This is a genomic window from Nocardia sp. NPDC023733 (assembly GCF_040639775.1).
GTDB classification, from domain to species: domain Bacteria; phylum Actinomycetota; class Actinomycetes; order Mycobacteriales; family Mycobacteriaceae; genus Nocardia; species Nocardia rosealba.
The window spans coordinates 1-115343 of the sequence record NZ_JBFAAN010000008.1 but is presented as its reverse complement, the minus strand read 5'-3'; the positions used below and the strand labels follow the sequence as shown (position 1 = coordinate 115343).

The 115343-nt window shown below is 69.0% G+C and carries 97 protein-coding genes and 1 riboswitch (1 of these 98 running past the window's edge); of the genes, 50 read left to right on the top strand and 47 right to left on the bottom strand.

Features of this window, described 5'->3' with window-relative positions:
• On the top strand, nucleotides 1-1077 hold the 3' portion of the coding sequence (locus AB0F86_RS25400) for a ubiquinol-cytochrome c reductase iron-sulfur subunit (protein ID WP_225282242.1). 63 nt of this gene lie to the left of the window's left edge; the window shows 1077 of its 1140 coding nt (coding positions 64-1140); its start codon lies beyond the left edge, outside the window; its stop codon occupies nucleotides 1075-1077.
• Complete coding sequence (locus AB0F86_RS25395; protein WP_356986135.1) at nucleotides 1074-2705, top strand: cytochrome bc complex cytochrome b subunit; 1632 nt, start codon at nucleotides 1074-1076, stop codon at nucleotides 2703-2705. Before AB0F86_RS25400 ends, AB0F86_RS25395 begins: the two co-directional genes overlap by 4 nt.
• Nucleotides 2706-2760: 55 nt before the next feature.
• Here the strand turns inward: AB0F86_RS25395 and AB0F86_RS25390 are convergent, their stop codons facing one another.
• Nucleotides 2761-3258 (bottom strand): polyadenylate-specific 3'-exoribonuclease AS, encoded by a 498-nt coding sequence (locus AB0F86_RS25390; RefSeq protein WP_225282314.1) that lies wholly within the window; start codon nucleotides 3256-3258, stop codon nucleotides 2761-2763.
• A gap of 193 nt (nucleotides 3259-3451) precedes the next feature.
• Here AB0F86_RS25390 and AB0F86_RS25385 point away from each other — a divergent pair, with 193 nt between their 5' ends.
• The gene (locus AB0F86_RS25385; protein WP_067497414.1) at nucleotides 3452-4837 is read left to right on the top strand and encodes a class II 3-deoxy-7-phosphoheptulonate synthase; all 1386 of its coding nucleotides are present in this window, start codon (nucleotides 3452-3454) and stop codon (nucleotides 4835-4837) included.
• 89 nt (nucleotides 4838-4926) lie between these two features.
• On the opposite strand, the gene pknB is transcribed toward AB0F86_RS25385, so the two are convergent.
• Entirely contained in the window at nucleotides 4927-6846 is a 1920-nt protein-coding gene (pknB, locus tag AB0F86_RS25380; RefSeq protein WP_356986236.1) for a Stk1 family PASTA domain-containing Ser/Thr kinase, read from the bottom strand.
• 127 nt (nucleotides 6847-6973) lie between these two features.
• Between pknB and AB0F86_RS25375 the strand changes: the two genes are divergently transcribed.
• Nucleotides 6974-7342 (top strand): Rv2175c family DNA-binding protein, encoded by a 369-nt coding sequence (locus AB0F86_RS25375; protein WP_356986136.1) that lies wholly within the window; start codon nucleotides 6974-6976, stop codon nucleotides 7340-7342.
• A gap of 101 nt (nucleotides 7343-7443) precedes the next feature.
• On the opposite strand, the gene AB0F86_RS25370 is transcribed toward AB0F86_RS25375, so the two are convergent.
• The 4 genes from AB0F86_RS25370 to AB0F86_RS25355 all read right to left on the bottom strand — a co-directional run bounded on the left by AB0F86_RS25370 (nucleotide 7444) and on the right by AB0F86_RS25355 (nucleotide 12950).
• Nucleotides 7444-8499 carry a phytoene/squalene synthase family protein gene (locus tag AB0F86_RS25370; protein ID WP_356986137.1) on the bottom strand — a complete coding sequence of 352 codons (1056 nt, stop codon included), beginning with the start codon at nucleotides 8497-8499 and terminating at the stop codon, nucleotides 7444-7446.
• Nucleotides 8496-10157 carry an alpha-(1->6)-mannopyranosyltransferase A gene (locus AB0F86_RS25365; protein WP_181699199.1) on the bottom strand — a complete coding sequence of 554 codons (1662 nt, stop codon included), beginning with the start codon at nucleotides 10155-10157 and terminating at the stop codon, nucleotides 8496-8498. Before AB0F86_RS25365 ends, AB0F86_RS25370 begins: the two co-directional genes overlap by 4 nt.
• A 101-nt stretch (nucleotides 10158-10258) precedes the next feature.
• Nucleotides 10259-11833, bottom strand: a complete 1575-nt coding sequence (gene crtI / locus AB0F86_RS25360; RefSeq protein WP_356986138.1) for a phytoene desaturase family protein — start codon at nucleotides 11831-11833, stop codon at nucleotides 10259-10261.
• 19 nt (nucleotides 11834-11852) lie between these two features.
• On the bottom strand, nucleotides 11853-12950 hold the full coding sequence (locus tag AB0F86_RS25355) for a polyprenyl synthetase family protein (RefSeq protein WP_308017176.1): 1098 nt from the start codon (nucleotides 12948-12950) through the stop codon (nucleotides 11853-11855).
• Nucleotides 12951-13381: 431 nt separating this feature from the next.
• Between AB0F86_RS25355 and AB0F86_RS25350 the strand changes: the two genes are divergently transcribed.
• Nucleotides 13382-14323, top strand: coding sequence for a methylenetetrahydrofolate reductase (locus AB0F86_RS25350; protein ID WP_181699288.1), 942 nt, complete (start codon nucleotides 13382-13384; stop codon nucleotides 14321-14323).
• Nucleotides 14324-14363: 40 nt separating this feature from the next.
• Here AB0F86_RS25350 and AB0F86_RS25345 read toward each other — a convergent pair whose 3' ends face one another.
• The 10 genes from AB0F86_RS25345 to AB0F86_RS25300 all read right to left on the bottom strand — a co-directional run bounded on the left by AB0F86_RS25345 (nucleotide 14364) and on the right by AB0F86_RS25300 (nucleotide 25924).
• Nucleotides 14364-14948, bottom strand: coding sequence for a DUF2867 domain-containing protein (locus AB0F86_RS25345; protein WP_181699205.1), 585 nt, complete (start codon nucleotides 14946-14948; stop codon nucleotides 14364-14366).
• A 98-nt stretch (nucleotides 14949-15046) separates the two neighbouring features.
• Nucleotides 15047-16198: an LLM class flavin-dependent oxidoreductase gene (locus AB0F86_RS25340; protein ID WP_356986139.1), complete on the bottom strand. Its 1152-nt coding sequence runs from the start codon at nucleotides 16196-16198 to the stop codon at nucleotides 15047-15049.
• Entirely contained in the window at nucleotides 16195-17004 is an 810-nt protein-coding gene (locus AB0F86_RS25335; RefSeq protein WP_356986140.1) for a DUF1684 domain-containing protein, read from the bottom strand. Before AB0F86_RS25335 ends, AB0F86_RS25340 begins: the two co-directional genes overlap by 4 nt.
• Entirely contained in the window at nucleotides 17001-18368 is a 1368-nt protein-coding gene (locus AB0F86_RS25330; protein WP_356986141.1) for an NtaA/DmoA family FMN-dependent monooxygenase, read from the bottom strand. The genes AB0F86_RS25335 and AB0F86_RS25330 overlap by 4 nt, the downstream gene beginning before the upstream one ends.
• Nucleotides 18365-19537, bottom strand: a complete 1173-nt coding sequence (locus tag AB0F86_RS25325) for an LLM class flavin-dependent oxidoreductase (protein ID WP_356986142.1) — start codon at nucleotides 19535-19537, stop codon at nucleotides 18365-18367. The genes AB0F86_RS25330 and AB0F86_RS25325 overlap by 4 nt, the downstream gene beginning before the upstream one ends.
• Nucleotides 19534-21219, bottom strand: coding sequence for an ABC transporter ATP-binding protein (locus tag AB0F86_RS25320; RefSeq protein ID WP_356986143.1), 1686 nt, complete (start codon nucleotides 21217-21219; stop codon nucleotides 19534-19536). The genes AB0F86_RS25325 and AB0F86_RS25320 overlap by 4 nt, the downstream gene beginning before the upstream one ends.
• The gene (locus tag AB0F86_RS25315) at nucleotides 21216-22169 is read right to left on the bottom strand and encodes an ABC transporter permease (protein WP_356986145.1); all 954 of its coding nucleotides are present in this window, start codon (nucleotides 22167-22169) and stop codon (nucleotides 21216-21218) included. The genes AB0F86_RS25320 and AB0F86_RS25315 overlap by 4 nt, the downstream gene beginning before the upstream one ends.
• Before the next feature lie 2 nt (nucleotides 22170-22171).
• A complete protein-coding gene (locus AB0F86_RS25310; RefSeq protein ID WP_356986147.1) occupies nucleotides 22172-23242 on the bottom strand; it encodes an ABC transporter permease in 1071 nt (356 codons plus the stop codon).
• Nucleotides 23235-24803, bottom strand: a complete 1569-nt coding sequence (locus AB0F86_RS25305; protein ID WP_356986239.1) for an ABC transporter substrate-binding protein — start codon at nucleotides 24801-24803, stop codon at nucleotides 23235-23237. The genes AB0F86_RS25310 and AB0F86_RS25305 overlap by 8 nt, the downstream gene beginning before the upstream one ends.
• Nucleotides 24804-24853: 50 nt before the next feature.
• The gene (locus AB0F86_RS25300; RefSeq protein ID WP_356986149.1) at nucleotides 24854-25924 is read right to left on the bottom strand and encodes an LLM class flavin-dependent oxidoreductase; all 1071 of its coding nucleotides are present in this window, start codon (nucleotides 25922-25924) and stop codon (nucleotides 24854-24856) included.
• Between the two features lie 6 nt (nucleotides 25925-25930).
• Nucleotides 25931-26026, bottom strand: a riboswitch (SAM riboswitch).
• A 258-nt stretch (nucleotides 26027-26284) separates the two neighbouring features.
• On the opposite strand from AB0F86_RS25300, the gene AB0F86_RS25295 reads away from it, so the two are divergent.
• Nucleotides 26285-26992 (top strand): hypothetical protein, encoded by a 708-nt coding sequence (locus AB0F86_RS25295; protein ID WP_356986151.1) that lies wholly within the window; start codon nucleotides 26285-26287, stop codon nucleotides 26990-26992.
• Nucleotides 26993-27087: 95 nt separating this feature from the next.
• Here the strand turns inward: AB0F86_RS25295 and AB0F86_RS25290 are convergent, their stop codons facing one another.
• From AB0F86_RS25290 to AB0F86_RS25270, 5 genes are all read right to left on the bottom strand, one after another.
• Nucleotides 27088-28260: a glycosyltransferase gene (locus AB0F86_RS25290; protein WP_356986153.1), complete on the bottom strand. Its 1173-nt coding sequence runs from the start codon at nucleotides 28258-28260 to the stop codon at nucleotides 27088-27090.
• Nucleotide 28261: 1 nt separating this feature from the next.
• Nucleotides 28262-29005 (bottom strand): DUF3153 domain-containing protein, encoded by a 744-nt coding sequence (locus AB0F86_RS25285; RefSeq protein WP_181699289.1) that lies wholly within the window; start codon nucleotides 29003-29005, stop codon nucleotides 28262-28264.
• Between the two features lie 97 nt (nucleotides 29006-29102).
• Nucleotides 29103-29924 carry a carotenoid biosynthesis protein gene (locus AB0F86_RS25280; protein ID WP_356986154.1) on the bottom strand — a complete coding sequence of 274 codons (822 nt, stop codon included), beginning with the start codon at nucleotides 29922-29924 and terminating at the stop codon, nucleotides 29103-29105.
• Between the two features lie 163 nt (nucleotides 29925-30087).
• Nucleotides 30088-31665, bottom strand: coding sequence for an NAD(P)/FAD-dependent oxidoreductase (locus AB0F86_RS25275; protein WP_356986155.1), 1578 nt, complete (start codon nucleotides 31663-31665; stop codon nucleotides 30088-30090).
• Nucleotides 31662-32297 (bottom strand): N-acetyltransferase, encoded by a 636-nt coding sequence (locus AB0F86_RS25270; protein ID WP_181699233.1) that lies wholly within the window; start codon nucleotides 32295-32297, stop codon nucleotides 31662-31664. Before AB0F86_RS25270 ends, AB0F86_RS25275 begins: the two co-directional genes overlap by 4 nt.
• 100 nt (nucleotides 32298-32397) lie before the next feature.
• Here AB0F86_RS25270 and AB0F86_RS25265 point away from each other — a divergent pair, with 100 nt between their 5' ends.
• From AB0F86_RS25265 to ileS, 22 genes are all read left to right on the top strand, one after another.
• A complete protein-coding gene (locus tag AB0F86_RS25265; RefSeq protein ID WP_356986157.1) occupies nucleotides 32398-32847 on the top strand; it encodes an SAV_6107 family HEPN domain-containing protein in 450 nt (149 codons plus the stop codon).
• A gap of 125 nt (nucleotides 32848-32972) precedes the next feature.
• On the top strand, nucleotides 32973-33395 hold the full coding sequence (locus AB0F86_RS25260) for a DUF3040 domain-containing protein (RefSeq protein ID WP_067497452.1): 423 nt from the start codon (nucleotides 32973-32975) through the stop codon (nucleotides 33393-33395).
• 429 nt (nucleotides 33396-33824) lie between these two features.
• On the top strand, nucleotides 33825-34256 hold the full coding sequence (gene mraZ, locus AB0F86_RS25255; protein ID WP_067497455.1) for a division/cell wall cluster transcriptional repressor MraZ: 432 nt from the start codon (nucleotides 33825-33827) through the stop codon (nucleotides 34254-34256).
• A 192-nt stretch (nucleotides 34257-34448) separates the two neighbouring features.
• Nucleotides 34449-35447 (top strand): 16S rRNA (cytosine(1402)-N(4))-methyltransferase RsmH, encoded by a 999-nt coding sequence (rsmH, locus tag AB0F86_RS25250; protein WP_356986159.1) that lies wholly within the window; start codon nucleotides 34449-34451, stop codon nucleotides 35445-35447.
• The gene (locus tag AB0F86_RS25245; protein ID WP_356986161.1) at nucleotides 35444-36373 is read left to right on the top strand and encodes a hypothetical protein; all 930 of its coding nucleotides are present in this window, start codon (nucleotides 35444-35446) and stop codon (nucleotides 36371-36373) included. The genes rsmH and AB0F86_RS25245 overlap by 4 nt, the downstream gene beginning before the upstream one ends.
• A 119-nt stretch (nucleotides 36374-36492) precedes the next feature.
• Nucleotides 36493-38253, top strand: a complete 1761-nt coding sequence (locus AB0F86_RS25240) for a penicillin-binding protein 2 (RefSeq protein WP_255495487.1) — start codon at nucleotides 36493-36495, stop codon at nucleotides 38251-38253.
• 57 nt (nucleotides 38254-38310) lie between these two features.
• The gene (locus AB0F86_RS25235) at nucleotides 38311-39945 is read left to right on the top strand and encodes a UDP-N-acetylmuramoyl-L-alanyl-D-glutamate--2,6-diaminopimelate ligase (protein ID WP_356986163.1); all 1635 of its coding nucleotides are present in this window, start codon (nucleotides 38311-38313) and stop codon (nucleotides 39943-39945) included.
• Nucleotides 39942-41441, top strand: a complete 1500-nt coding sequence (gene murF / locus AB0F86_RS25230) for a UDP-N-acetylmuramoyl-tripeptide--D-alanyl-D-alanine ligase (RefSeq protein WP_356986165.1) — start codon at nucleotides 39942-39944, stop codon at nucleotides 41439-41441. The genes AB0F86_RS25235 and murF overlap by 4 nt, the downstream gene beginning before the upstream one ends.
• Nucleotides 41438-42514 carry a phospho-N-acetylmuramoyl-pentapeptide-transferase gene (mraY, locus tag AB0F86_RS25225; protein WP_067497468.1) on the top strand — a complete coding sequence of 359 codons (1077 nt, stop codon included), beginning with the start codon at nucleotides 41438-41440 and terminating at the stop codon, nucleotides 42512-42514. The genes murF and mraY overlap by 4 nt, the downstream gene beginning before the upstream one ends.
• Nucleotides 42515-42564: 50 nt before the next feature.
• The gene (gene murD / locus AB0F86_RS25220) at nucleotides 42565-44001 is read left to right on the top strand and encodes a UDP-N-acetylmuramoyl-L-alanine--D-glutamate ligase (RefSeq protein WP_181699293.1); all 1437 of its coding nucleotides are present in this window, start codon (nucleotides 42565-42567) and stop codon (nucleotides 43999-44001) included.
• Nucleotides 43998-45446 carry a putative lipid II flippase FtsW gene (gene ftsW / locus AB0F86_RS25215; RefSeq protein WP_255495480.1) on the top strand — a complete coding sequence of 483 codons (1449 nt, stop codon included), beginning with the start codon at nucleotides 43998-44000 and terminating at the stop codon, nucleotides 45444-45446. Before murD ends, ftsW begins: the two co-directional genes overlap by 4 nt.
• Complete coding sequence (gene murG, locus AB0F86_RS25210; RefSeq protein WP_356986167.1) at nucleotides 45443-46552, top strand: undecaprenyldiphospho-muramoylpentapeptide beta-N-acetylglucosaminyltransferase; 1110 nt, start codon at nucleotides 45443-45445, stop codon at nucleotides 46550-46552. Before ftsW ends, murG begins: the two co-directional genes overlap by 4 nt.
• Nucleotides 46553-46677: 125 nt before the next feature.
• Nucleotides 46678-48120, top strand: a complete 1443-nt coding sequence (gene murC, locus AB0F86_RS25205) for a UDP-N-acetylmuramate--L-alanine ligase (protein ID WP_356986242.1) — start codon at nucleotides 46678-46680, stop codon at nucleotides 48118-48120.
• Nucleotides 48121-48128: 8 nt separating this feature from the next.
• Complete coding sequence (locus AB0F86_RS25200; RefSeq protein WP_356986244.1) at nucleotides 48129-48806, top strand: FtsQ-type POTRA domain-containing protein; 678 nt, start codon at nucleotides 48129-48131, stop codon at nucleotides 48804-48806.
• Between the two features lie 131 nt (nucleotides 48807-48937).
• A complete protein-coding gene (ftsZ, locus tag AB0F86_RS25195) occupies nucleotides 48938-50197 on the top strand; it encodes a cell division protein FtsZ (RefSeq protein WP_067497477.1) in 1260 nt (419 codons plus the stop codon).
• A 147-nt stretch (nucleotides 50198-50344) separates the two neighbouring features.
• Nucleotides 50345-51076 carry a peptidoglycan editing factor PgeF gene (gene pgeF, locus AB0F86_RS25190; RefSeq protein ID WP_181699245.1) on the top strand — a complete coding sequence of 244 codons (732 nt, stop codon included), beginning with the start codon at nucleotides 50345-50347 and terminating at the stop codon, nucleotides 51074-51076.
• A 34-nt stretch (nucleotides 51077-51110) separates the two neighbouring features.
• The gene (locus tag AB0F86_RS25185) at nucleotides 51111-51848 is read left to right on the top strand and encodes a YggS family pyridoxal phosphate-dependent enzyme (protein ID WP_356986169.1); all 738 of its coding nucleotides are present in this window, start codon (nucleotides 51111-51113) and stop codon (nucleotides 51846-51848) included.
• Between the two features lie 107 nt (nucleotides 51849-51955).
• Nucleotides 51956-52711 carry a cell division protein SepF gene (gene sepF, locus AB0F86_RS25180; protein WP_067642872.1) on the top strand — a complete coding sequence of 252 codons (756 nt, stop codon included), beginning with the start codon at nucleotides 51956-51958 and terminating at the stop codon, nucleotides 52709-52711.
• An 89-nt stretch (nucleotides 52712-52800) separates the two neighbouring features.
• Nucleotides 52801-53103, top strand: coding sequence for a YggT family protein (locus AB0F86_RS25175; protein ID WP_067497489.1), 303 nt, complete (start codon nucleotides 52801-52803; stop codon nucleotides 53101-53103).
• 60 nt (nucleotides 53104-53163) lie between these two features.
• Nucleotides 53164-54027, top strand: coding sequence for a DivIVA domain-containing protein (locus tag AB0F86_RS25170; protein ID WP_181699249.1), 864 nt, complete (start codon nucleotides 53164-53166; stop codon nucleotides 54025-54027).
• 86 nt (nucleotides 54028-54113) lie between these two features.
• On the top strand, nucleotides 54114-54314 hold the full coding sequence (locus AB0F86_RS25165) for a hypothetical protein (protein WP_225282266.1): 201 nt from the start codon (nucleotides 54114-54116) through the stop codon (nucleotides 54312-54314).
• Nucleotides 54315-54583: 269 nt separating this feature from the next.
• Nucleotides 54584-57718, top strand: a complete 3135-nt coding sequence (gene ileS / locus AB0F86_RS25160) for an isoleucine--tRNA ligase (protein ID WP_356986172.1) — start codon at nucleotides 54584-54586, stop codon at nucleotides 57716-57718.
• Between the two features lie 460 nt (nucleotides 57719-58178).
• Here the strand turns inward: ileS and AB0F86_RS25155 are convergent, their stop codons facing one another.
• Nucleotides 58179-59054 carry a UTP--glucose-1-phosphate uridylyltransferase gene (locus tag AB0F86_RS25155; protein WP_067497501.1) on the bottom strand — a complete coding sequence of 292 codons (876 nt, stop codon included), beginning with the start codon at nucleotides 59052-59054 and terminating at the stop codon, nucleotides 58179-58181.
• 94 nt (nucleotides 59055-59148) lie between these two features.
• On the opposite strand from AB0F86_RS25155, the gene AB0F86_RS25150 reads away from it, so the two are divergent.
• From AB0F86_RS25150 to AB0F86_RS25140, 3 genes are all read left to right on the top strand, one after another.
• The gene (locus tag AB0F86_RS25150) at nucleotides 59149-60525 is read left to right on the top strand and encodes a DNA polymerase IV (protein ID WP_356986175.1); all 1377 of its coding nucleotides are present in this window, start codon (nucleotides 59149-59151) and stop codon (nucleotides 60523-60525) included.
• Between the two features lie 46 nt (nucleotides 60526-60571).
• A complete protein-coding gene (locus tag AB0F86_RS25145; RefSeq protein WP_181699255.1) occupies nucleotides 60572-61066 on the top strand; it encodes a hypothetical protein in 495 nt (164 codons plus the stop codon).
• Between the two features lie 73 nt (nucleotides 61067-61139).
• Nucleotides 61140-64370 carry an arabinosyltransferase domain-containing protein gene (locus AB0F86_RS25140; RefSeq protein WP_356986176.1) on the top strand — a complete coding sequence of 1077 codons (3231 nt, stop codon included), beginning with the start codon at nucleotides 61140-61142 and terminating at the stop codon, nucleotides 64368-64370.
• Between the two features lie 469 nt (nucleotides 64371-64839).
• Here the strand turns inward: AB0F86_RS25140 and AB0F86_RS25135 are convergent, their stop codons facing one another.
• Complete coding sequence (locus AB0F86_RS25135) at nucleotides 64840-65772, bottom strand: ADP-ribosylglycohydrolase family protein (protein ID WP_356986178.1); 933 nt, start codon at nucleotides 65770-65772, stop codon at nucleotides 64840-64842.
• Between the two features lie 140 nt (nucleotides 65773-65912).
• Nucleotides 65913-66827 carry an EamA family transporter RarD gene (gene rarD / locus AB0F86_RS25130; RefSeq protein WP_225282271.1) on the bottom strand — a complete coding sequence of 305 codons (915 nt, stop codon included), beginning with the start codon at nucleotides 66825-66827 and terminating at the stop codon, nucleotides 65913-65915.
• 35 nt (nucleotides 66828-66862) lie between these two features.
• Here rarD and AB0F86_RS25125 point away from each other — a divergent pair, with 35 nt between their 5' ends.
• Together AB0F86_RS25125 and AB0F86_RS25120 are read left to right on the top strand one after the other, a co-directional pair.
• Nucleotides 66863-69283, top strand: coding sequence for an HAD-IC family P-type ATPase (locus tag AB0F86_RS25125; protein WP_356986180.1), 2421 nt, complete (start codon nucleotides 66863-66865; stop codon nucleotides 69281-69283).
• A gap of 70 nt (nucleotides 69284-69353) precedes the next feature.
• Entirely contained in the window at nucleotides 69354-70172 is an 819-nt protein-coding gene (locus tag AB0F86_RS25120; RefSeq protein WP_356986181.1) for a PhzF family phenazine biosynthesis protein, read from the top strand.
• Nucleotides 70173-70232: 60 nt separating this feature from the next.
• On the opposite strand, the gene AB0F86_RS25115 is transcribed toward AB0F86_RS25120, so the two are convergent.
• The 3 genes from AB0F86_RS25115 to lspA all read right to left on the bottom strand — a co-directional run bounded on the left by AB0F86_RS25115 (nucleotide 70233) and on the right by lspA (nucleotide 72526).
• Complete coding sequence (locus tag AB0F86_RS25115; protein WP_356986183.1) at nucleotides 70233-71006, bottom strand: hypothetical protein; 774 nt, start codon at nucleotides 71004-71006, stop codon at nucleotides 70233-70235.
• The gene (locus AB0F86_RS25110; protein ID WP_067497526.1) at nucleotides 70999-71925 is read right to left on the bottom strand and encodes an RluA family pseudouridine synthase; all 927 of its coding nucleotides are present in this window, start codon (nucleotides 71923-71925) and stop codon (nucleotides 70999-71001) included. Before AB0F86_RS25110 ends, AB0F86_RS25115 begins: the two co-directional genes overlap by 8 nt.
• A gap of 73 nt (nucleotides 71926-71998) precedes the next feature.
• Nucleotides 71999-72526: a signal peptidase II gene (gene lspA, locus AB0F86_RS25105; RefSeq protein WP_225282321.1), complete on the bottom strand. Its 528-nt coding sequence runs from the start codon at nucleotides 72524-72526 to the stop codon at nucleotides 71999-72001.
• A gap of 170 nt (nucleotides 72527-72696) precedes the next feature.
• Between lspA and AB0F86_RS25100 the strand changes: the two genes are divergently transcribed.
• Together AB0F86_RS25100 and AB0F86_RS25095 are read left to right on the top strand one after the other, a co-directional pair.
• Nucleotides 72697-73644 (top strand): hypothetical protein, encoded by a 948-nt coding sequence (locus tag AB0F86_RS25100; RefSeq protein WP_243750121.1) that lies wholly within the window; start codon nucleotides 72697-72699, stop codon nucleotides 73642-73644.
• On the top strand, nucleotides 73641-74351 hold the full coding sequence (locus AB0F86_RS25095) for a hypothetical protein (RefSeq protein ID WP_356986185.1): 711 nt from the start codon (nucleotides 73641-73643) through the stop codon (nucleotides 74349-74351). The genes AB0F86_RS25100 and AB0F86_RS25095 overlap by 4 nt, the downstream gene beginning before the upstream one ends.
• 216 nt (nucleotides 74352-74567) lie before the next feature.
• Here the strand turns inward: AB0F86_RS25095 and AB0F86_RS25090 are convergent, their stop codons facing one another.
• Entirely contained in the window at nucleotides 74568-75416 is an 849-nt protein-coding gene (locus AB0F86_RS25090) for a TIGR03619 family F420-dependent LLM class oxidoreductase (protein ID WP_181699275.1), read from the bottom strand.
• A gap of 116 nt (nucleotides 75417-75532) precedes the next feature.
• On the opposite strand from AB0F86_RS25090, the gene AB0F86_RS25085 reads away from it, so the two are divergent.
• Nucleotides 75533-76000 (top strand): VOC family protein, encoded by a 468-nt coding sequence (locus tag AB0F86_RS25085; RefSeq protein WP_356986187.1) that lies wholly within the window; start codon nucleotides 75533-75535, stop codon nucleotides 75998-76000.
• Nucleotides 76001-76040: 40 nt separating this feature from the next.
• Here the strand turns inward: AB0F86_RS25085 and AB0F86_RS25080 are convergent, their stop codons facing one another.
• A complete protein-coding gene (locus tag AB0F86_RS25080) occupies nucleotides 76041-76448 on the bottom strand; it encodes a Rieske (2Fe-2S) protein (protein WP_356986189.1) in 408 nt (135 codons plus the stop codon).
• Between the two features lie 138 nt (nucleotides 76449-76586).
• On the opposite strand from AB0F86_RS25080, the gene AB0F86_RS25075 reads away from it, so the two are divergent.
• On the top strand, nucleotides 76587-77849 hold the full coding sequence (locus AB0F86_RS25075) for a Fic family protein (protein WP_356986191.1): 1263 nt from the start codon (nucleotides 76587-76589) through the stop codon (nucleotides 77847-77849).
• Between the two features lie 13 nt (nucleotides 77850-77862).
• On the opposite strand, the gene AB0F86_RS25070 is transcribed toward AB0F86_RS25075, so the two are convergent.
• The 11 genes from AB0F86_RS25070 to AB0F86_RS25020 all read right to left on the bottom strand — a co-directional run bounded on the left by AB0F86_RS25070 (nucleotide 77863) and on the right by AB0F86_RS25020 (nucleotide 88619).
• On the bottom strand, nucleotides 77863-78483 hold the full coding sequence (locus AB0F86_RS25070) for an LON peptidase substrate-binding domain-containing protein (RefSeq protein ID WP_356986246.1): 621 nt from the start codon (nucleotides 78481-78483) through the stop codon (nucleotides 77863-77865).
• A gap of 89 nt (nucleotides 78484-78572) precedes the next feature.
• Nucleotides 78573-80501 (bottom strand): acetate--CoA ligase, encoded by a 1929-nt coding sequence (gene acs, locus AB0F86_RS25065; protein ID WP_356986193.1) that lies wholly within the window; start codon nucleotides 80499-80501, stop codon nucleotides 78573-78575.
• 76 nt (nucleotides 80502-80577) lie between these two features.
• Complete coding sequence (locus AB0F86_RS25060; RefSeq protein WP_356986195.1) at nucleotides 80578-82212, bottom strand: cation acetate symporter; 1635 nt, start codon at nucleotides 82210-82212, stop codon at nucleotides 80578-80580.
• Nucleotides 82209-82565, bottom strand: a complete 357-nt coding sequence (locus AB0F86_RS25055; protein WP_225282283.1) for a DUF485 domain-containing protein — start codon at nucleotides 82563-82565, stop codon at nucleotides 82209-82211. The genes AB0F86_RS25060 and AB0F86_RS25055 overlap by 4 nt, the downstream gene beginning before the upstream one ends.
• 136 nt (nucleotides 82566-82701) lie before the next feature.
• On the bottom strand, nucleotides 82702-84447 hold the full coding sequence (locus AB0F86_RS25050) for a cation acetate symporter (RefSeq protein ID WP_356986196.1): 1746 nt from the start codon (nucleotides 84445-84447) through the stop codon (nucleotides 82702-82704).
• A 1-nt stretch (nucleotide 84448) separates the two neighbouring features.
• On the bottom strand, nucleotides 84449-84814 hold the full coding sequence (locus tag AB0F86_RS25045) for a hypothetical protein (RefSeq protein ID WP_356986198.1): 366 nt from the start codon (nucleotides 84812-84814) through the stop codon (nucleotides 84449-84451).
• Nucleotides 84811-85605 carry a LytTR family DNA-binding domain-containing protein gene (locus tag AB0F86_RS25040; protein WP_356986200.1) on the bottom strand — a complete coding sequence of 265 codons (795 nt, stop codon included), beginning with the start codon at nucleotides 85603-85605 and terminating at the stop codon, nucleotides 84811-84813. The genes AB0F86_RS25045 and AB0F86_RS25040 overlap by 4 nt, the downstream gene beginning before the upstream one ends.
• A 25-nt stretch (nucleotides 85606-85630) precedes the next feature.
• Nucleotides 85631-86113 (bottom strand): GNAT family N-acetyltransferase, encoded by a 483-nt coding sequence (locus AB0F86_RS25035; protein ID WP_356986202.1) that lies wholly within the window; start codon nucleotides 86111-86113, stop codon nucleotides 85631-85633.
• A gap of 357 nt (nucleotides 86114-86470) precedes the next feature.
• On the bottom strand, nucleotides 86471-87649 hold the full coding sequence (locus AB0F86_RS25030) for a histidine kinase (protein WP_356986204.1): 1179 nt from the start codon (nucleotides 87647-87649) through the stop codon (nucleotides 86471-86473).
• Between the two features lie 52 nt (nucleotides 87650-87701).
• Nucleotides 87702-87848, bottom strand: coding sequence for a hypothetical protein (locus tag AB0F86_RS25025; RefSeq protein WP_157105094.1), 147 nt, complete (start codon nucleotides 87846-87848; stop codon nucleotides 87702-87704).
• A 48-nt stretch (nucleotides 87849-87896) separates the two neighbouring features.
• The gene (locus AB0F86_RS25020; RefSeq protein ID WP_357171723.1) at nucleotides 87897-88619 is read right to left on the bottom strand and encodes an ADP-ribosyltransferase; all 723 of its coding nucleotides are present in this window, start codon (nucleotides 88617-88619) and stop codon (nucleotides 87897-87899) included.
• Here AB0F86_RS25020 and dnaE point away from each other — a divergent pair.
• The 5 genes from dnaE to AB0F86_RS24995 all read left to right on the top strand — a co-directional run bounded on the left by dnaE (nucleotide 88618) and on the right by AB0F86_RS24995 (nucleotide 97878).
• Nucleotides 88618-92181: a DNA polymerase III subunit alpha gene (gene dnaE / locus AB0F86_RS25015; RefSeq protein WP_181700624.1), complete on the top strand. Its 3564-nt coding sequence runs from the start codon at nucleotides 88618-88620 to the stop codon at nucleotides 92179-92181. The two genes, AB0F86_RS25020 and dnaE, sit on opposite strands and share 2 nt — an antisense overlap.
• Nucleotides 92182-92220: 39 nt before the next feature.
• Nucleotides 92221-92409: a hypothetical protein gene (locus tag AB0F86_RS25010; protein ID WP_356986207.1), complete on the top strand. Its 189-nt coding sequence runs from the start codon at nucleotides 92221-92223 to the stop codon at nucleotides 92407-92409.
• Nucleotides 92410-92602: 193 nt separating this feature from the next.
• Nucleotides 92603-94567, top strand: a complete 1965-nt coding sequence (locus tag AB0F86_RS25005; RefSeq protein ID WP_356986248.1) for a hypothetical protein — start codon at nucleotides 92603-92605, stop codon at nucleotides 94565-94567.
• A gap of 232 nt (nucleotides 94568-94799) precedes the next feature.
• On the top strand, nucleotides 94800-96551 hold the full coding sequence (treZ, locus tag AB0F86_RS25000; protein ID WP_356986209.1) for a malto-oligosyltrehalose trehalohydrolase: 1752 nt from the start codon (nucleotides 94800-94802) through the stop codon (nucleotides 96549-96551).
• 76 nt (nucleotides 96552-96627) lie between these two features.
• Nucleotides 96628-97878, top strand: coding sequence for a serine hydrolase domain-containing protein (locus AB0F86_RS24995; protein ID WP_356986211.1), 1251 nt, complete (start codon nucleotides 96628-96630; stop codon nucleotides 97876-97878).
• 16 nt (nucleotides 97879-97894) lie between these two features.
• Here AB0F86_RS24995 and AB0F86_RS24990 read toward each other — a convergent pair whose 3' ends face one another.
• A complete protein-coding gene (locus AB0F86_RS24990) occupies nucleotides 97895-99361 on the bottom strand; it encodes an MFS transporter (RefSeq protein ID WP_356986212.1) in 1467 nt (488 codons plus the stop codon).
• A gap of 142 nt (nucleotides 99362-99503) precedes the next feature.
• Between AB0F86_RS24990 and AB0F86_RS24985 the strand changes: the two genes are divergently transcribed.
• Nucleotides 99504-100097: a TetR/AcrR family transcriptional regulator gene (locus AB0F86_RS24985; protein ID WP_356986214.1), complete on the top strand. Its 594-nt coding sequence runs from the start codon at nucleotides 99504-99506 to the stop codon at nucleotides 100095-100097.
• A 9-nt stretch (nucleotides 100098-100106) separates the two neighbouring features.
• Here AB0F86_RS24985 and ilvA read toward each other — a convergent pair whose 3' ends face one another.
• Nucleotides 100107-101459 carry a threonine ammonia-lyase IlvA gene (ilvA, locus tag AB0F86_RS24980; protein WP_225282295.1) on the bottom strand — a complete coding sequence of 451 codons (1353 nt, stop codon included), beginning with the start codon at nucleotides 101457-101459 and terminating at the stop codon, nucleotides 100107-100109.
• A 49-nt stretch (nucleotides 101460-101508) separates the two neighbouring features.
• Complete coding sequence (locus tag AB0F86_RS24975; RefSeq protein ID WP_181700639.1) at nucleotides 101509-101943, bottom strand: nitroreductase family deazaflavin-dependent oxidoreductase; 435 nt, start codon at nucleotides 101941-101943, stop codon at nucleotides 101509-101511.
• A gap of 97 nt (nucleotides 101944-102040) precedes the next feature.
• Between AB0F86_RS24975 and AB0F86_RS24970 the strand changes: the two genes are divergently transcribed.
• Complete coding sequence (locus tag AB0F86_RS24970) at nucleotides 102041-102256, top strand: hypothetical protein (protein WP_356986216.1); 216 nt, start codon at nucleotides 102041-102043, stop codon at nucleotides 102254-102256.
• 4 nt (nucleotides 102257-102260) lie between these two features.
• Here AB0F86_RS24970 and AB0F86_RS24965 read toward each other — a convergent pair whose 3' ends face one another.
• Nucleotides 102261-105146 (bottom strand): AAA family ATPase, encoded by a 2886-nt coding sequence (locus tag AB0F86_RS24965; protein WP_356986218.1) that lies wholly within the window; start codon nucleotides 105144-105146, stop codon nucleotides 102261-102263.
• 157 nt (nucleotides 105147-105303) lie between these two features.
• Between AB0F86_RS24965 and AB0F86_RS24960 the strand changes: the two genes are divergently transcribed.
• Nucleotides 105304-105660, top strand: a complete 357-nt coding sequence (locus AB0F86_RS24960) for a nuclear transport factor 2 family protein (RefSeq protein ID WP_356986220.1) — start codon at nucleotides 105304-105306, stop codon at nucleotides 105658-105660.
• Between the two features lie 28 nt (nucleotides 105661-105688).
• Complete coding sequence (locus AB0F86_RS24955) at nucleotides 105689-106105, top strand: hypothetical protein (protein ID WP_181700647.1); 417 nt, start codon at nucleotides 105689-105691, stop codon at nucleotides 106103-106105.
• A 36-nt stretch (nucleotides 106106-106141) separates the two neighbouring features.
• Here AB0F86_RS24955 and treY read toward each other — a convergent pair whose 3' ends face one another.
• From treY to AB0F86_RS24940, 3 genes are read right to left on the bottom strand one after another with little or no spacing between them, the layout of a single operon-like run.
• Nucleotides 106142-108562 (bottom strand): malto-oligosyltrehalose synthase, encoded by a 2421-nt coding sequence (treY, locus tag AB0F86_RS24950; RefSeq protein WP_356986222.1) that lies wholly within the window; start codon nucleotides 108560-108562, stop codon nucleotides 106142-106144.
• A 7-nt stretch (nucleotides 108563-108569) separates the two neighbouring features.
• Nucleotides 108570-110690, bottom strand: a complete 2121-nt coding sequence (gene glgX / locus AB0F86_RS24945; RefSeq protein WP_356986224.1) for a glycogen debranching protein GlgX — start codon at nucleotides 110688-110690, stop codon at nucleotides 108570-108572.
• A gap of 57 nt (nucleotides 110691-110747) precedes the next feature.
• Nucleotides 110748-111284 (bottom strand): cupin domain-containing protein, encoded by a 537-nt coding sequence (locus tag AB0F86_RS24940; protein WP_356986226.1) that lies wholly within the window; start codon nucleotides 111282-111284, stop codon nucleotides 110748-110750.
• A gap of 28 nt (nucleotides 111285-111312) precedes the next feature.
• Here AB0F86_RS24940 and AB0F86_RS24935 point away from each other — a divergent pair, with 28 nt between their 5' ends.
• The 4 genes from AB0F86_RS24935 (at nucleotide 111313) to bioD (ending at nucleotide 115031) form a co-directional block, all read left to right on the top strand.
• Nucleotides 111313-111759 carry a MarR family transcriptional regulator gene (locus tag AB0F86_RS24935; RefSeq protein ID WP_356986227.1) on the top strand — a complete coding sequence of 149 codons (447 nt, stop codon included), beginning with the start codon at nucleotides 111313-111315 and terminating at the stop codon, nucleotides 111757-111759.
• A gap of 59 nt (nucleotides 111760-111818) precedes the next feature.
• Nucleotides 111819-113096 carry an adenosylmethionine--8-amino-7-oxononanoate transaminase gene (locus tag AB0F86_RS24930; RefSeq protein WP_356986228.1) on the top strand — a complete coding sequence of 426 codons (1278 nt, stop codon included), beginning with the start codon at nucleotides 111819-111821 and terminating at the stop codon, nucleotides 113094-113096.
• 35 nt (nucleotides 113097-113131) lie between these two features.
• Nucleotides 113132-114283, top strand: a complete 1152-nt coding sequence (locus AB0F86_RS24925; RefSeq protein ID WP_356986229.1) for an 8-amino-7-oxononanoate synthase — start codon at nucleotides 113132-113134, stop codon at nucleotides 114281-114283.
• Nucleotides 114284-114356: 73 nt separating this feature from the next.
• Nucleotides 114357-115031: a dethiobiotin synthase gene (gene bioD / locus AB0F86_RS24920; RefSeq protein WP_356986230.1), complete on the top strand. Its 675-nt coding sequence runs from the start codon at nucleotides 114357-114359 to the stop codon at nucleotides 115029-115031.
• Nucleotides 115032-115343: the final 312 nt, after the last annotated feature.

The window sequence follows — 115343 nt, the reverse complement described above, 5'->3', positions numbered from 1 at the left end:
TCGCGTGACGAGCTCGTCGAACTCGGTACCGCGCGAGACGACGTCGAGGTCGTGTACCGCAGCGAGCGCTGGCCGGTGCCAGGCACCCGGGCCGAGAAGCGTGCCGAGCGTGCCGTCACGTTCTGGTTCGCCATCTCCGGTCTCGCGGCCGCCGCGCTGATCGGTGTCTTCCTGTTCTGGCCGTGGGAGTGGAAGGGCAAGGGCGATGAGGGCCACGAGGCCTACTCGCTGTTCACCCCGCTCATCGGTCTGACCTTCGGCATCTCGGTGCTGGTCATCGGTATCGCCGTGGTGCTGATCCGCAAGCGGTTCATCCCCGCCGAGATCTCGATCCAGCAGCGCCACGACGGCCCGTCCGACGAGGTCGAGCGCCGTACCCTGGCCGCCGAGCTGCAGGACGCGCTCGAGACCTCAACCCTCGGTCGCCGCAAGATGATGCTCGGCACCGCCGGTGCCGGTGTCGGTGTGCTCGGCCTCGGTGCCGCGATGGTGTTCATCGGCGGCATGATCAAGAACCCGTGGGCGAAGAAGGACAAGTCGCCGCTGTGGGTCTCGGGCTGGACCCCGGACTACCCGGGTGAGACCGTCTACATCCGCCGCGACACCGGCCGCCCCGACGATATCGTCCTGGTGCGCCCGGAGGATCTCGACGCGGGCGCGATGGAAACCGTCTTTCCCTGGAAAGAGAAGTGGCGCGGGGATTCCCACGCCACCCTGCAGTCGCTGCGCGGTATCCGTAACGCCGTGATGCTGATCCGGCTGCGCACCGAGGACGCCGAGAAGGCGATCAAGCGCAAGGGCCAGGAGAGCTTCAACTACGGCGACTACTTCGCCTACTCGAAGATCTGCACCCACCTCGGCTGCCCGACCTCGCTGTTCGAGCAGCAGACCAACCGGATCCTGTGCCCGTGCCACCAGTCGCAGTTCTCGGCGACCGAGTGGGGTAAGCCGGTCTTCGGTCCGGCCGCCCGCGCGCTGCCTCAGCTGCCGATCACCGTCAACTCCGAGGGCTTCCTGGTCGCCGCGGGCGACTTCATCGAGCCGCTCGGCCCGGCCTTCTGGGAGCGTCGTTCATGAGTGCTGGAACTATCATGGCCAACCAGGCCGATGAGATGGACGAGCGGTATCGTGCCGCCGCGTTCGTGAAGCGGTCGATCAACAAGGTCTTCCCGACCCACTGGTCGTTCCTGCTGGGTGAGATCGCGCTCTACGCGTTCATCATCCTGCTGCTGTCGGGTATCTACCTGACGCTGTACTTCGACCCGTCGATGGCGCACGTCGTGTACGACGGTGCCTACCAGCCGCTGCGCGGTGTCGGCATGTCGCGGGCCTACGAGACGACGCTGAACATCTCCTTCGAGGTGCGCGGTGGTCTGTTCGTCCGCCAGATCCACCACTGGGCGGCGCTGCTGTTCGCGGCGTCGATCATCATCCACCTGTTCCGCATCTTCTTCACCGGCGCGTTCCGCAAGCCGCGTGAGGCGAATTGGGTGATCGGCTCGCTGCTGCTGATCCTGGCGATGTTCGAAGGCTTCTTCGGCTACTCGCTGCCCGACGACCTGCTCTCGGGCACCGGTCTTCGTGCCGCGTTCTCCGGCATCACCATCGGTGTCCCGGTGGTCGGTACCTGGCTGCACTGGCTGATGTTCGGCGGCGACTTCCCCGGCGACATCATCATCCCGCGCCTCTACATCGCGCACGTGCTGCTGCTGCCCGGCATCATCCTGGCGCTGATCGGTGCTCACGTGGCGCTGGTCTGGTACCAGAAGCACACCCAGTTCCCCGGCCCGGCCCGCACGGAGACGAACGTGGTCGGTGCCCGCATCGTCCCGGTGTTCGCCGCCGACCAGGGCGCGTTCTTCGCCTTCACCCTCGGCATCGTCGGCATCATGGGCGGTGTCCTGCAGATCAACCCGGTGTGGAACCTCGGTCCGTACAACCCGTCGCAGGTGTCGGCGGGTTCGCAGCCCGACTTCTACATGATGTGGACCGACGGTATGGCGCGTCTGATGCCTGCCTGGGAGCTCTACCTCGGCCGGTACACGATCCCGGCGGCGTTCTGGGTCGCGCTGGTCATGGGCCTGGTGTTCACGCTGCTGATCGCCTACCCGTGGATCGAGAAGCGCCTCACCAACGACCACACCGCGCATCACAACCTGCTGCAGCGTCCGCGCGACGTGCCTGTGCGCACGGCGATCGGTGCGATGGCCATCGCGTTCTACGTGGTGCTCACGCTGTCGTGCGTCAACGATATCATCGCGCTGAAGTTCGACATCTCGCTGAACGCGACCACCTGGATCGGTCGTATCGGCCTGCTGCTGCTGCCGCCGCTGGCGTACTTCATCACCTACCGGTTCTGCATCGGCCTGCAGCGCAGCGACCGCGCGGTGCTCGAGCACGGCATCGAGACCGGTGTGATCAAGCGGCTGCCGCACGGTGAGTACATCGAGGTGCACCAGCCGCTGGGTGGGGTCGACGCGCACGGCCACGCCATCCCGCTGGAGTACCAGGGCGCCCCGGTGCCCAAGAAGATGAACCGCCTCGGTTCGGCGGGCAAGCCGGGTACGGGCAGCTTCCTTCGCCCCGACCCGCGCGCCGAGGGCCAGGCCTGGGCCGAGATCGAGGAGGCCGAGGAGCACAAGATGCTCGGCGCCCTCGCCGAGCACCAGGCTCGCACCGGCAACGGTGACCACAGCGGTCACTGATTCCGCGAACAACGAAGGCCCCGAGTCGGTTTCGACTCGGGGCCTTCGTCGTATCTCAGCGGCGCGGTGTGCGGCGGTGGGATTCGATGGCCTCGAACTTGGCCAGGTTGTGACGGGCGTCGGCCAGGGCGTCGTGCGCGTCGTCGGGGATGGGCGGCAGTTCGGGGCTGCCGTGGGCCACCCAGTGCTGGCGCAGTTCGTTGGTATAGCGGGGCATGTTCTTGGGCAGCGCGGTCATGTCACCCCACAGCTGGCACAGCGCCACATGGTCGTAGGCGCCGACCCAGGCCCACAGCTCCGGATACACACCGGGCCGGGGCAGGAAGAACTTGAACAGGTCGTCGCGGATCTGGGCGCGGCTGCGATACAGCGGCGAACCGGCCGGTGGCAGCTTCGGCAGCACATTGCGGCGCACCCACGGCCCGGCCCGTCCGGCGTCGAATTCGGTGGAGACGGCGTAGTACTCGCGTCCGTCCTCGCAGACGACGCCGATCGAGATCAGGTCGATCGTGACGCCGTCCTCGACGAATTCCGAATCGTAGAAATATCGCAGGGAGATCGCCTCTTCGTGCCGGTGGGCGCCCGTCCCGTCCGGCGCGACGAGGCGGGCGGACCCACGATGAATTGAGTGAAACCCTATGCGGGCACTTCGCGCGCAGTGCGCAGGGGTCGCCGCTGGGGTCCGGTCGGCCCGTCGCAGGTACGCCGGATATTCGCCGGCTTCGGTGAGTCCGTATTCTGATCTGGTGACCTGGACCGTCGACGTACCGATTGACCGCCTGCCGGAACTGCCGCCGCTGCCTGACGATCTGCGCAGGCGACTGGACGCCGCTCTGGCTCGCCCCGCCCTGCAGCAGCCGTCCTGGGACGCCGACGAGGCCACCACGATGCGCACCGTGCTCGAGAGCGTGCCGCCGATCTGCCTGCCCGCCGAGGTCGAGGACCTCAAGGCGCAGCTGGCGCAGGTGGCGCGCGGCGAGGCCTTCCTGATGCAGGGCGGTGACTGCGCGGAAACCTTCGCCGACAACACCGAACCCCACATCAGGGGCAATATCCGCACCCTGCTGCAGATGGCTGTCGTGCTCACCTACGGCGCGAGCATGCCGGTGGTGAAGGTGGCCCGCATCGCCGGTCAGTACGCCAAGCCGCGCTCGGCCGACATCGACGCGCTCGGCCTGAAGTCCTACCGCGGCGACATGGTCAACTCCCTGGTCGCCGACGAACAGCTGCGCCGCCACGACCCGTCACGCCTGGTCCGCGCCTACGCCAACGCGAGCGCCGCGATGAACCTGGTCCGCGCCCTCACCAGCGCCGGCACCGCCGACCTGCACCGCCTGCACGACTGGAACCGTGACTTCGTCGCCCAGTCGCCCGCCGGTGCCCGCTACGAGACCCTGGCCGAGGAGATCGACAAGGGTCTGCGATTCATGGCGGCGTGTCAGGTCAACGACCCGAGCCTCAAGACCGCCCGCATCTACGCCTCGCACGAGGCGCTCGTCCTCGACTACGAGCGCGCGATGCTTCGCCTCAGCGAGAGCGAGACGGGTGAACCGCTGCTCTACGACCTGTCGGCGCACTTCCTGTGGATCGGTGAGCGCACCCGTCAGCTCGACGGTGCCCACATCGCTTTCGCCGAGTTGCTTGCCAACCCCATCGGCCTGAAGATCGGCCCGACCACCACCCCCGACCAGGCGGTGGAATACGTCGAGCGGCTCGACCCGAACAACGAACCCGGCCGGCTCACCCTGGTGGCGCGCATGGGCAACGGCAAGGTGCGCGACGTGTTGCCGCCGATCATCGAGAAGGTGCAGGCCACCGGACACCAGGTGATCTGGCAGTGCGACCCGATGCACGGCAACACCCACGAGTCGTCCACCGGGTTCAAGACCCGCCACTTCGATCGGATCGTCGATGAGGTGCAGGGCTTCTTCGAGGTCCACCATGCGCTCGGCACCCATCCCGGCGGCATGCATATCGAGCTGACCGGTGAGAACGTCACCGAATGCCTCGGTGGTGCGCAGGACATCTCCGATCTGGATCTCGGTGGACGGTACGAGACTGCCTGCGATCCTCGGCTCAACACTCAGCAGTCGCTGGAACTGTCGTTCCTGGTGGCGGAGATGCTGCGCTGAGCTGGTCCGGTAGAGCCCGGTCAGCGGTTGCCGCGGCCGGGCTTTTCCTTGTCGTCGTCCTTGTCGGGCTTGTCCGGGGCGCGATCTCTTCAAGGTAGGGCGGTGAGCGATACGACGCTGCCCGCCTCCACGTTCGTGTTGATGCCGGGGACCTGGCCGATGACCAGGGAGCTGTCGGAGTCGGTGAGGGATTTGACCTCTACCCGGAGGCCTAGTTGCTGCAGTTTGGCGCGGGCGTTGCCGACGTTCTGACCCATTACGTTGGGGACTTTGATCGCGTTGGAGACGAGCAGGGTGACGCTGTCGCCGGACTGCAGGGTGGTGCCGACGGCGGGGTCGGTGCCGATGGCTTTGTCGCCCTCGATGCTCTTGTCGAACTGCACCTTCACCTCGCGGACGGTGAGTCCGGCCTTGGTGAGTGCCTGGGTGGCTTCCTCGGTGGTCTTGCCGCGCACATCGGGCACGTTCACGGGCTGGGAGCCCTTGCTGCGGTACACCTTCACCTGCGCGCCCATCGGCAGCACGGTGCCGGGGGCAGGCTCGACCCTGGCCAGTGAGCCCTTCGGGGCGGTGCTGGCCGCTTCGCCGCTGTCGATGGGTTGCAGGCCCATATCGCGGATGGCGGCGTTCACGGCACTGATCTGGTCACCGGCCTTGATGTCCTCGGGGACGCGCGGTTTTCCGTTGGAGATCAGCACGGCGATGGTGGAGCTCTTGGTGACCCGTGAGCCCGCCGACGGGTCGGTGCCGACCACGCCGCCCACGGGGATCGTGTCGGATGCCTTCTGCCGCAGTACCGTCTCGAATCCGGCCTGTTCCAGCACGGCAACGGCCCGCTCGCTGTCCATGCCGGCGATCGGCGGCACCGCCGTGTAGCGGCCGACGCCGAGCCACCAGCCGCCGATGCCGACCAGCAGCGTCAGCGCGGTGACGATACCCACCCACACCAGGCCGGTGCGGCGGGTATGGGTCTCCGCCGGGACGAACGGATTGTGCACGGGGGCGGGCGGATTGGCGTGCTCGTCGAGTCGCGGCCGTTGTGCGGTGACCACCCGGGTGTGCTGCGGCTGGGCGACCGGACGCGGCGGTGCGGGTTCATGCGGGCCCGCAACGGGATTCGCCGCGGCCACGGGTGCGCGAAAAGCCTCGCTGAGATGCTCGGCCGAATCACGGGGTGCCGGAACGCGATACGGCGGCAGGCTCAAGGTCATCGCGACGGCTTGCAGGTTGGCCGCCATCTGATTGGCGTCGGCGAAGCGCTTCGCGGGGTCGCGGGAGGTGGCCTCGGCGACGAGGGCGTCGAATTCGGCGGGCACACCGTCGATGAACTGACTCGGCGCCGGTACGTCGTTCTCCACCCGCTGATACGCCACCGACAGCGAATTGTCGCCGGTGAACGGCACGCGGCCGGTGAGCAGTTCGAAGATCAGGATGCCGAAGGAGTACACGTCCGAGCGCGCGTCGGCGGTGCCGGTGGTGACCTGCTCCGGCGACAGGTAAGCGGCGGTGCCGAGGATCACGCTGGCGGAGGTGGTGTTGGCGGCGGCCACGGCGCGGACCAGGCCGAAGTCGGCGATCTTCACCTCGCCCGCGTCGGAGATCAGCACGTTCTCCGGCTTGATGTCGCGGTGCACCAGACCCGCGTCGTGCGCGGTGCCGATGGCGCGCAGCACCGGTTCGGCGACGGCCCGCACGGCGTGCGGCGGCATCGGGCCGCGTTCGCGCAGCAGCTCACGCAGGGTGCCGCCCTCGACCAATTCCATGATGAGGAAGGGGTATTCGCCGTCGACGCCCTGGTCGTAGACCGCGACGAGCGACGGGTGCTTGAGTTTGGCCACCGCGCGCGCCTCGAACTCGAAGCGGCTCAGGAACTGGGGATCGCTCGCGAACTTGGGGTCCATCACCTTGATGGCGACGGGACGGTCGAGCCGGGTGTCGGTTCCGCGGAACACCATCGACATTCCGCCGCGCGCGATCGGCGCGTCGATGCGATAGCGCCCTTCCAGCATCTGGCCGATCACAGGTTCCTCCGGCGTACGACAAACTGGCCACGGTGGTGCGGCCCCCACGATCGTAACCGGGTGCGACGGTATGCCCGCCGATGGATGCGCCACGTCACGTACTACCGTTGTGCGGGTGAGTGCCTTCCCCTGCAGCGACGACGTGCTGCCCGACACCGAAACCCTCGTCTCCCTGCCCGAGGCCGCCGACATACTCGGCGTCCCGGTGACCGCGGTGCACCAGATGCTGCGCGATCGCCAGCTCCTCGCGGTGCGCCGGGGCGGTGTCGCGGGCATTCCGTCCCGCTTCTTCGACGACAACGACGAGATCGTCCGCATGCTGCCCGGCCTGATCACGGTGATGCGCGACGGCAAGTACAGCGACGAGGACATCCTGCGCTGGATCTACACCGAGGACGACTCGCTGCCCGGCCGCCCGGTCGACGCCCTGCACGGCCCGCTGGCCCGCGAAGTCGTCCGCCGCGCCGCCGCCGAACCCTTCTGAGGACTCGCCGCCGACGGTGCGCGCGCCGCTGAGCAGCGCACCGAGCGGAGCGCGTGCCCGGGTGAACGCACCGTGCCGGACCACTTTGTCCTGCAGGGATTTCAGGTCGAGCGGAATGCCGCGACCGAGTGGCGGCGTGTGGTGGTGAAACCCTTAGCGGCGACCATGATTCGGCGGCGGCTCGGGACGGTCGCGCGGGTGGCGAAGACCTGGAAATCGGCCGCTTCGATCTGATCGAGGATCTCGGCGTAGAGGATGGCGGCGGTGCGGATCGCCGGGCGGACCCGGGGGGCCAGCAGGTCGATGCCGGGGACCGCGCGGCGGTAGATGTCGCGGTTGACGGCGATCAGATGGGCCAGCGCGCGTCGCGTCGGCTGGTCGGTTCGCCCGGCCGTCCGGCACGCACGCAGTCGCGTCTCGTCGACGCCGAACGCGGCCAGTTCGTCGGCGGGCAGGTAGATACGGTCGCGATCGAGGTCTTCGGCCACATCACGCAGGAAATTGGTGACCTGGAACGCCTCGCCCAACGCGGCGGCAGCGGGTTCGGCCTCCGCCACCGGAACCACGGTGCCGAGCACCGGCAGCAACTGCAGACCGATGGCGGCGGCCGACCCACGCATGTACTCGCCCAACTCGGCCATGCTCGCGTAGCGCCTGCGGTGAACGGTCGTACCGGGGACGTCCATGCGCATGGCATCGAGGAACGTCCAGATGTGGTCGTGCGCGATGTCGTAGCGGGCGATGGTGTCGGCCGTCGCGGTGATGATCTGGCGGCGCCGCAGGTCGGCGGTGTCGATGTCGCCCTGCTCGATGGCCAGCCGGAGCTGCTTCTCGACCAGATCGAGGTGCTGAGCGGGGGAGATGCCACCGCTGACAGGGGCGAGGCGGCGATCAGGATCGTGTACGCCTGGGGCGAGGCTCGACGGGAGGGTTCGCGGCCTCGCCGGAGTCCGGTCGGCCGGGTCAAGGATCCACGCGGGGTCGTCGGCGTGATCGACGATGTCGTCCACCATCCGCGCGAACGCGTACAGCGCGTGCACGGCCCGGCGCCGCTCCGAGCTCAATAAGGCCGTGGCGAGGAAGTAGGTGCGTCCGTGCTCGGCGGCGATGCGGCGACAGGTCGCGTAGGCGTCGTCCAGCGCGGTGGGCACACTCATGCTGCGACGGGCGGTGCGTGTTCCTTGGCTATCGCGCGGGAACTCGCCGAACGCAGGTGCAACGGGTCGACGTGGCGCAGTGACACGGCGGCCACCACGGCGGCGAACGTCGCCAGCGCCACGTGCCAGAAGTTGTAGAGGCCGATCGAGCCGTCCGGCTGGAACACCAGCATCAGCCAGGTGCAGATGCCGACCAGCCACTGCAGGGTCACCGTCGACAGCGCGAAACCGGCGGCCAGTGCGAGCGGCCACGAGTAGTACCAGGGCAGGGCGGCGGGGGAGAGCAGCACGATCGCCACGAACGCGACGATGATGCCCATCACGGCCTCACGCTCGCTGTGGCGGAACCGCCACCAGGTCGCCACGAGCAGGACCACCAGCGCGACCTTGCACAGTTCGCGGGTGATGGACAGGACCGAATCCAGCGACCACGGCGTCACCCAGGTGACCATGTGCGCGAGGATGGTCGGCAGCGAGAGCCAGTTGATGATCTTGTTCGAGCCCTGCAACGCGGTCACCCAGCCGAAGCCGACCCCGGCGATCACCGATGCCGCACCGAAGACCAGTGCGAACACGCCGATGCCGATGCCGGCGATCTTGGTGAACACGAGCAGTGGATGTGGCATATCGGCCGATGGCCGGGCCGCGTCGGGATGCTTCAGTTCCTCGGCGAGACCGGCGTCGGAGTCGGCGCGGGCCCGGCGTTCGGCCGCCCGCCGCTCCTTCTCGTGCAGGATCCAGATCCACACCAGGAACGGCAACGCCACGCCTGCCGTCGCCTTGATCGCGACGCCGATGGCGACCACGACGATGCCCGCCACATGATGACGTTCGAGCACGAGCGCGATACCCGCGCACATCAGCCCGACCATCAGCATCTCGTTGTGCACACCGCCGATGAGGTGCACGAGCACCAGCGGATTGAGTACCGCCAGCCACAGCGCCACGGTCGGTTTGCCGCCGAGGTGCTTGGTCAGATAGGGCACCGCCCACACCATCAGCGCCAGGCCGGGCAGCATGACGAAGCGCAGCGCGATGGTCCCGGCGATCACATTGTCACCGGTGAGCGTGGTGATCGCGCGGCCCATCAGCAGGAACACCGGCCCGTACGGCGCGGTGGTCGTGGTCCACACGGGGCTCACATTGTCCAGCAGCACACCGGGATTGGCGACGGGACCCACCTGGTAGGGGTCGAAACCGTCGCGCAGGAGCGCACCCTGGGCGAGATAGGAGTAGGCGTCGCGACTGAACATCGGGGCCGCGAAAAGCAGTGGGGTGATCCAGATTCCGACGATCACCCGCAGCTCGTTGAGCGTGACCTTCGGTTCACCGTTGCCGATGAGCGTGCGGCCCAGGCGCACCCATGCGGTGATCATCAGCAGCACACCGGCCCAGATGACGATCATCGAGAGGGCGTAGCCGTGGCCGAATCGCAGCCACGACAGGTGCAGCGCCTCGAGCAGCGGATCGCGTTTGCGGACGGCGCCCGCGCCGAAACCGCCGAATGTGATCATGATGGCGCCGAAGAATCCCATGAAGGCCGCGTGGCCTTCGGGGCTCCGGGCGAAATCGCCGACAGTGCGCAGCCGCGACCGGACGCCGGGATCGGTCCCGGCGGGCAGATGGCGCTGCGGTTCGAGGGTGCGCGTGGTGTCCATGGGGCCTACGGTCGTCTCGGGGGGCGGCATCTTCGGTCGGTCCCCCCGGATGGTCGGCGGTCGCAACCGCGAGCTGATAAGTCGGCCGTCAGTTTACGGCTTCAGTTCCGAACACTAACCCGGTGGTCGCTACCGGTGTGCGCCCGGCTGCCGGTGATTCGCGCCGCCGCCAGTTCGCCCGACAGCAGCGTGGTGGGCACCCCGACCCCCGGAGTAGTGCCACAACCTGCGAGAACGACATTGTCTACGCCCCTTGGCAGGTTGCGTGGACGCAGCGGTCCGGTCTGCCGGAAAAGGTGTGCCACCGAGAACGGTGTGCCCGCGATCATGCCCTGGGCCGCCCAGGTCGCCGGTGTGTCGAGGTGATCGACGCGGAAGTACTCACCGATACCGGTGTAACCGCGCTGCTCGAGCGTCGCGAGCAGTTCGCGCAGGTAGGCCGGGCCGATGCGGTCCCAGTCCAGCGGTGCGGAGGTCAGGTTGGGGCACGGCGCGAGCAGCGACAGCGGCTCCCAACGGCCGTCGGTACGGTCGACGAACTGGCCCGGGTCGCTGAGCGCGGGCCGCGTGAGCAGCAGCGACGGGTCGCTCATCAGTTTGCCCCGGCCCTTGCCCGCGGCGATCTCGCGGAAGGTCTGCTCCCAGGCGGCCCCGAACTCGATCGTGTGATGGGCCTGCACCGGCCACCGCGCGGCGACCTCGGCGGGCACGGTGCCGTGCGCGACGACGGCCGACGGTGAGGCCCGCAGCCCACGCCGGTTGCGCAGCCCGAAGCGGCGGATCGAGCCGAGGTCGGCGGTGATGACCACCGCGTCGCAGGCGAAGCTCCGCCCGTCGACGGTGCGGACGGCCTCGGCGTGGCGGGCACCCGGTGACGCGGTGCCCTTGGCGGTCGCGTACTCGATGCCGGTGACCTCGGTGCCGAGCTCGAGGCGCCCGCCCGCGGCGGTGAAGGCCTCGGCCAGCGCAGTGGTGATGGCCCGCATTCCGCCCTCGGGGAAGTACACCCCGAGACAGGTGTCCATGTTCGGGATGGCGCCGTAGACGGCGAGGGCCTGGTCCGGCGCCGTTCCCGCGTAGAGCGCCTGGAAGGTGAAAAGCCTGGTGAGGCGCTCGTCGCGGAGGTATGAACGCACCCGCGGCCCGAGTTTGCCGAGCCCGCCGAGGCGCACCACCCGGGCCAGTGCCGACCGGGCGGCCGGTGTGCGGACCATGTCGAGGGGCGAATCGAAATCGGCGTTCATGAATTCGTCGAACTCGGCCTCGTACATCCGGCCGAGCCAGTCGCGCAGACGCCGGTACCCGCGTGCCTCGCGGGGACCGCACGCGCGGGTCACCTCGGCCGCCATCTGCTCGGCGTCGTCGAAGACCCGGATGTCGCTGCCGTCGGCGAAGCGCGCGTGATAGGCCGGAGCCAGGCGATGGATACGCAGCCCGACGTCCTCCCGGGTCTGCCCGACCGCCGCGAGGGCGTTGTCGATGGTTTCGGGCAGAGTGAGAACCGTAGCGCCGCTGTCGATCTCGTAGTCGGCGAAGCGGTAGCGGCCCACCCGGCCGCCGGGGTGATCCGCGCGCTCGAGCACGGTCACCTCGAGCCCGGCACCCCGCAGGTGTAGCGCGGCGCCGAGCCCGGCCAGCCCGGCCCCCACGACGACGACATGATTCGTTTGTCCCACAACAGTTTTCACAACGTCCTCAGGCGGTACGGCGAGTGGCGGCCAACGCCATATCGTGCAGCAGATGCTTGGCGGCGGGGGTGGCGGCGCTGTGCGCGATGGCGGCCAGACCCGTTTCGGTGAGCTCGGTGATGCGGCGCTCCACGTCGTCGACGGCGCCCAGGTCGATCAGTACCGCGCGCAACCGGTCGACGGCCTCGTCGTCGAGGTCGGTGCCGAGGCCGGTGCGGATCAGCGCGGCCGACTCCGGGTCGGCGCGGCGCAGCGCCTCCGCGATGAGCACGGTGCGCTTGCCCTCGCGCAGATCGTCGCCCGACGGTTTGCCGGTGACGGCCGGATCACCGAACACCCCGAGCAGGTCGTCGCGCAGCTGGAACGCGATACCCACATCGGTTCCATAGGTGCGCAAGGCCGCGACCAGGGCATCGTCGGCGCCCGCCAGTGCGGCACCCAGGTGCAGCGGCCGTTCGATGGTGTAGGCGGCGGTCTTGTAGCGGTTGATGCGCAGCGCGGCCTCGACCGACTCGTCGCCACCGGCTTCGCCGTTGATGTCGAGCAGTTGCCCGCCGAGCACTTCGGTGCGCATGCGCGCCCACACCGGGGCGAACCGGGCGAAGGACGCGGTGTCGAGTCCGGCCGCGTTCACCAGGTCGTCGGCCCAGGCCAGGGCCAGATCGCCGATCAGAATGGCGACCGCCGACCCGTACGCCTCGCCGTCACCGGACCACCCGGCCGCGCGGTGCCGGTCGGTGAAGTCGATGTGCACGGTCGGGAAGCCACGCCGGGTGCGTGAGGAGTCGATGATGTCGTCGTGCACCAGCGCGCAGGCCTGCACCAGCTCCAGCGATGCGCAGGCCGTCAGCACCGACGCCGCCTCGGGGGCGGACGGGTCGCCACCGGCGCCGAGCCAGCCGGTCCAGGCGAAGCCCGGCCTGGTGCGTTTACCGCCGCGCACCACGAACTGTTCCAGCGCCTCGGCCGCGTCGACGAACACCGGACCGAGCGGTTCGACGATCTCGCGCCTGCTCGCGAAGAACTCCGTGAGCACCTGTTCGACCGCCGCGACGAAGGCCGGTGTGCCGGGGGTGAGCGCGACGAGGTCGACCGAGGTCAGCACGTCGGCGGCGGACCGGGAGAGCGGGGTACCGATTCCGGCGGACAGGGCGGCCTCCAAATGGCGAGCGTCAGGATCCGATGACGCACCCTCGCGGTGCGTGCACAGCGTCGTCTCGACGATACGCGGGCCGCTCGGACGATCAGCGGGCGCACAGGGCCGCTGCGACCGATCCCACACCCGGCGTTTCCTCGGGTCCGGGGCTCCTCGGTCCGTGTGTCCATCCGGCTTGACATTCTCCGCTCCGAACAGGGGATTTCCCCTCGGCGGGTGCCGCGGCCTGCGTGGTTGTGCCCGGCGGGGACGTGTCGTGACCGGTATCGGAGTTCCCCGGTCGGCGCCGTAGGCCCGGAACGTCCCACTAGACTGAGCCGGTGACTTTCGACAGTGGACGGGGACGTTCGACCCCCGATCGGCCCGCCAAGCAGCAGTCGATCGTCTCGAACACGCCCTCGGTGGTGCAGAGTCTGCGCACTCATTCGGGCACGGGCGTGCCGTTTTCGGTCGAGTTCAACCCGCCCCGCGACGCGGCCGGTGAGGCCAGGCTGTGGCGCGCGGTGCGCGAGTTCGAACGCATGCACCCCGCCTTCGTGTCGATGACCTACGGTGCGGGCGGCTCCACCCGCGACCGCACGGTCCGCATCACCGGCGCCCTGGCGCAGGAGACCACCCTGCTGCCGGTCGCCCACCTGACCGCCGTCGGCCACAGCATCGCCGAATTGCGCTCGCTGGTCGGTTCCTACGCCGACTCCGGCATCTGCAACGTCCTCGTGCTGCGCGGCGACCCGCCCGGCGACCCGCTGGGTGAGTGGCGCAAGCATCCCGAGGGGGTCGAGTACGCCGAGGAGCTCGTGCGCATCGTCCGCGATCTCGGCGACTTCCACGTGGGTGTCGCGTCGTTCCCGCAGGGGCACCACCGCTCACCGGACCTGGACCACGACACCCGCCACCTGTGCGCGAAACTGCGTGCGGGCGCGGAGTATTCGATCACCCAGATGTTCTTCGACGTCGAGCACTACCTGCGCCTGCGCGACCGCGTGATCGCCATGGACCCCGTCGAGGGCGCCAAGCCGATCGTCCCCGAGCTGATGCCCATCACCTCCCTGCGCACCGTCGCGCGTGCCGAGGAGCTGTCCGGCCGCCCGGTGCCCGCCGACATCGTCGCCCGCCTCACCCGCGCCGCGGGTACGGGCCCGGAGGAGGACCGCGCCGCCGTGCGCGCCGAAGGCATCCAGATCGCCACCGAAATGGCCCAGCGGCTCATCGACGAAGACGCCCCCTGCCTGCACTTCATCACCCTCAACTTCGCCAAGGCCACCAGCGAGGTCCTCACCAACCTCGGCTACGGCGTCACCGCCGCCCCTCTCAGCGCCTGACCGGCAGCTGGACGAGGCGGCTTCTCGCTTCGGCGCTTCGTCAGCGCCTCGCAGCGGCGAGGGTCTGCCAGGTTCGTTCCCAGTTGCGGGTCATGGCCGGGTAGACGATGAGGTAGCGGAAGGGCTTGATCAGGGCCATGTAGAGGCGCCCGAGGCGGCCGTTGGGTTCGACCAGGACGGCCATCTGCAGGTGGTAGCCGGTGTCGTCGGGCACCCAGCCCAGGTGCATGACGCCGTGCATGGTGCCGTTGGCGATTTCGGCGGCGTACTCGTTGTCGAGGACGTAGAGGCTGGTCAGCGGGCTGTCGCTGTCGTCGGGGGTCGGAGTGTCGCGCAGGTCGGCGGGGAGGCGGTCGCGCAGGGAGCCGACGCGGGTGCCGGTGCCCGCCGATTCGTCGTCCCAGCCGAAGATCTCGCCCAGTTTCCAGCGGATCTTGAACAGCACGCCGCTGATGCCCGAGCTCTCGGACGCCTTCTCCGCCTGGAGTGCCGCGAGGAAGGCGGGGAAATCGTCGGGGCCCGCGCCGGGAGTGCGGAACTGCCAGACGTCTTCGGTGTCGAAACCGCGCGCGATCTCGTGAATGCGCCACGGCCTGGTGGTGTGTGCGGAGGCGGGAAGTCGCATGGGATGACCTCGATCTGTACGGGGGCGTATAGCGATTGAGACTACCGCTGTTGTACGCCCCCGTATAGATCTGTTCGCCGTGCCGTGGCACACTCCGGCTACGCGGCCAGTGAGCCCCGCAAACCCCACGCCCCGGCCAGCAACCGATGCGATTCGAGCCGGTCGGCGTGCGCGTGGGTGATGGTGGTGACCAGGAGTTCGTCGGCGTCGCTCACCCGGCGCAGGGCGTCGAGGCGTTCGACCACGGTGCCCGGTGAGCCGACGATCTGGGCGGCCAACCGGTCCTCGACCAGGCGGAACTGGTCGTCGGTGAGTGGGGGAGCGGTGGCGGGATCGAGGTACTCGCCCGCGCCCGCTCCGCTGCGCACACTGTGCACCCAGTGTCCGTAGGTGCTCGCGTGCCTGCGGGCGGTGTCGTCGTCGGCGGCCACGACCACGTCGGCCGACACGATGACGTACGGCGCGGCGAGCACCCGCGACGGCCGGAACGCCGCCCGATACGCCGCCACCGCGTCCAGCGCTGTCCCGGGCGCCACGTGGTAGGCCGCCGCGAACGGCAACCCCAACCGACCTGCCAGTTCCGCGCTCTCCCCGGCGGAACTGCCGAAGATCCACAGCTCGGTATCGATACCCTCACCCGGAACCGCGTGCAGCGCGACACCGTCGGAGGTGGTGTAGGTGCCGTCGAGCAGGGCGCTGATCTCGGCGACCTGGTCCGCGAAGTCCAGTGATCGCGCGCCGGGCTGCTGCAACGCCTCCAGGGAGGCGAGGAATTTCGACCGATCGAGGACCCGTCGCGGGTCGAACGGTGGTGGCACGACCACCCCGTCACGCACCTGGGTGCGCCCGACGACCGCGTCGAGCACCGGCCGTCCGCCCTTCGCGGTGGTGGTCGCGGCGCCGTACTGGGTGCGCCGGTGTCCGGAGCGGCCGAGGCCGAGATCGAGCCGGCCCGGGTGCAGTGCGTCGACGGTGCCGAACGCCTCGACGATCGACGCCGAGGTGTGCTGACCCACCTGCACCGCGCCAGTCCCGACCCGAATCCGGTCGGTGGCCGCCGCGACCAGTCCCAGCAGCGTGAGCGAGGCGGAACTGGCCACCGACGCGAAATGGTGCTCCGCCAACCAGAACCGGTGATAACCCCACTGCTCGGCATGCCTGGCCAGATCGATGCTGTTGCGCACCGCCGCCGCGGCACTCGATCCCTCGCTGATCGGTGCCAGATCGAGGACCGAGAGCGGCACACTCATGATCTCGGATCCTGTTCTCCCGCTTCCACCGCCACCCGCAGCCGGTTCTCCCGCGGGGCCACCGGGCAGGTGGCGTAGTCGGTGAAGGCGCACGGCAGGTTCACCGCCCGGTTGAAGTCGAGGGTGACGGTTCCGTCGGCGGCCACCGCGCCGATCGCGAGCGAGCGTGCCGCCGGGTAGGTGGTGATTCCGCTGGTGGCGTCGGTGAACAGCACCTTCAGATCGTCCGGGGTGCCGAAGGCCAGCAACGCCTCATGGCTGTCGCCGAGGCGGAACTCGATGATGCCCGCCGCCGGGTGGTGGTGTTCGAGCCCTTCGACCACCGCGCCGGTGGTGACGGTGCGTGGCTGTTCGAACGGGGTGAAGCGGCCGCTCACCACCCAGCGCGGATCGGCGGGATAGGCGGGCACGCCGGTGAACGCGACCAGGGTCGGTGCGGCCGGATTGTGTACGCGAACCGCGAATTGCCCGGAGCGCCGGATCACTTCGAGGACGCGCTCCTCGTTGAACACGCTGATTCCGGGCGCGCCCTCGCCGGGTTCGAGGATGCGGACCCCGGCGATCCGGTCGCCCTCCACATCGAGCCGGTCGGCGGGCTGGGCGGTGACGAACACCTTCTCGTCGGTGACCCACCAGGTGCCTGGCACGCCGTCGAGGCGTTCGGGACGATCGGTGAGCCAGTGCAGCCCGGCGAGGCTGAGCCAGCCGAGCGGGTCGCGCAGCCCGTCCTCGCGGGCGTGGTGCCAGCGCGCCCAGTCGTCGGCGAAAGTGGTTGTGGTGTCGAGGTTGTCGATGGTGACGGTCATGACGCGCAGGCTCCTTCGGTGACGGTGCGGTGACGGGGGTGGCGCAGACCGAGGTGGTCGCGCAGGGTCGTGCCGGTGTAGGTGGTGCGGAAACTGCCTCTGTTCTGCAGTTCCGGCACCACGGAGTCGACGAACTCGTCGAGTCCGCCGGGAGTGAGGTGGGGGACGAGGATGAATCCGTCGGCCGCGTCGGACTGCACGTAGTGGTCGATCTGCTCGGCCACCTGGGCGGCGGTGCCGACGAACTGCTGACGGGCGGTGACCTCGATGACGAGTTCTCGGATGCTGAGGTTGTCCGCCTCGGCACGTTCACGCCACGCCTTGGCCACGGCGAGTGGGTCTTTCGCGTGCCTGACCCGGCCACGGGTGATCTCGGTGGCCGGGTCTGGTTCCACGTCGGGCAGCGGGCCGTCGGGGTCGTATTCGGAAAGCTCTCGGCCCCAGACCTGTTCGAGGAAGGCGATGGCGGTGGCCGGGCTCACCTGCTGATAACGGATGTGGCGGGCCCGCTCGTGTGCGTCGTCGGCGGTGTCGCCGAGGACGAAGGTAGCGGCGGGGAAGACCAGCAGCTCATCGGGTGTCCGTCCGTATTTCGCGAGGCGCCCCTTGATGTCGGCGTAGAACCGTTGACCCGCCTCGAGGGTGCCGTGCGCGGTGAAGATGGCATCGGCCGTCTTCGCACCGAACTCACGGCCTTCGTCGGAATCGCCCGCCTGCAGCAACACCGGGTGACCCTGCGGTGCGGGTGGGACGACGAACGGCGCCCCGATGTCGAATTGTGAGCTCCGGTACGAGGTTTCGGGGATCTCGCGGGCGAACACACCACGTTCACGGTCGACCACCAGGCTGTCGGCGGGCCAGCTGTCCCACAGCGCCCGGGTCGCCTCGACCACTTCGGCGGCGCGCTGATACCGGGCGCCGTGCTCGAGATAGCCACCGCGCCGGAAGTTCTCGCCGGTGAACGCGTCGGAGGAGGTGACCACATTCCAGGCCGCCCGGCCACCGGACAGATGATCCAGGGCGGCGAACTGCTTGGCCAGTTCGAACGGTTCGTTGTAGGTGCTGTTGATGGTGCCGGCCAAGCCGAGGCGTTCGGTGACCGCCGCCACCGCGTTGAGCACGGTGAACGTGTCGGGACGGCCGACCACGTCCAGGTCATGGATCCGGCCGCGATGCTCACGCAGCCGCAGCCCCTCGGCCAGGAAGAAGAAGTCGAACAGGCCGCGCTCGGCGGTGCGGGCCAGATGCTCGAACGAGGCGAACTCGACCTGCGATTTCGAGGCCGGGTCGGCCCAGACGGTGGTGTTGTTCACGCCGGGAAAGTGCGCGGCGAGGTGGATCTGTTTGCGCGGTTTCGAGGTCACAGCGCTGCTCCTGCGGCGTATCGGCTGACGGGTCGGGGGAGACCGAGGCGGTCACGGAGGGTGCGTGAGTGCTGCGCCGCGGCAGTGGGGGTGCGTTGGGCGGTCAAAGCCGCCAAGGCGGCGTGCAGGGCCAGCGGTCGCAGCACCACGCCGTCGAGCCCTGACCGCGCGATCTCGTCGAGGAGGTAGTCGAGCGCGGCGACGGTGCCCACATGACGCAGGCCTACACCCGGTAGATCCGGACCGGAGGACTCCCGCTGATCGCCTGCGGCCGACGGACCCGGGCGCTGTGGCGACTCGGCCCAGCCGTCGAGCTCAGCCACGTCGGCGTGTGCGTTCTCGGCCGAATCCGCCAGGTGCACAGGCAGGTCGAGCAGGACCTGCACCGCGTCCGGATCACGCCCCGCCTCCGCGATCGCGGCGCGCAGAGCGAGCCGGTGTGCGGCGGCGGTGGCGAGATCGGGCGCGGTGATGCGGACGAGGTCGGCGCGGTGCACGGCGATCCCGGTCGAGGCCGGGTCGTCGGCGCGCACCGTGACGATCGGCTGACCCTGGGGTGAGCGCGGGGTGATCGCCGGGCCCTTCACGGAGAAGTTGTCACCCTCGAAGTCGATGTAGTGCAGGCGGTCGCGGTCGATGAATCGGCCGGTCGGCACATCGCGGATCTCGGCGTCGTCCTCCCAGCTGTCCCACAGCCGCGTCACCACCTCGACCGCTTCGTCGGCCTCGTGCCAGAGCGAGGCCGCGTTCTGAATCGTCTTGCGGCCGAACGCGGCCGCCTCCGTCGCCCCGGTGGACACGGTGACTTCCCAGCCCGCGCGACCGAGACTCGCGAAGTCGAGGGCGGCGATCGCCTTGGACACGTGGAAAGGCTCGGTGTGGGTCACCGGGACCTGCGGGACCAGGCCGATGCGGCGGGTCAGCGGGGCGGTGCGGGCGGCGACGGCGACGGCATCGAGCCGCCCCCGCACCACTTCGGGTCCGCCTTCCTGGAGGGCGAACGAGTCCGGCAGGAACACCGCGTCGAACCCGAGTGTCTCGGCGGTGGTGACCACCTCGGTCCAGTAGTTCGCCGTGAACAGGTCTTCGGCGCGGGAATCGGGACGCCGCCAGGACGCGGGGTGGGTTCCGGTGCCCGTTGTCTCGATGCCGAGGAACAGCGCGTTCATCGGGTCTCCTTTCCGTCGATGTCGAAGGCCGGTGCGGGAATGGCCGCGAGCAGTTCCCGCGTGTAGGGGTGCTGCGGGGCGGTGAACAGCGACGCGGTCGGTCCGGTCTCGACGATGCGCCCGTGCCGCATCACCGCCACCCGGTCGCTGATGCGGCGCACCACGGCCAGGTCGTGGGAGATGAACAGGTAGCCCAGGTCCAGTTCGGATTGCAGGCCGTCGAGCAGGTCGAGGATCTGGGCCTGCACCGAGGCGTCGAGCGCGGAGACCGGTTCGTCGAGGACGAGCAGGTCGGGTCGCAGGGCCAGCGCGCGGGCGATCGCGACCCGTTGCCGTTGTCCGCCGGACAGTTCGGCCGGTTTGCGCCGGGTGAAATCCGTGGGCAGCGCCACCTGGTCGAGCAACTCGCGCACCCGCTGGGGACGGTCGTCGATGCCGAAGGCGCGCAGCGGCTCGGCGATGATGTCGCCCACGTCCCAGCGCGGGTCGAGGGAGGAATACGGGTTCTGGTACACCACCTGGAACCGTCTGCGCAACGCGCGCAAGCGTTTCCGGCGCGCACCCGTGAGATCGTGACCGTCGAAGGTCACCGTTCCGCTGTCGGCGTCGGTGAGCCGCAGCGCGATGCGCGCGGTGGTCGACTTGCCGGAACCGGATTCGCCGACCAGCGCGAGGGTTTCACCTCGGTCCAGGGAGAACTCGACATTGTCGACCGCGGTGATACCCGCCTCGTGAAAGCGCTTGTGCAGCGCGTGTACCGACAGCAACGGTGTGGCCGCCCTGGCCCGGGCCGGCCGGAAAGGGGTGGGGGCCAGCGCGGGAGAGGCCGCGAGCAGACGCCGGGTGTAGGGGTGCGCCGGGTGGGCGAGAACCTGGGCGATCGGCCCCGACTCGACGACCTCACCACCTTCCAGCACCACCAGCCGGTCGGCCCGTTCGGCGGCCACGGCCAGATCGTGGGTGATGAGCAGCACTGCCGTCCCACGCGCGGCGATCCGCTCGGCCAATCGGTCGAGCACCTGCCGGGCGACGGTGGCGTCCAGTGCGCTGGTCGGCTCGTCGGCGATGATCAGTTCCGGCCCGCAGGCCAGCGCGATCGCGATCAGCACTCGCTGGCGCTGCCCACCGGACAGTTCGTGCGGGTACTGGCGTGCTCGTTGTTCGGGCCGGTCCAGCCCCACTTCCTCGAGCAGATCCAGCGCCCGCAGACGTGCGGTACGCCGGTCGGCGAGGCGGTGGACGAGCAGTGCCTCGGCCACCTGCTCACCCACGCGGAGAACGGGATTCAGCGACAGGCCCGGATCCTGGGGAACGAACCCCACCCGCAGCCCGCGCAGCCGTCGCAACGACTTCTCGTCCTCGGGGTCCACGTGCTCACCGGCGAATTCGATACGCCCGGAATCGATCCGCGCGCTGTCACCGAGCAGGCCGATCACCGCATGCGCCAAGGTGGACTTCCCCGAACCGGATTCGCCGACGAGGGCGACGACTTCGCCCGGCGCCACCTCGATCGACGCACCGCGCAGCGCCGCGACGGGCCCTGCCCCCGACTGGTAGGTGATGCGCAGGTCCTCGACCCGCAGCAACGGCCGTTCTGTTCGCCCGGCACCGATCGGCTCCGCCGTCGACGAAGCCGCCGACTCCGAGGCCGACGCGACAGGTGTCGCGAGAGGGTCGCTCATCGCTGATCAGTCCTTCCCGCGAATCGGCCGACCCGCTGGGCCGCCAGCACCACCGCGACGATCACCAGGCCGGGCAGGGTGGTGAGCCACCAGGCGGTGGCGAGAAAATTGCGGCCCTCCGAAATCAGCGAACCCCATTCGGGGGTAGGCGGTTTGGTGCCGTAACCGAGGAAGCTCAGCGACGAGACCGCCAGCACCGCCATCCCGAATTCGACGGCGGCCAAGGCCAGCACCGGCTGGAACGAGTTGGGCAGCACATGCCGGGTCAGGACCGCGTACCAGCGCACTCCCGAGGCGTGCGCCGCCTCGACGTAGGGCGCGTGCCGCACCCGCAACACTTCCGAGCGCATCACCCGCGCGAAATTCGCGATCAGCGAGATGCCGACGGCGACGGCGACATTGCGGGTGCCGAAGCCCAGCGCGGTCACCAGTGCCAGCGCGAGCAGCAGCGACGGGATGGAGAGCAGCACGTCGACCACCCGCATGATCGCGGTGTCGACGATGCCGCCCGCCGCCCCCGACAGCAGCCCGAGCAGCGAACCGACCACCAGCGCGATCCCGACCGCGGTGAGGGTGGCGGTGAGCGACAGCCCCGCACCGTGCACCATTCGCGTGTACAGGTCGCGCCCGAGATTGTCGGTGCCGAACCAGTGGGCCGCGCTCGGCCCCTGGAACTTCTCGCCCGGCACGCCGGTCAACGGGTCTCCCGGCGCGAACACCGACGGCACCACCGCCCACCCGACCGCGATCACCAGCACAACGCCGGACACGACGAGCCCGAGATGCCTTCGGGTCCAGCCGATGAGCTGGGCGCCTCGGTGGTGGCGCGCGATCGCGGAGGCAGGCTTCGCCGCTCCCGCTGTGTCACGGTCGCGGCTCGGTTCGGGCGCCTCGGGCTCGACCGAACCGCCTGCGCGACGCCGATCCGTGCGGTGCAGTACGTCGACCATCGTCACTCCCTTCGCCCGCGGTGCGGGACAGACCGGGTCGAACCGCCCGAGTTCGCGAGGCGACGGATTCGCCGCGCGGCATCGCCTTCCTTCGCCCGGGCGACCCGGCCACCGTCGACGCCGGTGATCCGTGGATCGAGCAGCGGGTACAGCAGGTCGACGGCCAGGTTCACGACGACGAAGATCAGCGCCGACAACAGCACCACCCCCTGTACGACGGGGATGTCCTGGTTGAGTACCGAGATCTGGGTGAGCCGCCCGACCCCCGCCCGGGCGAACACCGACTCCACCACCACCGAGCCGGCCAGCATGGTGCCCACCAGCACTCCGGCGATGGTGAACGCGGGCACGCTCGCCAACCGCGCCACGTGCCTGCGCTGCACCCACCAGCGTGAAGCGCCCTTGGCCAGTGCCACCTCGGTGAACGGCTGGCGCCACGTCTGGGTGAGCCCGGCGGCGAGCACCTGCGCGATCACCGCCCCGATCGGGAGGGCCAGGGTCAGCGCGGGCAGGATCGTGCCGCGCAACCCCGTCCCGCCGAAGGCCGGGAACCAGCGCAGCTGAAACGAGAACAGCTGCAACAGCAACAGCCCGGTCCAGAAGGTCGGCACCGAAACACCCAGCGGCGGTAGCGCACTCAAGGTGTTGCGCAGCCACGGCCGACGCGTATAGGTGGCGGCGAACGCCAGGACCGTTCCACCGATCACGGCGAAAAACAATGCGAGCGAGGCCAATCCGAGCGTGGCGGGCAGGGCGTCACCGAGCGCCTCGGTCACCGGCTGTCCGGTGTTCACCGAACGGCCGAGATCACCGGTGAGGGCATTGCCGAGCGCGGTGACGTACTGCTCCCACAGCGGCTTGTCCAGCCCGTAGCGGGCCTGCAGCTCCGCGATCGCCGCCTTGTCGACGGGCGTGCCGGAGCCGGAGCTGTCGGCCGCCATCGAGACCGGGTCGGCGGGCAGCAGGTACAGCACGACGAACGACACCGTGAACGCCGCCCACAGCACCCAGATCGCTTGCAGTACTCGCGAACCCACGTATCGCACGAGGGGTCGCCGGATCAGCTCAGTCATCGCCGTGACCGCTCAGCCAGGTGTCGAAGAACTGCAGTCGCGCCGAGGCCTCGAACTTCAGGTCCTGGGTGTGGGCGGCGGCACCGATGGCCTGCGACAACTCGATCGTCGGCACGTAGAGGCCGTTGTCGAGGATCTCCCGCTGCGCGGTCGCGATGAGTGCCGCCCGGGCCGCCGGATCGTTGGTGGCCAGCTGCTGTTCGAGGGCGGTGTCGAGAGCCGGAACCGGCCCGCGCACCGACAGATTGCGGCCGGTGAGGGCGAACGAGGTGCGCAGGATGTCACCGTCGGCGCGGGTGGAGTTGCCGTAGACGGCGTCGTAGTCCTTGCTGTTCTGTCGGGCCGTCTGCTCCGAGAAGGACACCAGGTCGAGCCGCAGATCTACCCCGACCTGCCGCAACTGCTGCTGCACCAGCTCCAGAATCGCCTGGTTGCCCGCGAACACCTGACTGAAGGTCACCCCGAAGCTCAGGCGCTCACCGCCCTTCACCCGGATACCGTCGGTGCCGGGCAGCCAGCCCGCCTGATCCAGGATCGTCTTCGCCTTCGCCGGGTCGTAGCCCAGCCGGGCCGAGAGGTCGGTATAGGCGGGGGTCGACGCGGCCAGCACCGAGGTGGCGGGTTTGAACTGCGGGCTCAGGACCGTGTCGATCAGCTGACGCCGATCCAGCGCGGGCAGCAAGGCCTGCCGCACCGCTGGATCACGCAACGGCCCACGCGTCACATTGGGGTGGAAACCGAAGACCAGGCCCGGGTTCGACGTCGAGAGCACTCGTCCGCCGACCGCCTCGATCTGCGGCGCGTCCTGCGGCAGGGCATCGCTGATCGCGTCGAGCTGACCGGATGCCAGACTGCCCGTGCGCACCCCCGACTCGGGCACGACGGTGAACTCGATCCGGTCGAGGTAGGCCTCGCCCTCGTGGGCGAAAACCTCCGAACCCCAGTGGTATCCGGCGCGTTTGGCCAACGTCACCGAGACGTCCTGCTTGTACTCGGCGTAGGTGAACGGTCCGCTGCCGATGTTGTCGCCCGCGCAGCGCGCCTCCGCCGGCTTCGCATTGGTCGACGGGGCGAGGATGCCCAGCTGCGAGGTCGAGGAGGCCTGTAGGAACTGCGCGTTCGGCGCGCTGAATTCGACCCGGGCCGTGAGCTTGTCGACCGCGGTGGTGCCGACGTAGTTGGCCAGGTAGCTCACGCCGAGCGGCGCTTTGGCCCCGCCGAGCCGGACCACGGCGTCGAAGGTGTCGCGTACCGATTCGGCGGTGAGCGGCGTGCCGTCGCTGAAGGTGACCCCGTCGGTGAGGGTGAAGGTGAAGACCTTCGCATCGGGGCTCACCTCCCAGCTGCGTGCCAGCCACGGGGTGATCGCCCCGGTCGCCGGATCCTGATCGGTGAGCGAGTCCACGATCTGCCGGGTCACGTAGATGGTCTGATTGCTCCCGGCCTGGGCGGGATCCGAGCACGACGGTGCCTGCGAGAGCCCGTAGCGCAGGGTGCCACCGGGTTGTGGGGGACCGGCTTGTCCGCCGCCGACGGTGTCACCGCCGCCGCAGGCGACCACCGTCGTGGTGGCGGCGAGAACACCGGCGAACGCGGCGATGCGATGTCGAATCACGAAACAACTCCAGCGAATTCACGGCCTGCGGCCAGGGGACGGCTCGGGATGCGGTGGCGCAACTCCGGCGCCACCTCGGCCTGGAACAGTTCGAGACTGTCCAGATAGTCGGACTCGGCTCGGCCCTCACGATCGGCGGACAGGTGGATCACCTCGTGCCCGAACTGCTCGTGGTACCGGCCGACCTTGTCGATCACCTGTTCCGGGCTGCCCACCAGGGCGGAGGAACGGGCGACGAAATCCTCGACGGTCTCGAAGACCACCGGATTGCCCACCTGCCGCTGCAACGCGGTCCGCGCCTCGTAGAGCGGGCGATATACCTCGACGGCCTCCTGGGACGTCCGCGCCACGTGCAGACCGGCCGTGCCCGCGCCGACCAGGGCGTCGGCGGGGTCGCGACCGTAGTCCACCCAGCGCTGCCGGTAGTGGTGGATCAGTTCGGCGTACGGCTCGATCGGGTGCGTGACGTTCGCCGAGAACACCGGGTCACCGTGACGCGCGGCCAGTTCCACCGATTCCCGGCTCGTCGCGCTGCCGTGCCAGATCCGCAACTTCGGCTGCAAGGGGCGCGGCAATGCTCGTGCGTCGGTGAGCGGCGGCCGGAAACGGCCCGACCACGTCACTTCGTCGCGGTTCCACAGTGCTCGCAGCAGTTCGTATCCTTCGCGGTTGCGGTCCCACTGGTCCTCGGTCGTCACGTGGTAGAGCTGCGCCTGGGCGGTGCCGTTGCCCTTGCCGATGATCAGTTCGAGCCGCCCGTCGGACAGGTTGTCGAGCGTGGCGTAGTCCTCGAAGGCGCGCACCGGGTCGAGCAGGCTCAAGGTGGTGACTGCGGTGAACAGGGTGATCCGCGAGGTGACCGCCGCCAAATGGCTGAGCACCACCGGGGGAGCGGCGGACAGGAATGGGTCTTCGTGCCGTTCGCCGACCGCGAACCCGTCGAAGCCCAATTCCTCGGCGCGCCTGGCTTGTTCGACAACCTCACGGAAACGATCACGGGTGCTCGGCACAACGCCGGTCACCGGATCGGGAACCCGGGTGATCAGCGTCATGAGCAGGAATTTCATCGATCTCCTCCATCGAACCCGGCAGAAGCACCCACACCCGGACAGACGGGCGGGTTGCTGCGACGTCGTAGAGCCAGGTCTCTCAGTCGCTCTGGATGGTGTGCCCGCTGCCGAAGCGTCGAGCCGGATCAGCATGTGGCACAGCTGTGATGGCGCACAACGGTAGAAATCAGCGTGAGCGCAGCGGTTGGAATCGGGTGCTGGTGCGGGCACAATCGCCGACGTCGGGCCCGGTCGACCCACCCCTGGCCCCCGCTGTGGCGGTACGCGACGCGCCGAATACTCGGTCACTTCACCTGCGGTGATTCACCGGGTTTCGGGAGTAATCTCGGCCTTCTCAGCGTCGATGAGGAGTTCGCCGTGACTGTTGCGCGTCGTCTGACCACACTGACCTCGCTGACGGCCTGCGCCGCCGCCGTGCTGCTGGCCGCCCCCGTCGCCGCCGATCCACCGGTGCGGCCGGCCGTCACCCGCGACGCCCCGGCCACACCCACCGCCGGCCCCGGAGATCTCCTCGCCGCCTACCAGACGGTCGTCGAAACCCTCGAGGCCCTCGGCATCCAGCCATTCCTGTACCCGACGGTCGCCGCGAACTGTTCCGGCGACGGTTTCGGCCTGGTCCCGGCCGTCGCGGGTGCGGTTCCCGGCCCGTGGCCGACGAACACCCTCCCGATCCCCGGACTCGACCTCACGGCCGTGAAGTCAGGCCAGACGCTGTTCACGTTCCTCCCGTACGGCCTGGAACCGGACACGGCCGCCACCAAGACTTCCGGTATGCAGGTGGCCTGGCTCAACCTCAGCACCGGCCGGGGCGGGATGGCCTCGATGGGGACGATCGCCGACATCGTCCGGGCGATGGTGCCGCCCGAGGTTCCCGCCGAACTCCGGCCGCTCGCCGAGAACGTCATCCGCGATTTCCTGCGCACCGCCATCCCCGTCGGTGGTGTGCGCGCCGTCCCTGTCGACACCGGGAAGGGCACTGTCCTCGCCGCCGTCTTCGGTACCACCGACAACGCGGGCCGCTCGTGCTTCTTCTTCCCGACCGTCGGGATCACCGAGGTCGCCTGATCCGGTTTCGGCGAGGGCGCACCGTTCGGCAGCGCACGGCTTTGCCGTTGTCCGGTGGCCGCACCGAGCGGGGTGGAATACCTGGGCCGCGCGGGTCAGCCGTGACGAGCGAGCGGTGTTTCCGGTGCGACAAGGGGACGCTGCTTCCAGCGCAGCCGCCCGGTGCGATGCAGGCGGTGCGAGCGGGCCCACAGGGTGAGGTAGTAGCCGACGGAAACCGGATGGGCCAGTGCCGAGCCGAGGTCGGCGCCGGTGGGTGGGCGCCGGGTTTCGACGGCTCGGGCCATGAGCCGACCGGTGACGGCGGCGAGGTAGCCGAGCAGACCAGCCCGGCGCACCCGGCCACGACCGACGAGAACCGCCAGCGGCGGAACCCAATAGGCAAGGGCGGCAAGGACACCGATGGCCGCGCCGGTGTCGACCCGGCCGCCGTAGGCCGACCACAACCAGCGGGTGTAGCCGCCGGCGAGGTCGTCGGCGCCGGTGTACATGCGGGTGCGGGCGGCGGGCCCGGCGGTGACGAGCGCGGTCCGATGACCCGCCCGCCGCAGCGCCCGCGCGAGATCGAGATCCTCGGTGGCGCTGGCCGCCACACCGGCGTGACCCCCACCCTCCCGGTACGCCGCGGCGTCGACGGCGAGGAACTGCCCGCACGCCACCGCCGTCGACGGCCGCAAGCTGTGATTGGCCGGACCCACCGGAAGCGTCGACGCCCACGACCAGGCCAGCAGCGGCTGAACCAGCTGCTCGGCGACCGAACCCGAATCCTGGGTCGGCCACGCCGACACCAAACCCGCGCCGCGCTTGCGCAATTCGGTCACCGCGGCGGCGATCGCCTGCGGTTGGAGGCGCACATCGGCGTCGACGAAGACCAGTGCCGCCGCATCGGTCCTGGCGGCCAGCCGCGCACAGGCGGCGGCCTTTCCGGTCCATCCCGGGGCGGGGTGGGCGGCCGAGCGGAGCACGGTGAATCGTTCGTCGCCGCCGATCGCGGCGAGTGCGGCCTCGTAGGTGCCGTCGGTGGAGGCATCGTCGAGGATCAGCACTCGCAGCCGCGGTACCCCGGTCTGGGCGCGCAGATCGGCGATGAGGTCGGGCAGCCGCAGGGCTTCGTCACGGGCGGGAACGCACACGGTGACCGGTTCGATCACTCCCGACACCTGCCGGGGCAGTGTGCGCAGGGTGGCGAGGTTGTAGGCGGCGGTGCCGGCGCCGAGCACGGCGAGACCGGTGCCCGCCCAGGTCAGGTAGCGTCCCGCCGCGCCCATGTCAGCGGCCTAGCCTGCGCTGGGTGATCTCGCGCCACATCTCCGAGGGCGAGAAGTTGGGCCGCGGCGCGTTCGGCGGGCGCGGGTTGCGGTCGCGGTAGGCGAGACCGGCGATCATCGCGGCCACGGCCAGGGTGATGCCGCCCATGATGCCTGCCCAGCCGGCGAACGAGCGGGTGTTGGGGTCGGCGTATTTGACCTCGGCGCGCAGGGTCGAGGACTCACCGGCGGGCAGCTTCCACGACACGGTGTTGTCGCCCTCACGGGTGCCGTTGGTCTTGGCGACACGCGACGGGAACGCGATGGAGAACTGCACGTCCGACCCGTGCGGCGGCACCGACTCGAGGTCGACGCGGCCGGTGAGGCTCACCAGGTCGCCGTTGCGTTTGAACTCGAGGGTGAACATGCCCTGGGTCTGATCCGACAGGCTGCCGAGCTGGCCGACCTCGCCGAAGGTCAGATCGTCGAAGAACACCTGCGTGCCGACGTAACCGTCCTGGTTGTACGGGTCGACGCGCACCTTGGCGGCCAGCGATTCGGGCGCCTTCAGCTGCGGGCCCTTGTCGTCGGGGCCCTGCGGGGCCACGGCGGCGACGATCCGTCCCGATACCCGGTCGTTGGACGACACCCCCATCGACACCTGCACCCGCAGGCATCCGGTCAGCGCGGGCACCAGCAGTGCCAGCAGAACGGCGACCGCCGCGACGCGCCGGGCGGGCCCGGAACGGCGCGAGGGCGAAGGCATGTCGGCGACGAGACTCGGCTGCACGGTTGACATCGTGCCAGGCTCGGGCCGCAGAACCCACACGACGGGCCCAACCGCCTCCCACCACCCGCTGCGATCAGGGGTTTCGCCACCGTGCGGCAGCCTGGCGAGCCAACGGGATTCCGAGCAGTCCCATCCCGGCGAAACCCCAGGCCGCCGAGGCGGGAAGACCGAGGAACACCGCGTGCGCGAGGGCCGAGCCGAGCCAGGTCCACGCGAACACCGCGAGCGGCACCGCCACCGACGGGTCGTGGGCGCGGGGGAGCAGCCTGTCGAGTGCGGTGAGCAGCGCCGCCATCACCGATGCGACGAGCATCCAGCCCAGATAATTGGTGTAGGGGATCTGCGCCAGCCCCGGCAGACCGGCGTCGGTGACCGACCACATCCACTGCCCGTCGGCGACCATCTGCGGATCGAGAAACAGATCCCATCCCACCGCCCCGACAACAAGCAGCGCGGCACGTTTGACGCGGGCTCGCGCGGTGACCCTGTCCGTCCCGGCGGCTCCCGCTCCGAGGCCACCGGTGCTTGCCGCATCGATCCCGGCGAGCAGGCCCGCGACGACCCAGATCGGATACAGCCCGCCGGTCCATGCCAGCGGCACCACCAGCGGCACGTCCGCGAGCGCGGGCCCGAGCCGATCCGCCGCGTACACGTAGGCACCGTAGGGCACCCCCGTCGCCGTCCCCACGATCTCGGACCCGAGTCCTATCCCGGAGACGATGACGAAAAACCCTGCTGCCCACCGCCACCCACGAGTAGTTACCGCATGCAGCAGCGCGGTCGACACCGACAACACCACCACGGCCACCGTGACCCGATCCCGCGCCACCCCCGCACTCAACGGATAGGCGATCTGTACGAGCACCAGCGCCACCGCCGCGAACGCTGGGATCATCCGCTGACGACGGACACCAACCCATTCCTGGGCAGTGGCTGCGATTCGGCCGAGCGTGCGGCTGGTAGTCACGACCTCTGCCGTTCGGTCTCGGTGTCACACGGCGGCGATTCGCGGGCGTCCCGGGGACGGCTGCTCCACGGGGCACGCGGATCGGGCGCTGTCATCGCCTGCGCGACAAGGGGAATCGGCGGGTGCGTCGGTCGCCGAGTACCAGGCGGGCGGCACTGCGTCCGCTGGCTCCTGACACCCCGCCACCCGGGTGGGTGGACGCGCCCGTGAGGTACAGACCTGGCGCACCGGGCACCCGTTGACCCGACAGCTCCGGCAGCGGCCGCCACAGCATCATCTGGTCCAGCGACATCTCCACGTGCATCACATTGCCGCCGCGCAGGCCCATCTCCCGTTCCAGGTCGACCGGGGTCTGCACGAAAAGACGCAACACCGAATCGGCGAATCCCGGTGCGTACCTGTCGACTTCGGCGATGATCCGGTCGGCCTCGCGATCGGCGTGCGCCGACCAATCGCTCCCGTCGGCCAGCTCGTAGGGATGCCACTGCGCCCACAGCGACAGCTGGTGTTCACCGGGTGGGGCGATGGACGGGTCGAGTGCGCTGAAACTCATCGCCAGCACCACCGGCCGTGGCGGCAGTTCACCGGCCGAGGCAGCGCCGTGCGCCGCCCGCAACTGCCTGCGATCGGACACGAGGAACTGCAGACCGTGTGCGGACTCCGCGGCCGATGCGCCGGGGTAGGACGGCAGCCGGTCGGTGGCCAGGCGCACCACCATGCCGATGCCGGGCCCGACCCGGATGCGGCGCTGCCAGTCGTCGAGCACCGCCTCGTCGAAACCGCCCGCACGCAACAGGTCGAGGGTGGCGAGGATGTGCGAGCCCGCGATCACGGTGTCGGCGTGCAGCTCACGCCCCGATTCCGTGCGCACCTGCCACCCGCGCCCCGACCGCCGCAGCTCCGTGACGGCATCACCGGTGTGGACTTCACCGCCGTCGGCACGCAACCGCGCGATCAGCGCCGCGCTGAGCGCCCCACTTCCCCCCACGGCCCGCCCGGGTGGCAAAGTGTGCATGAGCGCGGCGAAGCCGGCCATCGGCGCGGTCCCCGGTTCCGACATCGGTGGGCCCGACTGCGCACCGAACCACGCCAGCGACGCCTTGAGCCGTTCGTCGTCGAACCAGTAGTCGAGCAGCGCGTCACCGGTCTGCAGAAACTCCCGCGACAGCGCCGACCCGCCGTCGCGCGCGTCCAGCCCCCAGAACGCGCGAACCAGCCTCCCCGGCGTCGGCGGACCACCGAACGCCCGCATCACCCGCGCGCTTCGCTCACCCCACACCTCGACGAAACGGCGATAGGCCTCGGCATCGTTCGTCCCACAAGCCGCCGCGATCGACGCGCACGTGGCGTCGAGATCGCGGTGGAAGACGATCGGTGGGCGTCCACCGTCGGACGGCGTGAAGCCCCACGGATCACAGTCGAGATAGCGCAACCCGAACCGCTCGAGCTCGAGTTCCTCGATGATCCCGGTGTGCCGGACCATGATGTGCGCCGAGGAACCGCGATCCACAAGGTGGCCAGGAAACCGTTCGACCGTCGACACCGCACCGCCTGGCACCGTGTCTCGTTCGAGCACCTGGACCCGCTGCCCGGCCCGCGCCAGATAGCAGGCGGCGACCAGCGCGTTGTGCCCCGATCCGACGACGACCGTTGTTTCGCTACGGCTCACGCCCGTTCGCCCGCCGGTGGCATCGGCAGCCTGCGGCCGAGGATCGCGAACGGCCGGGTATCACCCGCGAAGACGAAATTGCGGATCACATCGGTGAATCCCGCGCGCCGGTACAACCGCCACGCCCGGTTGTCCTCCTCGGGAACCTCCGGCGTCGACAGCAGGACCGCCGCCTCGGGGCGGCCGGCGAGCAACCGTTCGAGCAGGGTCGCACCGATCCCGCGACCCTGCGCGGCCGGGTGCACGTGCAGTTCGGTGAGTTCGAAGTAGTCGGCGAGCAGCTCGCGCGCGGCGGCCTCCGGCCAGCCGCACCGGCGCATCCCGGTGTGCACCTGCTGATGCCACCACTGCCGCGGCGCGCCGCTGTATCCGTAGGCGATGGCGAGCAGCGGGGCGGTGCGCAGGTCGACCGCGCCCGCGTCGTCGGGCAGCACGGCGGCCACCGCCCGCCAGCCCGCCCGGGTGGTGTGCTCGTTCCACATCGGGGCCCGGTGATGTTCGGTGCCGCGCGGATAGTCCATCGCGGCCACATACACCGAGAGGGCGTCGTGCAGGCGGGCCCGCAGGGCGGCGACGCTCAGGTCGACGACCACAGGTGCTGGAGTGTGGTGATTGGGCTTGACGGCTGTCATCGCTCTCGTCGGAACTTGTCGGTGGGTGTCCCTATATTCAATCTCAATTCAAACGTTCGAATGGTTGTTCGATCTGTGCGAGGGGCGAAAGGGGCAGCAGATGCCTGGTCACAACGATGGTCGATCGCACGCGGGCCACGACGGCCGCGCCGGCGGACTGCTACGACAGGCCGATGCGCTGCTCACCGACTCGGCCTGGGAGCACGAGCCGGGGGAGCGGTTCCGCACCGCCTATCTGGCCGCGCTGCGTGGCGCCGGTGCGATGATCGCGCTCACCGGCGCCGATCGCGCGCCGCGGGCTCGATCGCGCAGCGCCTGGGTGTTACTGAGACGCGCCACGCCGGAGTTCGCGATGTGGGCCGACTACTTCGAGGCGCACTCGCCGCTGCGGGCAGCCCTCGAGGCCGGATTGGACCGCACGATCACCGACACACAAGCCGACGAGTTCTGTTCGCGGGTGGGCGCGTTCCTCTACGACGTCGACGATGCGCTGGTCGCCGCCGCCAAGACACGCCCGCAGCCGAGTCGCGACCGGGACATGACCGCTTAGTTATCACCGAGTAGGTGGTACGGCCTCGATCGAACTCGTATCATGGGGAGCAGATAGCCGCCAAGGTCGGCTACCCGTCGCCTACCCGGAGGCGACCAGCCACGCCTAGTGCCGGGGGAGGTACCGTGCCACTCTCCGAGCACGAGCAGCGCATGCTCGAACAGATCGAGAGCGCTCTCTATGCTGAGGACCCGAAGTTCGCCTCGTCCGTCCGCGGCGGACGACTTCGCTCCACGTCGAGTCGACGTAGGCTCCAAGCTGCGGCGTTGTTCGCCGTCGGCCTGTTCCTGCTCGTCGCCGGCATCGCCGCCCCGTTCAAACCGGGCGGGTTCCCGATCATCAGTCTCGTGGGCTTCATCGCCATGTTCGGCGCGGGTGTCCTGTTGATGATCGGCAGCTCGCGTCGGCCGGGTGCGGCAGACGCCCCCGGTGAACCGCCGGCGGGCGCGGGCCCGTCGGGCGGGCGCGGTGGCCAGCGGCCGCGCAAGTCGGGCGGCTTCTCGGAGCGGATGGAAGACCGATTCCGCCGCAGATTCGAGCAGGAGTAGCCCTGCTCCGACCGTGAGGTCGAGCACAACGGCATAGCAAGCGGTGTCGCACCCGGTCGCGGGTGCGGCACCGCTTTCGCATGCCCTCGTCCGGGTCGGCTCGGATCGCGCTCGCAGGGCGGTTCCCCCACCTTCCCCACCATCCCCCACCAGGGCAGTCTCGTACGCCGTCGAACGACAGGTCCGCCGATGGCACCTGGGAAGTTTGCTGAACGTTGTCGGAACGGGGGATTGCCGACCCGCGCGGGTTGTCCTAACACGCGATAATCCCGAATCTCATTGATAGCTGACATGACCTGCGGAATTGTGTTGGCGGGGAGCAGGATCACCCAGGGTTTCGATTGAAAGTGGGGGAAAGTGGGGTAATGTGGGTCGCGCACTACAGGAGAGGCCGTATGGCCAGGTGATCCAGTAGGGAGGTGGCCGGGAATGTTTCTCGGTACCTACACCCCCCGATTGGACGACAAAGGGCGACTGACGTTGCCTGCGAAGTTCCGAGACGATCTGGCGGGAGGGTTGATGGTCACGAAGGGTCAAGACCACAGCCTTGCCGTGTATCCGAAAGAAGAGTTCACCGCGCTCGCCCGGCGGGCCGCGGCGGCGTCTCGAAGCAACCCGCAGGCAAGGGCTTTCGTCCGGGCACTTGCGGCCGGAACCGACGAACAGCGTCCGGACGCACAGGGCCGGATCACGTTGTCGCCGGACCACAAACGCTATGCCGGACTCACCCGGGATTGCGTGGTGATCGGTTCGGTCGACTTCCTCGAGATATGGGACAAGCAGGCGTGGGAGTCCTACCTCGCCGAGCACGAGGAGGACTACGCGCAAGCCAGAGACGAGTCGCTGGGCGGGATCTTCTGACCCCGCAGCACGCGAGTGCTGCGAGGCCTCTGCCCGGGCGTGGACCCTGACGTACTTCCCCGACGCCAGGTGCCGCGCCCCGGTCAGAGACCTCGACGCATTCGCACTCATCCGAGTAAGCAACTCATTCCAAAAGCACTGTGTGGCAAGGCGACCCGTCTGCGACGCGAGGCAGTATCCCGGGAGGTCGAGGTGAACCATGACACCGAGAACCCCCGTCATGTGCCGGTGCTGCTCGAGCGTGCCGACGACCTGCTCGGTCCGGCACTCCACGAGCCGGGCGCGGTCTACCTCGACGCGACCCTCGGCCTCGGCGGGCACGCCGAACACTTCCTGCGCACCTACCCGAACGCGCGGCTGGTCGGACTCGACCGCGACACCAACGCGCTGAAACTGGCCGGCGAGCGCCTGGCGCCCTACGCCGACCGGATCACGCTGGTGCACACCCGCTACGACGGCATTCCCGAGGCGCTCGCCGAGGCGGGACTGACCGAAACCGGTTCGGTGTCAGCGATTCTCATGGACCTCGGCGTGTCCTCGATGCAGCTGGACGAAGCCGAACGCGGCTTCGCCTACTCCGTCGACGCGCCGCTGGACATGCGGATGGACCCCACCACCGGCATCACCGCCGCCGACGTGCTCAACACCTACAGCCACGGCGACCTGGCCCGGGTGCTGAAAACCTATGGCGACGAACGGTTCGCGGGCAAGATCGCCTCGGAGGTGTTGCGCCGCCGCGCCGTCAAACCGTTCAGCACCAGCGCCGAACTGGTCGAGGTGCTGTACGCCACCATTCCGGCCGCCGCGCGGCGCACCGGCGGGCATCCCGCCAAGCGCACGTTCCAGGCGCTGCGGGTGGAGGTCAACGGAGAACTCGACTCGCTGCGGGCCGCGCTGCCCGCGGCGCTCGACGCGCTGCGCGTGGGCGGGCGGATCTGCGTGATGTCGTACCAGTCGCTCGAAGACCGGCTGGTGAAGCAGGAATTCGCGCCACGGATCGTGTCCCGTTCCCCGATGGACCTGCCGGTCGAACTGCCCGGCATGGGACCGGAGTTCAGGATGCTCACCCGCGGCGCGGAAAAGGCGACCGAGTCCGAGATCGAGGCCAACCCGAGGTCCGCTCCGGTGCGGATGCGTGCGGCCGAACGGATCACGGAGAGGTCAGGGAGGACACAGGAGGGGACACGATGAGCGTGCGGACGAGCACCGTTGCCGTGCCGGGGCGTACCGCCCGGCGCGTGCAGGCGGCCGAACGAGTGAAGTCCGGTGCCGCGCAGCGGGCCTACGCGCGCAAACGCACCCGCCAGCAGTTGCTCGACGGGATATCGCTGCCCGATCGTTCCTCGACCATGGCCGGGCGCATCCCGTTCGTCACCGCGATCATCGGTCTGCTCGGTTGCGGTCTCGCGCTCACCCTGCTGCTCACCACCCGTGCCGCCGAGGACAGCTACCTGCTCGGCGACATGCGCGCGGACAACCGGACGCTCGCCGACGAGCGGGCCGCGCTGCAGCGCGAGGTCGCGGCCGCCGACTCGGCTCCCGAACTGGCCGCGCGCGCACGGGAACTCGGCATGATCCCCGCCAAGGACCCGGCGCGTCTGGTGATCGGCCCCGGCGGGGAGGTGACCGTGATCGGCACACCCACGCCCGCCCAGGGCGCCCCCGCGCCGCCGTTGAACGGGCCGCCGACGACCACCCAGAACCCGGCGCCGGGTCAGCAGGCGCAGGGCGAGCGGGTGGTTCCGGTGCAGCCGGGCACCCCGGCCACCGACCCCGCCGCGCCGAACAGCACCCCGCCCGCCGTGCTCGCGGCACCGGGCGGCCAGGCCGGCGCGCCGAGTGCGCCGGTCGTGAATCCGGCTCAGGCGCAACCGGACTCGCCGCAGGGCCTGCCCGGACCCCAGACCCAGGTCGAACCGCCTGCGGGCGAGGGCGTTCCCCCGGCGCCCTCGGAGTCGCCGGTCCAGGCACCGGCCCCACAGCTCGTCCCCGATCGGGTGGAGGTGGCCGCGGCACCGGCCGACACGCCGCCCCCGGCACCGGATGTCGCGCCGTTACCGGACGCGGGCCCGCCGAGCGAGACGCCGCAGATCGTCGCTCCCGAGGCAGGCCGATGAGGCAGAGCGGGCCCGCGTCGCAACAGCGACGCGGGCCGGTCTCGTCGAGGGCCCGGCGCAGCGGGTCGCTCTCGCCGGACCGGCCGATCCGGCTGCGCCTCGGCGTCGGCCGGGTCACCATGCTAGCCACCCTCGCCGTGGTCGCGCTGCAACTGCTCTACATCCAGAGCATCGCCGCACCGGGACTCTCCGCGCAGGCCGCCTCGCAGCGCACAACCAAGGAGACCGAGGCCGCCGTGCGCGGCCCGATCACCGACCGCTACGGCAACCCGCTGGCCTTCACCATCACGGCGAAAGCGCTGACGTTCCAACCGGTCCGGGTGCGCCAGCAGCTCGCCGACGCGAAGAAGACCAAGGAGAACGCGCCCGACCCCGAGCAGCGACTCAAGGACATCGCGAAGTTCGTGCACGACAAGCTCGGCGCGAGCGGCCCGAAAGAGGAAGAGCTGCTCGACAAGCTGCGCAGCGACAAGCCCTTCCACTATCTGGCCCGCAATGTCGATCCCCGGATCGCCACCGAGATCACCACCAAGTACCCGGAGGTCGGTTCCGAACGGCAGGACCTGCGCGAATACCCCGGCGGGGCGCTGGCGGCCAATGTGGTCGGTGCCACCGGCTGGGACGGGCACGGTCAGATCGGCCTCGAATCGGCACTCGACTCGGTACTCGCGGGTACCGACGGTTCCCGCACCTACGACCGCGGCTCCGACGGCGCGGTGATCCCCGGCAGCTACCGCGACCAGCAGCCCGCGGTGAACGGGCACGGGGTGGAACTCACCCTCGACGAGGACATGCAGTACTTCGTGCAGCAGCAGGTGCAGCAGGCCAAACAGCTCTCCGGCGCGGCCTCGGCCTCGGCGGTCGTGCTCGACGCGAAGACCGGCCAGGTGCTGGCCATGGCCAACGACAACACCTTCAATCCCGCACTGGGACCCCAGCACTGGGCCTCGGCGAACATGAGCAACCCGTCGGTGTCGGAGCCCTTCGAACCCGGTTCGGTGAACAAGATCGTCACCGCCGCCGCCGCGCTCGAATACGGGCTGACCAACCCCGACGAAGTGCTGCAGGTACCCGGTTCGATCCGGATGTCGGGCGTCACCGTCAACGACGCCTGGCAGCACGACGTGGCGCCCTACACCACCACTGGCATCTTCGGTAAGTCGTCCAATGTCGGCACCCTCATGCTCGCGCAACGGGTGGGGGAGGACCGCTTCGCCGACATGATCGACCGCTTCGGTCTCGGCAAGCGCACCGGCATCGGCCTGCCCGGCGAGAGCCCGGGGCAGGTGCCCGCCCGCGACCAGTGGTCCGGCGGCACCTTCGCCAATCTGCCCATCGGCCAGGGCCTTTCGATGACCACGCTGCAGATGACCAGCATGTACCAGGCCATCGCCAACGACGGCCTGCGCATCCCGCCGCGCATCGTGAAGGCCAGGATCGCCCCCGACAACACCCGCACCGAGGAACTGCAGCCCGAGCCCGTGCGAGTGGTGAGCCCGCAGACCGCCGCCACCTTGCGCACGGTCTTCCAGGCGACCGTGCAGAAGGACCCGATGGGTGTGCAGATGGGCACCGGGCCGCAGGCCGCGGTGGAGGGATACCAGGTGGCGGGCAAGACCGGCACCGCGCAGAAGGTCGACCCGGCCTGCCGCTGCTATTCGACCTCGTCGTTCTACATCACCTTCGCCGGGATGGCGCCCGCCGACAACCCGCGCTACGTGATCGGCATGATGCTCGACGCGCCGGTACGCAGCTCCGACGGGTCCGGTGGCGGGTCGGCCGCGCCGCTGTTCCACACCATCGCCTCCTGGGCGTTGCAGCGCGACCGGGTGCCGCCGTCGCCGGAGCCTAGGCCGCTGGTGCTGGAGGCCGGGCTCTGACGGTAACCTGACTCGTCGTCTTGCCCACGCGCTCGATCACTCTCAGAGAGGAGCCTTGTGCCCGCGCAGTCCAGCCCGCACGCGCTCCGGCCGAACACCCCGCCGTCGACGCCGCTGCAGGCCCTGCTGGAGCTCACCGGCGCCCCCACGCTCACCCCGGTACCGGCCGAGGTGACCGTCACCGGCATCGAGCAACGATCCAACGCCGTCCGCCCCGGTGACCTGTTCGCCGGCCTGCCCGGCGCGACCTCGCACGGCGCCCGTTTCGCCGCCGACGCCGTCGCGCGCGGCGCGGTCGCGGTGTTCACCGACGCGGCCGGTGCCGAACTGATCGGCGAGGTCGCGGTGCCCGTGCTGGTGCGCGAGGACCCGCGTGCCGTGCTCGGCGAGCTGTCCGCCGAGATCTACGGTCACCCCAGCGATCGCCTGCGCATCGTCGGTATCACCGGCACCTCCGGCAAGACCACCACGTCGTACCTGGTGGAGGCGGGTCTGGTCGCGGCGGGCCTGTCGACCGGTCTGATCGGCACCATCGAAACCCGCATCGGCGGGCAGCGGGTGCCGAGCGCGCTCACCACGCCCGAGGCGCCGCAGCTGCACGCGATGTTCGCGGCCATGGTCGAGCAGGGTGTGCAGGCGGTGGTGATGGAGGTGTCGAGCCACGCGCTGGCCCTCGGCCGGGTCGACGGTGTGCGCTTCGCCGTCGGCGCGTTCACCAACCTCTCCCAGGACCACCTCGACTTCCACAAGGACTTCGAGGACTACTTCGCCGCGAAACGCCGCCTGTTCGAACCGGACTCGCCGATCGCCGCGCGCACCTCGGTGATCTGTGTGGACGACGAGTGGGGGCGCCGCCTGGCCGCGGATCTGGTCGGCCCGGTCACCGTCTCCACCACCGAGGTCGCTGCCGCGGACAATGCCGCCGCAGCCCCGGCGCCCGATGCCGCTACCTGGCAGGTCGTGGGTGAGGTGAAAGCCGCTGGTGGCGAGCAGGAATTCACCGCGAGCGGTCCGGACGGCGAGCTGACCGTCCGTCTGCGCCTGCCCGGCCGCTACAACGTCGCCAACGCCCTGCTCGCCGTCGCCACCTGCGCGGCCGCCGGGGTCGATCCGGCGGTCGCCGCGCCCGCGCTGGCCACCGTCGACGTGCCCGGGCGCATGCAGCGCGTCGAACGCGGACAGGACTTCCTCGCCGTCGTCGACTACGCGCACAAGCCCGCCGCGATCGAATCGGTGGTCGCCACCCTGCGCGCGCACCTCACCGACGCGGGCTGCGGCAGGCTCGCGGTCGTCGTCGGCGCGGGCGGCGACCGGGACGCGGCCAAACGCCCGCTCATGGGCGCGGCGGCCGCGCGTGGTGCCGACCTGGTGATCGTCACCGACGACAATCCACGCACCGAGGACCCGGCGGCCATCCGCGCCGCCGTGGTCGCCGGTGCGCACGAACTCCCGGCCACCGACCGCGGCGAGATCCGCGAGATCGGTGACCGCGCGGCGGCCATCGCCGCCGCACTCGCCTGGGCGCGTTCCGGCGACGTGGTGCTCATCGCGGGCAAGGGCCACGAGGCGGGTCAGGAGATCCAGGGCGTCAAGCATCCCTTCGACGACCGTGAGGTCCTCGCCGCGGAGCTGGATTCTCTACTGGCACAACACAGTCCGCACACGGACTCGGAGGACTTGACGGTTTCATGATCGAGATGACACTGCGGGAGATCGCGGACGTCGTCGGCGGCGAGCTGCACGACGTACCCGACCCCCAGGCACTGGTGACCGGGTCGGTCGAATTCGATTCGCGCCGAATCGGTCCCGGTGATCTGTTCCTCGCACTACCCGGCGCCAACTCCGACGGACACGACTACGCGGCGAACGCGGTCGAGGCCGGAGCTGTCGCCGTGCTGGCGGCACGCCCGGTCGGCGTGCCCGCCATCGTCGTCGCGCCGGACGCGGGCACCGTGCCCGCCACCTCGGTGGCCCTGAGCCACGACGGCGACGGCTCCGGTGCCGCCGTGCTCGCGGCCCTGGCCGACCTGGCCCGCGTGAGCACCGAGCGGCTGGCCGAGCGCACCGGTCTCACCGTCGTCGGTGTCACCGGGTCGTCGGGCAAGACCTCGACCAAGGACCTGCTGGCCGCCGTGCTCGCACCGCTGGGTCCCGTGGTCGCCCCGCCCGGTTCGTTCAACAACGAACTCGGCCACCCGTGGACGGCCCTGCGCGCCGACGCCGACACCAAGTTCCTCGCCCTCGAGATGTCGGCGCGCGGCGTCGGCCACATCGCCGCCCTGGCCCGCATCGCGCCGCCGCGCATCGGTGTGGTGCTCAATGTCGGCACCGCCCACCTCGGTGAGTTCGGCAGCCGCGAGGCCATCGCGCAGGCCAAGGGCGAACTGGTCGAGGCACTCCCGGCCGAGGGCCTGGCCGTGCTCAACGCCGACGACCCGAACGTCGCCGCCATGGCCTCGCGCACGAAAGCCCGCGTCGTCATGGTCGGCCTGTCCGGCGACGCCGACATCCGTGCCACCGACGTGACCACCGACGACCAGGCCCGCGCCCGCTTCACCCTGCACGCGGGTGGCGAATCGGTGCCGGTGCAGCTGGCCGTGCACGGTGAGCATCAGGTGGGCAACGCGCTCTCGGCCGCCGCCGTCGCCCTGGAATGCGGCGCCGACCTGGCGACCGTCGCTCAGGCGCTGTCCGGGGCAACGGCCGCGTCGGCGCGCCGGATGGACGTGCGGACCACGCCCGACGGCATCACCGTCATCAACGACTCCTACAACGCCAACCCCGACTCGGTGCGGGCCGCGCTCAAGGCGCTGGTCACCCTCGCCAAGTCGGGCCCCGAACCGCGCCGCAGCTGGGCCGTGCTCGGGGAGATGGGCGAACTCGGCGACACCTCGGTCATCGAACACGACGCGATCGGACGGCTCGCCGTGCGCCTCGACGTCGACCGATTGATCGTGGTCGGCACCGGACGACCCTCCCGGGGAATGCACCAGGGAGCGGTGATGGAAGGCTCATGGGGCGAGGAGTCGATCCTCGTACCCGATATCTCGGCGGCCATCGCGCTGCTCGACGACGAAATCGCCGCCGGCGATGTGGTACTGGTCAAGGCGTCGAAAGCGGTCGGTCTGTGGGCCGTCGCCGAACACCTGACCAGGGCAGGGGAAGGTAGCTCGGAGGCAGCTCGATGAGGCAGATTTTGTTCGCGGCGGGGATCGCGCTCGCGGTGTCGATCCTGTTGACGCCGTTCCTGATCCGGGTCTTCGCCAAACAGGGCTTCGGCCAGGAGATCCGGGTCGACGGCCCGGCCAGCCATCAGGCCAAACGCGGCACCCCGACGATGGGTGGCGTCGCCATCCTGATCGGTATGTGGGCCGGGTATCTCGGTTCGCACCTGATCGGCCTCGGCTACGACGCCGAGGGGCCGACGGCCTCGGGCCTGCTCGTGCTCGGGCTCACCACCGCACTCGGTGTGGTCGGCTTCCTCGACGACTTCATCAAGCTGCGCAAACAGCGCAACCTCGGGTTGTCGGCGGCCGGTAAATACATCGGCCAGATCAGTGCCGCGGTGATCTTCGCGGTGCTGGTGCTGCAGTTCCGGGCCGACAACGGGCTCACCCCCGGCAGCAAGCACATCTCCTACGTGCGTGACTGGTCGACGGTGTCGATGGGCGCGCTGGTGTTCGTGATCATGGTGTGTCTGCTGGTCGTGGCCTGGTCGAACGCGGTCAACCTGACCGACGGTCTCGACGGTCTCGCCGCCGGATCGATGAGCCTGGTGCTCGGCGCCTACGTCATCATCACCTTCTGGCAGTACCGCAACGCCTGCGCCACCAGCCCCGGACCCGGGTGCTACAACGTGCGCGACCCCCTCGACCTCGCCCTGGTCTGCGCGGCGGCCGCCGCCGCCTGCATCGGCTTCCTGTGGTGGAACGCCGCGCCCGCCAAGATCTTCATGGGCGACACCGGCTCGCTGGCGCTGGGCGGCATGCTGGCCGGTCTGTCCATCACCACCCGCACCGAGCTGCTGATGGTCGTCATCGGCGCGCTGTTCGTCGCCGAGGCGGCGTCGGTGGTGCTGCAGGTGGCGGTGTACCGCACCACCCGCAACCGATTGTTCAAGATGGCGCCGTTCCACCACCACTTCGAATTGAGCAAGTGGGCGGAGACTACGGTGATCATCCGGTTCTGGATCCTGGCAGGCATCGCGGCCGCCGTGGGTCTCGGACTGTTCTACAGCGAATACCTGTCCCAGGTCGGGTGAGAGCGGAAATGGTAGAACACTCGCCCCGTGCCCTGCGTTCCCCGGGCCCCATGCTCGAATTCCTGCGTGGCCGTGACGTTCTCGTCGCCGGCTGGGGCGTCTCCGGACGCTCCCTGATCGAACCGCTGCGCGATATCGGCGCGCATCCCGTCGTCACCGACGGCGGCGCCAAGGCCCTGGCCGAGGCCGCCGAACTCGGGCTCGAGATCGCCACCACGGTGGAACTCGAGCACGCCGACCTCACGCGGTTCGCCCTCGTCATCACCAGCCCCGGCTGGCGGCCCGATTCGCCGGTGCTCGTCTCGGCGGTCACCGAGGGCATCCCGGTCTGGGGTGACGTCGAATTCGCCTGGTGGGTCGATCAGGCCCGCATCTACGGCCCGGTCCGCAAGTGGCTGGTGGTCACCGGAACCAACGGCAAGACCACGACCACCCAGATGACGCACTCGATCCTGCGCGCCGCGGGCATCGCCAGCGTGGCCTGCGGCAATATCGGCCTGCCCATCCTCGACGCGCTGCGCCGCAATCCCGGACCGCAGGTGCTCGCGGTCGAATTGTCGTCGTTCCAGCTGCACTGGGCGCCGTCGGTGCGGCCCGAGGCGGGCGTGGTGCTCAATGTCGCCGAGGACCACCTCGACTGGCACGGCGGGCTCGACGCCTACGCCGCCGCCAAGGCGCGTGCCCTCACCGGCCGCATCGGCGTGGTCGGCCTCGACGATCCGGTCGCCGGTGCGCTGGCACGCAAGTCCAAGGCGCGGCGCACGGTCGGCTTCCGCGTGGGCGTGCCCGCCGACGGCGAACTCGGCGTGGTCGACGGCAAACTCCTCGACCGCGCCTTCACCAAGGCCGCGATCCTCGCCGAGACCTCCGACATCAGTCCGCAGGGGCCCGCAGGCATCGCCGACGCGCTCGCCGCCTCGGCGCTGACCAGGGCCATCGACGTGGCACCACAGTTCGTGAAAGAGGGCCTGGCCGAACACAAAGTCGGCCCGCACCGCACCGCCTTCGTGCGGGAGCTGGGTGGCGTCGACTTCATCGACGACTCCAAGGCGACCAACCCGCACGCCGCGCGCGCATCGATCCTCGCGCACCCGCACGTGGTGTGGGTCGCCGGTGGTCTGCTCAAGGGCGCCACCATCGACGACCTCGTCGAAGAGGTCGCCGACCGGCTCGTCGGCGCGGTCCTGTTCGGAGCCGACGCGCCGGTGATCGCCGCCGCATTGGCGCGACACGCGCCCGAAGTCCCGGTCATCGCACTGGACGCGGGAGACGATGCAGACATGGAGTCGTCGAGATCGCAGCGTGCCGAAGCGGTGATGGGCCGCGCCGTGCGTGCCGCGGCGGGCATGGCCCGGGCGGGAGACACCGTGCTGCTGGCACCCGCGGCCGCGTCCCTGGACATGTACGACGACTACACCCACCGCGGACGCTGCTTCGTCGACGCGGTCACGGCACTGGAAGACGGTGACATCGGGCGGGCGCTATGACATCGACGGGCCAGACCACCCAGACCGGGGGGCGCCGGAAACGGATCGCCCCGCAGCCGGGATGGGCGGGGGAGCGTTTCGGCGCATGGCTGGCCCGTCCGCTCGCCTCGTTCCACCTCATCGTCACCATCGCCACGCTGCTCACGGTGCTCGGCCTGGTGATGGTGCTCTCGGCGTCGAGCGTCGAAGCCTATGCCGGTGGTGGATCGGCGTATTCGCTGTTCATCCAGCAGGCCATGTTCGCCGGGCTGGGCGCCGTCGCGTTCTACATCGCGTTGCGGTTGCCGTTGCGGGTCCTGCGGCAGTGGTCTTTCCCGGCGTTCAGCATCTCGGTGATCGCCCTGGTGCTCGTGCTCATTCCGGGCATCGGTGCGGTGCACGGTGGCGCGCGGCGCTGGTTCGACATCGGACCAATCTCGATCCAGCCGTCCGAGGTCGTCAAGGTGACGCTGGTGGTGTGGGGCGCGCATCTGCTCGCGTCGCGGCGCGGGGCACACCTCAAGGACATCCTGGTACCGCTGGTGCCCGCCGGCCTGCTGGTGTGTCTGCTCGTGGTGCTCGAGCCGAACCTGTCGACCACGATCGCGCTGGGCATCGTGCTGATGGCGCTGCTGTGGTTCGGTGGGCTGCCGGTGCGGTTGTTCGTCGGGATCATGGTCAGCGGCTTGGTCGTCGCGTCGGTGCTCGCGCTGTCGGCCGGGTACCGGTCCGACCGGGTGCGCGCGTTCTTCAATCCCGGTGACGATCCCCAGGGCGCCAATTACCAGGCCCGCCAGGCCAAGTACTCGCTGGCCGACGGCGGCATCCTCGGCCGCGGACTCGGGCAGAGCCGCGCCAAGTGGAGCTATCTGCCCAACTCGCACAACGACTTCATCTTCGCCATCATCGGCGAGGAACTCGGCTTCCTCGGCTGCATGGCGGTGCTCGCCCTGCTGGCGATGTTCGTCTACACCGGCATCCGCATCGCGCTGCGCTCGGTCGACCCGTTCCTTCGGCTGCTCACCGCCACCGCGACCACCTGGATCACCGCGCAGGCCCTGATCAATATCGGCTACGTCGTCGGCCTGCTGCCGGTGACCGGTCTGCAGCTGCCGCTGGTATCGGCCGGTGGTTCGTCGCTGGCGATCACGCTGTTCATGTTCGGCATCATCGCCAGCGCGGCCAGGCACGAGCCCGAGGCCGTCGCGGCGCTCAAAGCGGGCCAGGACGGCAGGCTCAGCAGGCTGCTGCGGCTTCCCGTGCCCGAGGTGTACACCCCGGCGCCGCGCAAGCCCGCGCCGCGCGCGAAAGCCGAACGCCCACGTCAGGCCCCACGCCGCCAACCCGATGCCCCGCGCAGACGACGCGCGCCGGAAAGCCGCGGCACCAGTTCGCTACGGTCGACCAGAGCATGGGAACCGACCTATCCGATGCCACACGCTAGAGAACGAGGTAGATCCAAGTGAGTAGCCCGCGATCCGGGTTGTCGGTGATCGTCGCAGGCGGGGGAACCGCAGGCCACATCGAACCCGCGCTGGCGGTGGCCGACGCCTTGCGCAGACTCGACGATTCGATCCGGGTGACAGCACTCGGCACCGAGCGCGGACTCGAGACGAAACTGGTGCCCGACCGTGGGTACCCGCTAGAGCTGATCCCGCCGGTTCCGTTGCCCCGCAAGCCGTCGGCCGACCTGCTTCGCCTGCCCGGGCGGGTGTTCTCCTCGGTGCGCGCCACCCGCGCGGTGATCGACCGGGTGCAGGCCGATGTCGTCATCGGCTTCGGCGGCTATGTCGCCCTGCCCGCCTACCTCGCCGCGCGCGGTATCGGCAGGCAGCGCCGGATTCCGGTCGTCGTGCACGAGGCCAATGCCAAGGCGGGCATCGCGAACAAGGTCGGCGCCAAACTGGCCACCAAAGTGCTTGCCGCCGTTCCCGACTCCGGCCTGGCCGGGGCCGAGGTCGTCGGCATCCCGGTGCGCGCCGCCATCACCGAACTCGACCGTCCCGCGCTGCGCGCGCAGGCCCGTGCGCACTTCGGTCTGCCGGCCGAGGGCCCGGTTCTGCTGGTCTTCGGCGGTTCACAGGGCGCGCGCAGCCTCAACGAGGCGATCTCCGGCGCCGCACCGCAATTGGCGGCCGCCGGGATCTCGGTGCTGCACGCGCACGGCCCCAAGAACAGCGTCGAGGTGAGTGCCGACGACGCGCCCGCACCGTACGTGGCGGTGCCGTACCTGTCGCGGATGGACCTGGCCTACGCCGCCGCCGACGCGGTGGTCTGCCGCTCCGGCGCCATGACCGTCGCCGAGGTCTCGGCGGTCGGGCTGCCCGCGTTCTACGTGCCCCTGCCGCACGGCAACGGCGAGCAGGAGTTCAACGCGCGCCCCGTGGTGACCAAGGGGGGTGGCAGAATTGTCCCCGACGCCGAGCTGACCCCGAAATTCGTGATGGACGAGGTGATTCCGCTGCTGCTCGACCCCGCCCGACTCGCCGAGATGAGCCGCGCCGCCGCAGGCGCCGGTCACCGCGACGCCGCCGACACCGTGGCACGCATCGTCGCCGGGCTCGCCCGATGAGCGGTCAGCGGCCGGAGGCGGAAGCCGAGCGTGACCAGCCGGACCGTCCGAGCACGGGCACCGCGGTGAATGCCGCGGGCGAGCCCGTGGGTTCGGCATTGCCCGCCGAACTCGCGCGGGTGCACATGGTCGGGATCGGCGGTGCGGGAATGTCCGGTATCGCGCGAATCCTGTTGGCGCGTGGCGGCGCGGTGTCGGGATCCGATGCCAGGGAGAGCCGCGGCGTGCTGTCGCTGCGGGCCCGCGGCGCGCAGGTGCGCATCGGGCACGACGCCGACGCGCTCGACCTGCTGCCCGGCGGTCCGACCGTTGTCGTCACCACCTACGCCGCCATTCCGAAGACCAATCCCGAACTGGTCGAAGCGAACCGGCGCGACATTCCCGTGCTGATGCGTCCCACCGTGCTCGCCGCCCTGATGCGCGGGCACAAGACCCTGCTCGTCTCGGGCACCCACGGCAAGACCTCCACCACCTCGATGCTGATCGTGTCGCTGCAGCACTGCGGCGCCGACCCCTCGTTCGCGGTCGGTGGCGAACTCAATGAGGCGGGCACCAACGCCCACCACGGCAGCGGTGACATCTTCGCCGCCGAGGCCGACGAATCCGACGGTTCGCTGCTGCAGTACGACCCAGACGTCGCCGTGGTCACCAATATCGAATCCGACCACCTCGACTACTTCGGCACCGACGAGGCCTACATCCAGGTCTTCGACGACTTCGCCGACCGGCTCGCCCCCGGCGGCCTGCTGGTGGTCTGCCTCGACGATCCCGGTTCGCTCGCCCTGGCCGAACGGGTCGCCCCCCGGCTCACCGAACGCGGTGTGCAGGTGCTCGGCTACGGCTCCGGCGACCTGGCCGACGCACCCGTGCCCGTCGGTGCCCGGCTGCTCGATTGGCAGCCGCGCGATGTCGGCGGCATCGTCGAATTCCAGCTCGGCGGCGAGACGACGCCACGCACGGTCCGCCTGTCGGTGCCCGGCAGGCACATGGCCCTCAATGCCCTCGCCGCGCTGCTCGCGGCCCGGGCGACCGGTGCCGACATCGACGAGATCGTGCAGGGCCTGGAAGGTTTCGGTGGCGTGCACCGCCGGTTCCAGTTCACCGGTCGCGAGAACGGTGTGCGCGTCTTCGACGACTACGCCCACCATCCCACCGAGGTGCGGGCCGTGCTCGAGGCCGCCGCGCAGCTCGTCGCGCAGGAGGCGCGCGACGGAGCGCGCATCGAACGCGGCCGGGTGATCGTGGTCTTCCAGCCGCATCTCTACAGCCGCACCGCCACTTTCGCGGCCGAGTTCGGCACCGCGCTGAGCCTGGCCGACGAAGTGGTCGTGCTCGACGTCTACGGCGCGCGCGAGGAACCGCTGCCCGGTGTGAACGGTGCGCTGGTGGCCCAGTCGGTGACCAAACCCGTGCACTATCAACCCGATATGTCGAAGGTCGGCCGTCAGGTCGCCGCGCTCGCGCAGCCCGGTGATGTCGTGATCACCATGGGCGCGGGCGATGTCACCATGCTGGGCAACCAGATCCTCGACGGATTGCGGGCCCGTCCGCAGCAGGGCGGCCGGTGAGATTGCCGATGCCCGCCGCGCGCGGGTGGCACGGCTACCGGCTCTGGACGGCGGTCGGGCTGGTCGTCGTCACCGTGCTCGCGGTGCTCGCGTGGTTCACCCCGGCGTTGTCGGTACGGACCGTGCGGATCGACGGCCTGACTGTCGTGCCCGAGGAACAGGTACGCGAGCGGCTCGAGATCCCGGACGGGCGTTCGATGTTGCGCATCGACACCACCGAGATCGCCCGCCGCGTGGCGGCGATCCCCACGGTGCGCTCGGTCCGGGTGCAGCGGAATTTTCCGTCGACGGTGCTGGTGACGGTCGTGGAGCGAACTCCGGTGGTGTACATCGACGCTCCCGACGGCGCGCACCTGATCGACGCCGAGAGTGTGGAATTCGCGATCGAGCCCGCACCGCCGATCGGCGTGCCGAAATTGGTCACCGAGGGCTCGATGTCGGGGCCGGATGGGGCCCGCGCCGCCGTCGCCGTGCTGGTCACGCTGCCGCCCGCGTTGTCGGTGCAGGTGGGTGAGGTTGTCGCACGGTCCATTTCGGATGTCTCGCTCAACCTGCGCGACGGAAGAAAGGTAGTGTGGGGCGGCACGGGCGACGGGGAGCGCAAAGCTGCCGTCGTAATGCCGCTGCTCACCCGGGAAGGCACCGTGTTCGACGTTTCGAGTCCGAATCTGGTCACGGTAAAGTGAGCGAAACTTCGGCGCGCCTGCGCCGGGATCGCGGTGGCTGCGAATAGCGTTCCGCAGCAGTCGGATACTTGACATAACGCCAACCCTATGGTTGAGGTTGAGGGTTTTAGATCGAAGGAAGGCGAGAGCCCATGACGCCCCCGCACAACTACCTTGCCGTGATCAAGGTCGTCGGTATCGGCGGCGGCGGCGTGAACGCCGTCAACCGGATGATCGAACAGGGACTCAAGGGAGTCGAGTTCATCGCGGTCAATACCGACGCACAGGCCCTGCTGATGAGCGACGCCGATGTGAAGCTCGATGTCGGCCGTGAACTCACCCGAGGACTTGGCGCCGGAGCCGATCCGGAAGTCGGTCGCAAAGCGGCCGAAGACCACAAGGACGAGATCGAAGAGGTGCTCAAGGGCGCCGACATGGTCTTCGTCACCGCAGGCGAAGGCGGTGGTACCGGAACCGGTGGCGCCCCTGTCGTCGCCAGCATCGCTCGCAAGCTGGGCGCGCTGACTATAGGCGTCGTGACCCGGCCGTTCTCCTTCGAAGGAAAACGGCGTGGGAACCAGGCCGAAGTGGGCATCAACCTGCTTCGCGAGTCGTGCGACACCCTCATCGTCATTCCGAACGACCGGCTGCTGCAGCTGGGCGACGCGGCGGTGAGTCTGATGGATGCCTTCCGGTCGGCAGACGAAGTTCTGCTCAACGGTGTTCAGGGTATTACCGACCTGATCACCACCCCAGGCCTGATCAATGTCGACTTCGCCGACGTGAAGAGTGTGATGTCGGGTGCCGGTTCGGCGCTCATGGGCATCGGCTCGGCGCGCGGTGAGGGCCGGTCGGTGAAAGCTGCCGAGACGGCGATCAATTCGCCACTGCTCGAGGCATCGATGGACGGTGCGCACGGCGTGCTGCTCTCGATCGCGGGCGGTTCCGATCTCGGTCTGTTCGAGATCAACGAGGCCGCCTCGCTGGTGCAGGAGGCCGCCCACATCGAGGCCAACATCATCTTCGGTACGGTCATCGACGATTCGCTCGGCGACGAAGTGCGCGTCACCGTGATCGCCGCCGGTTTCGACGGCGGCGGCCCCTCGCGGCGCGCGGTCGAGAACACCATGCAGACCGGCCGGTCCTCGTCGAACCCGATCGGCTCCGGTCGTGCGGGCGAGGTGGGGCAGAGCCGCAGCACGGAGGCCCCGGCCCGGCCCACCGAGCCCGCCACCGCGGGTATGTCGAGCGGACGGGCGGCGGCGCCCAACTACCGCGACACCGAGCGGTACCGGGAGTCGGAGCGTCAGCGGGTCACCGAGCAGGCGCTCAACCGCGTCAACAACCCCGAACCGCGCGACGACGGCGACGATGACGACGACATCGAGGTGCCGATCTTCATGCGCCGCTAGGCACGGACAACAGCGCCCGAACTCCCCGGTGAGTTCGGGCGCTTTCGCGTCTCCGGCTCAGCCCGGGGTCGCCGGGACCCGCGCCGGGTTTCCGATGTCACCCCACGCGCGCACCGATCGACCCGCCGACCGCACTACCCTCGAACCATGACTTCCGCACCCCCCACCGTGACCGTTCGCCGGGTGACCACCACCCGCGCCGGTGGCTTCTCCGTCGCCCCGTACGACTCGTTCAACCTGGGCGATCACGTCGGTGACGATCCGGAGGCCGTGCGCCGCAACAGGATCCGCCTGGCCGAGGGCATCGGGCTCACCCCCGACCGGCTGGTGTGGATGGAGCAGGTGCACGGCCGCAATGTCGAGATCGTCGACGGGCCGCGTGCCGAACCGGTCCCGGTGACCGACGCGCTCGTCACCACGGTGCCCGGCCTCGCCCTGGTCGTCCTCACCGCCGACTGCGTGCCGATCCTGCTGTCCGACGACGAGGCAGGCGTGATCGCGGCGGTGCACGCGGGCCGCATCGGCGCCAGAATCGGCATCGTGCCACGAGTACTCGAGGCGATGGTCTCCGTCGGCGCCCGGGTGGAGCGCATCGGCGCCTTCCTCGGGCCCGCCGCGTCGGGCCGTCAGTACGAGGTGCCGGCCGCCATGCGCGCCGACGTGGAGGCCCACCTGCCCGGCAGCGCAACCACCACGGTCCGCAAGACCCCCGGCCTCGACCTGCGTGCGGGCATCAGCAGGCAGCTCACCGAGGCGGGCGTCGGCGGCATCGCCCTCGACCCGCGCTGCACCATCGAGGACAAAACCCTGTTCAGCCACCGCCGCGGCGCCCCGACCGGCCGCATCGCGGGTGTGATCTGGATGGACGCGACCGCATGAGCCCACAGCACACCACCCGGCGAGGGGAGGCCGCATGACCCAGGAGACCTCGACCGGCACCGATCGCGCGAGCGAACTCTCGACCCGCCTGGACGGGCTGCTCACGCGTCTCGACGCCGCCGTGGCCGCCGCGGGTCGCCCGGCCGGCTCGGTGCGGCTGCTGCCGGTGACGAAATTCTTCCCGGCTGCCGATGTCGACATCCTCTACCGCCTCGGCAGGCGCGAGTTCGGCGAGTCACGCGAACAGGAGGCCTCGGCCAAGGTCGCCGAGCTGGCCTACGACGACGTCGAGTGGCACATGATCGGCCGCTTGCAGCGCAACAAGGCCCGCGCCGTGGCCCGATGGGCACACACCGTGCACTCGGTCGACAGCGAACGGCTGGCAAACGCGCTGGACCGGGCGGTGACCGACGCACAGGCAGCCGGCGAGCGTACCGCGCCCCTGCGTGTGCTGCTGCAGGTGAGCCTGGACGCCGACCCCGGACGCGGGGGTGTCGAACCGGCCGATCTGCCCGCCCTGGCCGACCTGGTAGCGAAGGCCCCCGGACTGCATCTGGCCGGTCTGATGGCGATTCCACCCCTTGACGCCGACATTCATGCGTCCTTTGCGAAGCTTGCGACTTTGCACACTTCGCTGCTCTCGCAACACGCCGATGCCACCGAACTTTCTGCAGGTATGTCGGGTGATTTGGAGATCGCGGTCGAACACGGTTCGACGTGTGTGCGTGTCGGTACCGCCTTGATGGGCGCCCGACCGATAACCTCGGCGTAGCAAAGAAACCTCATCAGTCACATTCGACACATACGATTGGCCGACGAGGCGCTGAGCAAGAACTTCAACACCCGGCCGCCACCGGGGCCGAAGGAAGGTCGTCCAGGATGAGCACGCTGCACAAGTTCAAGGCGTACTTCGGCATGGTTCCGCTCGATGAGTACGAAGACGACTACGTCGACGATCACGCCTCGCGCGGCCCTGAGGAGCGCGCCGGCCGTACTCGCCCGCGCAGCTACGACCGCTACGCCGAAGATCGTTACGGCTCCGAACGTTTCGGCGACGAAGCCGACGACTTCCCCCAGCCTGCCTACAAGCCGGCTTATCAGGCGCGTCGCGACGACTACGTCGACGACGCCTACGCCGAGGATCGCTACGATCCGCCGCGACGCCCGACCAGGATCGAGACGGCGCCCTCGTCGGGCCGTGCGTTCCGGGCGGGCGGGGTCGCGCCGGGGATGCGCGGCTCGACCCGTGGCGCGCTCGCGGTCGATCCCGACGCCGAGGAGCGCAGGTTGGAGGAGCGCTTGCGCCCCGAGCCCGCGCCCGTGCGGCGGCCCGGGATCTTCGAGGACGGAGGTCCCTTGTCCAAGATCACCACGCTGCGTCCGCGCGATTACAGCGAGGCCAGGATCATCGGTGAGCGTTTCCGCGAGGGAAACCCGGTCATCATGGACTTGGTCGACCTGAGCAACGCCGATGCCAAGCGGCTGGTCGATTTCGCGGCCGGGCTGGCGTTCGCGCTGCGTGGCTCGTTCGACAAGGTGGCCACGAAGGTGTTCCTGCTCTCACCGGCCGATGTCGACGTATCGGCCGAAGAGCGTCGTCGGATCGCCGAAAACGGCTTCTACAACCAGAAATAGTGACAATTCACCAACTGCCGTGATGGCCGCCCGCGCATTGCGCGGCGCGGCCATTTTGCACGTCGCCGATTTTGCGGCAGAGTGAACCCGTGGCCCTGTTCGCGGTTCTGTACCTCGTGCTTTTCATCTTCTGGCTGTTGTTGATCAGCCGGGTGATCGTGGAGTTCATCCGCAGTTTCGCGCGTGACTGGCGCCCGACCGGCGTGGTGGTGATCGTGTTGGAGTTCATCTTCACCGTCACCGATCCGCCGGTGAAACTGTTGAGACGCTTGATACCTCCCGTGAATCTGGGCGGTATTCGGCTCGATCTGTCGATTATGGTTCTGCTCTTCGTCGTGTTCATCCTGATGTCCATCGTGGGTAGGCTCGGGCAGCCCGTGACCTCCGTGTGACACAATGAGTCGAGAAGACCGCTTGCTAGTTCTCCAAAGACCGCGTGAAGGGATCCTTCGATGCCGCTGACTCCCGCCGATGTGCACAACGTCGCGTTCAGCAAACCGCCGATCGGTAAGCGCGGCTACAACGAGGACGAGGTCGATGCCTTCCTGGATCTCGTCGAGCAGGAGCTTTCGCGCCTGATCGAGGAGAACGCCGACCTGCGTCAGCGGGTCGCCGAGCTCGACACCGAGCTAGCCGACGCGAAGAAGAATCGCGGGTCGGCCCCGGTCGCCGCCGTGAAGGCCCCGGTCCAACAGGCACCGCCGCCGGCCCCAGAACCTATTCCGGCGCCGGTCCCGGCGGCGCCGCCCGCGCCGATGCCGGTGGCCGCGCCCGTCCGCGACAACTCGGGCCCCGACGCCAACATGCAGGCCGCGAAGGTCCTCACCCTGGCGCAGGAGATGGCCGACCGCCTCACCACCGACGCCAAGACCGAGGCCGAGAGCCTGCTGTCGAACGCGCGGGCAAACTCCGAGCGTCTGGTCGGCGACGCCCGCACCCGCTCCGAGGCGATGATCGCCGACGCGCGGCAGAAGTCCGACGCGATGCTCGCCGACGCGCAGAACCGTTCCGAGACCCAGATCCGCCAGGCCAAGGACAAGGCCGAGGCCCTCACCGCCGACGCCGAGCGTCAGCACGCGGAGATCATGGCGACCATCACCCAGCAGCGTACGGTGCTGGAAAGCCGGATCGAGCAGCTCAAGACCTTCGAGCGCGAGTACCGCGTGCGCCTGAAGTCCTACCTGGAGTCGCAGCTCGAGGAACTGGAGAACCGTGGTTCGGCCGTTCCGGTCGACGGCGGCGAGTTCGCGGGCGACACCAACGGATCGTCCAACAGTTTGGCTCCGGCCTCCTCCTTCGCCAAGGGCGCCAAGTAAACTGGAACCCGGGTCGCGCGGCGCAGCGCGTCGCGTGATTCGGGAACGCCCAGTTCGTCGGGCTGCTCGGTTGCTTGGGAGTCAGCATGCTCGTCTTGACGCTCGTTCTGGCCGCGATCGGATTCGCGCTGCTCGTGGCGGCACTCGCCACCGGTTCGGTGGCGTGGGCGTGGGCCTGCATCCTGATCTGTATCGTCGGCGCGGGCACCCTGCTGGTGAGCGCGCTGGCCGGTGGGCGACCCGAGAACGACCCGGTTCCGCCCGGGCGACATGCCCGCAAGGACTGACCGCGCGGAAATGGGCTGGACGAACCCGGCTAGAATCGACTGACACACGGCGTTGATCCGGCCATCACCGGGGAGCCTTCGGAAGAACGGCGCACTCGCGCTCAGTAGAACCGAACGGGTGAGCCCGTCACAGCTCGCAACGAGAGGCTCGCGTGCTTTCCCGGCGCGGGCAAACGGGGTGGTACCGCGGTTTCGGCGCACCTGCGCCGGCATCGTCCCCGTGCCACGGATCCGCGCCTGCGGCGCGGCGGCACGAGGAGCATTCCGCAATGGCGGACGAGACAACCACCGGTGGTGCGTACCCGCGGGTCGATTTCGGTGCCGGTTCCGGCGCGACGTTCCCGGAACTCGAAACCACGGTGCTCGACTACTGGGCCCGCGACGACACCTTCCGCGCGAGCATCGACAACCGCGACGGCAACAGTGAGTTCGTCTTCTACGACGGACCGCCCTTCGCCAACGGCCTGCCGCACTACGGCCACCTGCTCACCGGCTACGTCAAGGACCTGATCCCGCGCTTCCAGACCATGCGCGGCAAGAAGGTCGACCGGCGCTTCGGCTGGGACACCCACGGCCTGCCCGCCGAGATCGAGGCCGAGAAGCAACTCGGCATCACCGACAAATCGCAGATCGACGCGATGGGGCTGGCCGAGTTCAACGCCGCCTGCAAGTCCTCGGTGCTGCGCTACACCAACGAGTGGCGCGAGTACGTCACCCGCCAGGCGCGCTGGGTCGACTTCGACAACGACTACAAGACCCTCGATCTCGACTTCATGGAGTCGGTGATGTGGGCGTTCAAGTCCCTCTACGACAAGGGACTGATCTACCAGGGCTTCCGGGTGCTGCCCTACAGCTGGTACGAGCAGACGCCGCTGTCGAACCAGGAGACCCGCCTCGACGACGCCTACAAGATGCGCCAGGACCCGGCGGTCACCGTCGACATGGTGCTGTCGGTCCCCGCCGAACACCCCCTGGCCGCGCTCGACGGCGCCAACGCACTGATCTGGACGACCACCCCGTGGACCCTGCCGTCCAACCTCGCGATCGCGGTGCACCCCGACGTGCGCTACGTGCATCTCCAGGCCGCCGACGGCAAGCGTTATCTGCTTGCCGCCGAACGGGTTTCGCACTACTCCCGTGAGTTCGGTGAGGAACCGGCCGTGCTCGGCGAGTACGACGGCGCCGCCCTGGCCGGGCTGTCCTACCAGCCGCCGTTCGACTTCTTCCTCGGCCATCCGAACGCACACCGAGTGCTCACCGCCGACTACGTCACCACCGACTCCGGCACCGGAATCGTCCACCTCGCACCGGCTTTCGGTGAGGAGGACATGGACGTGGCCTCGGCCAACGGGATCGAGATCGTGCAGCCGCTCGACCCGGCGGGCAAGTTCACCTCGATGGTGCCGCCGTACGAGGGCCTGGTGGTGTTCGACGCCAACCCGGTCATCATCAAGGACCTCAAGGCCGCCGGAAAACTGCTTCGGCACGAGACGATCGAGCACTCCTACCCGCACAGCTGGCGTTCGGGTCAGCCGCTGATCTACATGGCGGTCCCGTCCTGGTTCGTCGCGGTCACCAAGTTCCGTGACCGGATGGTCGAGCTGAACAAGCACATCACCTGGGTGCCCGAACACATCCGCGACGGACAGTTCGGCAAGTGGCTCGAGGGCGCGCGCGACTGGAACATCAGCCGTAATCGCTACTGGGGCAGCCCGATCCCGGTGTGGGTGTCCGACGACCCGGCCCACCCGCGCGTGGACGTCTACGGTTCGCTCGACGAACTCGAGCGCGACTTCGGCGTGCGACTGGAAGACCTGCACCGCCCCGGCATCGACGATCTCACCCGGCCCAACCCCGACGACCCGACCGGGAAGTCGACCATGCGCCGGGTCCCCGAGGTGCTCGACTGCTGGTTCGAGTCGGGTTCGATGCCGTTCGCCCAGGTGCACTACCCGTTCGAGAACAAGGAGTGGTTCGACAGTCACTTCCCCGGCGATTTCATCGTCGAGTACAACGGGCAGACCCGCGGCTGGTTCTACACCCTGCACGTGCTCTCGACCGCGCTGTTCGACTCGCCGTCGTTCAAAACCGTTGCCGCGCACGGCATCGTGCTCGGTGACGACGGCCTGAAGATGTCGAAGTCCAAGGGCAACTACCCCGACGTCAACGAGGTCTTCGACCGCGACGGTTCCGACGCGATGCGCTGGTTCCTGATGAGCTCGCCGATCCTGCGCGGCGGCAACCTCATCGTCACCGAGCGCGGCATCCGCGAAGGCGTGAGCCACGCGCTGCGCCCGTTGTGGAACGCGTGGACCTTCCTGCAGCTCTACGCCTCGAAGCCCGGTGTGTGGCGCACGGATTCACCGAACGTGCTCGACCGCTACATCCTGGCCAAGCTCGCGGTGACCCGCGACGTGATGACCGAGGCGCTCGAGACCTACGACATCGCCGGTGCCTGCGACGAGTTGCGCTCGTTCGCCGACGCGCTCACCAATTGGTATGTGCGCCGGTCGCGTTCGCGCTTCTGGTCCGAGGACCGCGACGCCGTGGACACCCTGCACACCGTGCTCGAGGTGGCCACCCGGCTGGCCGCGCCGCTGCTGCCGCTGATCAGCGAGGTGATCTGGCGTGGGCTCACCGGCGAACGCTCGGTGCACCTGGCCGACTGGCCGGCCGAGTCCGAGCTGCCGCACGATCCGGATCTGGTGGCGGCCATGGACGAGGTGCGTACCGTGTGTTCCACGGTGCTGAGCCTGCGCAAGGCCAAGAACCTGCGGGTGCGGTTGCCGCTGGCCGAGGTGACCATCGCGGCGGCCGACGCCGAACGGCTCGCCCCGTTCACGGCGCTGATCGCCGACGAGGTCAATGTCAAGAAGGTCGATCTGACCACCGATGTCGCCGCGCACGGCCGTTTCGAGCTGGCCGTCAACGCCCGCGCGGCCGGTCCGCGCCTGGGCAAGCAGGTGCAGACGGTGATCAAGGCCGTGAAGGCGGGGGAGTGGTCGGAATCGGCCGACGGTGTCGTCACCGCCGCCGGCATCACGTTGCTGCCCGAGGAGTACACCCAGCGCCTGGTCGCCGCCGAACCCGAATCCACGGCCGCCCTGCCCGGCAATGCCGGTCTGGTCGTGCTGAACTCGGTGGTCACCGAGGAGCTGGAAGCCGAGGGCTGGGCCCGCGACCTCATCCGCGACCTGCAGGAGACCCGCAAGTCACAGGGTCTCGACGTGTCGGACCGGATCACCGTGGTGCTCGACGTGCCCGCCGACCGGGCCGAGTGGGCCGAAACCCACCGCGACCTGATCGCCGGTGAAATCCTCGCGACCACACTGACTTTCGGTGCGGTCGACGCGGACGCCCCGGAAATCACCGGTGGGGTGAAGGTGTCGCTCGCCAAGGCCTGATCGGTCTGTCCGGGGTCGGCCGCGCCCGGCCCCGGACACACTTTCAGGTCGAAAACCGCAGGCTGACGGGACAGTTCGCGGAAAGGTTGCTGAATTGGTGACTTTCTCGCGCCACTTCGGGCACAATGGGTCGTGTTGCTGCCCGTGCGCATGGAACACGCTGAGGTGACAGCGACGGTTCGTGATGAGTGTCCTGTGGAAACGGGGCCGCGACGGAAGTGAGTTCACCTCCGTCGCGGCGCCGGATCGACGGGCGGCGTGCCGCGATCGGTGAGATGCCGCCCGGTAACCGACCAGTCGGCGACCCGTCGCCGGGACGAGGGGAGTCCACCTGTGCGGCGAAAAGTTCTGCGGCGCCTGCTGTTCGGATTCGTCGCGACGATCGCGACGAACCTCGTTCTCGCGGACAAACGGTGTTGACCGTTCGCCTGCGCCGCGCGGGAGCGGCGCAGGCGAACCGCTAGTCCACCAGCTGGCGCAGCAGCGGCCCGTACTCGGGATGGGCCAGCGCCGAAGCGAATTGGGCGACCAGGTAGTCGGCCGGGTTACCGGTGTCGTACCAGCGGCCCTGGATCACCTGCCCGTACACCGCGTGTTCGGCGGCGTACTTGTTGATCGCGTCGGTCAGGTACACCTCGCCGGTGCGGTGGGTGTACCAGTTGTCGGTCTGCAGCTGCAGTTCGTCGATGATGCCCGGCGTCACCACGTACCCGCCGATGGCCGCGTACGCCGACGGCGCGTCCTCCGGCTTCGGCTTCTCCATCAGCCCGGAGATGCGCAGCAACCCGTCGTCGAGGTCCTCGCGCACCACCGGCACGCCGTAGCGCTGCGACTCGCCCGGCTCCATCGGCATCAGGGCCAGCACCGGGCAGCCGGTGGACTCGTAGGCCTTGATGAGCTGCTGGGCGCGCGGTACCTCGGCGACGAACACGTCGTCGGGCCAGAGCACCAGCATCGGTTCGTCGCCCAGGTGCCGGGCGGCGTTGAGCACCGGGGTGCCGTTGCCGTACGGGCCGTGCTGGTCGAGGTAGGTGATGTGGCCCTCGCGCGATAGCTCACCCACCTCCTCCACGGCGTCGGCGTAGGCGGACTTGCCGTCGGCACGCAATTGGGCGACCAGCGCCGGGTTCGGCCGGAAATGGTCCTGGATCAGCGACTTGCCACTGGTCACCACGATGGTGATGTCGGTGATGCCGGAGGCGACCAGCTCACGCACCGTGTGCTCGATGACGGGTTTGTCGCCGACCGGCAGCATCTCCTTCGGCGTCGCCTTGGTCAGGGGCAGCAGCCGGGAGCCGATTCCCGCGGCCGGGATAACAGCCTTACGGATCTTCATCACCCGATCATCACACATTTCGAGGTGTCTGTGCGGTGCCTCGGTGGCGGCCGGGTGTCGAGGATCTGTCGGTGCGGGCGCGTACATTGCGCTCGTGAGCACCCATGTCCCGGTCGAGGCCAGGCCCGATGCGGCGGTCACCGCACGTCGGTGGGTGCTGCACATCGATATGGACGCCTTCTTCGCCTCGGCCGAACAGCTCACCCGGCCGACCCTGCGCGGCAGGCCGGTGCTCGTGGGTGGGGTCGGTCAGCGCGGGGTGGTGGCAGGCGCCAGCTATGAGGCGCGGGTGTTCGGTGCGCGTTCGGCCATGCCCATGCATCAGGCGCGGCGGCTGGTCGGTGTCTCGGCGGTGGTCGTGCCGCCACGTGGGGCCGTGTATTCAGTGCTGAGCGGGCGGGTGTTCGACGCGCTGCGCAGCCGGGTACCGGTGCTCGAGACGTTGTCGTTCGACGAGGCGTTCGCCGAACCGGTCGAGCTCGCCGGGGCGAGCGTCGCCGAGGTCGAGGAGTACTGCGCGATGCTGCGCGCACTGGTCCGTGCGCGGACGGGTCTCACGGCCTCCATCGGGGCGGGCACCGGGAAACAGCTGGCCAAGATCGGCTCCGGACTGGCGAAACCCGATGGGATGCGGGTGATTTCGCCGTCCGAGCAGGGCGCGTTGCTGGCCGGGTTGCCGGTGCGCAAACTGTGGGGCATCGGTCCGGTCGCCGAATCGCGATTACGCAGCCTCGGTATCGAGACCGTCGGCGCGTTCGCCGCGCTGCCGGAAGTCGAGGCCGCCTCGATCCTCGGCGGCAGTGTCGGTGCCGCGCTGCACCGGCTGGCGCGCGGAATCGACGACCGGCCGGTCAGCGAGCGTGCCGAGGCCAAGCAGATCAGCGCCGAGAACACCTACGAACGCGACATCGTCACCCTCGCCGACCTGCGCACCGCGATCACCGCCATGGCCGCCTCGGCGCATCGCAGACTCGAACGCGACGGTCGCGCCGCCCGCACCGTCGTCCTCAAACTCAAGAAATCCGACATGAGCATCGTGACCCGCTCGTTCACGCTGCCCTATGCCACCACCGAACTGAGCACGCTGGCCGCGGCCGCGCAACGTTCGGCCATCGACCCCACCGAACTCGGACCCATCCGGCTGGTCGGGGTCGGTTACGGCGGGCTCACCATGGTTCGCCAGGAATCGCTGTTCCCCGAACTCGACCAGGCGCTGCCCGCCGATATCGACACCGATTCTGTTGAGCCCCCCGAGCCGGTGGCCGAACGAGTGGAACTGCCGGTGGGGCAATGGCTTTCGGGTATGGACGTGCGGCATCCGGAATTCGGGCACGGGTGGGTGCAGGGGGCGGGCTACGGCGTGGTGACAGTGCGTTTCGAGACCAGTTCGACAGGCCCCGGCCCGGCGCGTACCTTTCCTGCCGACGAATCGGGACTGTCGCCCGCCGACCCGCTCGCCAGCCTCGACTGAGCGGGCCACGCCCGGCAGCCCGCCCCTCGAACCGAAGGACGAGCAGTTGACCCACCGCAGGATCGGCCGTGTCGCGATCGCAGGCCTGGCCGTGATCACCGCACTCGGGCTGAGCGCGTGCACCGAAGACAAGCCCGCCGCCAAGACGACCACCAGCGCCAAGGCGACCACGACGACCGCCACCGACGACGCGCTGCCACCGGTGCCGTCGGTGGAGGAGCTCAATGCCCAGCTCAACACGGCGCTCGACCCGTCGGTGCCCAACGAACAGAAGCTGGACTTCGTGCAGGGCGGCGAGGCCGATCCCGAGCTGCCGAACCGCCTGGCCGTCGCCGCGCGCGACGCCGGTGCCCAAGTGCAGGTCACCGAGGTGACCTCCTTCGGTGACAGTGTGAACGCCAAGGCGAACTTCACGGTGAACGGGCAGACGAATGTGGTGGACGTGCCGTTCGTGGCCGACGCCGGTAAGTGGAAGGTGCAGAAGGCGTGGGCCTGCACCATGCTGACGAATCTGGGTCAGCAGTCGGCCGCGTGCGTCTGACATTCCGCTGTGCTGACGGCTCCACGCCGGGGCGGCTGGGGCGCGGGCGGGCGCGCGGTTAGGATCAGGCCCCGTGGTTGAGACGATCGTGCGGCAGGGGCATCCGCCCAAGGGTGCTTCGGAGCCGGTGCGACCGGGTTCGCCCGGCTGGGCGCGGGTCGTGGCGATCGTCGCCGGGCTGATCGCGGTGCTCAGCGCCGCGGCCATCCCCTTCCTTCCCGTCCGCGTCGACGCCGCGAGCGTGTCCTGGCCGCAGCAGGGCTCGCCCGCGTCGGTCGAGGCACCGCTCGTGGCCTACGCCCCCGCAGCCCTGACGGCGACGGTGCCGTGTGCGGCATTGAGTTCGGTCGCGGCGACCGGCGGGGTGGTCGTGTCAACCGTGCCGAGGCAATCGGCCGACATGGAGAAATACGGCTTCGTCGTGAAGGTCGTCGCCGACACTCCCGAGCGCCCCGGTCGGGTCGACGTGGTGTCGCGTTCGATGCTGGTGTGGACCGCGCCGCTGGCCGAGGTGCTCGACCGGTCGTGCGCGCTCACCGTCACCCTGTCGCCGACCGGATCAACGGTCACCACAACGGGACTCGGGGAGGGCGCCACCCTCGCCGGCGATCTCCGCCCACAGGTGGTCGGGGTGTTCAGCGAGCTCACCGGTGCCGCACCCGCCGACCTGGCGGTGCGTGTGGACGTCGATTCGCGCTACATCACCTCGCCCACCTGGCCCAAGCTCGCGGTGATCGCGCTGTGCGTGCTCGCGACGCTCGTCGCCCTGTTCGCGCTGCACCGGCTCGACGCCGCCGACGGCCGGTCGGCGCGCCGGTTCCTGCCGCAGCGCTGGTGGCGGCTGCGCCCGGTCGACTGGCTGGTGTTCGCGGTGCTCGGCGTCTGGCATTTCATCGGCGCCAACACCTCCGACGACGGCTACATCCTCGGGATGGCAAGGGGCGCACGCAGTTCGGGCAACATGTCGAACTACTACCGCTGGTTCAGCGTCGACGAGGGCCCGTTCTACACCCCCTACACCGACATCATCGGCTGGCTCACCCACATCTCCACCGTCAGCCCGCTCGTCCGCCTGCCCGCGCTGCTCGCCGGTGTGCTCACCTGGTGGTTGATCAGCCGTGAAGTGCTGCCGCGCCTGGGTATCGCGTTGCGGCACAGCAAGCTCGTCACCTGGACCGCGGCGCTGGTGTTCCTCGCGTTCTGGCTGCCCTACAACAACGGCTTGCGCGCGGAATTCGTTGTCGCCCTCGGTGTTCTGGTCACCTGGGTGTCGGTGGAGCGGGCCATCGCCACGCGGCGGTTGCTGCCCTACGCGGTGGCGGTGATCGTGGCCGCGTTCACCCTCACCGGTGCGCCGTCGGGGCTGATCTGCCTCGGCGCGCTGGTGGCCGGCGCGCGCACCATGACGGCGGTGATCGTGCGCCGGGCCAAGACGGTGGGCTACCTGTCGCAGCTGCTGCCGATCCTCGCGGCGGGTGTTGTCGTGCTCACCGTCGTCTTCGCCGACCGCACCCTGGCCGGTGTGCGCGAGATGTTCGCGGTGCACGAGAAGATCGGGCCGGGGGAGTCCTGGTTCTTCGAATTCCTGCGCTACCAGTTCCTGTTGCAGATCAACGCCGACGGCTGGCTCACCCGCCGCTTCGGGGTGTTCGTGATGCTGCTCGGCCTCGTCGTGTGCGCGGCGACCATGTTGCGGCGCGGCGGGCACATCCCCGGCACGGCCGTCGGACCCACCCGGCGCTTGCTCGGCATCACCCTCGCCGCCATGGTGCTGATGATGTTCTCGCCGACCAAGTGGACGCACCAGTTCGGTGTGTTCGCCGGCCTCGCCACCTGCGTCGCCGCCGTCACCGCGGTCGCCGTGAGCCCGCAGGTGCTGCGGCCCCTGCGTAATCGGGCACTGTTCGCCGCCGCGGTGTTCTTCGCGCTCGCGGTGACCTTCGTCGGCGCCAACGGCTACTGGTACGTGTCGGCGTGGGGTGTGCCGTGGTGGGACAAGCCGCCGTCGGTCGCCGGGTTCGGTGTCTCCACGGTGTTCGCCGGACTCACCGGGCTCGCGCTGCTGATCGCCGCCTGGTTCCACATCCATCCGAGTCCGTCGGCCAAGCCGACGCGGCTGAGCGGTGTGCCCGTGCTCGCGGTGGCCGCCGCGATGATGGTGCTGTTCGAGGTGGCGTCGTTCGCCAAGGCCGCCGTCGCCCAGTACCCGGCGTACTCGGTGGCGAGTTCGAATCTGAACGCCGCGTTCGGCAGTGGCTGCGGGATGGCCGACGAGGTGCTCGTCGAAACCGACGCCAACGCCTCGATGCTCGCCCCGCTCGCCGGTGACATGACCACGACCATGACGGGCGAGTCGACCGGTTTCCGCCCCGACGGCGTGGCTCCCGTGCTCACCTCCGACGAGGTGGAATCCACCACCGGCCAAGCGAATTCGGTCTCCGACGACCCTGACGAGCTGCGCGACGCGACCACATCGGCCGGTTCGGAATCACGCCAGGGTTCGCTGCAGCTCCCGTTCGGCCTCGACCCGGCCACCACCCCGGTACTCGGCAGCTACCGGGCAGGCACGCAGGAACCCGCCGCCCTGACCACCGGCTGGTTCCGCCTGCCCGAGGGCCCGCGCGGCCCGCTGCTCGCGGTGTCGGTGGCCGGCCGGATCCGTTCGGTCGACGCCGACGGCATCGTGCATCCCGGCCAGGATCTGACGGTCGAATACGGCACCGCCGCGCCCGACGGCACGGTGCAGGTGACCGGTCAGGTGATGCCGATCGACATCGGCCCCGCGCCGATCTGGCGCAACCTGCGCGTGCCGCTCGACCAGCTCCCCGCCGACGCCACTGCGGTCCGCCTGGTCGCCGCCGACAAGGATCTGGGCCCCGACCAGTGGCTCGCCGTGACCCCGCCGCGCATGCCCCAGACGACCACGCTGAACGCCTTGCTCGGCCGCGACACCCCCGTGCTGCTGGATTGGGCTGTGGGCCTGCACTTCCCGTGCCAGAACCACCTCCCCACCCACAACGGCGTCGCCGCCCACCCCGAATACCGCATCCTCCCCGACCGCAACGGGGCGACCATCACCAACCTCTGGCAGGGCCACGACGGCGGCGGCCCACTCGGCTGGACCCAGCTCCTCTTCACCGCCCGCACCCTCCCCACGTACCTGAACAACGACTGGGACAAGGACTGGGGCTCCCTCGAGCAATACCTTCCCCGAGACACCACAGCCACCCCCGCCGAGGTCTCGGTGAACCCCCGCACCGAGTGGGGCACCTGGACTCCCGGCCCGGTCATCACCGCCTGGTAACCCAGGACGCATGATCACCACGCTCAGGTGGATGGATTCACCCCGAAATCCGCCACAACGGCGTGGTGATCACTCGTCCAATCGGCCCATGCCCTAGAGGGCCACGCTGGTGGCGGATTTCGGGCGAAGCCCGCCCGACTACGGCGTGGTGTCGCTGGTCCTGTCGGCTGAGGCTCCGTGTGCCGCCTGGAGGGTTGCTCCCCACGTTGTGGTGGATTGATTCGGGTCGAGGCCCGCCATTAGGGGCGTGGTGACCGCTCGTCCCCAGTGGCTGAGGCCCGGTGTGCCGCCTAGACGGGTTGCTCGCCGTGCTGTGGTGGATTGATTCGGGGCTGAAGCCCGCCACCACGGCGTGGTGATCGGTTGTCCAGTGGCAGCGGCGGCCTCGATGCGCGCGGTTGCCGCCGACGCCCAGGGCAACTGCGCGAACATGTGGTCGTCGCTGGGCGGGGTTGTGTCTGCGCGGGTGTCAGGTGGTGGTGATGCGGTGGGCGAGGGTGGGGAGATCGGTGCCGGTGAGGCCGGGGTAGCCGTGGAGGATGTCGCGCCAGCGGGTGGGGACGGCGGAGGCGCCCCAGCGGGCGCCGAGGAGGCCGCCTGCGATGGCGGCGGTGGTGTCGGTGTCGTTGCCCGCGCGGACGCATGCCTCGAGGGCGAGCGGGAGATGGGTGGGCGACGAGCTGTCCGTGGTGGTGATGGCCCACCAGGCGGTCTGCAGGGCGTGGACGACCCAGCCGTTATTGGGGAAGTCGGCGGGGGTGCCGTGTTCGGCCTCGTCGAGGCGGGCGGTCCAGTAGTCGGAATACGCTGAACCGCTGACGTATTCGCGCACGCCGTCGAAGTTCGCGTGCAGTACGGCGTGCCGGATGGCGTACGTCCAGATCTTGCAGGCTTCGACCGCCTGCTCGTCGTAGTGGGTGAGCATGCCGACGCGCCCGGCCGCCGCCACGCATTCGGCGGCGTCGTCGAGGTAGGCGAGCGCCACCGGCGCCGTGCGCATCAGCGACCCGTTCCCGCCGGTCCGCCCGGTGAGCGACATCGCCGCCGCCTGCATGTCCAGCGCCGAGCTCGGCCTGATCGACAGCACCGCCGCGGTCTGGTTGCCGATATCCGGCGGATCGGTGTCGTACCAGCGAACGAATCCCTCGGCCACCGCGTCCAGGTCGATCCCCGGCCCCTGCGCCGCGGCCTGGGCGACCACCAACGCCATCGACGTGTCGTCGGTCCACTCACCCGGCGCCCAGTTGAACGGCCCACCGCCGATCATGTCGATCACCACATCGGCCCCGGGCTTGGTGAACTCGTACCCCGCCCCCAGCGCATCCCCGGCAGCCGTCCCCACCAGCACCCCGGCCACCCGATCCGCAAACCCCGAATCCCGCACGGCATCCGCCCCTTTCATCACAACAAGTCGACCCGACCGTACCGCCACTCCGCTCGGTCGGCTCTGATAGTCCAACACCACCACTGGCGCTGCTGCCGTTGCTGCTGCCGCCGCCGCAGCCGACATCGGGGTGAAATCGCGCCACAAAAGTGTGGTGGTCAGGCATCCAGGCTTTCGGCGGGCTGGGGAGTGGGGTGACGGTTGCGGTGGGCGCGGCGGAGGGCGTCGGTGGTGAAGACGGCCAGGGCGGTCCAGATGAGGGCGAAACCGATCCAGCGGGAGGGCGGCATCGGTTCGTGCATCACCGCGACGCCCCAGGCCATCTGGAGGGCGGGGGTGAGGTACTGGAGGATGCCCATGGTCGACAGCGGGACGCGCTGGGCGGCGACGGCGAACAGCAGTAGCGGGATCAGGGTGACCGGCCCGGTGGCCATCATCAGCCCGAAATGCGCAGGGCTGGAGGTGAACTCACTACGCCCGGTAGCCAGCAAGACGATCACGAACGCCAGCGCGAACGGGGCGGCGACCATCCCCTCGGCGGCGATTCCGCGCAGCGCGTCGAGCCGGATCACCTTCTTCACCAGCCCGTAGGTGGCGAACGAACACGCGAGCACCAGGGCGATCACGGGCGGTCTGCCGTAGTCGACGGTGAGCACGACCACCGCCAGCGCACCGAGCGAGAGCGCGGCCCATTGCGCACGGGAGAGCCGTTCCCGGAAGAACACCACCCCGAACGCCACCGTCACCAGCGGATTGATGAAGTACCCGAGCGCGCACTCCACCACATTCCCGGAGATCACCCCGAACACGTAGACGCCCCAGTTGATCGAGATCGCCGCCGACGCGACCGCCGCCAGCCGCCAGGTCCGCGCGTCGATTTTCCGCATCTCCCGCAGTCGCCCGCTGAGCAGCAACACCAGCACCACGACGACCAAGGTCCAGATGATCCGCTGCGCCACCACCTCCACGGCAGACGCGAATGCCAGCAGCCCGAAGAAGGCCGGAAACAGTCCCCAGATCAGATAAGCCCCCGTCCCGAAGACGACACCGGGCGGGGACGTTCTTGGCTGCATTCATCCCATGTTACGACTGACGTAGCCTATCGAGCATGTCCATTTCCGTGCGGGAGACCGCCACCGGGCTCAGCGCAACAGAGGTCGAACAGCGTCGCCGTGACGGTCAGACCAACGACGTGCCCGCGCGGGCGAGCCGGTCGGTCGGCGAGATCGTTCGCGCGAACGTGTTCACCCGCATCAACGCCATCCTCGGTGTGCTGTTCCTGCTCGTGCTGTCGACCGGTTCGATCATCGACGGCATGTTCGGGCTGCTCATCGTGGCCAACAGCGCGATCGGCATCATCCAGGAGGTGCGCGCCAAACGCACCCTCGACCAGCTGGCCATCGTCGGCCAGGCCATGCCGACCGTGCGTCGCGACGGTGTCGCGAAGGAGATCGCCCCGGGTGAGGTGGTGCTCGACGACCTGATCGAGCTCGGCCCCGGCGACCCGATCGTCGTCGACGGTGAGGTGACCGAGGCCGCCGCCCTCGAGGTGGACGAGTCGCTGCTCACCGGCGAGGCCGATCCCATCGACAAGGGTGTCGGCGCGCCGGTGATGTCGGGCAGTTTCGTGGTGTCGGGTTCGGGCGCCTACCGCGCGACGAAGGTCGGCAAGGACGCCTACGCCGCCAAGCTGGCCGAAGAAGCCAGCAAGTTCACCCTGGTGCACTCGGAACTGCGCTCGGGTATCGACAAGATCCTGAAATTCATCACCTACCTGCTCATTCCGGCCGGCCTGCTCAGCATCTACAACCAGCTCGTCTCCAGCGGCGAGTCGTGGCGGCCGGCGGTCACCGGCATGGTCGCGGCCCTGGTACCGATGGTCCCCGAGGGCCTGGTTCTGATGACCTCCATCGCCTTCGCGGTCGGTGTGGTCCGCCTCGGTAAACGCAACTGCCTGGTGCAGGAGCTGCCCGCCATCGAGGGCCTGGCCCGTGTCGACGTGGTGTGCGCGGACAAGACCGGCACCCTCACCGAGAACGGCATGCGCCTGGCCCGCGTCGAACCGCTCGGTTCCTTCGACGAGGCGAGCGTACGTCAGGTGCTCGCCGCGCTGGCGGCAGACGATCCACGTCCGAACGCCAGTGTGCAGGCCATCGGCGAGGCGCTGCCCGACCGCCCGGACTGGACCGGCACGGCCGTCGCCCCGTTCTCCTCGGCCAAGAAGTGGAGCGGCATTTCCTATGGCGCCCACGGTGATTGGCTCCTCGGCGCACCCGACGTGCTGCTCGACCCCACCTCCGAGACCGCCGCGCACGCCGAACAGGTCGGTTCGCAGGGCCTGCGGGTGCTGTTGCTCGCGCGCGGTGACCGCCCGGTCGACGCCCCCGACGCGCCGGGCCGGGTGGAGCCCGCCGCCCTCGTCGTGCTCGAACAGAAGGTGCGCCCCGACGCCAAGGACACCCTCGAATACTTCGCGAGCCAGCACGTCTCGATCAAGGTGATCTCCGGCGACAACGCCGTCTCGGTCGGCGCGGTCGCCGCCTCGCTCGACCTGCCCGGTGGATCCGATCCCGTCGACGCGCGCACCCTGCCCGAGGACAGGGAAGAACTCGCCGACGTGCTCGACGGGAAATCCACCTTCGGCCGCGTACGCCCCGACCAGAAACGGGCCATGGTCGGCGCCCTGCAGTCGCGCGGCCACACCGTCGCCATGACCGGTGACGGCGTCAACGACGTACTCGCCCTCAAGGACGCCGACATCGGTGTCGCCATGGGCACGGGCAGCCCGGCCACCCGCGCGGTGGCCCAGATCGTGTTGCTGGACAACAAGTTCGCGACCCTGCCGTACGTGGTGGGGGAGGGTCGACGCGTCATCGGCAATATCGAGCGGGTGTCGAATCTGTTCCTCACCAAGACCGTGTACTCGGTGCTGCTGGCGTTCCTGGTCGGCCTGGCGGGTGTGGGTTCGCAGATCTTCGGCTACGACCCCATCGGTTATCCGTTCCTGCCGCGCCACGTGACCATCGCGGCCTGGTTCACCATCGGCATCCCGGCGTTCGTGCTGTCGCTCGCGCCCAACAACGAGCGGGCTCGCACCGGGTTCGTCGGCCGGGTGATGCGGCTGGCGGTGCCATCGGGTGTGGTGATCGGTGTCGCCACGTTCGTGGCCTACCTGATCGCGTACGCGGGCCCCGAGGCCTCGGAGACGCAGCGGGTGCAGGCCGGGACCACCGCGCTGATCACGCTCATCATGATCGCGGTGTGGGTGCTCGCGCTGGTCGCGCGCCCGTACGTGTGGTGGAAGGTGGTGCTGATCGCGGTGTCGGTGCTGGCCTATGTCGCGCTGTTCACGATTCCGTTCACGCGCGAGTTCTTCAAGCTCGACCCGTCGAATCCGAGGCTCACCCTGGCCGCGGTGGTGTGTGGTGTGATCGGCATCGTGCTGGTGGAACTGGCCTGGTGGGTGCAGGCGCGACTGGCCGGCAACGCGGGCAAGCTCGTCCCGCCGGTCGGCGCGCAGGGGGCGTGACCGGGACCGGGCGCGCCTCGAGAACCCTTGTGCCGGGCGAAGTTTCGGTGTTGGAGTACCTTTGCCGGTTATGGAGGTATTGCTGCACCAGATCGACGCTTTCGCCGACGCGCCGTTCTCGGGCAACCCGGCCGCGGTCATGCCGTTGCCCACCTGGCTGCCGGACACATTGCTGCAACAGCTCGCCGAGGAGAACAACCTCGCCGAGACGGCGTTCTATACCTCCCAATTACCCCCGGAGGCTGGCGGCCCGCCCGGTGAGTGGCCCGCGTTCCACCTGCGCTGGTTCACCCCGGCGGTCGAGGTGGACATGTGCGGGCACGCCACCCTCGCCTCGGCCGCTCAGATCATCTCCGACATCCACCCCGAACACGACCGCGTCAGCTTCTACACCCGTTCCGGTTGGTTGCACGTCGACCGCACCGACGACGACGAATACGTCCTGAACCTGCCCGCCCTCGCCTCGGTCCAGGTGGATCCTGATCCCGTCCTGGTCGCGGCGCTCGGTGTCACGGCCGTGCGCGCCTACACCGGTCAAGACGAGATCATCGTGGTCGCCGACGAAGACGAAGTACGTTCGGCCACACCAGATTTCGGTGCCTTCCCGCAGCTGCCACGCGGTGCGGTCCTCACCGCTCCCGGTCGCTCGAGCGACTTCGTCTCCCGCTTCTTCGGCCCCGGCGTCGGCGTTCCGGAAGACCCGGTCACCGGCTCGGCCCACGCACAGTTGGTTCCCCTGTGGGCCCGCGAACTCGGACGCTCCACCCTCACCGCCCGCCAACTGTCCCGCCGTGGCGGGACCTTGCGTGGCGAACTGGCCGACAACCGGGTCCTGCTCCTGGGGCGATGCAGACGGTATCTCGACGGAGTCGTCACCCTGCCGGACTGAGGCCGTGATGGAGCTGCGCGCCGATCGAGTCAGGTGCTGAGCGGGCACAACGTGTGCGCCCTACTCGGCGGGAACGGGACCGTCGTCGGGGGTAGGGGTGATCGTCCCGGTGTTCCCCGGCAGCAGCGGGCTCACCGCGAAGCGCCCGGCGACGGCGTCGGCCGGAAGTGCTTGCACCGCACGTACTCCCGGCCTGTCGGCGAGATCACGGAGTTGGGGCAGGGTGCCGCGCACGACGATCCCGGCCGTGCACGCGCATCCGGCCCGCAGCCGAGCGGCGCTGACCCGCACCACTGCCGCGCCGCGCCCGTCCCGGATCTGCTGCGATTCGAGCAGCCCCGCCGCCGCCTCGCCCGAGCGCACGGCGGGTTCGTCACCGGCGGGCGTGGCGACGGTGACGACCGGCGTCTGCACCCGATCGATCGGCACGTGCTGGATCACCCCGGAGATCCGCAACCCGTCGGCGATGCCCGGAAGCTGTTGTGGCGTCTGGTATTCGGTGAACGACACGAGCGCCCAGCGCGGATCGGCATCAGTGCCTTCGAGTGAGGCTCGAGCGTCGGCGAGGTAGTCGTCGACCTGCTCACCCTGGGCGGGCCCGAGCCGATCGGTCGCCACATGACCCGCCGCGTGCGGACGGGTGAACGCCACGATCAGCAGCACCACGGCCAGCACCGCCGCCGCGCCGAGCACCACCTTCGACCGCCCCGACAGACCGGTCGAATCGTCCACGCCCGCTACTTCTTCGGGCGGGACGGTCGGCGCGACGAGATCCCCGCGGTCGTCCGGCGCCGTCGTCGACGCCGGTTCGGACGACCGCGGGTCGTCAGGCATTGCGTAATACGTCCAGGGCGCCCGCCAGGTCGGCGGGATACTCGCTGGTGATCTCGAGCCAGCGCCCGTCGGCCGGGTGATGGAAACCCAGCTGACGCGCGTGCAGCCACTGCCGTTCCAACCCGAGGCGCTTGGCCAGCGTCGGATCGGCGCCGTAGGTGAGGTCACCCGCGCAGGGGTGACGGATCGCGGAGAAATGCACGCGGATCTGATGGGTGCGCCCGGTCTCGAGATGCACGTCGAGCAGGCTCGCCGCCTGGAACGCCTCGATGGTGTCGTAGTGGGTGATGCTCGGCCTGCCGTCGCCGGTGACGGCGAACTTCCAGTCGTTGCCGCGCGCACGCCCGATCGGCGCGTCGATGGTACCGCTGCTCGGATCGGGGTGTCCCTGCACGAGAGCATGGTATTGCTTGTCGACCGTGCGTTCCTTGAAGGCGCGCTTGAGCATCGTGTAAGCGTGTTCGGATTGAGCCACGACCATCACGCCGGAGGTGCCCACATCGAGGCGGTGCACGATGCCCTGCCGTTCGTGTGCGCCGGAGGTCGAGATGCGGTAACCCATCGCGGCCAGTCCACCCACCACGGTCGGGCCCGTCCAGCCGACACCGGAGTGCGCGGCGACGCCGATCGGCTTGTCCACCGCGACGATGTCGTCGTCGGCGTAGAGGATCTTCATCCCCTCCACCGGGGCCGCTTCCACGGTCAGTTCACGTTTGGGTTCGGGGAAGATCACTTCCAGCCAGGCACCCGCGGTGAGCCGGTCGGACTTGCCCGCGGCGACACCGTCGAGCTGCACCGACCCTTCCTCGGCGAGCGCGGCGACCGCCGTGCGCGAGAGACCGAGCAGCCGCGAGAGCCCCGCGTCCACCCGCATCCCGTCGAGCCCGTCGGGCACGGGCATAGTCCTGGTTTCTCTCATACTGCGTCCTCCTGCGCCTGCCGGAGGGGCGCTCCGTTCTTACGCAGGTCGCCGCCTCCTGGCTTCGACTCGGTCATGCGGTCTTCTCGGTATGTTTGCGACCGCTGCGGGTGCCGTCGGGTTCGAAGCCGAAGATCGTCAGCGCGACCAGCAGAATCGCCCCGCACACGATGGCCGAGTCGGCCACATTGAACACCGGCCACCAGCCGATCGCGACGAAGTCGACGACATGGCCCTGCAGTGGGCCGGGGGAGCGGAAGATCCGGTCCACCAGGTTGCCCATCGCCCCACCGAGCACCATGCCGAGCCCGATCGCCCACCACAGCGAACGCAAAGTGCGCCCGATGCGGATGACGCCGACCACCACGGCGGCCGCGATCAAGGTGAGCAGCCAGGTCATGCCGGTCGCCATCGAGAACGCCGCGCCCGGATTGCGCACGAGGTCCAGGCGCGCGAAGTCGCCGATGATCGGCACCGGGTCGTCGGGATCGATGTAGGCCACCGCGAGGCACTTGGTCAGCAGGTCGAGGCCGAACAGCACGGCGGCGATGATCAGCAGCGTTGTCAACCGGCGGCGACCTGGGGTTTCGGTCTCGGTCACCGCAGTGGTTTCCGGCGCGGCGGCGGCGTCGCCGGTCGCGGGGACTGCGGCGTTGTCGGTTGACCGGTCTTCACTCACGTGTCCATCATTCCTTAGTCGTTCGCGGAGCCGCGTCGCGGACCGGCCGGAGTCCCAGCAGTTCCTCAGGAAGCGGTCGTACCCTGATCGCTGTGACGGTGTTGTCTAGTTCTCGCTTACCCCGCATCGCGCGCCCCGGGGTGTTTCTGGTGGCGCTCGTGCTCGGGTTCGCGACCTTCGGTGCCGGGTGCGCCGATCGGTCGCCGTCGACCGCCGATTCCGAGGGCCTCGAGCCGCTCGGTATCGGCAAGGAAGTGACCGTGCCGATCACCGCCGCGGTCGCCACCGTCGTCTCCCCGGGCGACGAGCCGCGCAGCCGGCTGCGCCCCCTCTACAGCATCGGCGCCACCCAGGAGGTGACGTTGCGCACCGACTACCGCATCCAGCAGCAGGTCAACGATCAACCGGTGCGCGACTTCTCGCCCGCCGCGCTCACCATTCCGATGACCGCGCGCGCCGATGTCGACGGCGTGGATCTGACGGTCGGCACCGTCACCACCCCAGACCCGGCGCTGAACAAGGCGTTCACCAATGCCGACGGTTCCCAGGCCGGGCTCGCGATGAGCGATCTCGGTGCCATCACCGAACTGCGGATGGCGCCCTCACCCGAGACGCCCAACTCGGCGCGGGCCGCGCTCGAGCAAGCGTTCTATCAGGCGGTGTACCAGTCCGTGGCGTTCCCCGACGAGCCCGTCGGGGTGGGCGCGGTGTGGACCGTGCATCAGCAGATCACCGGCGGCGTCACCCTCGATCAGGTCACCACCGCGACCCTGGTGAGCCGCGACGGCGACCGGCTCACCATCGACCTGCAGGTGAACCAGACCCCCACCGGAAACGTGTGGACGCTGCCCAACAATGCGGGCGCCCTGGACATCCAGAACTACGTGATGCAGGGCGCGGGCACGATCACCGTCGATCTCGGTCTGCCGCTGCCCGTTTCGGGTGCCATCGAGGTGGGCGGTCAGCAGACCTATCACGATCCGCGCAGCGTGAGCACGCTCGTGCAGACCCAGTCGACCCGCATTTCCTGGACCGAATGATGCGTTCGGCCCTGGCCCGCGCGGTCGCGGTCGCTTCGGCCTGCGCCGCACTGGCAGCGTGTTCGTCGACGTCCGACGACTGCGGTGCGTCCTGTGCGACGACCTGGCCCGCGCCCGCCGCGGCGGCTCCCGGATCCGGGCTCGTCGTACGTGATCAGGCGCAGCTGAGCGCCGGCCTGCTCGCGGCCATCGACCTGCCCGGCGACTTCACGGCGGTCCCACCGCGCAGCGCGGGCGACGACGCCGCGATGCCGGCCGACGCGCCGACCGATCCCGCCGACTGCGGCAGGCTGCTCACACCGATCGCCCAGCAGTGGCCCGGCTCGGCCGCCGCCGCTTCGGTCCAATTCGCCGGACCGAGCTTCGCCACCATCGACATCGACGCCGCGAGCTATCCAGACACCGCCCTCGCCGCCGCTTTCGACTCCCTGCAATCCAGACCACGCCGCTGCACCAGCTACACCGGTGACGACGCGGGCGTGCGCATCGACTACCGGACCGGCCCGCTGGAGCAGCCGCCTGTCGGCGATGCGGGCTCGGCGTTCACCCTGACCGCCACGAGCGAGGGCCTGACCCTGACTTCGGCCACCTCGCTCGTTCAGGTGGGCAACACTCTCGTCCAGGTGGTTGTGACCGCTCCGGAAGAGGTCGATCCCGGCGTACTGGCCGACCTCACGGCGGCTCAGGTGCGCAAGCTGCGCGGCTGAGCGGCGACCGCCGGTCGGGCTCCACCCGGCGCGTCCAAAGGCCGATCGGCGTCGCAGGTGTGACCGGGGCAGCGGTCAGCCGCACAGGTATAACCGGCGGCCGGAGCGGGGCAGCACGAGCCACCGGCGCGGCCGGAGGGGCTGCACGAGCTACTGGCGCGGCCGGAGCGGCGGGCCGCAGGGTGTGACAGGCGCGGCCGGAGTGGGCCCGCCTCGTCAGCCGAGCAGGCCGAGCTTTCCGCCGAGATGCGCGATGTAGCCGGTCACCTCGGCAGCGTCCCGGTCCGGCAGTCCGAAAACAACCTCCGTGACACCGAGATCGGCCCACCGAGCCAGCTGTTCGGCATTGTGCTTGCCCGCGAGCGCGATCACACGCGGGCTGCCCTCGCGTTCGGCTTCCTTCCAGACACGCTGCAGCAGTTCAATTTTCGCGCCGAGGTCGTCTTCGGTGGGCGTGGTGATCCAACCGTCGGCGTTGGCGGCGAGCCAGGTGAAGGTCTTCTCCGTGCCACCCGCGCCGAGCAGCACCGGAACGCCCGCGCGCACCGGCTTGGGCCACGACCAGCTCGGCCCGAACTTCACGAAGTCGCCGTCGAACTCGGCCTCCTCGTTCGACCACAGCGTCCGCATGGCGTCGAGATGTTCGCGCAGCACCGTGCGGCGCTTGTTGGCCGGCACGCCGTGGTGGGCGAGCTCGTCGGTGTTCCAGCCGAAGCCGACACCGAGTTCCACCCGGCCGCCGCTGAGGTGATCGAGCGAGGCGATGGACTTGGCAAGGGTGATCGGGTGGTGCTCGGCGGGCAGCGCCACCGCCGTCGACAGGGTGATCCGGCTGGTGACCGCGGCGGCGGTGGCCAGGGCGACCCACGGGTCGAGGGTGCGCAGATAGCGGTCGTCGGGGAGCGAGGAGTCGCCGGTCTGCGGATGTGCCGCGGCCCGGACCACCGGGATATGGGTGTGCTCGGGCACGTAGAAGGCGTCGAAACCCGCCTGTTCGGCGGCCGAGGCCGCGTCGGCGGGCGTAATGCCCCGGTCACTGGTGAACAACACGATCCCGTACCGCACGCCCCGGCCCTCCTGGATAGTCAAAACTGAAACAAGTTCTACCAGGGTTCCGGTGTGGGCGACAGAGGAATAGGCTCGACGGCATCCGAGCAACACCGTCGACCCGGAGGTATCCGATGTCCGATGTGTCACCTATTCCCGCTGGTTATCCGGCAATCTGTCCCGGCATCGCCTGTGCGGGAGCCGCCGACGCGCTCGCTTTCTACATTTCCGTCCTCGGCGCCACCGAACGCATGCGCATGCCAGGTCCCGACGGCACGATCGTGCACAGCGAACTGCTGATCGGCGATTCCGTCCTGATGGTCGGCGACCCTGTTCCCGACATCGGCTTCGTCGACCCGAAGTCCATCGGCGGCTCGCCGGTGAACCTGATGGTCTACGTCCCCGACGCCGACGCCGTCTTCGCCGCCGCCCTCGAAGCGGGCGCCTCGCAGATCACCCCGATGGCCGACCAGTTCTACGGTGACCGCACCGGCTCCTTCGAGGACCCGTGGGGTCACCGCTGGACCGTGGCCACCCACATCGAGGACGTGTCGCCGGAGGAAATGGACCGGCGCATGGCCGAGATGATGAACGCGAGCTGAGCGCACCCGCCGGGCTCCGGTCAGGAGCCCGGCGCTACCGCTACCCCGAAACGATCGAATCCCCTTCGACCCGAACCGGTTTCGTAGGCAATGGGTTGCGTGCGGGCCCGCCACGCACCGCCCCGTCCAGCTCGAACCGGCTCCCGTGACACGGGCACACGATCACCCCGTCCTTCACCGACGTCACCTTGCACCCCGCATGCGTGCAGGTCGCCGAAAGCCCGACGAACGTCCCCGCCGTCGGCTGCGTGATCACGGTGTCGCCGACGATCACCCCACCACCCACCGGCACGTCCCCGGTCTTGGCCAACGCTGTCCCCGGCGCGGCAGGCGCCCCCGTCGACCCCGACCCACCCCCATCGCCACACGCAGGCACCACCACTGCCGCGGCCAACACCCCGGCCCCCGCCACCACGCTCCGCCGCCCCACCACAACATCACCGCTCATCGCCGCCTCCTCGAACCTCGAGCGGCCCATTCCGCTCTTTTCCCAGACAACGGCATCACCACCTGTCCGGTTCGAAACGACACTCTGGCGAGGCTCTTATTAAAGGTTATCAGCTAACCTTTAATAAAGGAGGCGCGGATGGCAGAGCTACTGCGGTGCCACTGGTCGAGTTCGCTGGACCGTGGTGGTCTTTCCCGTCGTGACCGGAGTGCGGGGACCTACCACGCCTACCTTCCAGATCCGCTGGTAGGGCGATCTTTCCTGCTCGACGGGGGGACGAGTGCCGATGTCGCCGATGCTGAGGTCGCGTTGGCCCGGCTCGACCGTGATGCTGCGGCATTGTCCGACACGGAGGTGTTGTCCCGGCTGTTGTTGCGGGCCGAGGCCGTCGCGTCCTCCCGGATCGAGGGTCTGGAAATCGGAGCGCGACGGTTGTTGCGCGCGGAGGCCGCGGCAATCCTGAACGAGACGTCCGATGTCACCGCCACCGAGGTGCTCGCCAATATCGAGGCGATGGCCACCGGTGTGCGATCGGTCGGCAGCGGAGAGCAGATCAGCACTGCGGTGCTGCTCGACGCGCATCGACGATTGCTGGCGGGCACACGGCTGGCCGCACACGGCGGGCGGTACCGGGATCAGCAGAACTGGCTCGGGGGCAGCTCGTACAACCCGTGCTCCGCGTTGTACGTGCCTCCACCCGCGGATCGGGTGCCCGACTTGATGGAGGACTTGATCGAATTCGTCAACACCGACGACCTGCCCGCCGTCGCGCAGGCAGCGATCGCCCACGCCCAGTTCGAGACGATCCACCCGTTCGTCGACGGCAACGGCCGCACCGGGCGAGTGCTGATCCACCTCGTCCTGCGGCGTCGCGGTCTCTCGGAGCGGGTCGTCGCCCCAGTCTCGCTGGTGCTGGCCACGTCCATCCGAAGCTATATCGACGGGCTCACCGCATTTCGGCATCTCGGCCCACCGGATACGGCTGCCGCGATGGACGGAGTGAATACGTGGATCGGTCGCTTCGCCGCCGCATGCAGCCGGTCCGTGGCCGACGCGATGATCTTCGAGTCGCGCACGGCCGCTCTGCTGGCGAGCTGGACGGATCGACTGGCGCCGATGCGCGCCGATTCCGCGGTGGCACGGTTGCTGCCGCACCTCGTCGGGGCACCGATCGTCACTGTCGCGACTGCGGCTGCCCTCGCCGATCGCAGTTTTCCCGCGGCCAATGCCGCCATCGACCGCTTGGTCGAGGCGGGCGTCCTCCGCCAGCTCACGGTCGGGCGCCGCAATCGCGCCTTCGAGGCACCCGAGGTGTTCGAGGCCTTCGGTGCGCTCGAACGGTGCCTGGCGAATCCCGAGGGGTCGACCCGTTCGCCGCATCGCCCGGTGCCGCGCACCTGAGTGCCGCGCAACGCTATTGGAGGCGGAACTCGACCATGGCGATGGCGTTGTCGAGGGCTGTCGACAGGTGGGTGAGGCGGGTGTGGGGGTCGGGGGCGGTGAGGGCGGATTGGCGGTCGGTGAGGGAGATGGGGAGGGCGGCGGCGAGGGTGTAGGAGCGGGTGGTCGGGTCGGTGGGGAGCTGGTCGAGGGGGGCCGACGGTGGTGGGTGGCGGATGCCGCTGCGCAGGGCGAGGCGGGTGGTGAGGTCGTGGAGGCGGGTGGCGCGCTCGCGCAGGTCGTCCAGCAGGGCGGTGTCGTCGGCGCCGGGTTCGTCGGGCCAGACCGAGGTTTCGGCGCGGGGGTAGGGGTCGTCGGGGAGCCACTGCTGAACCCGCAGGCGTTCGGTGCCGAGGCAGCGCAGGCGGAACCGGTCGCCGGGCAGTTCGGTCACATCGGTGATCTGGGCGAGCACACCCACGTCGGTGCGCACGTCGCCACCGCCGACTTCGCTGCCACGTTCGATCAGCACCACGCCGAACTCCGGTTCGCGACTGCCGTCGAGACAGTCGCGAACCAGCGCCACATACCGTGGCTCGAAGATCTGCAGGGACAACGGCTCACCGGGCAGCAGCACGGTACCCAGGGGGAACATCGGAATCTCCACGGTCACAGCATGCCCGTTTGGGTCACGTTGTCCGTGTTCGGACTCGCCGGGGAGCCGAGAGCCGTGGTCCCGGGCGCTCATGCCTTGGCGATCGCCTCGAAGACGGCCGGGTCGACGAGGGTGGAGGTGTCGCCGAGTTCGCGTCCTTCGGCGATGTCGCGTAGGAGGCGGCGCATGATTTTGCCGCTGCGGGTTTTGGGGAGTTCGGGGACGATGTGGATTTCGCGGGGTTTGGCGATGGGGCTGATCTGTTTGGATACTTCGGCTTTGAGGGTGTCGGCGAGGGTGTCGTCGGGGGTGGTGGAGCCGGTGAGGATGACGAACGCGACGATGCCTTGGCCGGTGGTGGCATCGGTGGCGCCCACGACAGCGGCTTCGGCGACGCTGGGGTGGCCGACGAGGGCGGATTCGACTTCGGCGGTGGAGATGCGGTGGCCGGAGACGTTCATGACGTCGTCGACGCGGCCGAGGACCCAGAGGTCGCCGTCGGTGTCGAGTTTGGCGCCGTCACCGGCGAAGTACCAGCCTTCGGAAGCGAAACGCTGCCAATAGGTTTCGCGGTAGCGATCCATGTCGTTCCAGATGCCGCGCAGCATCGACGGCCACGGCTTGTCCAACACGAGCAGGCCCGACGCGTCGGCGCTCAGCGGTGATCCGTCGTCGTCGACGACATTCGCCGAAACACCGGGCAGCGCACGCATGGCCGCGCCGGGCTTGGCAGCGGTGACGCCGGGCAGCGGCGAGATCATGATGGCGCCGGTCTCGGTCTGCCACCAGGTGTCCACGATGGGAGTCTTGTTGTCGCCGAACACTTCCCGGTACCAACGCCACGCTTCGGGATTGATCGGTTCGCCGACCGAGCCAAGCAGACGCAGCGACGACAGATCGTGGGCGTCGGGGATCTCACGACCCCACTTCATGAAGGTGCGGATCAGCGTGGGCGCCGTGTAATAGATGGTGACGCCGTATTTTTCGATGATCTCGAAGTGGCGGTGCTCATTGGGGGAGTTCGGGGTGCCTTCGTAGACGACCTGGGTGGCGCGGTTGGCCAGGGGTCCGTAGACGATGTAGCTGTGTCCGGTGACCCACCCGATGTCGGCGGTGCACCAGTAGACGTCTTGGCCTGCTTTGTGATCGAAGACGTTGTGGTGGGTGTAGGCGGTCTGGGTGAGGTATCCGCCGCTGGTGTGCAGGATGCCCTTGGGCTTCCCGGTGGTGCCGGAGGTGTAGAGGATGAACAGTGGATGCTCGGCCGGAAACGCTTGCGCCTCGTGCGACGGCGATGCGGTGGAAACCGTTTCGTCCCACCACAGATCACGAACCTCGGTCCACGGCACATCCAACCCGGTCCGGCGCACCACCAGCACATGCTCGACGCTGGTCGGGTCGTCACCGAGCGCCTCGTCCACGGCGTACTTCAACGGCGCGGGCTTACCCCGCCGCCACTGCCCGTCGGTCGTCACGATCAGCCGTGCCTGCGCGTCGTCGACCCGCTGACGCAGCGCGCTCGGCGAGAACCCGGCGAACACCACCGAATGGGTGAGCCCCAACCGCGCACACGCCAGCATCGCCACGATCGCCTCGGGCACCATCGGCATATAGATGGCCACCCGATCACCGGCGACGAGCCCGAGCGCGCTGAAAGTGTTGGCCGCCCGGCACACTTCGTCGAGCAGTTCCTGATAGGTGATCGCCCGCGAGTCGCCCGGCTCACCCTCCCACAGGACGGCGACCTGGTCGCCGTGCCCGTCGAGCACATGCCGGTCGAGGCAGTTGTAGGCCACGTTCAGCTCGCCGTCGGCGAACCACTTCGCCACCGGTGCGTCCGACCAGTCCAGTACCTGGGTGAACGGCGTGTGCCAGTGCAACCGGCGCGCCTGTTCGGCCCAGAAGCCGTCGCGGTCGGCGTCGGCCCGCTCGTAGAGGTCGGCGGTCGCGTTCGCCTGGGCGGCGAACTCCGCACTCGGTCCGAAGCTGGTCGCGGGATTGGTCACTGCGCCGGTCACAACAATTCTCCTTCGAAACACTCAGGGGGACAGCCCGTTCCGGTGGGACGAACCACCGGAACGGGCGTGGGGGACATCAGTGCGAGATCGCCTTCTCCGCACCGACGCCGGTCAGGGCACGTACTTCCATCTCCGCGGCCTTGCCGAGGTCGACCTTCTCGCCGCGCCCACCCAGATAGGTGCCGACCACGCCGAGCACGAACGCCAGCGGGATGGACACGATGCCCGGGTTGGACAGCGGGAACCAGTGGAAGTCGGTCCCGGTGATCATCGAGGTCTTGGTGCCCGACACCGCCGGGGAGAACACGATGAGCACGATGGTCGAGATCAGGCCGCCGTACATCGACCACAGCGCGCCGGTGGTGTTGAACCGCTTCCAGAACAGCGAGTACAGGATGGTCGGCAGGTTCGCCGCCGCCGCCACCGCGAAGGCCAGCGCCACCAGGAACGCGATGTTCTGGCCGTTGGCCAGGATGCCGAGGCCGATCGCGAGCACACCGATCACCACGGCGGTGATCCGTGAGACCCGCACCTGCTTGCGCTCGTCGACGTTGCCCTTCTTGATCACGCTGGCGTAGATGTCGTGCGCGAACGACGCCGACGCGGTGATCGTCAGACCGGCGACGACCGCGAGGATGGTCGCGAACGCCACCGCCGAGATCACCCCCAGCAGGATCACACCGCCGAGCTCGAAGGCCAGCAGCGGTGCCGCAGCGTTCTGCCCGCCCGCCGCGGCCAGGATCTTGTCCGGGCCCACGATGGCCGCCGCGCCGTAGCCGAGCACCAGGGTGAACAGGTAGAACGCGCCGATCAGACCGATCGCCCACACCACCGAGCGCCGAGCCTCTTTCGCGGTCGGCACCGTGTAGAAGCGCATCAGGACGTGCGGCAGACCAGCGGTGCCGAGCACGAGCGCCAGACCCAGCGACAGGAAGTTCAGCTTCGACATCTCGCTGCCGCCGTACTGGGCGCCGGGGGCGAGCACATCGCGGCTCGCGACGGCCTTGTTGGCCGACTCGCTCACCGATTCCTGTGCGGCACCGAGGATGTCGGACAGGTTGAACCCGAACTTGGCGAACACCATCACCGTCATCAGCGCGGCACCGGCGATCAGCAGGACCGCCTTGATGATCTGCACCCAGGTGGTGCCCTTCATCCCGCCGACGAGCACATACACGATCATCAACACACCGACGATCGCGATGACCACCGATTGCCCCGCACGCGAGGAGATGTCGAGCAGCAAGGCGACCAGACCGCCCGCACCCGCCATCTGCGCGAGCAGGTAGAACAGCGACACCGTGAGCGTGGTCAGCGCGGCCGCGGTGCGAACCGGGCCTTCCTTCAACCGGAAACTGAGCACGTCGGCCATCGTGAATTTGCCGGTGTTACGCAGCATTTCGGCCACCAGCAGCAGCGCGACCAGCCAGGCGACGAGGAATCCGATCGAGTACAGGAACCCGTCGTACCCGTAGACGGCGATGGCGCCTGCGATACCGAGGAAGCTGGCCGCCGACAGGTAGTCACCGGCGATGGCGATGCCGTTCTGCGGTCCCGAGAACCCGCGACCACCGGTGAAATAGTCCGCGGCACTGGCGTTGTTGCGGCTGGCCCGGATCACCACGACCATGGTGACGACCACGAACAGCCCGAAGATTGCGATATTGGCGACGGGGTTACCCACCGTCGTATCCGCGGCGAGAAGGCTCATGCGCGGTCCCCTTCGAGTTCTTCCCGGATGGCCGCGGCCCGCGGATCCAGCTCACGGTTGGCGAACCGGACATACGCGCCGGTGATGACGAAGGTCGTGACGAACTGCGCGAGGCCGAGCAATAGTCCGACGTTGATATTGCCGAAGACCGGTGTGGCCATGAAGTCGTGCGCGTACGCGCCGAGTACCACATAGGTCAGGTACCACACCAGGAACAGTGCGGTCATCGGGAAGACGAAGCGGCGCAGCCGGTTCCGCAGATCCTGGAACTGCGGGCTCGCCTGCACGGCGAGGAATTCGGCGGCACTCGGCGGGCGCCGGTCGGGCGCTTTTTCGGTGTCGGTTTCGGTCATGCCGGGGTCCTAGCGTGAAGGGGGAGGTGCTCTGTGATGACGGTAGGGCGCACGGCGTTCTGTGGTGTGGGTCACTCGGTGAAGGTGCTCACCTGTGCGGTGAACGGTCGTCGGCGTGCGATGAACGGTCGGCCGGTCAGCGGTCGACCGGGTTGCGGTCCGCACCCATCCCGAGCCGTTCCGGTGCGTGCATGCGCAGGAAGATGCCCGCGACGACCCGCCCCTCCGGCCGCTTGCCGAGCAGGCTCACCACGACGGTCACCGCGAAGGCCAGTGGCACGCTCACCGCGGCCGGGTAGTCGACGATCGCCGTCGCCCAACCGTTGGCCACGTCGGTCGGGACCCCGCCGAGCACCGCGACCACGGTCGCCCCGCCCGCGGTGACAGCGCCGACGAGCATGCCGCACGCCGCGCCGGTGGCGGTGAGCCCACGCCACCAGATGCCGAGCACGAGCAGCGGGCACAGCGTCGAGGCGGCCACCGAGAACGCGAGCGCGACCGTGCGCGACAGGTCGAGCGAGGCGACGGTGAGCGCGAGCGTGAGCGGAACGAGCCCGGCCACCAGCGCCGCCGCCCGGAAGTCACGGATCCGCCCACGCAGCACATCGGTGCTGAGCACCCCGGCCAGACTCACCAGCAATCCCGACGACGTGGACAGGAACGCCGCGATCGCGCCCGCCGCCGCCAGCGCGGTGAGCACCTGACCACCGAGCCCGCCGAGAACGGCACCGGGCAACAGCACGACCGCCGCGTCGGAGGCGCCGGTGATGAGCAGTTGCGGCACGTACAGTCGGGCGAAGACGCCGAGCAGGATCGGGAACAGATAGAACAGGCCGACCAGACCGATCACAGTGAGCGCCGTGCGCCGCGCGGACGGCCCGTCCCGGTTCGTGTAGAAGCGGACGAGCACGTGCGGTAGTCCCATGGTGCCGAGGAAGGTCGCGACGATCAGCGAGAACACCTGGTACCGGGGATGATTCCCGCCGAAGCCGCCACCGGGTTCGACCCAGCCGGTGCCGTCGGACGGCGCGCCGGCGACGACCGGTACCGCCGAACCGGGTGCCAAGAGCAGCTCGGTGCCTTCGGCCAGGGTGTGGTCACCCGGTGTCAGCGTCACCTGGCCTGCGGTGTCCTGCCCGTCGAGGGTGCCGTGCACGGTGACCACCTGGGAAACGTCCAGGTGCACAACCACATCCGTGGTGATGTCGACGGTGGTGAGCCGGTCGACCGTCGGCGGGGCCGGGGTTCCGAGCGGGCGTTCGTCGGCGAGGAAGTGCAGCCCGAGAACGAGGGCGGGGATCGCGACGGCGGTCAGTTTCAGCCAGTACTGGAACGCCTGCACCAGCGTCACCGAGCGCATCCCGCCGCCGATCACATTGGCCAGCACGATGGTGCCGACCGCGACCGCGCCCACCCAGGCGGGCACCCCGAGCAGCAGGTGCAGGGTCAGGCCCGCGCCCTGGAACTGGGGGATGAGGTACACCGCGCACACCACGACGACCACCCCGGCGGCCATGCGCCGCAACCGGATCGAGCCGAGCCGGAACTCGGCGAAGTCGGGGACTGTGTAGGCGCCGGAGCGGCGAAGGGGAGCGGCGACGAACATCAGCAGACCCAGGTAGCCCGCCGTGAACCCCACCGGGTACCAGAGTGCGTCGGCGCCGTACTTGGCGATCAGGCCAGCGACGCCGAGAAACGACGCGGCGGAGAGGTATTCGCCCGAGATCGCGGCCGCGTTCCAGCGTGAGCCGACCGTGCGGGAGGCGACCAGGAAGTCCGACGTCGTGCGCGACAGGCGGACCCCGTACAGGCCGATGCCGATCGTGGCCAGAGCTGCCAGCAGCAGCGCCGCCACGGTGAGCATCGGAATGCCCGAGCTCATTTCAGTCCCCGGCCAGTTCGAGGAAGTCGTCCTCATTGCGTTCCGCCAGCCGGACATAGACCCGGCCCACCGCGTACAGCAGTGGGAAGGCGAGCAGACCGAGGATCAACCACGGCACGCGGATGCCGAGGACGGTCGTCGAAGCGACGGCGTCGATCCCGAACAGCAGCGGGAGCGCACCGAATCCGGCGACGACCACGAAACCGAGGCGGAGGGCGAGCCCGAGCTGGGCGCGGATCAACCCGCCGATCAGCGCCGCCCCGAGATCGGTCTGCTCCACCACCTCGGTGCGGGTACGCACTCGACGCGCACCGCGCCGCTGCGCGAGCACCACCCGCTCGCGCTGTGGCCGTTGCGGACCGGTCATCGCTGCGACCAGTTCTGCCGTGGCCCGTGCACGAGGCGCTGTTTGAGTTCCCGCACCTGTCGCCTGCTCACCGGCAACTCCACCGCACCGGACGCGCCTTCCGCGCGCAGGCAGACCACCGTGCCGCTTCCCGTGCTGCGCAACCCGGTGACCAGCCGTAACGCCACCAGGTACGACCGGTGCACCCGCAGGAAACCGGCACCCTCCCACCGTGATTCGAGGGCGGTGAGCGGGATGCGCACCAGGTGCGACCCGGTCCTGGTGTGCAGGCGCGCGTAATCGCCGTCGGCCTCCACCCAGGCCACATCGGCCCGGTGCACCAGTGTGGTGACGCCGCCGAGTTCCACCGGGATCACCTCGCTCGGATGCGTCTGCTCCGGGGGCGAAGCCGGCACCGCCGCCCGGGCCGCCGCGATCCGCCGCACCGCCTCGGCCAGCCGCGCCGCCCGCAACGGTTTGAGCAGGTAATCCACCGCCCCCAGATCGAACGCGGCCACCGCGTGATCGTCGTGCGCGGTCACGAACACCACCGCGGGCGGCTCGGCGAACTCCGACAGAATCCCCGCCAGTTCCATCCCCGTCAGCCCCGGCATGTCGATATCGAGAAACACCGCATCGACCGGATGCGCCCGCAACACCCGCAAAGCCCCCGTCGCCTCGGACGCCCCGTGCACTTCCCCCACCCCGACCTGCTCGTTGAGCAGATACACCAGCTCGTCGAGCGCGGGCTTCTCGTCGTCGACAGCCAGCACCCGCAGAGCGGTCGAAGTGTCATCAGTGTTCCAGGTCACAGCCCGCTCATCGTAGCGGCTGGATTCAGACGCCGACCACGTACCGCCGCGCCTGCCCGAGATCGGTCTCGACCACCCCCTCTAGGACACCACCGTTGCGCTCGATCGTCCGTGCCGACGCGACATTGTCCTCGGCGCAGACGAGCACGATCCGCTCGAGACCGTAGTTCCGCGCCTCACCGAGCATCCGCCCTAGCGCCCATGTACCGAGCCCCCGCCGCCGCGCAGACGGTCTGATTCCGTACCCGATGTGCCCGAATTCGCCGCATTCGAGCTTCATGGCGATCCCGCCGAGCACCCGATCACCTTCGACGATCCACCGGTAGACGCAGCGATCGCGATCCACTTCGGTCAACCGGCGCACCCAGGCCTCGAACCCTCGTACAGACCGGACCTCGTCTTCCGCCAGCAGCCCGAATCCGTCCTCCTGGGCACCCGCTCCCCACTCGTCGTGGGCATCCAGCCACGCCGTATGCCAATGCACGTCCGGCACGATCAACTCGGGCATACCGCAGGTTAGCGCGCGGGCGAGGCCTGCTGAGGACAGTTTCGTCGGGCACAACATGGTTGTGCGTCAACCGCGAAACCGAGTGGCCGCGTATGTGATTCGCGAGGGCGGTGGCCCGGAACTGCTGGTGTTCGACCACGCCGGAATGCCGGGCTCATCCGGTGACCCCAGCAGCGGTCGACGACCTACTTTCATCTACGCGTCGGCCCGGAAACGCCTGATTCGTGGCTGCACCGGGTGGAAGGCGAGGGCTTGGACAGCGGGATGTTGTTCTCCTGCCGCTTCGTGGGGTTGCCGCTCGATGAGCCACTGGCCGACCACAGGAAGCGTGGTTGTCGGTGACTCGGCAGCGATGAGTCAGGCGCGGATTCCGGGGCGGAACTTGGGGACTCGCATGCTGACCTTGGTGCCCGCGCCGGGGGCGGTTTCCACGACGAGGCCGTAGTCGTTGCCGAAGGCGGCGCGGAGGCGGTCGTCGACATTGGACAGGCCCACGTGGGCCGCTTCGCCGGTGCGGGTGGGGCCGGAGGTGTCGACGGCGTCGAGGGCGCCGGAGCGCAGCAGATCGGGGTCCATGCCGATGCCGTCGTCCTCGACGCTGATGAGGCAGTCGGTCCCTTCGTCGCTGGCGACGATGTTCAACTGCCCGCCGTGTCTGCCGCCGCCGAGCCCGTGCCGCACCGCGTTCTCGACCAGCGGTTGCAGGGCGAGGAACGGCAGGACGACGCCGAGCACCTCCGGGGCGATCCGTAGCCGCACATCGAGCGCGTCACCGAAACGGGCTTGCTCCAACGCCAGATACCGTTCGATATTGCGCAATTCGTCGGCCAGCACGGTGAATTCGCCCGCCGCCCGGAACGAGTACCGGGTGAAGTCGGCGAATTCGAGGATCAGTTCGCGCGCCCGGTCGGGATCGGTGCGCACGAACGAGGCGATCGTATTGAGTGCGTTGTAGATGAAATGCGGACTGATCTGGGCGCGCAACGCCCGCACCTCCGCCCGGTCGACCCGGGCCCGCGAGGCATCCAGTTCCGCCAATTCCAACTGCCCACAGGCGTAGCGCGCCACCTCGGCCGCCGCACCGAGCATCCCCGGCCCCGGCTTGCCGGTGATCACCATCCCGAGCGCACCGACCGCCGCCCCCACATCGATCAGCAACGGTTGCGCGATCAACGTGTGCTCGTCACCGTCGACCAGCACCGGCCGCTCCGAAGCGATGGCCCGCCGCGCCGCCGCACCGAACGACCCAAGCATCCCCGTATGCGGCCCGTCCCACGCCAGCAACACCCCCTCCGCATCCGCGACCCCCAGCCCCTCCGCCGCCGCCAACGTCCGCAGATGCGGCGCCGCCGCCCGCGCCGACTCCTCGGTCAACCCCCGCCGCAACGGCACCGCCGCCAACGACGCCGTATGCAACGCCTGATGCACCGCCCGCTGCGCGGGAGTCGTCACCACCCGCTGCGTCCGCCGCCAGATCAACAACACGACCAACGCCATCGTCACAACTACCGCGACAGCGACCACGAAGGTGGTCATAGGATTTTCCGGTCCGCGCGCACGCCCCGATTATGGCGGCGCTCTGCGAGGCTCAGGCAGACTTCTTCGCGCGCTCGGCCTTGGACGGCGGCAGTTTCCTGCCGAGCACCTTCTCGGCGCTCTTGCGCAACTTCTCCGCCTGTTCGGGGCTGGGCGTCGCCCGAACGGGCCGCATCGATTCATCAGTCAGTGCGCTCACTGTTCCTCCTGAACCACGATCGCCTCGATGCGCCACATCCTACGCCGCTCATCGAAGGTGGCGGTTCGCGACAAGATAGGTCCGGACATCGATGATGAGGATCTCGCGCTCATCCCTGACCTCCGCCAATTCGCCGAGCCGCAGTGCCGGCGTGCCTTGTGGAACGAGCAGTTCGAGGATCACCGGATTCCGATGGCGCGCCGATCGAGGCGGGAACTGGAGGCCTGAGGTCGAGAGGAAGCCGAGCTCGGTGAAGTACTCGCCGATGACCGACGCGATCGACCGGGCGTCACTCGCGTCGACTCCGAGTACCCATGCGTCGACCTCACGAGTGACCCGAACAGTCTGCGGTAGTGGGTAGCGACGAAGGCCGGATCTGATGTGGGCAACACGACGCGCCAACGCAGGCGTCATCGGGATGGAGCCTCGTAGCGCGGAGTTGATCGGTTCATAGCCGTTGAGCGCATACGACTCGATGGCCGAGCGTTCGCGATCGGTGAGATCGGCGATCGTCTGACGTGCCAAAACTTGGTCCGCGAACGGAAAATCGTCGAACGTTCCCGCGCCACCCCCGTGCTCGCTCACAGTCGGGAAACTACGCTCAGGACCTCGTGTCGCGAATTCGGCGCAGCGTGTCGACAGCGACTCTCCGTGACCTTGGTCATGACACGCCGGGAGCGGCGAGGCAACGCCCGGGGCGCCAGCATGGCGTGGCGAAACCTGTCGTACCCACGTGCATAGAATGCCAAGGCCAACCCCCGTCGACACCATGGGAGGAAGGACCGTCTTGGCTTCGTCCGGATCGTTCGTTCACCTGCACAACCACACCGAGTACTCCATGCTCGACGGTGCGGCGAAGATTTCGCCGTTGTTCGCGGAGGCGGAGCGGTTGGGGATGACCGCGGTCGGGATGACCGACCACGGCAACATGTACGGCGCTTCGGAGTTCTACAACTCCGCGAAGAAGGCGGGCATCAAGCCGATCATCGGCATCGAGGCCTACATCGCGCCGGGTTCGCGGTTCGACACCAAGCGTGTGCTGTGGGGTGATCCGTCGCAGAAGAGTGACGACGTCTCCGGTTCCGGTGCCTACACCCATATGACGATGGTCGCCGAGAACGCGACCGGTCTGCGGAACCTGTTCAAGCTGTCGAGTCTTGCCTCGATCGAGGGTCAGCTCGGTAAGTGGGCGCGGATGGACGAGGAGATCATCGCCCAGCACGCCGAGGGCATCATCGCCACCACCGGTTGCCCCTCGGGTGAGGTGCAGACCCGTCTTCGCCTCGGGCATGAGCGTGAAGCCCTCGAGGCCGCCGCGAAGTGGCAGGAGATCTTCGGTAAGGAGAACTTCTTCCTCGAGGTGATGGACCACGGTCTGTCGATCGAGCGTCGTGTGCGTGAGGGCCTGCTCATGGTGAGCAAGCAGCTCGATATCCCCCCGCTGGCCACCAACGACTGCCATTACGTCACCAAGGATCAGTCGACCAATCATGAAGCGCTGCTGTGCATTCAGACCGGCAAGACGCTCTCGGACCCCACCCGCTTCAAATTCGACGGTGACGGCTACTACCTGAAATCAGCCGAGGAGATGCGTGCCATCTGGGACGCCGAAGTCCCCGGCGCGTGTGACAACACCGAACTCATCGGCGAACGGGTCCAGCCCTACGACGAGGTGTGGCAGCACCGCGACCGGATGCCGATCTTCCCGGTCCCCGAGGGCCATACCCAGGCCAGCTGGCTGCGCAAGGAGGTCCTCGAGGGCCTGGATCGCCGCTTCCCCGACGGTCCCTCACGCGAATACCTCGACCGCGCCGACTTCGAGCTCAAAGTCATCTGCGACATGGGGTTCCCCGCCTACTTCCTCGTCGTCGGTGACCTCATCAAGCACGCACTCGAAGTCGGTATCCGCGTCGGCCCCGGCCGTGGTTCGGCCGCCGGTTCGCTGGTCGCCTACGCGATGGGCATCACCAATATCGACCCCATCCCGCACGGTCTGCTGTTCGAGCGATTCCTCAACCCCGAGCGCGTGTCGATGCCCGATATCGATATCGACTTCGACGATCGCCGCCGCGGTGAGATGGTCCGCTACGCCACCGAGAAGTGGGGCAGCGACCGGGTGGCCCAGGTCATCACGTTCGGCACCATCAAGACCAAGGCCGCGATCAAGGACTCCGCGCGAGTGTTGTTCGGCCAGCCCGGTTTCGCCATCGCCGACCAGATCTCCAAGGCGCTGCCCCCGCCGATCATGGCCAAGGACATCTCGGTCGCCGGCATCACCGATCCCGACCACGAGCGGTACAAGGAAGCCGCCGAGGTCCGCGAACTCATCAGCACCAACCCCGATGTCGCCAAGATCTACGAGACCGCGAAGGGTCTGGAAGGGCTGATCCGCAACGCGGGCGTGCACGCCTGCGCGGTCATCATGTCCTCGGAGCCGCTCACCGACGCCATTCCAGTGTGGAAGCGCGCCCAGGACGGCGCGATCATCACCGGTTGGGACTACCCGTCGTGCGAGGCCATCGGCCTGCTGAAGATGGACTTCCTCGGCCTGCGCAACCTCACCGTCATCGGTGACGCCCTGGAGAACATCAAGGCCAACCGCGGCATCGATCTCGACATGGACAACCTGCCGCTCGACGACCCGGCCACCTACGAATTGCTCGCCCGCGGCGACACTCTCGGCGTGTTCCAGCTCGACGGCAGCGCCATGCGCGACCTGCTGCGCCGCATGCAGCCCACCGGCTTCGGCGACATCGTCGCGGTGCTCGCGCTCTACCGTCCCGGCCCGATGGGCATGAACGCCCACAACGACTACGCCGACCGCAAGAACGGGCGGCAAGAAGTCAAACCGATCCACCCCGAGCTCGAAGAGCCACTGAAAGACATCCTGGCCGACACCTTCGGCCTGATCGTTTATCAGGAACAGATCATGCAGATCGCGCAGAAGGTGGCCGGGTACTCGCTCGGTCAAGCCGACATCCTGCGCCGCGCCATGGGTAAGAAGAAGCTGTCGGTGCTGGAAGAGGCCTATGCCGGCTTCCGCGAGGGCATGCTCGCCAACGACTTCTCCGAACCGGCCATCAAGGCGCTGTGGGACACGATTCTCCCGTTCGCCGGTTACGCGTTCAACAAGTCGCACGCCGCCGGGTACGGCCTCGTCTCGTTCTGGACGGCCTATCTGAAGGCGAACTATCCGGCCGAGTACATGGCCGGTCTGCTCACCTCCGTCGGTGACGACAAGGACAAGGCCGCGGTCTACCTGTCGGACTGCCGCAAGATGGGCATCACAGTGCTGCCGCCCGATGTCAACGAGTCGGAGCAGAACTTCGCCTCGGTGGGCAAGGACATCCGTTTCGGTCTCGGCGCGGTGCGCAATGTCGGCGCCAACGTGGTGTCCTCGATCATCGCCGCCCGCAAGGAGAAGTCGAAGTTCACCGACTTCTCCGATTACCTGAACAAGATCGACGCCACGGCCTGCTCCAAGAAGGTCACCGAATCCCTCATCAAGGCAGGCGCTTTCGACTCGCTCGGGCATCCACGCAAGGGCCTGATGCTGGTGCATTCCGATGCGATCGACGCCGTGATGTCGACGAAGAAGGCCGAGGCGATCGGCCAGTTCGACCTGTTCGGCGGCATGGACGACGCCGACGAGTCGATGGCATCGGTGTTCAACGTGAAGGTGCCCGACGACGAATGGGAAACCAAACACAAGCTGGCCCTGGAGCGGGAGATGCTCGGCCTGTACGTGTCCGGCCACCCGCTCAACGGCGTCGAACACGTCCTCGCCGCCCAGGTGGACACCCCCATCCCGGCCATCCTGGAAGGCGATGTCAAGGACGGCGCACAGGTGACCATCGGCGGCATCCTCGCATCGGTGAACCGCCGCATCAACAAGAACGGTCTGGCCTGGGCCTCGGCGCAGCTCGAGGACCTCACCGGTGGCGTGGAAGTGCTGTTCTTCCCGCAGTCCTACTCGGTGTACGGCATGGACGTGGTGGAAGACGCCGTCGTACTGGTGAAGGCCCGTGTCTCGGTACGCGACGACCGCATCTCCCTGATCGCCAACGACCTCGTGGTGCCCGACCTTTCGGCGATCGGCGTAGCCAAACCCGTGTCGGTGGTCATGACCACCCGCATGTGCACTCCAGAGAAGGTCAAGGAACTCAAGAAGGTCCTCTCCCGCCACCCCGGAACGTCCGATGTGCACATCCGCCACGTCGGCGCCAGGGAGAAGACCACCATGCTCAAGCTCGACGACGCCTGGCGGGTCTCACCGTCCTCGGCGCTGATGGGCGACCTGAAAGCACTACTCGGGCCGGGCTGCCTGGGCTGAGCCCGATGATGTGATCCGCCGAGCCGTGACGGACGGGTAGTGCAATTCCTCGACGCCGCACGCATCGATCGCGCCTCCTTCGTGGCGCATTCGATGAACGGCGCACTGGCTGTCGACCTGGCCGCCCGCTACCCCGAACGAGTTGAGCGTATGGGCGAACGCGACACCTGGGTGCCGGTGCGGCAGGTCGGTGAGGTCGCCACCCGGCGCTCCCTGACGCGAAGCTGACCCTCGTCCCCGACGCGGGCCACATGCTCCACGAAGACCATTCACCACCGCGGTGCGCGTGTTCCTCTGAGAGGACGGCAGTTCGCCCGATCAGGAGACTTACCGAACTTCCGGACGCTATCTGGTGCCGACACCCAGGCCCCGGCGGGGTGATGGCCGGACTGGGGCGAACGGGCTAGCGTCGAAAGGCGTGATGTCTGTGACGCTGCTCGACTCGCCCGCATCAGCCGCGTCGTCTGCGCACAGGCAGCGATTGTCTGTGCGTGTGGTGGTCGGCCTGGCTGCCGCGTTGATTCTCGCCCAGTTGGTTCTGCGGGGCTGGGTGGCGTTTTCCGGCTTCTTCTACTGGGACGATTTCATCCTCATCGGACAGGTCAGCAGGCACCCCCTGTGGTCGGTGGAGTTGTTGCTGACCAGCCACGACGGGCATGTGATGCCGTTGGCGATCGCGTTGACCTGGCTGGTGACCAAGGTGGCGCCGCTGAGCTGGCCCGTCGCGGCGGCGGTGCTCGTCGGGTTGCAACTGCTCGCCTCGCTCGCGGTGCTACGGCTGCTCGTCGTGCTGATGGGATGGCGGGCGCGAGGGCTCGGACCGCTGCTGTTCTACCTGTTCGTGCCCTTGACCGTGCCGGCGTTCGCCTGGTGGGCGGCGGCGGTGAACGCCCTGCCGTTGCAGATCGCGCTGGCCTGGGTGAGCGCGGATGCGGTCCTGTTGGCGCGAACGGGTAGGCGCCGGTACGCGGTATCGGGTGCGCTCGTCTTCGCCGTGGCACTGCTGTCGTTCGAGAAGTCGATCGTGGTGTTGCCAGTGGCGTGCGCGGTGGTCGCGTTGTCGGCGCATGTCGCGGGGCGTCCCTGGCGCGATGAGGTTCGGCGCGGGGGAGTGCTCTGGGTGGCGGGCGGCGCCGTTCTGCTCGCCTGGGCCGCTGTGTTCCTGTTGGTCATCCAGCGCCCGCGCGGGCTGACCGGGCCCGAAGATCCCGGCGCACTGCTCAGCCGGGCGCTTTCGGACGGATTGGTCCCCGCCCTGTTCGGTGGTCCGTGGCGATGGGAACGGTGGCAACCGGCCACGCCCTGGGCCGACCCGCCAGGCCTGGCCGTCCTCATCTGTTGGCTACTGCTGATCCTGTTGGCGGCGTGGACAATTCGCTCCCGGACGCGGGTGGCTGCGGTCTGGTTGTGCGCTGCGGCCTACGCCATCGCGACCATAGCCCCGGTGATCGTGCTGCGCGACGGGCCCGGCACCGCCGCCCTGCTACTCCAGTCCATGCGCTACTTCGCCGACTTCGCCGTGATTGCCACAATCGCCCTTGCGCTGATTCTGCAGGCACGGCGTTCCGCTGCCGCGCGGGAAGGTTCGTCACCCGACCGTCGCGGGTCCGACAAGTCGGACGCTCGCCCACGCACCGCAGGCATGTTGCCGCGCAGCCGTTTCCGGTTCAGGACCGGCTCGATCGGAGGGTCCCAGCCGAGCGAACGCCTGCGAACCGGCCCGACATCGCGCATCCCGAGAGACCTGCACACCTCGACGCTGTTCGCGATACCCGCCGTCCTATTCCTGCTGAGCAGCGTCATCTCCACAATCACCTTCACCCGATCGTGGGAACCGAGCCCGGCGCGCACCTACATCACCGGCGTGCGCGCGGCCCTCCCGGCAGCGACGGACGCCCCACTGCTGCCGCAGGAAGTCCCCTGGAATGTCCTGAACCCGTTGGCTTTCCCGCAGAACATGACCGACCACGTCCTCGCCCCGATCGCGACACCGACAACGTTCGCCGCAGCCACTCCGACGCTGCGGATGATCACCGACACCGGCGACATCGTCGACGCGTATGTCTGGTGGAACCGCGCCGTCACCCCGGGTCCGGAACCGCAATGCGGCCACCGAGTGCGCGGCAGCACCTCGATCCCCTTGGACGGTCCCATGCAGATCCGCGACTGGACCGCCCAGATCAACTACTTCGCCGACCGTGACGGCCGGATCGCGGTGTCCTTCGAAGGCGACACCGAAACCGTCGCCGACGTGCGACAGGGCCTGAACACGGTGTACGTCCGGCTGCTCGGCGGCGGCGACGCCCTGCGGGTCAGGCCGCTCGAGCCCGAGCAGCCGCTATGTGTGGGGGTGGGACCGGTCGGCGTCGCCGCCTTCCCGCGCTGACCGGACTACCCAGGATTCATGGCGCCCCGCGCAGGCATTTCTTGCCGAGTTGCGCGGCGGCCGGCGCGAACGCGATGCCGCTACCCCCCGAGGCCACAACGACGTGGTCGCCCCGACCGCAGCGGCGACTCTGATCCGACCCGCCGGGCGCACCGAAGCCGACGCTGGGCATCGCGACCGATCAGCAATCGTTGCCCGGGCGTGCCGCCGCGTGCCGTGCGATGCTGACTCCATGAGGCAGTTTCGGGTGTGGGCGCCGGAGGCGAGCGCGATGCGACTGCAACTCGAGGGGGTGGTCCACCCCATGCGCCGCAACGGCGGCGGCTGGTGGTCGGTCCGGGCCGAGGCAGGCCAGGGCGTGGAGTACGGCTTCCTCATCGACGACGACCCGACGGTGCTGCCCGACCCACGCTCACCACGTCAGCCCAACGGCGTCCACGCCCTGTCCGCCGTCCATGACCTCGACACCGCCGTCTGGACTGATCAGTCCTGGACCGGCAGGCAACTGGCCGGCTCGGTGTTCTACGAACTGCACATCGGCACCTTCACCCCGGAAGGCACCTTCGACGCCGCGATCGAACGCCTCGACCACCTGGTCGAACTCGGCGTCACCACCGTGGAACTCATGCCGGTGAACGCCTTCGACGGCACCCACAACTGGGGTTACGACGGCGTGCTCTGGTACGCGGTGCAGGAAACCTACGGCGGCCCCGACGGCCTGCAACGTTTCGTCGACGCCTGCCACGCCCGGGGTCTCGCGGTCTGCCTCGACGTGGTGTACAACCATCTCGGCCCCTCCGGCAACTACCTCCCACGCTTCGGGCCCTACCTCACCACCGGCCGCAACACCTGGGGTCAGAGCGTGAACCTGGACGGCCCCGGTTCCGATGCGGTGCGCCGCCACATCATCGACAACGCCCTGCGCTGGTTGCGCGACTTCCACATCGACGCCCTCCGCCTCGATGCCGTCCACGCCCTCGTCGACCACACCGCCACCCACCTGCTCGAAGAACTCGTCGTCGAAACCACCGCGCTGTCAGCGCATCTGGGACGACCGCTCACCCTCATCGCCGAAAGCGACCTCAACGACCCACGCCTGATCACCCCGCGCGCGGCAGGCGGCCACGGCCTGACCGGTCAGTGGAACGACGACCTCCACCACGCCGTGCACACCGCTGTCTCCGGCGAAAGACAGGGCTACTACGCCGATTTCGGCTCACTGGCCTGCCTGGCCCAAACCCTCACCCACGGGTTCTTCCACGCCGCAACCTATTCCAGCTTCCGCGGCCGAACACACGGCATCCCGATCCGCCGCGACCTGATCCCCGGCAGCGCCCTGCTCGGTTACACCTGCAACCACGATCAGATCGGCAACCGCGCCGTCGGCGACCGCCCCAGCGACTACCTCACCCCCGGCCAACTGGCGGTGAAAGCGGCTCTGGTGCTGCTGTCCGCGAGCACGCCGATGCTGTTCATGGGCGAGGAATGGGGCGCGCGCACCCCGTTCCAGTTCTTCACCTCCCACACCGACCCCGTCATCGGCGCCGCGACCGCCGACGGCCGCCGCGCCGAGTTCGCCGCCCACGGCTGGGCCACCGACGACGTCCCCGATCCCCAGGACCCCGCCACCTTCACCCGCTCGAAACTCGACTGGACCGAACGCAGCCGTGAACCGCACACCCGGCTACTGGCCTGCTATCGCGCCCTGCTCGCCCTGCGCAAGTCGCGACCCGAGTTCGGTGATCCCTGGCTGGAACGGGTCTGGGCCGACTATGACGAGAGCGCCCGCTGGTTCGTGCTGCGACGCGGCCGGATCTCGGTGGTGTGCAACCTGTCCGAAGACGAGGCGGTGATCCCGGTGTACGGCCGGGTGCTGCTGGCGTGGGCGCCAGCGACAGAAAATGAAGGGGGAACTCTTGTTTCGGGTCACAGTTTCGTCGTGCTCGAAGAAGGGGAGGGCACGGGGACGGTGGTCACCGACTGATCTCACGCGGCCACAGCTCGGCCACGGTGCACGGGAGATCGTTGCCGAGGCGACATAACGGTCGTACGGTTGAGCAATGAGCAACGAGGCTTACGGGCAGGACAGTGCTGCCCTTCCGACCGGTGTGGGCGGTTATGCGCCGGCCGGTTTCGGTCCGCTGGTGCGCGCTTTCGCCGCCCTGATCGGACATCGGCGCGACGCAGGCGGCGCCATCGCGATCTACCGGCACGGCGAACCCCTGGCACACCTGTGGACCGGCAGCGCGGGCGATCAGCCCTGGTCGGCCAACACCGGTTCGATCGTCTTCTCGGCGACCAAGGGTGTCACCGCCACCGTCATCCACCGCCTCGCCGACCGCGGGCTCCTGGATTACCGGGCGCCGGTCGCCGAGTACTGGCCTCGCTTCGCAGCGCACGGCAAGGGCGCGATCACCGTGGCCGACGTGCTCACCCACCGTTCCGGGCTGTCGTCGCTGTCCCCGATCGCCGACAGCGCCCAGGAACTCCTCGACCACGAGCTGATGGAAGACCGGCTGGCCATGGCCGAGCCAGACCGGCTGCTCGGCGTCCCCACCTACCACGCGCTCACCTACGGCTGGCTGCTGGCGGGTATCGCGCGCTCGGTCACCGGTCGCAGCATGAGCGACCTCATCCGCACCGAGGTCACCGACCCGCTCGGGGTCGAGGGCTTCCACCTCGGCCGTCCGGCGGCGGGTTCGTCGACCGAGTACGCGCGCCTCGCGGGCACCCACCTGCGCCTGGCCGGGCACCCGGTGGCCGCCGGTTTCCTCAACCGGGTGGGCTTCCGTATTCCCGGCGCGCTCGGCGCGGCGGCGCGCTGCCTGTATCTGACCGGCCTCAACGGCATTCTCGACGGCGAGGACCCGCCGATTCTCGACACCGAGATGCCCGCGGGCAACGGCGTCGCCACCGCTGCCGGACTCGCCCAGCTCTACGCGGGCCTGGCCGACGGCGTCACCCTCGACGGGTCACCGTTCCTGCGCCCCGAAACGCACAAGCTCATCCGGCGCGTGCAGACCTACCGCCTCGACCACGCCCTGTTCTACATGCCGATGATGTGGCATCTGGGCTACCACTCGCTGCCCGCGCCCGGTGCGCGCACAGCCTTCGGCCACATCGGTCTCGGCGGATCCTTCGGCTGGGTCGACCCGCGCTCGGGCCTGTCGGTCGGCTTCGTCCACAACCGCCTCGACCAGGCGCTGCTGCCCTACGACCAGTTCGCCATGGGCTGGCTGCTGCCGCTGGTGATGTCGGGCGTGCGCGCCACCCGTGACCGCGGGCAGCGCGTCGACCGGGCCGCCGCCTAGTCACCGCCCTTGCCGGTTACTCGGCGAGGGCGCCGGCGAGGTCCGATTCACGGTCTTCGCGTACGGATGTGGCGGCCGGGGTCTTGCTCTGCGGGATGAACACCGCGACCACAGCCGCCAGCGCGATGGCGCCCGCGGCCAGCCAGAACGCGGTGGTGAAGCCCGAATCCGCGGGCAGCGCCGTCCCGGCGACGACACTGCCCGCCAGCACGGTGGCCGCGACCTGCGACCCGATCGATGACCCCACCGACCGGATCAGCGCGTTGACGCCGGTGCTCTCGGCGGTCTTCTCGGCGGGCACCGCGGACATGATCAGATTCGGCATGGCCGCCATCCCGAGGCCGATGCCGACGAAGGTCACGACCGTGAACCCGATGACAGCTCCCTGGGAGCCGTGCGCCAGCGCCAGCGCGGCGAATCCGGCGGCGGCGGTGAGAGCGCCGAGGACGAGCGGCACAGCGGCGCGGACCCGACCGACGAGACGCCCGGCGACGACCGCGGCCGCCAGCATGGCGATCGAACCCGGGATCATCAGCAGACCGGACCCGGTGGCGTCCATGCCGAAGCCGTACTCGCCGGTGTCGGGCGTCTGCGCGAGCTGGGGGATGAGCGAGAACACCGCGAACATGCCCGCGCCGAACAGCAGCATGGCGATATTGGTGATCAGCACGGTCGGACGCCGCAGCACGTGCATGTCGATCAGCGGGTCGCCGACGCGGGTCTCGAACGCGACGAAACCGATCAGGACGACCAGACCGCCGAGGACGAGGCCGAGGGTGCGCGCATCGGTCCAGCCCCACGTCGAGCCACGACTCAGAGCGAGCAGCGGCATGGTGAGGCCGATGCTGAGCAGCGCGATGCCTGCGAAGTCGATCCGCGTGGGCGTCGGGATCGACCGCTCCGGCACCCGCAGCACGCCGACCAGCGCGATCGCCGACATGATCGCGCCGGACCAGAAGACCCACTGCCAGGACAGGTGATCGATCAGCAGGCCACCGATGAGCAAGCCGCCGCCCGCGCCGATCCCGGCCAGCGCCGAGATGAGACCCAGTGCGCCGCCGCGCTTCTCGGCGGGAAATGTATCGCCGATGATGCCGTAGCACAGCGGGAAGATGCCACCGCCCGCTCCCTGGACGACCCTGGCGGCCACGAGCACCCAAATCGAAGGTGCCAGCGCCGCGGCCACGCTGCCGAGCGCGAACAGACCGAGCGCGATGACGAGCAACTTCTTCTTGCCGTACATGTCACCGAGGCGGCCGAAGACCGGGGTGAGGATCGCGGCCGAGATCAGGTAGGCGGTGAGCACCCATCCGACATCTGCCGTGCTCGCGTGCAGTTCGTGGCCGAGGATCATGATGCCGGGCACGATCGCGGTCTGGGCGAGCGCGAACGCGGCGGCGGCCAGGGCGAGGAACACGAGATTGGTGCCGAGTCCCCCTGAGTCGTGCGGGGCTTCGGACTCTCGGGTCGTCTGATCGATCATGGGGAGTTCACGCCTCCGTGTGGTTCCGCGCGGTAAGTGGACCTTGCAGTCCGTATCGAAACTATACTGGACCCTGGAGTCCGTTTAGTGAAGAGGGTGAGGCTGTGATCGCCATGACCGTCCGATTCGGCACAATCGCAGGGTGACTGCACCCCAGTGCGACCCGACGACCGACCATGACGTCGACTGGTCCACCAAGCGATCAGATGCCAGGCGCAATCACGAGCGCGTGGTGGCGGCGGCCGTCGAAGTGTTCGCCGAACACGGCATCGAGGCCACGATTCCGCAGGTCGCCGCCCGTGCGGGCGTCGGTAAGGCGACCGTGTACCGCAGCTTTCCGACCAAGGACGCGCTGGTGCAGGCGGTGGCGCAGTATCAGCGCGCCTGGTTCTACCGCCGCGGCCTCGCCGCCCTGGAACAGCTGAACGCCGGCGGTGACCCGTTGACGATCCTGCGCGACCTGCTCGCCGAAACCGTCGAGCGCCTCGCCAACGACCGGGCCCTCGCCGAAGCACTGCCCGAGACCGCGAAGCCGTCGCCCGCGGGCGAGGAATCGCTGGAGTCGATCATCCTCGCGGGCCAGCGGCAAGGGGTGATCCGCGAGGACGTCACCGCCCGCCACGTGCGCGTACTGCTCGGCGGTGTCGCGGGCAGTCTGTTCCGGCAGCAGGAACGAGACCCCGAGCAGTGGCGGATCTACGGCGAGCTGATCTTCAACGCCGTGAAGAAGGCCTGACCGGCCTCACTAGGTGAGGTAGCGGTACGCGGGGGAGCCCGGTTCCAGGCGTTCGGCCTGGATCGGGGACTCCTCGATGCGGTGCAGCAGCGAGGCCAGGTCGTCGGTGGCGCCGAGTTCGATGCCGACCAGCGCCGCCCCGGTCTCGCGGTTGTTGCGCTTGACGTACTCGAACATGGTGATGTCGTCGTCGGGCCCGAGGACGTCGTCGAGGAAGCGGCGCAGCGCACCCGGTTCCTGCGGGAAGTCCACCAGGAAGTAGTGCTTGAGCCCGCGATGCACCAGGGACCGTTCGATGATCTCGCCGTAGCGCGACACATCGTTGTTGCCGCCCGACACCAGCACCACCACGGTGGAGCCCGGGTCGATGTCGATCTCGGCCAGCGCCGCCGTCGCGAGCGCGCCCGCGGGCTCGGCGATGATGCCCTCGTTCTGGTACAGGTCGAGCATCGCCGTGCAAATGGCGCCCTCGTCGACCTGCATCATCCGGAAAGATGCTGTGCCGGTGGGGGATTGGGTGGTGGTGAGCAACGGGAGCGAAGCGTGCGACACGACCCGGCCACCGAACGACGTCGCCGCCTGGTACGGCAAGTCACCGATGCGGCGCACGGCGGCGCCGTCGACGAACGGGTCGATCTCGGGCAGGGTCACCGGGCCGCTGGCCACCAGCGCCGCCGTCATCGAGGCCGCGCCCGCGGGTTCCACGCCGAGCAGACCGGCGCCCGGCGCGCGCTCGCGCAGGTAGGTGCCGATGCCGGCGAGACAGCCGCCGCCGCCGACCGGCACGACGACGAGATCCGGTGCGGTACCGAGTTGTTCGAGGAATTCGGCGGCGATGGTGCCCTGGCCCGCCGCGGTGCGCGGGTCGTCGAACGGGGGAACCATGGTCGCGCCCGTGCGCGCGACGTCGTCGGCGGCGGCGGCGGCCGCGGCGTCGTAGGTCTCGCCGACCGCGATCAGCTCGACGAACTCGCCGCCGTGGACGCGGATGCGGTCACGCTTCTGCTTGGGGGTGGTCGTCGGGACGTAGATGCGTCCGCGCACGCCCATCGCCTGGCAGGCGAAGGCCACGCCCTGCGCGTGATTACCGGCGCTGGCCGCGACCACACCGGCGGCGCGTTCGGCGTCGGTGAGCTGCACCATCAGGTTGTAGGCGCCGCGCAGCTTGTAGGAGCGCACGGCGGTGAGGTCTTCGCGCTTGAGATACACCTGCGCGCCGGTGCTCGCCGACAGGCGCGGGCTGTACTGCAGGGGTGTCGGCTCGATGATGTCGGAAATTCGCTGCGCGGCCGCATCGATCTCGTCCGCGGTGAGCGGCGGACGGGTCAGGGAAACTTCGGCGACGTCAACGGTGGAGGACACCCGACAATGCTACCGAGGCAGCCACGGGTGTCCGGCGTCGGCGGGTCGGTCAGCGGGGCGTCAGCACGAAGACCGGAATCTCGCGGTCGGTCTTCTTCTGATATTCGGCGTAATCGGGCCAGACCTGCACCGCACGGTCCCACCACAGCGCCTTCTCCTCGCCGAAGACCTCGCGGGCGGTGTAGTCCTTGTTGACTGTGCCGTCGCGCAGTTCGACGTGCGGTTCGGCCTTGATGTTGTAGTACCAGACGGGGTGTTTCGGGGCGCCGCCCAGCGAGGCCACCACGGCGTACTCGCCGTCGTGTTCGACGCGCATCAGTGGTGTCTTGCGCAGCTTGCCGGTCTTCGCGCCCTTGGTGGTGAGCAGGATGACCGGTTTGCCTTGCAACGAGGTGCCCTCGGCACCGCCGGAGGCCTCATAGGCCTCCGCCTGCTCGCGCGCCCAATCGGAAGTGCTCGGTGCGTACTCTCCTGTCAGTGGCATGACCAGCACAACGACGGTTCCGGCTGTGATGTTCCCGACCCCACCCGAAGGTGAGGTTTCGGTGGCCCGAACTCTTGTTTGCGCCTATCCTGTGTGCATGGCAGTGGTGACCCCATCGACAGCATCCGCGACGGTCGACGTCGCCGGCGTCGCGTGGCCGGTCTACAAGCTCGAGGCGCTGGTCGCCGGGCTCGTGGTCGCCGCGCTGCTCCTGCTCGTCGTCGGATCGCCGCAGGTCGCCGTGCTCGCCGCCGCGTCGGTCGCGGCCCTTCGCTGGGTCGTCGGCGCCGCGAACACACATTCCCGGAGCTGACCGGTCACTCGAGGTCGAGCGCGCTCAATTCGCCGCGCGACACCACGCCCAGTTTCGGATAAGCCTTGTACAGGTGATGCCCGACCGTGCGATGACTCAGGAACAACCGGGCGGCGATCTCCCGATTCGACAGTCCTTGCGCGGCCAACCGGACGATCTGTGATTCCTGTGGAGTGAGCAGGCTCAACGGTCCGTCGTCGGCCCGGGCGGTTGTCCCCACACCCAGGGCGCTCAACTCGGTTCGGGCTCGGTCGAGCCAGGGCGCGGCACCGAGCCGATCGAAGACGTCGGCACATTGTTCGAGTTGCGTGCGGGCATCGACTTTGCGTTTGTCCCGGCGGAGCCATTCGCCGTAGAGGAGGCGGGTCCTGGCCTCGTCGAAGGGGCGATTGCCGACGAGGGCGGTGCGGAAATGCGGTTCGGGGTCCTCGGCCAGCAGCGCCTGCCCACGTGCCGCCAAGGCGCCGATCCACTGCTGCTCGGCACGCGCCGACCACTCGATGAGCCTGGTCAGGGCCTCGTTCGCGCGGTCCGTCGCGCCGAGGCGGACGGCGACTTCGATCTGATCCGGCAGCGTGCGCAGGCCGATCACGTGGTGACGTGCAGGTTCGATCGTCATGTGTTCGAGTTCGGCCTGTGCCCGGTCGAGTTTGCCCTCGCCGAGCGCGAGCAGTCCCCGAGCCGCATGGGCCCACGACGCCCCCACCGCCATCGGCCCGCCGAGCTGATCGGCTACCGCGTTCTCCGCCTCGGCGTGGCAGCGCCGTTCGTCACCGTGCAGCGCCGCCAGGTAGGCGAGGAAGGCATGCAGCTGGCTGACCCACTGCGCCTGCCCGATATCGCGGGCGATCCCCAACCCTTCCTCGGCGGCGACCCGGCTCTCCCGTGGCCGCCCACCGAACAGCTGGCATTCGGCACGAAAGAACAGCAGCGGTGCGAGCAGGGCGATGCGCCCCTGCTCCCGGCACTCGGCGATGAGTTCGGCGGCCACCTCGTCGACCTGGTCGTCCTGTCCGACGACGAGCCCACTACCGCACAGCTGCACCAGGTCGGCGGGGTTGTCGGCGCCTGTGGCGCGCGCGGCGTCGACGACGGCGCGCAGGTCCGTGGTTCGCCTGCCCGACACCGAACCGGTCAGATAGCGCGCGATCGGGGTGGCCGGGTCGTCCTCCGCCAACCGCAACGTGGTCAGGAACCCGGCTACCTCGTCGAGCTCGGCAGGACCGAGATACCAGGCCGTGTGCACGGCCCTGGTGAGAATGCGGGCGGCGCTTCCCGGGTCGTCGGCGCGCGCCGCACGGGCCGCCGACATGAACCGACGATGCGCGGAACCCGGTGTACCCGAAGCGAACTCGGCTTGCGCACGCACCAGCTCGAGCCGCTGGCCGTACTCGCCACCACCATGCTGAGCGGCCGCGCGCTCGGCCAGCCGCGCAGCCTGCTCGCTGAGCCCGGCCTCGGTCGCCGTCTCGGCGGCCAGCACCAGCCGCCGCACCCGCGCCGCACTGTCGACGCTCAGCGCCGCCGCCCGGTCGTAGGCCGCGACCGCCCCGTGAAAACCCGTGCGGCGACGCGTCCGATCGGCGGTGTTCTCCAACGCGGTCGCGGCCTCCTCGTCGGGCCCTGTCGCCGCGCAAGCCAAATGCCAGGCCCGCAGATCGGCATCGTGGTCATCGGGGAGTGCCCGAGTACCAAGGTCGATCGATCCGTCGATAGCGGTCGCCGAGCCGTGGGTGCCGGTCGTTGGGACCGCGGTGTCGGTTATCGGGCCGTGGGCACCGTTCACCGAAGAGGTGATGACAGTCGTCGAGCTGCCGGTACCGGCGGCGTCGAGCCCAGAGGGCGAAGGCGCCGCGAGATCTCCTGCCACCGATGTATGCGCTGTCGGTGCGTAGGCGGCGGCGAGTGCGCGGTGGGCGGCGAGTCGCTGGGTCAATGCCGCACCCTGGTAGACCGCCGAGCGCAGTAGCGGGTGGCGCCAGGTGAGTCGTCCGGTGTCGAGGTCGATCATGTCCGCGTCCTGTGCCGGTTGCAGGTCCGGCAGTCCCGCACCGAGGGTGGTGGCGGCCTGCAGTACTCGTCCGATGTCCGCCGTGCCCGCCGCGGCGGCGACCAGGAGGACGGTGCGGGTGGCGGGCGGAAGCTTCGCGATGCGGCTGTGGAAGGCCAGCTGCAGGCGCTGCGTCAGGGGGAGCGGGTTCGCCGCATCCACATCGCTGTCGCTGAGGACCGACGGAAGTTCCAGCAGGGCAAGGGGATTGCCGCCCGATTCGGCGAGCAGACGGTAGCGGGTGGCCGGTGACAACCGCGTCGTGCCCGCATCGAGTAGTGCGGCGGCGGCCTCGGGCGGCAGACCGGTCAAGGTGAGTTCCGTCAGTCCGGGTGCCGGGAAGTCGTCGGAACCGGTGCGGGCCGCGAACAACATCACCACCCCCTCGGCATCGAGCCTGCGAGCCGCGAACAGCAGGGCATCCGCCGTGGCCTGATCCAGCCAGTGCGCGTCGTCGACGATGCACAGCAGCGGTCCGTCGGCGGCTTCCTCGGCCAACAGCGTCAGCACCGCGAGGCCGATGAGCATCCGGTCGGCCGGTGCGTGCTCGCCGAGGCCGAAGGCCGCCTCGAGTGCGTCGCGCTGGCGGGGCGGCAACTGCCCGACCAGTTCGATCCCCGGCTTCACCAGCAGATGTAGTGCGGCGAAGGGCAATTCGGCCTCGGATTCGATACCCGCGCTTCGCACCGTCGGAAGCCCCTGCGCCGCAGCATAATCCAGCAGAGCCGACTTTCCGATGCCTGCCTCACCGCGGATCACGAGGGCCGCGCTGCGCCCGGCACGTGCACCGGCGAGCAGGTCGTCGAGCATGGCCTGTTCGGCGTCGCGTCCGTGCAGCATGTGCTCAACCGTATCGCCGTACCGGCGATGACAGTAGCCGCGTCGCGAAAGTACCTATAGGCGACTGATTCGCCGACCCCCACTCAGCCCATAACGTTGGTGTCATCGCAGAAACAACGAGCGAAACACCAGCTCAGAGACTATTTCGGAGGTCGAGATGAACACCATCGTCGCGCAGTACCTGGAAGCCTGGAACACCCGCGAGCCCGGCGCCCGCCGCTCCGCGGTAGCCCGGCTGTTCACCCCGCAGGTCGGCTACGTCGACCCGATGGTCGCGGTGAACGGACACGCCGAACTCGAAGCCGCCATCGCCGGCGTGCAGACCCAGTTCCCCGACTGGACCTTCCGGCTGGCCGGCCCGGTCGACGCCCACCACGACCAGGTCCGCTTCACCTGGGGTCTCGGCCCCGCCGACGGTGACGCCGTGGTGATCGGCTTCGACGTCGCAGTCCTCGTCGACGGCCGCATCGACCGCGTCTACGGCTTCCTCGACCACGTTCCCGCCGCCGCCTGAAACCCCTTCACACACCAGGAGATCCGCCATGACCACCGCCACTCGCCCCGGCCGTCTGTCCGCCCTGCTCACCTCCGGGGAGAACCTGCTCCGCCTGTCGCTGCGCACCGATGCCGTCGTCACCGGCGCCAACGGCATCGCCTATCTCGCCCTCGCGGTTCCGCTCGAGCGCCTGCTCGGCCTCGACACCACCGCGAGCCTGGCGATCGGCGCCTTCCTCACCGCCTACGGCCTGGCCGTCGCCGTCATCGGTGCCAGGTCGCCGATCAACCGGACCGCCGCGGCCGGTGTCGCGATCGGCAACGCCGCCTGGGTGCTGGCCAGCCTCGCCGCGGTGGTCACGGGCGCACTGAACCTCACGACTGTCGGCGCGGTCTGGGCCGTGATGCAGGCGATGACGGTCGGCGCCTTCGCCGCACTGCAGTACCTGGGCCTGCGACGCTGAACCGGACGCGGGACCGCCGAGGCGGTCCCGCGTTTCTCAGCGCACCAGCAGCGCGACCGGTAACCGGGTGAACAACGTGTCGAGCCGCACGGTGCCCGAATAGGTGTTGCCGGTCAACCTGTCGGTCCAGGTGCCTTCGGGCAGGGGCAAGGTGGTGTCGGTCCACCCCGTCGTGGCCAACCCGACCGAATGCCGGGTGGCCGCGACGATCACCTCGGGCGATTCCCCGGCGGGCCCGCGCCCGTAGGCGACGAGCCGGTGCGCGTGCTCGCCGACCGCGTAGAACGGCCGATACATCCCGCCGACGAAGCATTCCGGCCGCTCCCGCCGCAACCACAGCGCGTAGGCGACCACCCACATCTTCGCCGCGCCCGTGGTGTCCAGAGTCGGTGTGTCGGTGAGGGATTGGAGCATTCCCGCGCGCACCGCGAAGTTCACCGGCCGCCGGTTGTCGGGGTCGACCAGCGAGTCCTCCCACACCTCGGTGCCCTGATAGATATCCGGGATCCCCGGCGCGCACAGCTGCAGCAGCTTCTGCGACACCGCGTCCGACCAGGCATGCGGTGCCAGCTCGTGCGCCAGATCGCCGATCCCGGTGCCGACGGGCCCGTCGATCACGGCGTCGAGCCAGGCGTGCACCGCCGACTCGAACTGCGCGTCGGGTTCCTCCCACGACGTCTTGGTCCCGGCCTCCCGGATCGACTTCTCCGCGAACAGATGCAACCGATCGCGCAGCCCCGGCACCGACGACGCGGGCCGCCCGTCGGCGGGCCACACCCCGAACATGTTCTGCAACAGGAACAGTGCCGTGGCACCGTCGGGCGCCGGGGTGGTTTCGAGCCAGCCACGCACCCGCTCCGACCAGAGCTCGGCCACCTGCGAGAGCACGCCGATCCGGGCGCGCACATCCTCGCCGCGCTTGGTGTCGTGCGTCGACAGTGTGGTCATGGTCGCCGGCCAGCGCTGCGCGCGCTCACTATTGGACAGGTGGAAATCGTTGACCGAATGGCCGAACCGCGCCGGGTTCCCACCCACTTCCTGCAGCGACACCAACCGCGCACCCTGATAGAACATGGTGTCCTCCACCGCTTTCGCGGTGATCGCCCCACACACCTGGTTGAACCGCGTCGCCGCCTCCCCGCCGACAGCCAGCGCCGTCACCAGCACCGACAGCGGCGCCGTGAGTTCGGCGTTGCGCTTCTCCACCTCCGCGACCACCGCCGCGGTCATCCCGGCCAGCGGTGCGTAATCCACCCGGTACACGGGCATGAACGCCAGCACCTCGATGGTCGCGTTGCTCACGGCAAGGGTGTCGAAACTGCCCGCGTTGCCGTCGCGTTTGATCGCGGCGACCAGCCGCCGGATCTCCGGTGCCAGGATGGTCTCGGCGACCGCCCGTTTGATCCGGTGCTCGGTCTCACCGAACCAGGCGCGATCGCTGCCGTGCCCGGCCACCTGTTGTGACAGCTCGGTGAGCGCGGGTTCACCGGCCGGGTCGATGAGCACCCCGCCCACGTCGGCCAGTGCGTCGTACCCCGTGGTGCCGTCGATCGGCAGGGTGGCGTCGAGCGGTTCACGATTGGCGAGGATCTTCTCGACCAACAGCAACCGCTTGGGACCGATCAGACGACGCAATCGCGTGAGATACGCACTGGGATAGGCCAACCCATCCGGGTGATCCACCCGGACACCGTCGATCAGGTCGTGTTCGCACCAGGCGGCCAGTTCCCGGTGCGTCGCCTCGAACACCTCCGGGTCCTCCTGGCGGACTGCGGCCAGGCTGTTCACCGCGAAGAACCGCCGGTAGGTGCACACCCCGGCCTTCCAGCTCACCAGCCGGTAGTGCTGGCGGTCGTGGATGCGCAGCGCGTTGTCACCGTCGGTGCCGGGCGCGATCGGGAACCGCAGATCGTGCAGCGCGAGCATCGGCTCGGGACCGGACCGGTCGACGGTGAGCGCGGCCGGATCGTTCTCGTTCTGCAGCACCGGCAGCGCCAGCCGCCCGCCCGCACCGTTGCTCGGACTCCAGTCGATGTCGAAGTACCTGGCGTACGGCGACTTCCGGCCCAGCCGCAGCACATCCCACCACCACGGATTCTGCTGCGGATCGCCGACTCCGACGTGGTTGGGCACCAGATCGACGATCAAACCCATTCCGCGACTGCGCACTTCGTCCGACAGCGCTTTGAGTCCCGCGGGCCCGCCGAGCGCGGCCGACACCGTGGTCGGATCGGTGACGTCGTACCCGTGCGTCGACCCATGTGCCGCGGTGAGGATCGGGGACAGGTACAGATGCGAAATCCCCAGCTGCTGCAGGTATTCGGCAATGGCCCGGGCATCGCCGAACGTGAGCGCGTCGGGACGCAACTGGAGGCGGTAGGTGCTGCGCACCGTGCTCGGGCGGATCGGCGCGCGGTGCAGCCGGGTCAGGGGATCGGTCACGTAGGTCTCGGTCATCGTCTCGCTAGGCGGTTCGGCGCAATACGAGCAGGCAGCGGCTGGGAACGGGCAGCACCGACGCCGCCGCATGAACGGCTTCGGCGGCACCGGTGGGGGTCGAACAATCCAGGGCGAGCGCCCATTCAGCACCGAACTCCGGCCCGGGCAGCACGAAATCGAGCGCTTCGTCGTGCGCATTGAAGCACAGCAGGAACGAGTCGTCGCTGATCCGTTCCCCGCGCGGGCCGGGCTCGGGAATGCCGTCGCCGTCGAGCAGCACGGCGAGGGATTTGCCGAATCCGCTGTGCCAGTCGTCGGTGGTCATCTCCGCCCCGGCGGGCGTGAACCAGGCGATCTCGCGGCGATGCCCCTCGCCGTCGGCCGGACCAGGGGCGAGGAAGCGGCGGCGCCGGAAGATCGGATGCTCGGTACGCAACGCGATCACCGAACGGGTGAATTCGATCAGGTCCGCGTTCTTCTGCGCCAGCGACCAATCCATCCACGCCAGCGGCGAGTCCTGGCAGTACACATTGTTGTTGCCGAGCTGGGTGCGGCCCATCTCGTCACCGTGGGCCAGCATCGGCGTGCCCTGGCTCAGGATCAGCGTCGCCAGCAGATTGCGCTGCTGACGCGCCCGCAGTGCCTCCACCTCGGGGTCGTCGGTCGGTCCTTCGACACCGCAGTTCCACGAGCGGTTGTGGCTTTCGCCGTCGCGGTTGCCCTCGCCGTTGGCCTCGTTGTGTTTCTCGTTGTAGGACACGAGGTCCCGCAAGGTGAATCCGTCGTGCGCGGTGACGAAGTTGATGCTCGCGCCGGGCCGCCGCCCGGTCGGCTCGTACAGATCCGACGACCCGGTGAGCCGGGAGGCGAACTCACCCAATGTCGCCGGTTCACCACGCCAATAATCGCGCACCGTATCGCGGTACTTGCCGTTCCACTCCGTCCACAGGCTGGGAAAGTTGCCAACCTGATAACCGCCCTCGCCCACATCCCACGGCTCGGCGATGAGCTTCACCTGACTCACCACCGGATCCTGGTGCACGAGGTCGAAGAATGCGGAAAGCCGGTCCACATCGTGCAATTCGCGCGCGAGCGTCGCGGCGAGGTCGAAGCGGAAGCCGTCGACGTGCATATCGAGAATCCAGTAGCGCAGCGAATCCATGATGAGCTGCAGAGTGTGCGGATGACGCACATTGAGACTGTTGCCGGTGCCGGTGAAATCCTTGTAATGCTCGGGGTTCTCGTCGTCGAGCCGGTAGTAGGCGGCATTGTCGATACCGCGCAGGCTCAGGATCGGCCCCAGATGATTGCCCTCGCCGGTGTGGTTGTAGACCACATCGAGAATCACCTCGATGCCCTCGGCGTGCATCGCCCGCACCATCGCCTTGAACTCGGCGACCGCGGCGTCCCCGGTGCGGCGGGAGGCGTACTCGTTGTGCGGGGCCAGATACCCGATGCTGTTGTAGCCCCAGTAGTTTCGCAGCCCCTGATCGGTGAGCACGTGATCGTGGAAGAACTGATGCACCGGCATGAGTTCGATCGCCGTGACACCGAGCGCTTTCAGATGCCCGATGATCGCCGGATGTGCCAGCCCCGCATAGGTGCCGCGTAGTTCGTCGGGGATGTCGGGGTGCGTCATGGTCATGCCCTTGACGTGCGCCTCGTAGATCACCGTCTCGTGGTACGGCCGATTCGGTGGCCGGTCGTTGCCCCAATCGAAGAAGGGATTGATGACCACCCCGGTCATGGTGTGGCCCAGCGAATCCGAGCCGTAGGTGTAGAGCGAGGGGTCGTTGACGAACTCGCCGTCGAAGGCCTTGCCGTACGGGTCGAGCAGCAGTTTGCCCGGATCGCAGCGCAGCCCGAGCTCGGGCTCGTAGGGCCCGTGGACGCGGAACCCGTAGCGCTGACCGGGAACGACCGACGGCAGATAGGCGTGCCAGACGTAACCGTCCACCTCGTCCAGATCCACCCGCGTCTCGGACCCGTCCTCGCCGATCAGGCACAGCTCCACCCGGGTGGCCACCTCGGAGAACACCGAGAAGTTCGTGCCCCCGCCGTCGTAGGTGGCACCGAGCGGGTAAGCCGTGCCCGGCCACACGCTCAACGGCGTCACCTCACCAGTCCGGTCGTTGGGGCTCGACATGCTACGACAGTAGAGGAATCCGCGTGTTGACCGCGCGTGCTCGCGCTGGGTGCTGCGTCACCCCGCCATCAGCCGCCGCGCGTAGCCCGTGCGCCGGGCCAGCGCGGCGAGCCCGCCGAAAACCCACCGTTGCAGCAGCGCGGGCGGACCGGCCAGGTAGCCGTCCTGGTACTCCCACAGCAGCGCGAGCGCCAGCGGGTTGCGGGGCACTCGCTGCTCGGTGGTCTTGTTCGCGTTGTCCAGCCCACTCCAGAACTCGAACATCTCCCAGTGCCGCAACGGCGGGCGGATCACGTGGTCCATCACCGTGCCCTCGGCCTCGTTCCAGAATTCGTGCACGGCACGCGGCGGTGCGGTGACGGTGTCGCCCGGTCCGGCGACGATGTCGGCGCCATCGATACGGAAGCGCACCCGCCCGCTCCGGATCGTCCACGTCTCGCTGATCTCGGGATGCCAGTGCGGGCCCGCCTGCCTGCCGGTGCGCGGCAGCTCGTGCTCGAGCCGGAGATAGGCGCCGTGCTCGTCGGCGCCGCGGTCGACGAGGGTGACCCGATGCCCGTTGCGGAAGGTGAGGACGGTGCCGGTGCGTGCCATAACCAAGATATAAAGGTAACCTTCCTATATGTCAAGGTCTACGCTGCTGAAACTCCTGGTCCAGGCCACCGATGCCTACGAACGGGAACTCGACAACGCCCTGCGCGCAACCCTCGGCGCCGAACTGCGACCCGCGCACTACGCGGTCTTCCGCTATCTGGCGCCGAACGGCTCGCGAGTGACCGCCCTGGCCGAGTCGGCCGGCATGACCCAGCAGTCGATGGGGGAGCTGGTCACTCACCTCGAGCGTTTCGGTCATGTCGAGCGCATCGCTGATCCCGCCGACAAACGCGCACGTCTGATCGTGCCGACGGCGAAGGGTCGCGATGCCCTTGCTGTGGCCGCCCGCGAGATCCGGCGCATCGAGGCCGCGATCGCGGGCGAACTCGGCGCGGACTCGCTCGGCGATGTCCGCGCGGCCCTGGCCCGGATTCCCGATGTGGTCGCGAATCTGTCCGCAGTCGCCGACAGGTGATAACTTGAACAGCGTTCAAGGCCGTCGCAGGCGGCACCGGGCAACGACGAGGACACGCTGTGGACCTGACCCCCGAGCAGATCACCGCCCTGGACGCCGACCACGTCTGGCACCCCTACGGCGGTTTCCCGGCTACCACCGAACCGCTGGTGGTGGCGAGCGCGGCGGGCACCCGGCTCACCCTGGCCGACGGTCGTGAACTCGTCGACGGAATGAGTTCCTGGTGGGCGGCCGTGCACGGCTACCGGCATCCCGTGCTCGACGAAGCTCTCTTCGCGCAGTCGCAGCGGATGAGTCACGTGATGTTCGGTGGGCTCACCCACGAACCCGCCACCCGCCTCGCGCAGCTACTCGTCGAGATCACTCCCGTGGGCCTGGACAAGGTGTTCCTCTGCGACTCCGGCTCGGTCTCGGTGGAAGTGGCCGCGAAGATGTGCCTGCAGTACTGGCGGGCGCTCGGCCGTCCGGCCAAGAACCGCCTGCTCACGTGGCGAGGCGGCTACCACGGCGACACCTTCACACCGATGAGCGTCTGCGATCCCGAGGGCGGGATGCACGTGCTGTGGACCGATGTCCTCACCGATCAGGTCTTCGTGCCCGCCCCGCCTCGCGAATTCACCCAGGACTACGTCGCCGAACTCGAACACGCGATCCACACCCATCGCGACGAGGTGGCCGCCGTCATCGTCGAGCCCGTCGTGCAGGGCGCGGGCGGTATGCGCTGGCACGATCCGCGCTATCTCACCGAGCTGCGCCGCATCTGCGACGCGAACGACGTGCTGCTCGTCTTCGACGAGATCGCCACAGGCTTCGGCCGCACCGGCGCGCTGTTCGCCGCCGACCACGCCGGGGTCGCCCCGGATGTCATGTGTGTGGGCAAGGCGCTGACCGGCGGCTATCTCACCCTCGCCGCCGCGCTGTGCACCACTCGTATCGCTGAAACCATCAGCGCCGCGCACGGCGGTCTGATGCACGGGCCGACCTTCATGGGCAACCCGCTGGCGTGCGCGGTCGCGGTGGCGTCGATCGAACTGCTGCGCTCGCGTGATTGGCGCGGTGAGGTCGCACGGATCGAAAGCGAGCTGCGCGAAGGTCTCGCACCGGTCGCCGACCTGCCGGGGGTAGTCGAGGTGCGTGTGCTCGGGGCCATCGGCGTCGTCGAACTCGCCGAACCCGTCGACATGCGCGCAGCCACCGATGCCGCTGTCGACGCCGGTGCTTGGCTGCGTCCTTTCCGCAATCTCGTCTACACCATGCCCCCGTTCATCAGCAGTTCCGCCGATATCGCCGCGATCACCGGCGCCGTGCACGCCGCTGTGAAAGCCTCGCTCCGATGACCGGCCTGAACGGTGTTCAAGTATCCTCCTCGACTGTGACTACGGACCCGTTGAGCTGGCTGGACGAACGCGCCACCGCGCGCACCGCCGCCGGGCTGCGCAGGCACCTGCGCGTGCGCGAACCTGAGCAGGCGAGCATCGACCTCGCCTCCAACGACTACCTCGGCCTGGTACGCCACCCGGAAGTGATCGAGGGCGCGATCGCCGCGGTCCGCCGTTGGGGCGCGGGTTCCACCGGTTCGCGGCTGGTCACCGGAACCACCGCCGAACACGAGCTCCTGGAAACCGAACTGGCCGAATTCGTCGGCGCCGAAACAGGATTGGTCTTCGCCTCCGGTTACGCCGCCAACCTGGGTGTGGTCACCGCCCTGGCCGGGCGCGACAGCTTCGTCGTCTCCGACGCGGGCAGCCACGCCTCGCTCGTCGATGCGTGCAGGCTCTCGCGTGCCCGGATCGCCGTCGCACCGCACCGCGATGTCGCCGCCGTCGACCGGCTGCTGGCCGAGCGCGTCGAGGAGCGGGCGCTCGTCCTCACCGACTCGGTCTTCAGCGCCGACGGCGACCTCGCACCGCTGGCCGACCTGCACCGGATCACCCGGGCCAACGGTGCGGTCCTCGTCGTAGACGAAGCCCACGGGCTCGGCGTCCGCGGTGCCGGCGGCAGGGGATTGGTGCACGAGCTGGGCTTGGCGGGTCAGCCCGACCTCGTCATCACCGCCACCCTGTCGAAGGCGTTCGCCGCCCAAGGCGGAGTAGTGCTCGCCGACAACAGGATTCGTGCCCATCTCATCGATGCCGCCCGCACCTTCATCTTCGACACCGGCCTGGCGCCCGCTGCCGTCGGCGCTGCCCGCGCGGCCCTGTCACTGCTGCGCCGCGACCCGGCCATGGCCACCCGTGTCCTGGACCGCGCGGCGGACATCGCCCGCGTCGCGGGCGTGCCCGAACCGACCTCGGCCGTGGTCTCGGTCGTTCTCGGCGACGCCCAACGCGCCTTCGACGCCGCTCAGGCGTGCCGAGCGCGCGGGCTCGAAGTCGGTTGCTTCCGTCCACCGTCGGTCCCCGAGGGCACCTCGCGTCTTCGCCTCACCGCCCGCGCCGACCTCACCGCCACCGAACTGGACACCATCGCCGAGGTGCTCGGCGCGGTACTGGCCGAGGCCCGTGGGGACGCGCTGGTCGTCTGACACTGTCGCCCGCATGAACCTGGGCAGGTAGGGAACGGATCGGTGATGAACCGAGGAATGGTGAGGTAGTGAGATGGGTGTTCTTCTGGTCAGCGGTACGTCGACCGATGTCGGCAAAACCGTCGCGACCGCCGCGCTGGCCGCGGCCGCCCGGGCCGAAGGCCGCACGGTCGCGGTCTGCAAACCGGCCCAGACCGGCATAGCGCCCGGTGAACCCGGCGACCTCGCCGATATCACCCGCCTGACCGGCGTCACCCGCACCCTCGAGCTGGCCCGCTACCCGGAACCGCTCGCCCCCGACACCGCCGCCCGCCGGGCAGGCATGCCCTTGTTGACGCTCGCGGAGACGGTCGCAGGTATCGAGACACTCGCCGACGCCGACCTGGTACTCGTCGAAGGGGCGGGCGGGCTGCTGGTCCGGATGGGGGAGTTCACCCTGCTCGACCTCGCCGAGAAACTCGGCGCCCCCGTTCTGGTCGTGGCTGCCGCCGGCCTGGGCACGCTCAACCACAGCGAACTCACCACAAGAACTCTTGCTGCAGCGGGAGTTCGCTGCGCCGGGCTCGTCATCGGCGCCTGGCCCGATGAACCCGACCTCGCTTCCGAGTGCAACCGCCACGATCTGCCTCGGATCACCGGAACTCCGTTGCTCGGCGTCATACCCGCAGGGGTGGGACGGTGGGACCGCGACCGGTTCACCGCTACAGCTCCGGGTTGGTTCGACCAAGATCTGAAAAACCTACTCTGACCAGCGGATTTGACTTCGTGTTTGGCGGCACGTAACTTAGTTCGAGTCAGAGCGACACGGACACCGACTCAGCCCCGCTGAGACACGAGGTAGTACGATGAGCGCCTGACTGATTGCGTGTTCAGGGCTTGACCGGATTTGCGTCCGGCGGGTCGCTTGGACTACAGTACGAACCCTTGCCGCACAGAAACCTCGACTGAACGTCGGGTCGGAAGTGTGTGCGTGTGTTCTTTGAGAACTCAATAGTGTGTCGATGAATGTCAGTGCCAATATTTTTATTGGTTCCAGCCTTCGCGTACCCCCCGGTCGTGG

Coding starts and splice junctions, on each gene's coding strand:
- rarD (WP_225282271.1), bottom strand. CDS start 66,827: ATGCAGCCAAGAACGTCCCCGCCCGGTGTCGTCTTCGGGACGGGGGCT.
- AB0F86_RS25005 (WP_356986248.1), top strand. CDS start 92,603: ATGTCTGTGACGCTGCTCGACTCGCCCGCATCAGCCGCGTCGTCTGCG.
- pknB (WP_356986236.1), bottom strand. CDS start 6,846: ATGCTGGAAGGGCGCTATCGCATCGACGCGCCGATCGCGCGCGGCGGA.
- AB0F86_RS25285 (WP_181699289.1), bottom strand. CDS start 29,005: ATGCCTTCGCCCTCGCGCCGTTCCGGGCCCGCCCGGCGCGTCGCGGCG.
- AB0F86_RS25265 (WP_356986157.1), top strand. CDS start 32,398: ATGCCTGGTCACAACGATGGTCGATCGCACGCGGGCCACGACGGCCGC.
- AB0F86_RS25200 (WP_356986244.1), top strand. CDS start 48,129: ATGCCCGCCGCGCGCGGGTGGCACGGCTACCGGCTCTGGACGGCGGTC.
- AB0F86_RS25085 (WP_356986187.1), top strand. CDS start 75,533: ATGTCCGATGTGTCACCTATTCCCGCTGGTTATCCGGCAATCTGTCCC.
- AB0F86_RS25325 (WP_356986142.1), bottom strand. CDS start 19,537: ATGAACGCGCTGTTCCTCGGCATCGAGACAACGGGCACCGGAACCCAC.
- AB0F86_RS25055 (WP_225282283.1), bottom strand. CDS start 82,565: ATGACCGAAACCGACACCGAAAAAGCGCCCGACCGGCGCCCGCCGAGT.
- AB0F86_RS25320 (WP_356986143.1), bottom strand. CDS start 21,219: ATGAGCGACCCTCTCGCGACACCTGTCGCGTCGGCCTCGGAGTCGGCG.
- glgX (WP_356986224.1), bottom strand. CDS start 110,690: ATGTCGAGCCCCAACGACCGGACTGGTGAGGTGACGCCGTTGAGCGTG.
- AB0F86_RS25070 (WP_356986246.1), bottom strand. CDS start 78,483: ATGTTCCCCCTGGGTACCGTGCTGCTGCCCGGTGAGCCGTTGTCCCTG.
- AB0F86_RS24940 (WP_356986226.1), bottom strand. CDS start 111,284: ATGGCACGCACCGGCACCGTCCTCACCTTCCGCAACGGGCATCGGGTC.
- AB0F86_RS25370 (WP_356986137.1), bottom strand. CDS start 8,499: ATGAGTGTGCCCACCGCGCTGGACGACGCCTACGCGACCTGTCGCCGC.
- AB0F86_RS25050 (WP_356986196.1), bottom strand. CDS start 84,447: ATGAGCTCGGGCATTCCGATGCTCACCGTGGCGGCGCTGCTGCTGGCA.
- dnaE (WP_181700624.1), top strand. CDS start 88,618: ATGGGAGGAAGGACCGTCTTGGCTTCGTCCGGATCGTTCGTTCACCTG.
- AB0F86_RS25110 (WP_067497526.1), bottom strand. CDS start 71,925: ATGAGAGAAACCAGGACTATGCCCGTGCCCGACGGGCTCGACGGGATG.
- treZ (WP_356986209.1), top strand. CDS start 94,800: ATGAGGCAGTTTCGGGTGTGGGCGCCGGAGGCGAGCGCGATGCGACTG.
- bioD (WP_356986230.1), top strand. CDS start 114,357: ATGGGTGTTCTTCTGGTCAGCGGTACGTCGACCGATGTCGGCAAAACC.
- AB0F86_RS24970 (WP_356986216.1), top strand. CDS start 102,041: ATGGCAGTGGTGACCCCATCGACAGCATCCGCGACGGTCGACGTCGCC.
- AB0F86_RS25095 (WP_356986185.1), top strand. CDS start 73,641: ATGATGCGTTCGGCCCTGGCCCGCGCGGTCGCGGTCGCTTCGGCCTGC.
- AB0F86_RS25315 (WP_356986145.1), bottom strand. CDS start 22,169: ATGGTCGACGTACTGCACCGCACGGATCGGCGTCGCGCAGGCGGTTCG.
- AB0F86_RS25245 (WP_356986161.1), top strand. CDS start 35,444: ATGAGCGTGCGGACGAGCACCGTTGCCGTGCCGGGGCGTACCGCCCGG.
- AB0F86_RS25280 (WP_356986154.1), bottom strand. CDS start 29,924: ATGATCCCAGCGTTCGCGGCGGTGGCGCTGGTGCTCGTACAGATCGCC.
- AB0F86_RS25345 (WP_181699205.1), bottom strand. CDS start 14,948: ATGCGACTTCCCGCCTCCGCACACACCACCAGGCCGTGGCGCATTCAC.
- AB0F86_RS25155 (WP_067497501.1), bottom strand. CDS start 59,054: ATGAAGATCCGTAAGGCTGTTATCCCGGCCGCGGGAATCGGCTCCCGG.
- ftsZ (WP_067497477.1), top strand. CDS start 48,938: ATGACGCCCCCGCACAACTACCTTGCCGTGATCAAGGTCGTCGGTATC.
- ileS (WP_356986172.1), top strand. CDS start 54,584: ATGGCGGACGAGACAACCACCGGTGGTGCGTACCCGCGGGTCGATTTC.
- AB0F86_RS24995 (WP_356986211.1), top strand. CDS start 96,628: ATGAGCAACGAGGCTTACGGGCAGGACAGTGCTGCCCTTCCGACCGGT.
- AB0F86_RS25165 (WP_225282266.1), top strand. CDS start 54,114: ATGCTCGTCTTGACGCTCGTTCTGGCCGCGATCGGATTCGCGCTGCTC.
- AB0F86_RS25080 (WP_356986189.1), bottom strand. CDS start 76,448: ATGAGCGGTGATGTTGTGGTGGGGCGGCGGAGCGTGGTGGCGGGGGCC.
- ftsW (WP_255495480.1), top strand. CDS start 43,998: ATGACATCGACGGGCCAGACCACCCAGACCGGGGGGCGCCGGAAACGG.
- AB0F86_RS25030 (WP_356986204.1), bottom strand. CDS start 87,649: ATGACCACCTTCGTGGTCGCTGTCGCGGTAGTTGTGACGATGGCGTTG.
- mraY (WP_067497468.1), top strand. CDS start 41,438: ATGAGGCAGATTTTGTTCGCGGCGGGGATCGCGCTCGCGGTGTCGATC.
- AB0F86_RS25270 (WP_181699233.1), bottom strand. CDS start 32,297: ATGACAGCCGTCAAGCCCAATCACCACACTCCAGCACCTGTGGTCGTC.
- AB0F86_RS24975 (WP_181700639.1), bottom strand. CDS start 101,943: ATGCCACTGACAGGAGAGTACGCACCGAGCACTTCCGATTGGGCGCGC.
- AB0F86_RS25045 (WP_356986198.1), bottom strand. CDS start 84,814: ATGACCGGTCCGCAACGGCCACAGCGCGAGCGGGTGGTGCTCGCGCAG.
- AB0F86_RS25075 (WP_356986191.1), top strand. CDS start 76,587: ATGGCAGAGCTACTGCGGTGCCACTGGTCGAGTTCGCTGGACCGTGGT.
- AB0F86_RS25060 (WP_356986195.1), bottom strand. CDS start 82,212: ATGAGCCTTCTCGCCGCGGATACGACGGTGGGTAACCCCGTCGCCAAT.
- AB0F86_RS25335 (WP_356986140.1), bottom strand. CDS start 17,004: ATGACCGTCACCATCGACAACCTCGACACCACAACCACTTTCGCCGAC.
- AB0F86_RS24935 (WP_356986227.1), top strand. CDS start 111,313: ATGTCAAGGTCTACGCTGCTGAAACTCCTGGTCCAGGCCACCGATGCC.
- AB0F86_RS25365 (WP_181699199.1), bottom strand. CDS start 10,157: ATGGACACCACGCGCACCCTCGAACCGCAGCGCCATCTGCCCGCCGGG.
- AB0F86_RS25290 (WP_356986153.1), bottom strand. CDS start 28,260: ATGGGCGCGGCGGGACGCTACCTGACCTGGGCGGGCACCGGTCTCGCC.
- murF (WP_356986165.1), top strand. CDS start 39,942: ATGATCGAGATGACACTGCGGGAGATCGCGGACGTCGTCGGCGGCGAG.
- AB0F86_RS25340 (WP_356986139.1), bottom strand. CDS start 16,198: ATGAGTGTGCCGCTCTCGGTCCTCGATCTGGCACCGATCAGCGAGGGA.
- treY (WP_356986222.1), bottom strand. CDS start 108,562: ATGACCGAGACCTACGTGACCGATCCCCTGACCCGGCTGCACCGCGCG.
- AB0F86_RS25135 (WP_356986178.1), bottom strand. CDS start 65,772: ATGAAAGGGGCGGATGCCGTGCGGGATTCGGGGTTTGCGGATCGGGTG.
- mraZ (WP_067497455.1), top strand. CDS start 33,825: ATGTTTCTCGGTACCTACACCCCCCGATTGGACGACAAAGGGCGACTG.
- AB0F86_RS25240 (WP_255495487.1), top strand. CDS start 36,493: ATGCTAGCCACCCTCGCCGTGGTCGCGCTGCAACTGCTCTACATCCAG.
- murD (WP_181699293.1), top strand. CDS start 42,565: ATGCTCGAATTCCTGCGTGGCCGTGACGTTCTCGTCGCCGGCTGGGGC.
- AB0F86_RS25170 (WP_181699249.1), top strand. CDS start 53,164: ATGCCGCTGACTCCCGCCGATGTGCACAACGTCGCGTTCAGCAAACCG.
- AB0F86_RS24990 (WP_356986212.1), bottom strand. CDS start 99,361: ATGATCGATCAGACGACCCGAGAGTCCGAAGCCCCGCACGACTCAGGG.
- AB0F86_RS24955 (WP_181700647.1), top strand. CDS start 105,689: ATGACCACCGCCACTCGCCCCGGCCGTCTGTCCGCCCTGCTCACCTCC.
- AB0F86_RS25395 (WP_356986135.1), top strand. CDS start 1,074: ATGAGTGCTGGAACTATCATGGCCAACCAGGCCGATGAGATGGACGAG.
- murC (WP_356986242.1), top strand. CDS start 46,678: ATGGTCGGGATCGGCGGTGCGGGAATGTCCGGTATCGCGCGAATCCTG.
- AB0F86_RS24960 (WP_356986220.1), top strand. CDS start 105,304: ATGAACACCATCGTCGCGCAGTACCTGGAAGCCTGGAACACCCGCGAG.
- AB0F86_RS25035 (WP_356986202.1), bottom strand. CDS start 86,113: ATGCCCGAGTTGATCGTGCCGGACGTGCATTGGCATACGGCGTGGCTG.
- AB0F86_RS25115 (WP_356986183.1), bottom strand. CDS start 71,006: ATGCCTGACGACCCGCGGTCGTCCGAACCGGCGTCGACGACGGCGCCG.
- AB0F86_RS25300 (WP_356986149.1), bottom strand. CDS start 25,924: ATGAAATTCCTGCTCATGACGCTGATCACCCGGGTTCCCGATCCGGTG.
- AB0F86_RS25125 (WP_356986180.1), top strand. CDS start 66,863: ATGTCCATTTCCGTGCGGGAGACCGCCACCGGGCTCAGCGCAACAGAG.
- AB0F86_RS25120 (WP_356986181.1), top strand. CDS start 69,354: ATGGAGGTATTGCTGCACCAGATCGACGCTTTCGCCGACGCGCCGTTC.
- sepF (WP_067642872.1), top strand. CDS start 51,956: ATGAGCACGCTGCACAAGTTCAAGGCGTACTTCGGCATGGTTCCGCTC.
- AB0F86_RS25185 (WP_356986169.1), top strand. CDS start 51,111: ATGACCCAGGAGACCTCGACCGGCACCGATCGCGCGAGCGAACTCTCG.
- AB0F86_RS25020 (WP_357171723.1), bottom strand. CDS start 88,619: ATGGTGTCGACGGGGGTTGGCCTTGGCATTCTATGCACGTGGGTACGA.
- pgeF (WP_181699245.1), top strand. CDS start 50,345: ATGACTTCCGCACCCCCCACCGTGACCGTTCGCCGGGTGACCACCACC.
- AB0F86_RS25310 (WP_356986147.1), bottom strand. CDS start 23,242: ATGACTGAGCTGATCCGGCGACCCCTCGTGCGATACGTGGGTTCGCGA.
- AB0F86_RS24965 (WP_356986218.1), bottom strand. CDS start 105,146: ATGCTGCACGGACGCGACGCCGAACAGGCCATGCTCGACGACCTGCTC.